Genomic DNA, 115,343 nt, shown 5'->3' on the forward strand with positions numbered 1-115,343 from the left:
GGGGATGTCGTAGTTGGAACGTAGTTCTTTGATCGCATTTGTTGTGGCAGTATTGCAGGCAACTACTACCATTTTGCAGCCTTGTCGGATTAGTTCTTCTGTGTTTTTTTTGCTTAGAGCAATAATTTCCTCTTTGGTTCTCTGTCCGTAAGGTGCGTTTTTACTGTCGGCAAGATATATGGTGTTTTCGTTGGGAAGAAGCGTGTGGATTTCTTTCCAGATAGAAGTTCCGCCAATGCCTGAATCGAATATGCCTATAGGTTTAGTACTACTCATAAAACAAATGTAAAAAAAAACTGCCCCAATAAAAGAGCAGTTTTTTATTTTATGAAAAAATTATAATATTAGAAACCAAGTTCTTTTTTAACATCAACCAATAAGTTTGGTCCGTCTGCTAAAATTACACCACTTCCGGTTGTAGAATCTAATACATATTGGTAACCCTTTGCTTTAGCAACTTTTTGGATAGCATTTTTAGCTTTGTCCATGATAGGTTTTACCAAATCCATTTCTTTTTGTTGTACTTCTTTTTGAGCTGTTTCTCTGAATTGTTGAATACGTTGTCCCATATCCTGCATTTCTTTTGCTCGGGTTTCGTTTACTGCTTCACCTACTGTAGTTGCTTCAGACTCGTATTTTTTCATTTTGTTTTGGTATTCGGTAACCAAAGTCTGGTATTCTTTTTCGTAAGTTTCACCGATTTTTTTCACCTGAGCTTGTGCTGTTTTCATTTCAGGCATAGTGGTCATCAATTCCTGTACGTCAATATGAGCTACTTTTGCTTGTGCGGAAACAGTTTGATTAGCACCTAGAAATAGTGCAGCAGCGATAAGTAAAGTTTTCAATTGTTTCATTTTCTAATACGAGTTAATTAATTTTAATTCTTGTTTTCTTCTGTTTTCTTTTGTTGTTCTTCTTCTTTGGCTTTTTTAGCCTTTTCTCTATCTTCGATTATTTTCTTTCTTTTTTCTTCTAAGGCTTTTTTACGCTCGTCAATTTGTTTTTTGCGCTCTTCAGCTGCCTGTTTTTTCTTTTCTTCCGCTGCTAATCTTTTCTTCTCGGCTTCGGAAATTACAGTGCTGTCTTTGGTGCTTTCTACAGCAGTTTTTAGCTCATTTTCTTTTGAGTTCGGGGATAAATCCTTAGCTTCTTTTCCTGACCCTTCTTCAGTTTTATTAGGGTTTTTAGCCTCATTTCGTTTAGCGGCTTTTTCGTCTAACAGTTTCTGACGTTTTTCAGCAAAAGCTTTTTTCTTTTCTTCTGCTGCCAGTTTGCGGTCTTCCAGCAATTTTTCACGAGCTGCTTTTTTCTCGTCTAATTTTTTCTGACGTTCGTTCTGAGTAGGATTTTCAGCAGCCATGTCTTCCAGAGCATCCTGTTTTTCCTGTTCTTTCAGCTGTTTTTTGGACATCTGTTCTTTCTTCTGTGCTCTTGAGAGGGTACGCAAGACACGATCGCTGATGTCAAAACGTTGTGCGGCAAAGACCATGCTCATGTCTGACGACTTGTCGAATATAAAATCATATTTTCCTGATTCGGCAATGTCTTGAACGGCATTAAATACTTGGTCCTGAATTGGTTTTACCAATGTGGCTTTTTGAATCATCAAATCACCGTTTGGACCAAATCTTTTTTGCTGGTAGTCCAGCATTTCTTTTTCAAGGAACGCAATTTCTTCTTCTCTTTCTGAAATCAGTTCTTTGGTTAAAAGAACTTTTTCAGTATTTAAATTCTCGCGCAACTTCGCAATTTCAGTTTTCTTAACTTCAATTTCCTGTTTCCAGGTTTGTGCTTTCTGCTCCAGTTGGTTTTTTGCTTCGGCATAATCCGGTGCTTTCTCCAGAATATAGCCCATGTCAATATAACCTACTTTTACTCCTTTACCCTGAGCATTTACCAATGTTGCGGTAAGAGTTACAAGTGCAATCAAAAAATGTTTTCTCATAACTGAAAAAGTTTAGTTCAACTATCGTGCCAAATTTTAAAATTGCTGCCCAATAATGAAATGGGTTTGCCAGCCACTTTTTTGGGTTTGTCCTTCAGGAGCGTCGAAACCATGCCCAAAGTCAATTCCCAGTAATCCAAATGCAGGCATAAACACGCGCAGTCCAAAGCCTGCCGAACGCTTAAGTGAAAAAGGATTGTAATCGCTAAACGAACCATAAGAGGTTCCGGCTTCGACAAATGTTAGGGCGTAAATGGAAGCGGCTTGTTTTAGCGTAATCGGATAACGTAACTCTAAGGAGAATTTATTGTAAATGGTTCCTCCAATTTGTTCTTTAAATCCGTTTTTGTTCGTAATAACAGGTGAAAGCGATTGGTTTGGATATCCTCTTAACTGAATCATTTCTCTACCATCCATGGAGAAGTTGGCTAAGCCGTCACCTCCTAAGTAAAATCTTTCAAAAGGTACTAGCCCTCGATCATTATTGTAGGCTCCCATGAAACCGAATTCACCTAAAGAACGCAGTACTAATTTATCATAAATTTTTGTATACCAGTCTGCTTTGAACTTAATTTTATAGTATTCCAACCAATTAAATCGTTTTTGGTCCACTTTTCCCTGATCAACTGCAGCTAAAGAGTAATCAGAAACCGGATTACCGCTTGAGTCTAAATACGTTCCCGCAGGTACGGTAGTGCCGTCAGGAGTGGTTGTACTGGATGCAGTTGTGACAACTTTATATTCTTTAAGATTTCCTAAGTTAGCATAGTCAACACCATTAAATAAGGAATAAGGCAGCGTAAACTTACCGGTAAGTGAAAATTCAGAACCGTAAGTAGGATAAATCGGGTTGAATCCTTTACTGTTTCGTGTCAATCCTACAGTGTACGTAAGGTTACGGGAAGAACCGTTTCCGAAAGTAAACAAGCCGGTGTTGTAGTTGTTCAGGTCATAGTACTGGAAAGCTACAGCGTGCGATAGTACAAAATAATCGTCCGGTACTGAAAGTCTTTTCGCCATTCCAACCGATAAAGTGGTGATGTTAAAACTCTGATCTCGGGTTACATCTCGTGAAGAGTAGTTGTATAAGAATTGCTTACTGTGTGAAATGGAAGTGGAGAAACTTATCGGTTTCTTTCCACCTAACCATGGTTCTGAGAAAGACAAACTATAGGTTTGGAAATACGAACTTCCCTGTAAGCGTAATGCCATTCTCTGACCATCTCCCATAGGAAGCGGTTTGTAGGCCTCTTTATTAAAAAGATTTCGGATGGAGAAATTGTTGAAAGAAAGCCCAAGTGTTCCAATGAAACCGCCACCGCCATAACCTCCTTGAAGCTCTACCTGGCTGGATCCTTTCTCGACAACGTTATAGTTGATGTCTACCGTACCGTCGGCACCGTTTGGCTTAACATCCGGCTGTAACTGTTCTGCATCAAAAAATCCTAATTGTCCTAACTCACGAATGGTTCGTACTACGTTTTCCTTGCTCCATTTTTGTCCCGGTTTTGTACGCAATTCGCGATAAATCACGCGATCGTTGGTACGGTCATTCCCGGTTACCGAAACTTTGTTGAAATATGCAATTGGACCTTCCGTAATACGGATTTCGAAATCAATAGTGTCGTTTTCGGTTTTAACTTCAACAGCGTTTACATTAGAAAATAAGTATCCGTTGTTTTGATACAGATTGGTAATGTCTTCTGCTTCCGGATCTTTTTTGTTGGAAATGCGTTCGTCTAGTAATTTACCGTTGTATACATCTCCTTTTTTGATGCCGAGTTGGTTTTCAAGACGTTGATTGGTGTATATGGTGTTTCCTAAGAAACGGATGTCCCCAAAATAATGTTTGCGCCCTTCTTCTACAGTGATGTTAATATCGACCGTGTTTTTGTTTTTGTTGAAAGTTACAGTTTCCTCTGTTACACGGGCATCACGGAATCCTTTTTCCTTGTATTTGTCTGTTATGGCGGTTAAATCTTCGTTGTATTTTTCTTTAATGAATTTTGATGCTTTAAGGATACGCATCGGGTTAAACATTCCTTTTTTCTTAGTGTTGGCCATAGCCCTTTTTAATTGGCCTTTGGTTAGCTCTGTATTGCCTTTGAAATTGATGTTTTTGATGCGTACTTTTCGGCCTCTGTCTACAGAAATTACCATATTCAAACGGTTGTCTGTAGAGTCCGGTATGGTGTTGATTACCACTTTGGTGCTATAATACCCGTCTTTTTTATACTTGTTTTCGATGTAGTTTTTGGTGGTGGTCAAAAGGTTTTCGTTGACAACTTTATCTTTTTTAAGATCGTTGTCTTTGATGAGTTCGTCAATTTTACCTTTTTTTACGCCAATGAACTTGACGTCATTAAGTTTGGGTAATTCGTTGATGCTTAATTCCAGCCAGATGCTGTCGTTTTGAACACGATCTACATAAAAATTAATGTCGTTAAATAAGCCCAATTTCCACAATTTCTTAATAGCATTGCTGACTTCGTCTCCGGGTATGGTAATGGTTTGTCCTTTTTCCAATCCGGCAAATGTGGTAACGGTTTGTGCGTTGTAGTTTATTTTTCCGGTTACTTGAACATCGGCAAGAATATATTGTTTTCCGGCTTCAGGGGTGTTGGTTTCCTGTGCTTTTAAAGTGGCTATACTTCCTAAAAATAAAACAGCAAAAAACAGTTTTGTTGTCTTTTGAAACATTCGGGTATTATTTAATTTGTTCACTGGTTTTTCCAAATCTTCGTTCTCTTTTCTGATAACTGATAATCGCTTCATACAAATCGTTTTCTCTAAAGTCGGGCCACAGCACTTCGGTGAAATAGAATTCTGCATATGCAATCTGCCAAAGCAGGAAATTGCTGATTCTGTGCTCACCGCTGGTGCGGATAACCAAATCTACATCGGGTAAATTTTGCGTGTAAAGATGCTGATTAATAATTGATTCGTCAATATCAGTAGTTGAAATTATATTATTTTTAACTTTATCGCTTATTTTTCTCACGGCACTAACGATTTCTTCCCTCGAACCATAGCTTAAGGCAAGTGTCAATGTCATTTTTGTATTGTCTTTTGTTTTGTTGATGACATCCTGTAGTTCCTTGCGTACAGATTCCGGAAGATTTTCCAGATTTCCGATGGAATTCAGACGGATGTTGTTGTTTTGGAGGGTTTTTAATTCCCCTTTTAAGGAACTAATCAATAGTTTCATTAAGGTGTCCACTTCCAGTTTTGGACGGTTCCAGTTTTCTGTGGAAAAGGCATAAAGGGTTAGGTTTTCAATACCTAATTTAGCACAGGTTTCTACGGTTTGGCGTACGGCTTTGGTGCCATTTTCATGTCCGAAAGCGCGTAACATTCCTTTCTGTTTAGCCCAACGGCCGTTTCCATCCATGATGATGGCCAGGTGTTTGGGTAAATTATCTTTATTGATAGCGTCTATTAAATTCATATTATTCTGCACAAAAACAAGGGTTCTGCCCAAACGTATACGTTAAGGTGATTCCTGTAAAAACATACCAGTCATTGCTGTTCAGGTTACCGAACTGATTGGCGGTATAAGCACTATTTTTAGGATGGCTGCCGTCTAAATTATCGGTAAAACTGTATTTGAAGCTTGTTTCTAAGCCCAATACAAACTGATTCGCAATTCTACTTTTGATGCCTACTGTCATCGGAATAGCCAACGAGTAGCTGCTTTTATCGATTCGGGCGGTATTGCTGGTAAAATATAATTCTTCGTATCTAAAACCGGAAAGCCCGCTGTAAACATATGGTGTTACAATCCATCCGCTTTCATGAAGGTTGAAGTCAAAAAAATTGAATTCCAGGCCGGCTGAAAGTTCTTTGATTTCATTTTCAAAACTAAAACCTCTCTTTTTTCGGGATGGAGCATCCGAATCCAAATCATTCGAAGTGATTTTTCCCTGAACATATGAAATACGCCAGGAGTGTCTTTTACTTCGGTTCCATTTATACAAAAGGCCTAAACTCAATTCGTTAGGATTGATGTAGGTGGTAGGTCCAACATCACCAATATAGTTACTTCCGCCTACGAAAACACCGACTTCATGGATTTGAGCCTGTGCTTCTGAAAACAGCAAGAGAAAGAAAGCTACAAGTACGATTCTGTTCATTTTGTTAAAATAGTGTGCAAATATAACAATATTGATTTCTAAACCATCCGAATCGTTATATTTTCACACCGCTAAGGTTATAAATTATTGTATAATCAATATTTAACGGCAATTGTGTTCGGTTAGTATGAAAAAATCAATAAAAACTGTTAATTGCGTTTATCCTCGCCCCACAGCAATTTATTGCGTAATGTTTTTAGAAAGGTTTCGTTTGGAAATTCGACCATGTTAATGGAGAAAGGGGCTTTTTTTATATGAACTTCGTTTTCGTTGTCAATCGTTTTTGTGCCGGAATCCAGGGAAATTAAAAACTGAGGTTCTCTTCCCGAAACTTTAAGTTTGATTTCGGTTGTGTCGGAAATGATTAACGGCCGAACGTTAAGGTTGTGCGGGGCAATTGGTGTAATGACAAGACATTCGGAATCTGGTGTAATGACAGGTCCACCGCAACTAAGGTTGTATCCCGTTGAGCCTGTTGGCGTGGATATAATAAGTCCGTCGGCCCAAAAAGATGTTAGGTATTCTCCGTTCAGACACGTTTCGATGGTAATCATCGAAGTGGTGTTTTTTCGGGATACGGTGATTTCGTTTAAAGCAAAATTCAAATCAAAAATATCGCAGGGATCCGGAAAGCACTCCAAACTTAAAAGGGTTCTTTTTGAAAGCTTGTATTGTTTGTTAAACAGATGTGGTAGTAGTTTTTCGATGTCATCTTGTTGTACATTGGCTAAAAAGCCCAAGCGCCCTGCGTTGATTCCTACGATAGGGATGTTTTTGTTTTTTACGAAAGTGGCGGCACGCAGCATGGTTCCGTCCCCTCCGATACTGATGAAAAAATCAATACTGTTGTCCAGTTCAGTGTGGTTTGAAAAGACTTCGTAGGAACCGGTTATTGCGTTGTTTTCCAATAAAGTGTTGAAAAAATTGGCTTCAAAAACAGCTTTGGCGTTGTGTTTTTCAAAAACGGAAAATACTTTTTTCAGGATGTTCTGTGTTTTTTCCGGGTAATATTGTCCGTAAATGGCTAGTTTCATAGAAGCACTGTTAAATGTTTAAATACATATCCAAATAATCGGAACGGTCTCTGAGGTTGTTTAGATAAGCATCTTCTTGATGTTCACTGATAATCACGTAATTGTATCTTCTGAAGGTCTGGATGATTTCATTCATGCCGCCCAGGCTCATTTTTACGGTAATCTGTACTTTATTTATATCAGAATAGGAGATGAAGGCTCCTAAAAGTTTTGCATTGTTGCTCTCTATAATCTGGGCTATTTCTCCCATGCTGTAATCGCGGATGCCTTTTTCAACAACAAGAATACCGCCGTCTTCTTTTAGGAAAGGGGTGTCGTTGAAAATTTTTATGATGTCATCGAGTTCGTAATACCCTATATACTTGTTGCTCTCGTCCAATACCGGAATCAGGTTGGCTTCGTTTTTTGCGAAAACTTCCATTACATCCAGCCAGTTTAAGGTGTTGCGAACGAAAAAGCGTTCGAAATTATAGCGGAAATCGTTAATGGTTTTGTTCTCTTCAAGCAATTCGGCATCTTCGGCAATAATGCAGCCAATGTACACGCCGTCTTCCAAAACCGGAAAATGGCTGAAAGAATATTCCACAAAGATATCCTGTGCATTTTCAATTTTGTCGTTTATTGAAAGCGCATTAATTTCATTGTTAATATAATCGGTAATTTCAGTCATTGGAATAAAATCGAAATTGAATGCAAAATAATCAAAAAATAGGACATTTCAGCTTAAATATACTTTGTATTTTTGTGAGTAAATTTTTTTACCATGACAAAATTATCCGTTAATATAAATAAAATAGCCACTTTGCGTAATTCCAGAGGTGGGAATGTGCCTGATTTATTGAAAGTTGCAAAAGATATTCAGCGTTTTGGCGCGGAAGGAATTACCGTTCATCCGAGGCCGGACGAACGCCATATTCGTTACCAGGATGCGCGGGATTTGGTTTCTGTAGTGCATACCGAATATAATATTGAGGGAAATCCACAGCATAATTTTATCGATTTGGTGCTGGAGTGTAAGCCTACTCAGGTTACTTTGGTTCCGGATGCCATTGGAGCTCTTACTTCAAATGCAGGTTGGGATACGGTAAAACATCAGGCCTATCTGAAAGAAGTGATTGTAGAATTTAAAAAACACGGTATCCGAACTTCTATTTTTGTGGATCCGGTTTTGGCGATGATTGAAGGGGCTAAAGAAACCGGAACCGACAGAATCGAGCTGTATACCGAGGAATTTGCCCATCAGTATGGCTTGGGTAATAAAAAAGGAATCGAACCATATACGGCTGCGGCTGTTTTAGCGAACGAGCTTGACTTGGGGGTTAACGCCGGTCATGATTTGAGTCTTGACAACATTAAATTCTTTAAAGAGCATGTTCCAAATCTTATGGAGGTGTCCATTGGGCATGCCCTGATTTCGGAATCGTTGTATCTTGGTTTGGAAAATGTGGTTAATATGTATCTGCAACGTTTGAAATAATGGAACTGTATTCAAGAATAGAAGGAGAAGGAAAGCCGTTTTTAATTGTTCACGGTTTTTTGGGAATGTCCGACAATTGGAAAACCTTGGCCGGACAGTTTGCACAATTGGGTTTGCAGGTGCATACGCTGGATATGCGTAATCACGGAAAGAGCCCGCATTCTGAAGAATTTAGTTATGAAATTATGGTCCAGGATGTTTACGACTATTGTGAAAGGCATCAGCTGGACAAAATATATCTTTTAGGGCATTCGATGGGTGGAAAGATTGCCATGCTTTTTGCGACCACCTATCCGGAAAAAGTAGAAAAACTTATAGTGGCAGATATAGGGCCGAAATATTATCCGCCGCACCATCAGAAAATTTTAGCAGGTCTTAATGCTGTTGATTTTTCGCAACAACCCAGTAGAGCCGAAGTGGAAGCAATACTTGCGCAACACATCAATGATTTCGGAACGCGTCAGTTTTTGTTGAAAAATTTGTATTGGGCTGAGCCTGGACAATTGGCATTCCGTTTTAATCTTGATGTTTTTAATCGTAAGATTGAAGTGATTGGAAAGGCGCTTCCTTTTGAAAACACATTTGATAAAAGCACTTTATTATTAAGAGGAGATAAATCGGATTATATATTGGATGCTGATTTTGAAACCATTCGACATCATTTTCCTGATTCTGAAATAGTAACCATAAAAAATGCAGGGCATTGGCTTCATGCGGAAAACCCGGTTGATTTTTTTAAAGTTACTTCTGATTTTCTCGTGAGATAGCGTGTTAACTATCGATTTTAAGAAAGTATTATGAAAGCATAACATTTTTCTTAAAAAAATTGTAAAATCCATATTTTGTTATAAATTTGGATTATTCTTTAATGAAAATAAGAGAAAAACTAACACATTTTATCAACTATGAGAAAATTACTAACTGTAACTTTATTGGCTTTGGCAGGGACGTCGGCATTCGCGGGAGGATACCGAGTTAGCTTACAGGGTCAGAAACAATTAGCAATGGGACATACCGGAGTGGCGGTGGTGAACAGTGCTGAATCTGCGTTTTTTAATCCTGCGGGATTGTCTTTTTTGGAGGATAAGTTTAACTTGTCAGTAGGAGCAAGTGCGCTTTTCGCCAAAACTAAATTTCAAAATGAGAAATACAATTGGGCAAATTCTACGGATAACATGGGAACTCCGTTCAACGTTTACGCATCGTATAAGATCAATAAGTGGTTAACGGCTGGTTTGGCGGTTTATACTCCTTATGGTAGCGAAGTGGAATGGGATCAGGATTGGGAAGGTTCTCATTTGGTAAATAACATCAATCTGAAAGCAATTTACATACAGCCAACGTTGTCTGTTAAAGTAAGCGATGAGTTCAGTTTTGGTGGAGGTCCTATTTATGTAACCGGTTCGGTAGAATTCAACAGAAACCTAAACAGAAGTTTAACGGATGAAAACGGAAACAGATCGGATGTTACTTTAGATGGAAAAGGAATTTCAGCTTGGGGTTATACGGCTGGGTTTATGTTTAATCCTTGTGATAAAATGCGTATCGGTGTGAACTACCGTTCTGAGATTATTATGGAGGCTCGTGGCGGTGATGCTACGTTTAATAATGTTCCAGCTTTCGCTCAGGGAACGTATTCGAATACAACTTTTGATGCAGATCTTCCGTTACCGGCAGAGCTTACAGCGGGTATTTCGTATAATATTACCAAAAAATGGATGGTAGCTTTTGATTACAACAGAACCATGTGGAGTGCTTATCAGGCCTTAACGGTTGATTTCGCAAACAGTGTTCCTACATCTGTAAATGCTAGAAATTATCACGATACCAATACCTATAGAGTGGGTACGCAATATAAAGCGAATGATAAATTCACATTCAGAGCAGGGTGGTATAAAGATGAAAGCCCTATTTCTGCAGGGAATTTTGCGCCGGAAACACCGCGTAACGATTCTAATGGATTTACAGGAGGTTTGACATATCAGATCAACAAAAAGCTAGGGGTTGATGCTTCATTCTTGTATTTACATTTTGATGAGATTGATGCGTCTTATGATCATTATACTGAAACAACAGTGGTGAACGGGCAGCCGGTTACCAGTACTATTCCTTTCGGAGGAACTTACAAATCTGTTGTGTTTTCACCGGGTGTTGGTTTAACGTATAGCTTTTAATCATTAATGAGAATCAAGATGAAAAATAAATTTATATATTTTGCTGTATTGGCAGCAATGGGTTTTGCATCCTGTGAGCCCGAGTTTGATAACGAATTGTCGAATGCTAATTATTCTGCCGGTGAGGCTGACTTTTCCAGATATGTTGCGGTAGGGAATTCCCTTACGGCTGGATATATGGACGGAACAGTTTCAAGAGGAGGACAGGTGTATTCTTATCCAAATCTTTTGTCCCAGAAATTTGCACTTGTAGGGGGTGGAGAATTTACACAACCGTCTTATGCCGATGATATAAACAATCTTGGAGGTTTGACGCTGGGAGGAATGCAAATAGGAAACACCCGATTGGTAATCGATTTTTCAGCTGGCGGTCCTGAGCCAATTGCTGGTACTTCTACAATTGAGGTTTCTAATCTGCAAGCTAAGGCTTATAATAATATGGGGGTTCCGGGCGCTAAGTCGTTTCATTTACTGGCTTCGGGTTATGGAAATGTTGCCGGTGTAGCGGTTGGTATGGCCAATCCTTATTTTGTGAGACATGCGTCTACACCGACTGCAACTGTCCTGGAGGATGCCATGTCTAAAAATCCAACGTTCTTTACCAACTGGATTGGAGCGAACGATGTGTTGGCTTATTCAACCAGTGGGGGTGCAATTAATGATAATCCTGCTACAACAACTGTGGACGAAAGTTTAATTGCTGCGGCAGATCACAATGCAACCGGAAATATGAATCCTGCAACTTACGGTGGAAATGATATTACCAATGCAACGGTTTACGGCGGTGTTTATACGCAAATCATTAATGCATTAACTTCTGGTGGTGCAAAAGGGGTGGTGTGTACCATTCCGAATGTGACGTCAATTCCTTATTTTACAACGGTTCCGTATAAGCCATTAACGGCTCAGGGTATCGGTAAAGGATTGGTTCCTGCCGGTAGTACTACTGAGCAGCAAATTGCAGCGGGTACTGCTGCTATGAATCAGTTGAATTCTCAGTTGTACACGATGCTTGATGGTCTTTTTACGGCTTACGGTCAGCCTAACAGGGTGAATCCTTTAGATCCGACTAAAGCCAACCCAATTTTAATTCACGATGTTGATGCGATAGACCGATCAACTGAAATTACCGGGGCTTTAACACCTTTATACGGTGCTGCTATTGCGGGTCAGTTTGGAGCGGCTTTTGGAAAATGTCGTCAATCGGCTTCTACGGATTTAATTGTTTTGCCGGCCTCTTCGGTTATCGGAACATCAAATCCTTTTGCTACTGCGGCTATGCTTAGTGTGGGAGCTAATAAAAATGGAGTTTCTTATCCAATCAGTAATAAATACGTATTGACAGCAAATGAAGCATTGAAAGCTACAAATGCTACTTCTGCTTATAACAATGCTATCAGAAGTATTGCGGCTTCTAAAGGTTTGGCTGTAGCAGATATGAATGAAATCATGGGACGTCTGGTTTCCGGATTGCGTTTGGATGATGGTCAGATTTATACGGCGAACTATTTTGCAGGAGCGTCTAATCTTAGTACTGTTTTATTCTCGTTGGATGGGGTGCATCCTAATGCAAGGGGATATGCGGTAATTGCAAATGAAATTATTAAAGTGATTAATTCGCATTATAAAGCAAGGTTGCCTATTCATGAGATAGGAGGTTTTCCTGGTGTAACCGTTTTAGGTTCGAATTAATTTAGAAATATCTTTTAAAAGCGCTGAATTTTCAGCGCTTTTTTTATCTTTATGCCTTATTGTAATTGATATGAAAAATATGCTTATTCGCCTTTTAATCACAACGGTACTTATTGTGGTTTTGGCGCATTTTCTTCCGGGAATCCATGTGGATACCATTAAAGCAGCATTAATTGTTGCTGTTGTTTTAGGATTGTTGAATACTTTTCTTAAACCGGTATTGGTTTTCTTTACGCTTCCGATAACTGTTTTTACGCTGGGTTTGTTTCTTCTGGTGATCAATGTGGGTATGGTTTTGCTGGCCGATTACCTTATTGATGAGTTTCGAATCGATTCGATTGTAAATGCTTTTGTTTTCAGTGTGGTGCTGTCGTTAAGTCAGTGGTTTCTAAATCTTTTTGTCAAAGACTAAGCTAAAATCGAGGAAATTTAATAGTATTGAAATACAATGAGTTAAAAACTTGGTTGGGTTGTAAAAATTCTATAATTTTGCAACCCAATTTTAGTATATAAAAAAATTAAATAATGAATATTACAAGAAACAACGTAGATGCGTTAAATGCAGTGGTGACGGTTGAAGTTACCAAAGATGATTATGCAGGTCAAGTAGAAAAAGTATTGGCTGATTACCGTAAAAATGCTAGTATTCCGGGATTCCGTAAAGGGGCAGTACCGATGAGTTTGATTAAAAAACAATACGGGAAAGCGGTTTTGTTGGATGAGGTAAACAAGTTGTTGCAAAATTCATTAAACAATTATTTGGTTGAAGAGAAGTTGGATATCTTAGGAAACCCGCTTCCTAAAGTAACTGAAGATTTTAATTGGGATGCTGAGGATTATAAATTCGAGTTCGAATTAGGCTTGGCTCCGGAATTTAAAGTAGACTTAACCGCTAAAAATAAAATCACAAAATATACTATCGTTGCCGATGATAAAATGATCGACGAGCAAGTGGAGCGTATCCAGAAGCAATTCGGAAAACTAATCTCTAAAGAGAAAGTTGAAGAAGGTGATGATTTAAGAGGAACATTTGCAAACGAAGAAAAAGGAATCAATAATACGGTAAACATCAACTTGGATGCTTTCAAAAGAAAAACCGACATCAAAAAATTCATCGGAAAGAAAGTTGGAGATGTTGTTACAGTTGGAACAAAAGGTTTGTTTGACGACGATCATAAATTAATGGATTACCTTAAAGTGGATCATGATGATGTTCACGGTTTGGATATCGAGGTAAGCTTTACAATCGAAGAAATCAATACTTCTGAAAAAGCAGAATTGAATCAGGAATTGTTCGATAAATTGTTCGGAGCTGGAAATGTTACTTCTGTTGAAGCGTTGAAAGGAAAAATTAAAGAAGACGCTGAGCAGCAATTTGCAACGCAGGCGGATCAGAAGTTTTTAAACGATGTTACGGAATTCTTAATCGAAAGCACGACATTTGAATTGCCTTCTGAATTCTTGAAAAAATGGATTCAGACTGTTGGAGAAAACCCATTATCTGCAGAACAGGCTGAGGAAGAATATGCAAAATCTGAAAACGGATTGCGTTATCAGTTAATCGAAGGCAAAGTAATTACAGAGAATGGATTGCAAATTACTTTCGAGGATCTGAAAACGTATACTTCAGATTTAATTAAGAAACAAATGGCGCAGTTTGGACAAATGGATCCAACTGATGCTGATGTGGAAAACATCGTGGCAAGAGTGATGTCGAACCAAGAGGAGGTAAAACGTCTTTCTGAACAGGTAATGAGTGAGAAGATGTTAAACCTGTTTAAAGATAAGGTTTCTGTAAAAGCGAAAGAAGTTTCCTATGAAGACTTTATTAAAGAAATGTACGGGGAATAAATTTTCGTAAAAATTAAGTATATTTGAACGTCAGACTTGTTTGTCTGGCGTTTTTTTATAACTTACAAACATAAAATATCACGATAATGAACTACGGAAAAGAATTTAAAAAATATGCCACGAAGCATCACGGAGTGAACAGTATGTACTATGATAAAATCGTAGGAAGTATGACCCCGTATATTATTGAAGAGCGTCAACTAAATGTAGCGTCTATGGATGTTTTCTCCCGTTTAATGATGGATAGGATTATCTTTTTAGGTACAGGCGTTGATGATTATGTGGCGAACATTATTCAGGCGCAATTGTTGTTTTTAGAGAGTGTTGACGCGTCGAAAGACATCAGTATTTATATCAATTCGCCAGGTGGTAGCGTTTATGCCGGATTGGGAATTTATGATACCATGCAATTCGTCAAACCGGATGTAGCGACAATCTGTACCGGAATGGCGGCTTCTATGGGAGCAGTCCTATTGTGTGCAGGTGCGGATGGAAAACGTTCGGCTCTGCCGCATTCAAGAGTAATGATTCACCAGCCGTCTGGTGGTGCGCAAGGGGTAGCGACGGATATGGAAATCAATTTGAAAGAAATGTTGAAATTGAAAGAAGAGTTGTATCAGATCATTTCTAACCATTCCAAACAACCTTACGAGAAAGTGTACAAAGACAGTGAAAGAGATTACTGGATGATTGCTGCCGAAGCAAAAGAGTACGGTATGATCGATGAGGTGTTGACAAGAAAATAAATAAAATTAGGAATTCGGCACTAAGCCGATAATGAAATTGAAAATAATATTATGGCTAAAGAAGTTTTAGAGTGTTCTTTTTGCGGAAGGAAAAAGCCAGAAACCAACCTGTTGATTGCAGGGATTAATGCACACATCTGTGACAAATGCATCGAGCAGGCGCACGGCATAGTGCTGGAAGAATTGAAACAAAGCGGAAATTCAGGATTGCTGGCCGATTTAGTGTTGAGCAAACCGAAAGAAATCCGTGCTTTTTTGGATCAGTATGTTATTGGTCAGGATCAGACCAAGAAAGTGTTGTCGGTAGCTGTGTATAACCATTATAAGCGTTTGTTGCAGAAGCAAATGGACGATGAGGTGGAAATCGAGAAAAGTAACATCATTATGGTAGGACAAACGGGTACCGGAAAGACACTGGTGGCCAAAACCATTGCCAAAATGCTGAATGTACCTTTAGCAATTGTGGATGCAACGGTATTGACTGAAGCCGGTTATGTGGGGGAAGATGTAGAAAGTATCTTGACCCGTTTGCTTCAGGCAGCTGATTACGACGTAGCCAAAGCAGAGCGTGGTATCGTTTTCATCGACGAGATCGATAAAATTGCCCGTAAGAGTGATAATCCATCAATAACGCGCGATGTGTCCGGAGAAGGTGTGCAACAGGCGTTGTTGAAGTTGTTGGAAGGAACAGTGGTGAATGTGCCGCCAAAAGGAGGTCGTAAACACCCGGATCAGAAGTTTGTGGAAGTGAATACACAGAATATCCTTTTTATTGCCGGTGGTGCCTTTGACGGAATTGAACGTGTGATTTCCAAACGATTGAACCGTCAGGCGGTAGGGTATGGTTCTTCCAAGAGTTCCGATGCCATTGATAAAGACAATTTACTGCAATATATCATTCCGAAAGACATTAAAGACTTTGGATTAATCCCGGAAATTATTGGTCGTTTGCCGGTTTTAACGCACATGGATCCTTTGGACAGAGAAACCTTGCGTGCCATTTTGACGGAGCCGAAAAATGCTTTGGTGAAACAGTATAAAAAATTGTTTGCGATGGATGATGTTGAGTTCTCCATGACCGACGATGCCTTAGATTTTATTGTAGACAAGGCACTGGAATATAAATTGGGTGCCCGTGGTCTGCGTTCCTTGTGTGAAGCCATCTTAACCGATGCGATGTACGATTTGCCGAGTTCAGACGAATCGGAATTAATCATCGACAGGGAATATGCGGAACATTCTCTTAGTAAAAATTTGCTGCAGCGTTTACAGGCAGCATCTTAAAATAACAAATCCCGAGCAATCGGGATTTTTTTATGCCTTAATCGAAGAAAATATCTTGAGAGAAATCCAGTATTTCGGATTCGGTGAATTTGCTCTGTATTTCGTCCAGTCCTTTAAGTAAAAGCAATTCAGTGGTGAATTTTCGACTGATACCGTGAATGTGACCGTTGTGGATCATTTTGAAAAAAAATTTGCCGGCCGGTGTTTTGAATTTTAAAAAGGAAACGTTTTCTATTCTGTTTTTTAGAAAGTCGATGTCTTTTTCACATTCCTCTTTGGTTTTATAGCTCTGACTGGTAAGCAGCGTTTTTCCTTTTCGGGAATTGAACTCGAATTTGAACAGGCCGTTTTCTTTTTTACTGATTGCGAAGGTTCCCATTTGGATTTTTAAAGGCTGCAAAAATATAAAAGTCCCGAACAATTCGGGACTTTTTGTTAGGCAATTCTATGTGTTTCTTTCTTTTTCTGAACGTCTGATTTTACATAGCGTGCTTTACAGTTCCATCCACTTTTGCACGAGGCTAAGGTTAGGGCTAAAGCTCCAGCTGTGATAATTTTTTTCATGATTTCAGAATTATTTGATCAGGAATTCAATACGTCTGTTTTTGGCATCCTCATCGGCAGTGCAGTTGTTGCCGCAGTTAAATTTCAATTGCGATTCTCCAAAACCTTTGAACTCTAGGCGGTCTTTTGCAATTCCTTTCTTCACCAAGTAATCGTAGGCTGCTTTGGCACGTTTGTCGGACAAATTCATGTTGTAAGCGTCTGAACCTTTTGCATCGGTATGCGCGTTGATGGTGATTTTCATCTCCGGCTTATTGGTTAGTACTTCAATAATTTTGTTTAAGGATAATTCCGATTCTTTCTTAACCGTAGCTTTGTTGAAGTCAAAGTAAATGTTTTCAATCACGATTGCATTGTCGATGATTTCTGCTTTAGTTTGGTTTAGGGTGATTACTTCGTTGTAATTGTTGTTTCCGTTGCTCCAGGCTTTGAAAATAGATTCTTTTACATTATAGCCTTCTTTTTGCGTAACAATACTGTATTGGGTTAGTGGTTCAACGGCTAAGGTGATTCTTCCGTGTTCGTTAGATGTGGTTTGTTTAACTACTTCCCCGAATTCGTTTTTGATTACTACAGCAGCGTTTGGTAAAGCAGTTTTTGAATTCACTTCCACCACTGTTGCATTCAGGTTTTGAGCCAATTTGGTCAATTCGAATTTGTATACGTTGTAGTCTTCCTTATTGCTATTTTTGTTGGAAGAAAAATAGCCTTTTGTCGGACTGCTTAAGATGAATGCTACTTCGTCATTATGCGTGTTTAAAGTGTTTCCTATGTTGGCGCGGTTTGCGATTCCGTTTTCGGTCATTGAAGCTCTGAAGATATCGTATCCGCCATAATTTTCATGACCCTCTGAAGAAAAATAGAGGTACCTGCCTGATGCATACGGGAATTTTTCGTCTTTTGAACTGTTTACAGTTGCGCCTAAGTTTACTGGGGTTGATAGACTTCCGTCTGTCAATACATCAGACACATAAATATCAAAACCTCCAAAGCCTCCTGGCATATCCGATGCGAAATACATTTTGTTTCCTTCTGCGTTCATGGAAGGGGTTTCTACGGAATAGCCTTCTGCGATGGTTATTTTTTGTAAATCTTTCCAATAGCCTTTGATTTCTAAATCCAGTGTCGATTTGTAAAGTTCGAACTGATTTGGGTTTTCGGATTTTGCGCGTGTCAGATACATGGTTTTTTCATCAGGGGAGAACGTAACGCTTCCCTCGTTGGTTTCTGAATCCAATAATCTTGAGAAAATAATCGGATACGAAAGATTGCCGTGTTTGTCAATGTTGGCACAGAACAGGTTGTTGTTCGGATTGTTGAACTGATCCACAGTGACTTTGGCAAAACCTCTTTTTTTGTTAGAGAGAATTAAGTATTTCCCCATAAAAAAAGTTGATCCTACCTCGGAAAGTTCTGTGTTGATTCCTGAGTCATGGGTAATAAAATTTAACCCTGTAGTTTCAGTTTTATTTACTGCAAGAACTTTGTTTGTTCTTGTGTTTAATCCTCCTTGGGAAAAGGCGGTAAGGGAAAAAGTTAAAAATGTGATAAATAACAGAACGGTAGTTCTCATTTTTTTGTGATTTATTTTTTGTTTTTGAAAGAATTATTTGCTAAAAATTTAAAATCAGGTGCAAATTTACTCCTTATATTATGTAAACATTAAAAAATCGTCAAAAAGCAGAAAAAATCGTTTAAAAACAATTTAACAAAAATCAATGAATATTTTACAGATATAACAAAATAATTAAAAAATGTAGTAAAAACAAAAAAGCCTTAAACAAATTTGTTTAAGGCTTTTGTACTCAAGGCGGGACTTGAACCCGCACGGACATAATGTCCACTGGATTTTAAGTCCAGCGTGTCTACCAATTCCACCACTCGAGCATTTATATTGGTATGGAGCGAAAAACGGGGTTCGAACCCGCGACCTCAACCTTGGCAAGGTTGCGCTCTACCAACTGAGCTATTTTCGCGTAATCAATTTGTCAAATGAACTGCGTTACTTTCGTATTGCGAGTGCAAATGTAACACATAAATTTAATTTCGCAAGGCTTTCCAAAGAAAAAAACAAAACTTTTTTATAATTGTTTGATAACCTTGTTTTTACAAAATATTATTTTTTGCCAATCATGCGTTTGATTTCGTTCAGTTTCATCAAAGCTTCCACCGGAGTAAGGGTATTGATGTCTAAACTCATAATTTCTTCCTTAATTTCCTCTAATAACGGATCGTCCAGATTGAAAAAACTCAACTGCATTTCCTCTTTGTCGGATTTGATTCCGGTCATGGCTTCGCTGGAGTGGTCTTTTTCCAGTTTCTTCAGGATTTTTTGCGCTTTCTGAATTACTGTTTGTGGCATTCCGGCCATTTTAGCCACATGAATACCAAAACTGTGGGCACTGCCGCCTTTAACTAATTTTCGGATGAAGAGTACATTGTCTTTCAATTCTTTTACCGACACATTGAAGTTCTGGATACGCTCGAAAGTGGTTTCCATTTCATTGAGTTCGTGATAATGCGTCGCGAAAAGTGTTTTCGGTCTGTTTGGATGTTCGTGTAAATACTCAGCAATGGACCAAGCGATGGAAATTCCATCGTAGGTAGAAGTTCCACGGCCAATTTCATCTAAAAGAACTAAACTTCGGTTGGAAATGTTGTTCAAAATCGAAGCCGTTTCGTTCATCTCCACCATAAAAGTAGATTCCCCCATCGAAATGTTATCGCTCGCACCTACACGGGTAAAAATTTTGTCGACAATACCCATGCGAACGCTTTCTGCCGGAACAAAACTTCCCATCTGTGCCAATAAGACAATTAGCGCCGTCTGACGCAAAATGGCTGATTTACCCGACATATTCGGCCCGGTAATCATAATAATTTGTTGGTCAACGTTGTCTAGAAAAACATCGTTGGCAATATAGGGAACGTCAACCGGGAGTTGTTTTTCAATAACGGGATGGCGACCATTTTTAATGTCTAAGTCGAAACTGTCGTCAATTTCCGGTTTGATGTAGTTGTTTTCGATGGCCAATTGCGTGAACGAACACAAACAGTCTAATTGCGCTACCAAATTAGCGTTGAGCTGCACCGGTTTGATATACAAGGCAATCCAAAGCACCAATTCTTCGAAAAGTTGGGCTTCCAGTTTATGTATTTTTTCTTCAGCGCCTAAAATTTTGGATTCGTATTCTTTAAGTTCTTCGGTGATGTAACGTTCGGCATTCACTAAGGTTTGCTTACGGATCCATTCCGTCGGGACTTTGTCTTTATGGGTGTTTCGTACTTCGATATAATAACCGAAAACATTATTGAAGGACACTTTTAAAGAAGGAATGCCGGTTTTTTCACTTTCGCGGATTTCCAACGCTTCCAGATATTCTTTTCCGGAAAAGGCGATACTGCGTAATTCGTCTAATTCAGGATGAATACCTTTGGCAATCGCGTTTCCTTTGTTGATGGCAACCGGCGCATCCGGATTAAGTGTTTTTTTGATTTTTTCACGCAACAAATCGCAGGAATGCAAACTGTCGCCGATAGTTTTTAAAGCCTCGTTGGAACTTCCCAAAGCAGCAGTTTTCATCGGAATCACGGCATCCAGCGAATTGCATAAATACACAATTTCTCTAGGACTTACTTTTCCGGTGGCAATTTTCGAAATCAAACGCTCCAGATCGGAAATTTGTTTGATTTGGTATTGCATGGTTTGCAGAACTTCTGAATTGGCTTTCAGATAATCGACTACTTCGTGGCGGCCTTGAATTTTTTGTGTGTCTTTCAGCGGTAAGGCTAACCAGCGTTTTAATAAACGGCCTCCCATTGGGGAAAGGGTGCGGTCGATCACCTCTAATAAGGTTACAGCATTTGGGTTGTAACTGTGGTACAGCTCTAAGTTGCGGATCGTAAACTTGTCCATCCATACATAAGCATCTTCTGCAATACGATGGATGTTGGTGATGTGCTGTATTTTATTGTGCTGTGTTTCGGATAAATAATATAGAATCGCGCCGGAAGCAATAATGCCTTCCTGCAATTCTTCAATGCCGAAACCTTTTAAAGAGTTGGTCTGAAAGTGGTTCGTAAGGCTCTCAAAGGCGTAATCTTCTTTGTAGATCCAGTCTTCTAAATAAAAAGAATGGAAATCTTCTCCAAATTGTTCTTTAAACTGGTTTTTGAAATGCTTCTGTACCAAGACTTCGCTCGGGTTGAAGTTCTGCAATAGTTTATCGATGTATTCTCCATTGCCCTGTGCAGTCAGGAATTCTCCGGTTGAAACGTCTAAAAAGGAAACGCCGATAATTTTTTTGCCAAAATGTACCGATGCCAAAAAGTTGTTTGATTTGGAATGTAGTACCTCGTCATTTAAAGCCACACCCGGAGTCACCAATTCCGTTACACCGCGTTTCACGATGGTTTTGGTCATCTTCGGGTCTTCCAACTGATCGCAAATTGCCACACGCAGGCCTGCTTTTACCAATTTCGGCAAATACGTGTTCAAAGAATGGTGTGGAAATCCGGCCAAAGCTGTTTCTGATTCGGAACCGGCACCGCGTTTGGTTAAGGTGATGCCTAAAATTCCCGAAGCACGAACGGCATCGTCACCAAAAGTTTCGTAAAAATCACCTACGCGAAACAGTAAACAGGCATCGGGATATTTGTTTTTAATCTCGTTGTACTGCTTCATTAACGGAGTTTCTTTCGGCGCTTTTTCTTTTGCTGACATGCTATTGGGTTTATTTGCAAATATACAGGAAGACATTGTTTCAAATACCAAGTCTTAAAAATTAATTAAAAAAGCACCCTGTACTTATTTTGCATAGCTTTTTTTAATAGATTTGTCTTCTAAATGATTAAAAACAACTAGGTTATGAAAAAAATATTACTATTAGGTGCTTTCTTTATTTTGAACACAGTAGCGGTTGAAGCTCAGGAAATTGCAACTAAAGCAAAAACAGAAATTAAGGCCGCAAAAAAAGCTAAGAAGGCTAAAAAAGTTAAAATGCCTAAAGTAGAAGGGGTAGGAATGTTTTTCGAAAGCGAAACTATCGATTACGGAACTATCGATCAGGATGCTAACGGACAAAGAGAATTTGTGTTTACCAATAATGGAGACAAGCCCTTAATCATCATGAATGCTCAGGGATCATGCGGGTGTACCGTTCCAACTTTTCCTAAGGAACCGATTGCACCGGGAGCAAAAGGAGTTATTGGCGTGAAATACGATACGCACCGAACAGGTAATTTTAATAAACAAGTAACCTTAACAACCAATGCTTCTGAAACACCAAAAGTGTTAACTATTAAAGGGGAAGTGAAAGCAGCTCCTGTGAAGGCAGAACCGGCTAAACCACAAGAGATAAAAAGCTAATTTTTAATTCAAAACAATAATGAAGCCTTCAAAATGTGTATTTTTGAAGGCTTTTTAATGGAACAATGAGAAAACTGGCCAATAGCGAATTAGAGCGCAAAAATATAGAAGAATTCAGGAAGGCGGGTAAAACCCCTTTAATCATTATTTTAGATGATATCCGAAGTCTGCATAACATCGGTTCAGTATTCCGTACTTCGGATGCTTTTCTGGTGGAAAAAATTTACCTGTGTGGGATTACCGCAACACCGCCCAATAAGGAAATTCATAAAACTGCGCTTGGCGCTACTGAAACCGTTGCCTGGGAATATGCCAAAGATGTGCTGGAAGTTATCGAAAAACTTAAAGCCGATAACGTTGCAGTATATGCCATAGAGCAGGTAGAAAATTCCGTTATGCTGAATGAATTTCAGGTAAAACCGGAAGAAAAATATGCTTTGGTCTTTGGTAACGAAGTAAAAGGTGTGGCGCAGGAAGCAATCAATTTGTGTGATGGCGTAATTGAAATTCCACAGTTAGGAACAAAACATTCCCTTAATATTTCGGTAAGTGCCGGGATAGTGGTTTGGGATTTGTTTCAGAAGATGGCTCAAATTGAAGCGTAAAACCGGTTGGTTTTTGTTTAAAGCTTGAATCTTGAAATGGCGAAATTAAATCTTCGCTTGAATTCTTTCCAAGATAGTAAGGTAATCTTCCTGACGGTTTACAAAATCCATGTCGGATACATCAATAATGAGGACGTTTAGATCAAACTGGGTTTTAATGTAATCCAAATACCCCTGATTAATTTTTTCAAGATATTCCGCCGGGATCTCCTGTTCGTAGGAACGGCCGCGTTGTTTTATCTGATGTAGCAAACGCTCAGTATTCTGATAGAGGTAGATGTACAAATCCGGTTTCGGCATTTCTTTGTAAATAATATCGAACATGGTTTTGTATAAGCGGTATTCGTCTTCAGCTAATGTTACTTTGGCGAAAATCAACGATTTGAAAATGTGATAATCCGCTACAATGAAATCCTTGAACAAATCAAATTGTGCTAAATCATCAGAAAGTTGTTGGTAACGGTCAGCCAGAAAAGACATTTCCAACGGAAACGCATAACGGTTTTGGTCTTTGTAAAATTTTGGTAAAAACGGATTGTCGGCAAAACGTTCCAAAACCAGTTTAGCATTAAAATCCTCCGAAATTGTAGTCGATAAAGTGGTTTTTCCGGCACCAATATTTCCTTCGATGGCAATATAATTGTACTGTTGTAAAGTGATTTTTTCGAGTGGATGCTCCAGTTTTCCAACAATTTTACAGTCACTTTTATCGGTTGTGGAAGTAATTAGCTCGGTAATCGATTTTCCGGATTTCGGATGTACCCAGTTACTTTGCAAATCCCGAACCGGCAACAACACAAACAGGCGGTTTTCCATCTGCGGATGCGGAATATGCAGCACTTCGGTCTCCATGACTTTCTCATTAAAAGACACTATATCGACATCGATAATTCGCGCCTGATAGCCGTTGCCTTCGTTTCGGATACGGCCTAGTTTTTTTTCCACGACCAGAATTTCCTCCAGTACTTTTTGAGCGGACAAACGAGTGTGAAGCAACAAGGCACAGTTGTAAAAAGCATCGCTTTCAAAGCCCCAGGAAGGTGTTTCATACAAATGGGAAACCTGAATTACGGTTCCTGTTGTTTTGTGAATCAAAGCAATAGCCGCCTGAAGGTTTTCCAGACGATTTCCCTGATTGCTGCCTAACGATAAAACTACCTGATTCTGACTGTGCATGTGGCAAAGTAACTAAAAGAATTTCAGAATTAAAGTAAAATTACGGCAATGTTAATAAGTTCTGTTTACAGATGATTTGTCCGGCAAAGGTGTAACAATTTTAACATTTCTGCTACTCATTAAGAAAATAGATTACCATGAGATTTTTAGGAAATGTTTTGGCTACAATCGTAGGATTGTTTGTGTTTTGTATGATATTCTTCTTTGGGATATTGCTTGTCGGTGCCCTATTTGGAGGCGAAGGTGATAAGGTGCGTGTGAAAGATAATTCCGTGATTGAGCTGGATTTGAAGGATGTGACCCACGACTACGGTGGTCAGTTTAAATTTACCGATTTTGATTATTTTGAAACCCGTCACGATGGTGTGTCTGATGTTCTGAACGCCATTGAAGCGGCCAAAACCGATGATAAAATTAAAGGAATTTCCATTCTTAACAACGAATCGATGCTTGGTTTGGCGCAAAGTAAGGCCATCCGACGTAAATTAGAGGAGTTTAAGAAAACGGGCAAGTTCGTTGTGTCGTATTCCAACGTGCTTACTCAAAAAGAGTATTACCTGAATTCCGTAGCCGATACGATTTATCTAAATCCGGTTGGTGAATTGGATTTTAAAGGTTTGTCGGCAGAAATTTTGTTCTTTAAAGATTTTCAGGAAAAATCAGGGGTGAAAATGGAGGTAATCCGTCATGGAAAATACAAAAGTGCTGTGGAACCTTTTTTAGAAAATCAGATGAGTCCTGCCAATCGTGAGCAAATGACTGTTTTGTTAAATTCGATTTGGGGTTCGGTAGTGTCTGATATTTCCAAAAGCAGAAATATTTCGGTTGACAGTCTGAATGCCATCGCAAATTCTTTGGGAGCACGAACTCCGGAGTTGGCAAAGGAAAAACACCTTATTGATAAAATTGCTTACGAAGACGAATATCACAATGCCATCCGTAAAGCGTTAGCTGTCGAAAAAGACGAAAAATACAACAAAGTAAGTATACTGGATTATGCTAAAAACGTGGCCACAACCGGAAAAGATCATTCCGTGGATGATAAAATTGCCGTTATCTATGCGCAGGGAGAAATTAAATCGGGAGAAGGCGATGTGAGTTATATTGGAGAAGGTTCTATGCGCCGTTCCATTGAGGAAGCTCGTAAGGATAAAAAAGTGAAGGCAGTGGTATTGCGTGTGGATTCTCCGGGAGGAAGCGCTTTAACTTCGGAGCTGATCTGGAGGGAAATTGAACTGACCAAAAAAATAAAACCGGTTGTGGTTTCCATGGGGAACTTGGCAGCGTCGGGGGGATATTATATTTCGTGTAATGCAAATACGATTTTTGCCGAACCCAATACAATTACAGGGTCTATTGGAGTTTTTGGTGCCTTGCCGAATTTTAGTCCATTGGCTACTAAAATAGGAATTAATGCCGAACAGGTGAGAACCCATCAAAATGCTTCAGGTTACAGTGTTTTTGAACCGATTGATGAGAATTTTAAAGGTTTTGTAACGGAAAGTATTGAGCATATTTATTCGACTTTCTTGAAAAGAGTAGCGGATGGAAGAAAAATGACCACGGCGCAAGTAGATGCCATTGCACAGGGACGTGTCTGGACCGGAACTGATGCCCTGAAATTAGGGTTGGTGGATAAAATTGGCGGTATGGATGCGGCCATTAAGCATGCGGCAACCTTAGCAAAAATTAAAGAATACCGTACTGAAAATTATCCGGAATACGAAAAAACATTTGAAGAATTGTTAAGCGGTTTTATGGGAGTTTCCATGTTCCAGTCAAAAGAGTCGCTTATTAAAGAGCGAATTGGGGAAGAAAACTATCAGGTTTTGGAGCAAATCAGAACGGTAAACCAACGCCGCGGAAATCAGGTAGTTATGCCTTTCGCCTTGAGCATTCGATAAGATTTAACATATTATTTTTATTTGAAACCAACTTATTTACGTTTTGTTAAGTAAGTTGGTTTAATTTTTGTAGTAAATTCGTAAGATAAATATTCTAAAGTATGTTAAAGAAGATATTAAAGATAACCGGAATCTCATTGTTGGTTATCATCATCGTATTGGCAGCAGCACCTTTTTTATTTAAAGATAAAATTAAAGAGCTGGTAGCCAAAACGATAAACGAAAATGTTGATGCTAAAGTGGCTTTTGAGGACGTAGGTGTAAGTTTGTTCAAGAACTTCCCGAATGCCAGCGTAACTATCGACAAACTCAGTATTATCAACAAAGCACCTTTCGAGGGTGATACATTGTTGTATGCCGGTGAAGTCAATTTAAAAATGTCCGTTAAAGAACTTTTTAAAGGGGATGGCGAGGCTATGAATATTGAAGGTTTTTCTTCGAAAGACGGCGTGGTGAACATTGTTTTTAACAAAGACGGTATCGGGAATTTCGATATTGCTCTGAAAGATGATAAGCCGGAAGAAGCTTCAGCAAGTAAGCCTTTCGCGATGAACATTCAGAAGTATTCTGTGGAGAATTTGCGTTTCCGTTATATCGATGAAAAGTCAAAAATCAAAATGGTTATCGACAGTCTGAACCACGAAGGAAGTGGAAATTTTGCGGCTGAAAAACTGGATCTGGATACTAAAACTTCTGCAAAATTGTCGTTGGATATGGACAAGATGAACTACATGAAAAATGTGGTTTTGAATCTGGATGCGGTTTTAGGAATCGATTTGAAAAATCAGAAATACGAGTTTAAAGACAACAAAGCCTTAATCAATCAGTTGCCGTTGGAATTTACCGGATTTATTCAGATGGTGGAAAAAGGTCAGGTTTACGATTTGAAATTCAAGACTCCAACCTCCGATTTTAAAAATTTCTTAGGGTTGATTCCGGAAGCGTATGCCGGTAACATCAAAACCGTAAAAACTACGGGTGAGTTTAAAGTGGATGGAGTTGTGAACGGAGAATTGACCGATACGACCATTCCGAAATTTAAATTGACTTTGGCGTCCAATAATGCTTCGTTCCAATATCCGGATTTGCCGAAATCGGTACAAAATATTGTCATCGACACCAAAATTATCAACGAAACAGGCTTGATGAACGATACGTATGTGAATTTGGATAAATTGTCGTTCCGTATCGATCAGGATGTGTTCAATGCGAAAGCCAATATTCGAAATATTGCCGAAAACGCTTTGGTTAATGCTGAGTTGAAAGGAATTATCAATTTGGCGAATGTAACAAAAGCCTATCCGGTAAAATTGGATAAGCCGCTTTCGGGTATTTTAAAAGCCGATGTGGTGACGAAATTCGATATGAAATCGGTGGAAACCAGCCAGTATCAGAACATTCAGAATTCGGGAAATCTTTCGCTAACCGGATTTAATTATACGGGTCCTGAAATGGCAAAACCGGTACAGATTTCGCAGGCGGTGGTGGCATTTAATCCGAATCAGATCCGTTTGAATCAATTGGATATGAAAACCGGAAAATCAGATATTCATGCTTCGGGAACACTAGATAACTTTTATGGGTTTGTCTTTAAAAACCAAATTCTGAAAGCGAATTTCAACATGAGTTCCAATCAGTTTCTAGTGTCTGATTTTATGGCGCCAAGTACCACTACAACCAAAGAAGGAACAGCTAAGAAAGAAGCGGTTAAAATTCCTGCTTTCCTGGATTGTGCCGTAACTGCAAAAGCCAATACCGTTGTTTATGATAATTTGACCCTGAAAGATGTTTCCGGTAAAATGATTATCCGTGATCAGGCAGTAACGCTTCAGAATATCAAAACCAGCATTTTCGATGGAAGAATCGGTTTGGATGGTGTGGTTTCAACCAAAGGGAAAACGCCAACGTTTAAAATGAATTTAGGTTTGGATAAAGTGGATATTGCCAAATCTTTCACGCAATTGGATATGTTGAAATCCATTGCGCCTATTGCCGGTGTAATAGAAGGAAAATTGAATTCGACCATTAAGCTGTCCGGAAATCTGGATGCGATGGAGATGACGCCGGATTTGAAAACCATTTCAGGCGATTTATTGGGACAATTGTTAAGTACTAAAGTGAATGCGCAAAACTCACAAATGTTATCCTCATTGGCTTCCAATGTAAAATTTATCGATGTCAATAAATTGAATCTTAATGATTTGAAAGCTTCGTTGTCTTTTGATAAAGGGAGAGTAAATGTAAAACCGATTGATTTGAAATATCAGGACATGAAAGTAACCATTGGTGGGACACACGGTTTTGATCAATCCATGAATTACAATTTGAAATTCGATGTTCCGGCTAAATACTTAGGGTCTGATGTTGGGAAGTTGCTTGCGAAATTGACTCCAGCAGAACAAGGTAAATTGGAAAATGTTCCTGTAAATGCTACGATGACCGGAAATTTCAAAAGCCCGAAAGTGTCTACAGATATGAAGCAGGCAGTAACAAATGTAACGACACAGCTGGTTCAATATCAGAAAAATAAACTGTTGAATCAGGGAACATCGGCTTTAGGAGGTATTTTGGGAGGTACAAAAGGAAATACCACTACACCTAAGGATACCACTAAAACACAAACAACACAGCCAAAACAGGATATTAAAAACGCTGCAACAAATGCAATAAAAGATATCTTTGGTAAGAAGAAAAAAGAAGAACCGAAGCCAACTACAACACCATAAAAAAAGCCCCTGAATTCAGGGGCTTTTTTTATGATAGGTTTATTTTAACCACATAGCCTTCGAAAGTTCGTACGTTAAAAACGGTGCCGTCTTCAAAGATGAGGTATTGCCCTTTTACGCCGGAAAGTTTTCCGGTGAAATGAGGTGTTTTGTCCAGGTTTAAACTATTTACTTTTTTAGGGTATTCCAAAACCGGATAACTTAAATCGTAAAATTTCTCCGGTTGTGGAGCAAAATAAGGCTGTACTTCTTCCGGTAAAAGGTTGCCTAAATTGTTGCGCTCCGTTAGTAAATCCACGTTAGGAACTTCGTTCTTTAGCATTTTCTGCCAATTGGTTTTGTCGGCAAAATGATTTTTTAAAGCCACTTCCGTGATGCCTGCCAAATAGCGGTTCGGCACTTCCACAATCGGAACGGCTTGGATCGCGCCTTGGTCTATCCATCGTGTTGGTACTTGCGTTTTTCGTGTCACACCTACTTTTACTTCACTGGAAAGCGCTAAATAAACGATATGCGGTTGCAATTGGACTTTCTTTTCGTATTCCAAATCACGGTCCTCAATATCTAAATGGGCGGTGCTTAATTCGGGTTTCATGATCCAGTCTCCGGCGGAAGCACTGCTCATGAAGCAATCGTAGCAAAATCCCTGACGGAAAATCTTCTTTTTTTTGCCGCAATTCAAACACTGATACCCCTGAAATGTAATTTCAAGTTCTTTGTTAAGCAGTTGGTTGATGTTGAGAAAACTGTTTTCGAAAACCAGATAATATTGTATCGGGTCGGCAAATTCGGTTTCCATTTTGGTTAAGACACCTTCGTACGTCATTTCTTTAGGAATTAAGTGTGATTTTTGTTATTTTTGGTAACGTTGTAAAGTTATAATTCATAATTTACAATTCATAATTCATATTTGCGAAAATGCCGTTAACGATTATAAATTCGATTGCTTCCTGGATTCTGAAAAAACGCATCCATCAAATGGAATTGTTTTTGAAATACCCCAATGAGGTACAGGAAGAATTGCTGTTCAGTCTTTTGCGTACTGCCGAAAATACGGTAGTGGGCAGGAAGCATGAATTTTCATCCATTAAAAGTTATAAGACGTTTTCAGAGCGGGTTCCGATATCTACTTATGAAGAGTTGGAGCCGATGATTGAGCTTACCCGAAGAGGGGAGCAGAATGTTTTCTGGAGTACACCCATCAAGTGGTTTGCCAAATCCAGCGGAACCACCAATGCCAAAAGTAAATTTATCCCGGTTAGCAGCGAGGCTCTGGAAGATTGTCATTACAAAGCCAGTAAAGATTTGCTGTGTTTGTATTTGAATAATAATGAAGAATCGCAATTGTTTACGGGTAAAAGTCTGCGTTTGGGAGGAAGTAAGCAATTGTATGAAGATAACAATACTTTTTTTGGGGATTTATCGGCCATTCTGATAGGGAATATGCCTTTTTGGGCCGAGTTCAGCAGTACGCCGAGCAATAAGATTTCCCTGATGAGCGAGTGGGAAACCAAGATTAAAGCGATTATTCAGGAAACAAGAAATGAAAATGTAACGAGTTTTGCAGGGGTTCCTTCCTGGATGTTGGTATTGCTTAATAAAATGCTGGAAGAAACCGGTAAAGAAAATCTGTTGGAAATCTGGCCGAATCTGGAAGTGTATTTCCATGGAGGTGTAGCTTTTGAACCGTATCGTGAACAATATAAAAAATTGCTTCCTAAGACTGATTTTAAGTATTACGAGATTTACAATGCATCCGAAGGCTTTTTTGCGATTCAGGATTTGAATAATTCTAGTGATTTGCTGCTGATGTTGGATTACGGAATTTTCTATGAATTTATTCCGATGGATACTTTTGGGACGTTAAACCAAAGAGTGGTTCGTTTGGCAGAAGTGGAATTGGGAAAAAATTATGCAGTCGTGATTACCACAAATTCCGGTTTGTGGCGTTATTTGATAGGGGATACGATTCGTTTTACCTCTTTGAGCCCTTATCGTGTAAGAGTTACAGGACGAACCAAACACCATATTAATGTGTTTGGGGAAGAGTTAATGGTGGAAAATACGGATACGGCTATAGCGAAGGCTTGTCAATTGACCCATTCGGAAGTGGTTGATTATACGGTTGCCCCCATTTTTATGGACGGTAAGGAAAAAGGGGCCCACGAATGGATGATAGAATTTCGTAAAAAACCCGAAGATGTTGAAGATTTCAGAAAAATACTGGACGATAGTCTTCAGGCGCTAAATTCGGATTATGAGGCCAAGCGATATAATAACATGACATTAAATCCGTTGGTTTTGAATGTTGCCCGTGAGCATTTATTTTACGATTGGCTGAAAGATCAGGATAAATTAGGAGGGCAGCATAAAATTCCAAGATTGTCCAATCAGAGGGATTATTTGGAGCAACTGAAAGCGATGCAGCTTTCGGAAATAATTTAAAAAGGTAAATGATGAGAAAAGTGGTGATAGTGTTGGTGCTTTGCGGTTTTGTGATTTCTTGTGGTCCAAGACGTTTGGGTTGTGGTCCAGGCCGATGTGATGTGGCTAAACAGGTGAAAAATATCAGACAAAACTGTTAATTTATTTAAGTTTAGTGCAAAAAAAAGTCCCGATCTAATCGGGACTATTTTTTCTTACTTGTATTAAATACTAGTGAGCAGCTGGAGCTTCAGTAGCTGGAGCAGCTTCTGCAGGAGCAGTAGTAGCAGCAGCAGAATCAACAGTAGCAGCAGCAGAATCAACTACTTCAGTAGTAGCTTCAACAGCAGCCTCAGTAGTTTCAGTTACTGGCTCTTCAGTTTTGTTTTCTTTACAAGAAACAACTGCCATAGTAGCAACTAATGCTAAGCTTAAAACAACTTTTTTCATCTTACTAAATTATAAAGGTTAATTATTAATTCGGAGCAAAGATATAAATTTTTTGATACGATTAAATAAAAATAATAATTTTTTCAAAAAAAATATTCCTTCGTGTCCGGCAACAACAAAACAAATTACATGCCAAAATTTAAAAAGGCATTTTGTAAGTTTAAAATGCCTTAATTTTTTCTACATGATTGATTTACAGTTGGTTTATTTTTTCTTCTTTTTTGGTGTTGGTTTTACAAGCTTCATCTCTTCTATTAAATGTTTTGCACCTGCATATTTATCGACCACAAATAAAACGTAACGGATGTCAACCATAATATTCCTACAGATTGCAGGATCGTAATGGATGTCGCTCATTGTGCCTTCCCAAACGCGGTCAAAGTTTAGTCCGATTAAGTTTCCATTGGCATCCAAAGCCGGACTTCCAGAGTTACCTCCAGTAGTATGGTTCGTGGCAATGAAAGCGACCGGCATTTTTCCGTTTTTGTCGGCGTACTGCCCGTAATCTTTAGCATTGTACAAATCGATTAATTTCTTAGGGACATCAAATTCGTAATCACCCGGAACATATTTCTCCATAACGCCGTCTAAATAGGTCATTGGGGCATAAGTAACGGCATCGTTGGGTTGGTATCCTTTTACTTTTCCGTAAGTTACACGAAGTGTACTGTTGGCGTCCGGAAAAATACGTGCCGATTTAGGGCTCAATTCCATGATGGCTTTCATATACGTACGTTGTAAAGCGATGTTTTTTAAATTCATCTCATCGTATTTCGGTGCTACGTTTTTGTTGTAAGCTTCGGCAATCGATTTTACCAAAGCAAACGCTTTGTCCTGATTCATTTTTTCCAAAACCGTTTTCGCGTCACCGTTTAGTAATTCTTTCAAGCTATTGTAATTGGTCAGCTTTGAGTTTTTGAAAATATCAGCGGATAATTGTGATGGATTGATGTTGTTCAAAGTAGACGGTAAGAACTGTTTAGGTGATTTATTCGCGTACAAATCAATCAATTGTTCGAATACCTTTTCATCTACATTGGCGTTGAAATCTTTGTATAAAGCTTCGAAGCCGTTAATCAAATTTGTTTTTCTGTCGTTGAAAGCCTGTTCGCCTTTGGTGTTGTAAACTTGTTCCAACTGATACAAGCGGTACGCGAAACTTAAAATTTCAGTGTTTCTTAAAACTACCTCGGTGTAATATTCTCTCGCCAATGCGTAAGGCGCGATGGCTTCGTAATTGGTTTTGAAGTCGGATAATAAGTTGCCGTATTCTGTCTGTTTTCCAGCTTTGTTGATTTTGTCGGTTAAGTCTTTTTCGAATTTCTGTTTGATGCCGACCGCATTCGATTTTTTCAGACCTTTTACTTCTCCAATCCATTTTTTCCAGTAATTCGCCACTGACGCATATTTGGATGCGTATTGAATTTTGATAGCGTTGTCTTTACGCATAAAACCATCCTGCACTTTTAGCGCACGGTCACGTACTTCGATTCTTGCCGGGTCTAACGAATTCATGATTTGCTCTACCGCGTAAGAAGGCAAATATTCCTGCGTTCTTCCAGGGTATCCCATGACCATAGTGAAATCGTTTTCTTTGATTCCTTTAATGGAAACCGGAAAGAAATGTTTTGGTGTGTAAGGTACGTTGTCTTTGGAGTATTCTGCCGGACGGTTGTTTTTATCGGCATAAATTCTGAATAGAGAAAAATCTCCGGTATGACGTGGCCAAACCCAGTTATCTGTATCCGAACCGAATTTACCGATAGAACTTGGTGGTGCTCCCACTAAACGTACGTCACGGTAAGTTTCTGTTACAAACAGGATGTATTGGTTGCCATCATAAAAGGTACGGATGCTGTTTTCTTGAAACGATTCTTTCGGCAGGGTTTTGTTTAACATCGAAATGTTGTCCTGAATTTTTTTCTGTTTGTCCGCTTCCGTTGGTAAGTTGATAACGCCTTCCAAAACTTTGTTGGTTATGTCTTCAATGCGAACGATGAAGGTTACGAATAAATCTTTGTTGGGTAATTCGTCCTCCATTTTCATGGCCCAGAAACCGTCCGTCAAATAATCGTGTTCCACGGAAGAATGACTCTGGATGTTGTCGTAGCCGCAGTGGTGGTTCGTTAAAATCAAACCCTTAGGCGAGATGACTTCAGCGGTACATCCTCCGTCAAAATGAGGAACCGCATCTTTTAAGCTGGAATGATTTACAGAGTAAATATCATCCGCAGAGATTTTCATTCCCAGGTTTTTCATTTCGGTTTCGTTCATTCCTTTTAATAATGAAGGAATCCACATTCCGCCTTGTTGCGCGAATGTAGGGAGTACGAATAAAATAATAAGCAGTCTTAGAAATTTCATGATATATAGGTTATAAAATGTACTTGTGATTTAGTATAGGTTACTTTTTAAGTTTGATTGTTACAAATGTAGTTCATAATTGTAGAAGTGGCACCTTGATTCATTTGTACGAAAGTAGCACAGATGTGACCTTTTTCGTAACGTTCGTCTTCGTTTTGCAGCAAGAGGCCAAAAGCCTGGTTCAGTTCGTTTTGATTGGCAATGGAAAGGCAGCCTTCCATGTTGACTAGAGCTGTAGCTTCAGCAAAATGAGAATAATTCGGGCCAATTATAATCGGAACACCAAATGTAGCCGGCTCCAAAATGTTGTGAACGCCCGGATTGCCAAAACCGCCGCCTACATAAGCGATATCGGCATAACTGTAAATTTTGGTTAAGATGCCGATGGTGTCAATGATGAAAACGTCAAATTCGGCTAAATTCTTTCCTTCTTTTTCCGAAAACAAAATCGCCTTTTTAGTAATCTGTGATTTTAGATTTGCGATTTGTTCGGATTTAATATTATGAGGCGCAATGATAAATTTTACACCTGAAGTTTGGTTGATGTGCTGGATTAAAAGTTCTTCGTCTTTTGGCCACGAACTTCCAATAACAATGGTTAAGGTGCTGTTTTTGAATTGTTCGATGAAATCCAGATCGTTGTTGCGTTCCAAAATAGCGGCCACACGGTCAAAACGCGTATCGCCGGAAACTTTTACATGGTTGAGTCCGATGCTCAGCAATAGGTTTTTAGAGCTTTCATTCTGTACAAAAAAGTAGTTGAAGGTTTTTAAAGCGTTTCGGTAAAACCCGCCGTACCACTTAAAAAAGCTTTGTTTCTCTCTGAAAATCCCGGAAATCAGATACGTTTTGATGTTTTGCTTTTTCAATTCGCTCAGGTAATTCGGCCAGAATTCGTATTTGATAAAGAATACCAAGTCCGGATGTGCCAGTTTCAAGAATTTTTGTGCATTGCTTTTGGTGTCCAGCGGAAGGTAAATAGTGACGTCTGCAATCGTATTGTTTTTTCGCACTTCATAGCCCGAAGGGGAAAAGAACGTAATGATGATTTTATGCTGCGGGAATTTTTCTTTTATTTTTTCAATAACCGGAAGCCCTTGCTCGTATTCGCCCAGCGATGCCGCGTGAAACCAAATCGTTTTATCGGAAGTGGAAATTTTAGAAGAAAGTGTCGTGAAAACCGACTTGCGTCCTTCCACAAACAATTTAATCTTGGGGCTGAACAAAGCCACAATTTTCAATAGAAAACCGGCAACGTGAACCAATACATTATAGCAAAAAAACATAACTTTTCTTTTGTTGCGCTAAAATACGGTTTCTTTTCGTTATCCTTAAATCATTCTACTTTAATTCGTATTTTTGCTTGTTTTCAAATTTACTTTTCCGATGAAAAAACTACAAATGGTTGACCTAAAAAGTCAATACGACAAAATAAAAGACACCGTAAATGCTTCTGTTCAAGAAGTTTTAGATACCACAACCTATATCAACGGACCGCAGGTACATCAGTTTCAAAAATCTTTGGAAGAATACCTGGGTGTAAAACACGTAATTCCTTGTGCCAACGGAACCGATGCACTGCAAATCGCCATGATGGGATTAGGCTTGAAACCCGGTGACGAAGTAATTACCGCAGATTTTACTTTTGCAGCAACCGTTGAGGTAATCGCCTTATTGCAATTAACGCCTGTTTTAGTGGATGTGGATATGGATACTATGAATATTTCCATCGATGCCATTAAGAAAGCCATTACGCCAAATACCAAGGCGATTGTGCCGGTGCATTTGTTTGGACGTGCGGCCAATATGGAAGCCATCATGCAATTGGCTTTGGAGCACGATTTGTATGTAATCGAAGACAATGCACAAGCGATTGGAGCTAATTTTACGTTTAAAGATGGTACTAAGAAAAAAGTCGGAGCAATTGGTCATGTGGCTTCCACGTCGTTTTTCCCTTCTAAAAATTTAGGTTGCTATGGAGATGGTGGTGCGATTTTTACCAACGATGATGCTTTGGCTCACACGTTACGAGGTATTGTGAATCATGGGATGTATGTACGTTACCATCATGATGTGGTAGGGGTGAATTCCCGTCTGGACAGTATGCAGGCTGCGGTTTTAAATGCGAAGTTGCCACTTTTGAACGAGTATAATACCGCAAGAAGAGCAGCGGCAGCGAAATACAACGCGGCTTTTGCCAATCATAAGCATATTGTAACACCGGCTTTTGATTTGAACGGAGACGATCACGTTTTTCATCAATATACCATACGAATTGTAGATGCAGACCGCAATGCGTTGATGGAACATCTGCAAAGCAAAGGCGTACCGTGTGCCATTTATTATCCGATTCCGTTGCACAGTCAGAAAGCCTATGTGGATGTTCGTTACCGTGAAGAAGATTTTCCGGTGACCAACCAATTGGTGAACGAGGTAATTTCTTTGGCCATGCATACCGAATTGGACGCTGAACAAATCCAATACATTACCGATTCTGTTTTAGAATTCTTCAAATAATCATCCGATTTCAAGCACAATGTCTATGAAAATATTGGTTACCGGAGGACTTGGTTTTATTGGTTCTCATACCGTTGTGGAACTTCAAAGTAAAGGTTTTGATGTGGTCGTGGTGGACAATCTTTCCAATTCGTCTCCGGAAGTCTTGAAAGGGATTGAAAATATAACAGGGAAACAGCCTTTTTTTGAAAATATTGATTTACGTGATAAGTCAGCGGTTCAAAATCTTTTTAAAAAATATAGTGATATAAATAGCGTGATTCATTTTGCAGCGAGTAAAGCTGTGGGGGAAAGTGTGGAAAATCCGTTGTTGTATTACGAGAACAACATTTCTACGTTGGTTTATTTACTTCAGGAATTGCAGGCAAAGAAGGAAGCACATTTTATTTTCAGCTCCTCCTGTACCGTTTACGGTCAAGCCGAAACAATGCCGATTACAGAAGATGCACCGGTGCAACTGGCCATGTCACCTTACGGGAATACCAAGCAAATAGGAGAGGAGATTATCTCGGATGTTGTCAAAGTAACCGGAATCCATTCAATTTTGCTTCGTTATTTTAATCCGATTGGTGCGCATCCTTCTGCGGAAATTGGAGAATTGCCAATAGGAGTGCCCCAGAATTTGGTGCCTTTCATTACTCAAACTGCTATGGGATTGCGTAAAGAATTGTCGGTTTTTGGTAATGATTATCCAACTCCGGACGGAACAGCCATTCGCGATTATATCCATGTAGTGGATTTGGCCAAAGCCCACGTGGTTGCTGTACAACGACTGATCGGAAAAAATAACTTATCCAAAGTGGAAACATTTAACGTGGGAACCGGAAAAGGAAGCTCTGTATTGGAGATGATTACCGCATTCGAAAAAGTGAGCGGCCAAAAATTACCGTATAGAATAGTAGATCGAAGAGGAGGCGATGTAATGGAGGCGTATGCCAACACAGCTAAAGCTAATTCCGTTTTAGGATGGAATGCAGAATCTTCTTTAGAAGAAGCCCTCGCCAGTGCATGGAAATGGGAACAAAAAATTAGAAATAAAGCATAAAAAAATCCCGAGTTTTCTCGGGATTCGTTTTTTAAAAGAATAGGCTTCTTAGTGTTTAGCTTCTTCTTTCATTTCTTTAGCAGCAGCTTCAACTTTAGCAGCACCAGCTTCTACAGCTTCTCCTGTTTTAGCAGCAGCTGAATCAACAGCAGCACCCATATCAGCAGCAGCTGAATCAACAGCCTGAGTCATTTCAGTTGCAGCAGCATCTGCCGCCTCATCCATTTTCTCTTCTGTTTTTTCTTTACAAGAAACCATTAATGCTCCTACGAATGCTAACGCTAAAAGTGTTTTTTTCATTTTCTAAGTTTTAAGAATTAATAATTATTTATAGGTAACACTAAAGTTAAACTATTTTTTTAATAAAAAACAATAGAACTTTGTAAAATTTATTTTAATAATTTATAACTTTTTGTTATTCTTTCACAAAACTAATTCTTGATATAGTTTTTCGAAGGTCTCATCCAGATTGTAGCTGAAGCCTGGATGTGGTCTTGAAATTTGAATGCTGGAGCTTCGAATTGCTGTCAGCCAGCGGAAACGTTCTGCGGTATCCAATTGGGCAATCGGCCCGCCATCTGGGTTTCCGGTACAAATTTTACTAAAAGAATGCATGTTTTCCGCTAACTGTTCTAAATCAAATTCGGTGCACAGCATACGTATTTTGTCTGATGGGATAGTGTACTCCATACGAAGGTATTTCTTTTGTTTGCAGAAAAGAATCAGTCCGATGTTCAGGAATTCTTCGCGCTCTACTCTCGGTACAACGCGAATTACGGCATATTCATATAAGTATCTTTCGTGCATTTTGTGCTTGTTTTAAAAATAAATCGGCATTTTGTAAACGGGTGGCTAAAAACTGAAAATAAACGTTTCGGATTTCTTCCGGAGTAATCGAATGGTCGTCCCAAAGTAACCAATCCTCCGGTATAAGTGCTACAATTTTTCGCAGAATATCGTCGTTTAATTTTGTTGTAAATTCATGATGGGCTTCTTCCAGTTTTGTTGCTTTGGGTAATAAAACATGATCTTTAATCAAAGCAAAAGGCGTCACCGCACTCGCTTCCCAATTGTTCCAGGCATGATGAAAGTAAAACGAAGCGCCGTGGTCAATCAACCATAATTCTTTATGCCAGATTAATAAGTTGGTGTTGCGAAAAGTTCGGTCTACATTGGTAATAAACGCATCCAGCCAGACGATTTTGGAAGCCAAAAGTTCGTCACAATCATTTACCGCGGCATCATATGTTATGGCTCCGGACAAATAATGTAATCCTAAATTCAATCCCTGACTGAATTTCAGTAAATCCTGAATTTCTTCATCCGCTTCTGTGCGCCCAAAGGCTTCATCTAAAGTCGCAAAAACCAGTTCCGGAACAGCTAAACCTAAATGTCGGGCGATTTCACCACCCAATAATTCAGCAATTAAAGCTTTTACGCCATGTCCGGCACCGCGAAATTTTAAAACGTATTTGAAATCATCATCCGCTTCTGCCAAAGCAGGCAATGAGCCGCCTTCCCGTAAAGGAGTAATGTAACGCATAACATTAACCGTGCGCAAACTAGTTGGAGTCATAATGAAAGTCTTCTGAAACAAAGATATTACTAAAAATAAAAAACTCCGACGTTTTAGCATCGGAGTTTCTATATGTGTCGGCGGTAAATTAAGCCGAAATCGTTTCTACTTCTTTATTGATTTTGTTTACCAAACCAACCAAAACTTTCCCCGGTCCAACTTCCGTAAAACTTGTTGCGCCATCAGCAATCATTTGCTGTACGGATTGTGTCCATTTTACAGGAGCTGTTAACTGGATGATTAAATTTTTCTTGATTTCTGCAGGATCAGAAACTGCGCTTGCCGTTACATTCTGATACACCGGACAGCTTGGTGTGTTGAATGTTGTCGCTTCAATCGCTGCAGCTAATTCTTCTCTTGCTGGCTCCATCATTGGTGAGTGAAAAGCACCACCAACTGGTAAGATTAAAGCGCGTTTCGCTCCGGCTTCTTTCATTTTTTCGCAAGCTTCTTCCACGGCTTTTAATTCGCCGGAAATTACTAATTGACCCGGGCAGTTGTAGTTCGCGGCAACCACCACGCCATCAATTGAAGCGCAAATATCTTCGACAATTTTATCGTCTAAATTTAAAACTGCAGCCATAGTGGAAGGTGTAATTTCGCAAGCTTTCTGCATCGCCATCGCGCGTTGGGAAACCAATCTCAAACCGTCTTCAAACGACAAGGTTCCGTTAGCCACCAAAGCTGAAAATTCGCCTAAGGAGTGACCGGCCACCATATCAGGCTTAATGTCTAACGTTTTAGCTAAAATTACCGAGTGCAAGAAAACCGCGGGCTGAGTTACTTTTGTTTCTTTCAATTCTTCAGCTGTTCCTTCAAACATGATATCGGTAATGCGGAAACCTAAAATATCGTTGGCTTTTTCGAACAATTCTTTGGCAACCGCTGAGGTTTCGTATAAATCTTTACCCATTCCGGTGAACTGAGCGCCTTGTCCGGGAAATACGTATGCTTTCATTTTTTTAATGTTTAGTTTGGAAAAACAAAAATAGCAATTTTTTTGGAGCGCCGACATTTTGGCTTTTTTGGAGGTGTCGTTCCCGCTGTCCGCTCTACAAGGTGCCGCTCCCATCGGGGCTAAATAGTAATGGTCTTTTGTGTTTGAAAAGAGAAACCCGCTGCTTCATTACAAAACAACGGGTTCATCATCAACCAAAAACTTAATTATTATGAAAAGCTATTATTGTTTTAAAAACTGTAACTCGATGTCTAGTTTTACATCTTCACTCACTAAAACGCCACCGGTTTCCAAAGCGGAGTTCCAGTTTAGGCCCCAGTCTTTACGGTTTACTTTTCCGGAAATGTTCAAGCCTGCTTTTGTGTTTCCCCAAGGATCGGTCATCAATCCGCTGAATTCTGCCGGAAGTTTTACGAACTTTGTTACGCCTCGCATGCTCAAATCGCCAGCTATTTCGTAATTTTCATCATCTACTTTAGTGAAAGAAGAGGCTTTGAACGTCATTTTTGGGTAGTTTTCCGCATCGAAGAAATCGGCACTTTTCAAGTGGTTGTCGCGGTCAGCATTTCTGGTGTCGATCGAATTGATATCTGCCGAAAATTCAATGATCGCTTTAGAAAAATCGTCACCATCAGTAGTGATAGTTGCATCGTAGTTTTCAAATTTTCCGGAAACATTAGTAAACATCATGTGTTTTACTTTAAAGCCGATTGTTGAGTGAGAAGGGTCAATAGCCCATTTTGTTGTTGCCATAATTGTATTTTTTTAAATTTTACTTGTTGTAATTTGATGAAACAAAGTTACGTTGGGTTTGTTGTTCAGGTACTTAACCTAGATTAAGAAATTTAGTTTGCAGTCTCATGCACAGTTTACAGAAGGTGTCATCTGAATGTTTTTGTTGTTAAATGCGACTGAATCCTGTGACTTATATAGTCATTGGAACTTCCATCAGCAAGAACTCTGCTTCCGAATCGGCTTTAATGGAAACGGTATTGGTATTCCAGATGCCAAAACCATCTCTTTTGTTTAACGATTGTCCGTTTACGGTTACATCGCCATTTAATACGAAAACATATAAGCCGTTGTCTTGTTTTTTTAAGTTGTATTCGGTTGTAAAATCTTTATCGAATTTTCCCAAATGAAACCAAGCGTCCTGATGTATCCAAACACCGGCATCGTTTGCATTGGGTGAAAGAATTTGTTGTAATTTGTTGTGGCGTTCTTCAGGGTTTAATGTAATCTGGTCGTAACGAGGGGTTACGCTTTGTTTATTCGGAATTACCCAGATCTGAAGAAATTTTACTGCCTTGTCCTGATTTTTATTGTATTCGCTGTGTTGTACTCCAGTTCCGGCGCTCATTACCTGAATATCCCCGTTTTTAATTACGGTCTTGTTGCCCATACTGTCTTGGTGTTCCAAATCACCTTCCAGTGGAATGCTAATGATTTCCATGTTTTGATGCGGATGTTTGCCGAAGCCCATTCCTGCCGCAACGGTATCGTCGTTTAACACGCGAAGTACACCGAAATTCATGCGTTCCGGGTTGTAATAATTCGCAAAACTAAAGGTGTGAAAACTTTGTAGCCAGCCATGATTTGCATTGCCACGCGTATCGGCTTTATGTAAAATAACATTTTCCATAATCTTTGAATTTGTGTTTTGAATGTGATTGAATCCGACGGCTTCTTCCGAGGATTCAGAAACTGTTTTGGCCAAAACCGAGCCGGTTAATACCGCACCGCTGCCTAAAATTGTTTTTCGGATAAAATCTTTTCGGTTCATAACTTTGATTTTGATAGGACAAAGTTACGTTGGGGCATAGGGAGAACTCCTTAACCTAGATTAAGAAATGATTTTCAGGTGCTGAGGTGCTAAGGTTCTATGTTTTTAACGTCGGGCTGTCGACTTAACACCTTAGTGCCTTAGTTTCTTATTTTTTCAAAAGCCTCGCTTTCATTTTGCTGAAAAATTCCGGAGTTACGCCAATGTAGGAAGCAATTTGTTTTTGAGGTAAACAATGAACGAGTTCTTTGTATTTTTTGGTGAATTTGTCGTAACGGGCTTCGGCGGTGAAACTGAGGTTGTCGATTAAACGCTGTTGGTTGGCAACCAGTGAATTTTCAATCAGGATGCGAAAAAAACGTTCCAGTTTAGGTACTTCGTTATATAATTTATCCTGATTTTCTTTGGAGAGTAAAATTACTTCCGCTTCTTCATTCACTTCGATGTACAATTGACCAGGGCGTTGTGATAAAAAACTGTACATATCGGCAATCCACCAACCGGGACAGGCAAAACTCACTACGTGTTCTACACCGTTTTCATCAATGTTGTAACTGCGTAGAATCCCTTTGGTTACAAAAAAGGAATGGGTACAGATTTCACCTTCTTTTAATAAGATAGTTTTAGCTTTGTAGTGTTGGATTTCGGTAAAAGCCAAAACACGTTGCTTCTCTTCGGATGTGAGTGAGACGTGTTTAGCTATATTTTCAAGAAGTAAATTCATGACTTTTTATTCGTTTGGTTCGATATGAATTAAAACGTGTCCCAATTCCATTAGTTCACTTCGTAGGGTGTCTTTTAGTTTGTGAGCTAAATCATGTCCTTCTTTTACGGTGATATTTGCATCAACAATGGCATGTAAATCAACGTGAAATTTCATTCCGGCTTTTCGGATAAAGCACTTTTCGGTTCCGACGATACCGTCCACTGTTATAGCAATTGCCCGGATTTTTTCAACTAAATCATCATAGCGGTGTTCGTCCATAATCTCACCCAGCGCCGGTCTGAAAATTAAGTAACTGTTGTATAAGATGAAAAAGGAAGCGAAAAGAGCCGCCCAATCATCGGCAGCTTCATAACCTTTTCCGAGGAACAAAGCGATAGATATGCCGAGAAAAGCGGCAACCGATGTGATAGCGTCCGTTCTGTGATGCCAGGCATCAGCCTTTAATGAAGAGCTGTTGGTTTGGATTCCCTTTTTCATGATTTTTTGAAACGAATATTCTTTCCAGAGAATAATTACGCCTAAAACATATAACGTCCATGACTTTGGAAGTTCGTGCGGGGTTCCGATATTCTGAATGCTCTCATAAGCAATTATGGTGGCCGAAGTGATTAAAAAGCCTACTACGATAAAGGTTATAAGTGGTTCTGCTCTTCCGTGGCCGTAGGGATGGTTGTCATCTGCCGGTTTGTTGGAATATTTTATACCGAACAAAACTAAAAAAGAAGAAAAAATATCAGCGGTAGATTCAATGGCATCCGCAACTAGCGCGTAAGAGTTTCCGAAAAAACCCGCAAGTCCTTTGATGATGGCTAAACAGGTATTGCCAATAATGCTGAAATAGGTTGCTTTTACCGCTTCTTGTTCGTTAGTCATGCTTTTTTAGATTGTCTTTTTTCGGATTTTCATTGATTACTTTGAAAGTGGTAACTTTAAAACGGTTGTCAATAATTTCACCAGAAACTTCGGCTTTGCGGATGGCGTTGCAAAAACCGTCCTGAGCATGAGCGTCACCGTGTTGATCAATAGAGGTGCCTTCTACAAAGTAGGGTTTCCCATCGATGCGAACGGCCAGGTCACAACCTTTTTTTTCGGTCATCCCGAATTGACATTGTCCGCAGGAAGCTTCTACGATTTGGGTTTTTGGTTTGTCTTTCTGCTCTTGGGCACTTAGGGTTAAAGTGCATGTCAAGAATATAAAAAAGATGTTTTTTTTCATAATCTTAAAAATCTGAATCTCTTATATTTCTGCTTCTGTCTGTAGTGCGATTGTATCGCGGTCTTAAATCCTCACTTTTGTAGAAGCCGTTCGAAGGATCATTGTTGTTGCCACTAATTGTAATTCTTATTGGTAGTGTGTAAACAATATCCTGATGTTTGCTGTTGTCAATGCTGAATTTAGGTAAATCCATCAAGAGTTGTGTCAGTTTTTTGTTGAATTGTGTAGGATAGTTATCAGGTCTCAGAATGTTGACATTGTGGATCTTTCCCAATTCATTAATTTTAAACTGAACCATTACATTTAAAAAGCTAACGTCTTTTGGAATGAAATTTACCAATCTTGACACTACAAGATCGTTTATTTTTCTATATGTACAATTGGTTTCCGCAGCTTTTGATTTTTGGTTATTGCAAGGCTCCAGGGGAGGTATGACATATTGAAATTTAGGTTGTGAGGTTTCTTTCGGGCGTAACTCTTCTGTGTAAAGTGATTTAAGTGTTTTTTTCTGAATAACAAAACCAGCTTCTAAACTTATAACATAATGAATAGCTTTTTCGGTTTCAATGTCTACCGCAGGTGAAAATTTTGGTAATGAATTGACCATTAGCTTCATGTAGTTGTCAAAGGTTTTAATACCTGTGTTAATCGCAACCGAATCTATGGGGGTGCTGCCATCTGGAAGAACACAGAACCGTATATTAAAGGCAATGGAATCATTTTCTTTAAGTCCGAGGCGTTTAAGGAAAATGCTGTCGGATTTTTGTTCAATATGCAGCAGCGTTTTGAATGCAATATCATCAAGTTTTTGTGCCTTGTTTGCATTTTGGTCACTCTCATTAAAAGTCGGCACAGATTTGCTTCCCATCTGATTGTAAAAATCCTGCGAAAAACTCAAGCAGCTTAGTATAAGTAATAGAAAGGTTAAAATCGTTTTCATTGACGGTTGGATGGTTTCGAAAATGCTAAATTACGAATTGATAGTTACTAAAGTAGCTGTTTTTTTAGCTTTCTCCACAACCTCTTCAATCGGAGTGTCGAGTGAATCGTTTACTAAAACCACACCCATTCTTCGATACGGTCGTGAAGTGGGTTTTCCAAAGATTCGGAAATCAGTTTTAGATAACGAAGCTACTTTTTCAATGCCGGAATACGTTGGGTTGTTTGAGTTTTCGGTTGCTAAAACTACAGCGCTCGCTCCAATTCGTTCCAAAGTGATTTCCGGAATCGGAATGTTTAAAATAGCGCGCAAATGCAATTCGAATTCGTTGAAATTTTGCGTTTTGGCTAACGTTACCATGCCAGTGTCGTGTGGTCTTGGGGATAATTCGGAGAAATATACACCTTCATCGGTTAAGAAAAATTCAACACCAAAAAGCCCTGCGCCACCTAAGGCTTCTGTTACTTTTCGCGCCATATCCTGAGCTTCTAAAATGGCTGCCTCGGAAACTCTTGCCGGTTGCCAGCTTTCCTGATAATCGCCGCGTTCTTGTCTGTGACCAATCGGTGCGCAGAATAATGTCGGATGATTGTTTTGAGTAACAGTTAACAACGTGATTTCGGAATGAAAGTTAACAAAAGCTTCCACAATCACTTCGATAATGTCACCGCGCGAACCATCTACCGCGTAGTTCCATGCTTTTTCAATATCTTCTTGGGTTTTAATGGTCGATTGTCCTTTACCGGAAGAACTCATCAGCGGTTTTACCACACACGGAATGCCTACTTCTGCTACTGCTTTTTCCAATTCCTCTTTAGTGGTAGCGTAACGATAATTTGCGGTTCGTAAACCTAAATCCTTTGCGGCCAAATCGCGAATGGCTTTACGGTTCATGGTGAAATTGGCAGCTTTCGCTGAGGGAACTACGGTAATGCCTTGTTTTTCGTAATCGTAAAAACGTTCGGTACGGATGGCTTCGATTTCGGGAACAATAAAATCCGGTTGGTGTTTGGCTACGATGCGATCTAATTCGGCACCGTCTAACATATTGATAACTTCGAAATCATGAGCGACTTGCATGGCTGGAGCATTTTCGTAACTGTCCACTGCGATTACTTTTTGCCCGATGCGTTGTGCGGCGATAACGAATTCTTTTCCTAATTCTCCAGAACCTAAAAGGAGTATTTTTTTCTGCATGATGTTGTGTTGTTTTGAAGTTTTAAAGGTAGTAAGATTATGACGTTTGGGCAAAAAATGTTTTGGGATGAATACTAATTGAACACTTTTGAAGTTATCCCATTAAGGATGCTTTTTTTGTAGTACATCATTTATGATTTTAATTTTGGATATGAAAAACAATTGTGTGAGATATCTGCTTTTGCTTGTATGCTGCCTGCTGAATATGGCTTTGGTAGCGCAGGAAAAATATTTTGTGGTTAAAGATTCCCTTACCAAAGAGACACTTCCGTATGCAACCATCGATTTTTTAAATGGTTATGGTGTGTTTTCGGATGAGAACGGTAAAGTGATTTTGGATAAGGAATTTCCGGAACAACTTAAGGTGTCGTTTATGGGGTATGAAGCGAAACGACTTGTAACGGCTTCAGTACTGCAATCGGAGGTTTTGCTTAAACCGGCTGCGAAAGTTTTGGAAGAACTCAAGATCGTAGTGGATAAAGAGGATGTCAAAAACCGAAAAACATTTGTAGTGAAACCGGTCCTGCATGACAATATCGATAAGATGTATTGGTCGTCGTTAGGACAGCAATACGCGTTTTATATTCCGAAGGAACGAAAAAGAGGTATCTTAAAAGCGGTTTCCATTCCTTTAATTGTCAAGGATTTGTATCAGGGTGCGGCAGAAGAAGTTTTTGAAGACAAACCTTACGGTACCATGATGAAAATTGAATTTATGAAAAATGAAACGAACATGCCTGGAGAAAAGCTTTACGATTACGATAAAGTATTTGTGGTGCAATCCGGAAAGGTTTCTCAAAAGATTGATGTGAGTTTTGAGGAAAACGTTCCAATTCCCGATGAAGGTCTTTTTTTGGTGATGACCGTGCTTGGGAAAACGGATGAATCAGGGGAATACAAGGCTGAATTACCTTTTGGAATCCGTGAGGTTCATGGGGTTAAAAAGAAATACATCAAAATTATATTACCGAATTATCCGTTGGCGGAAGCGCCGAAAGGTACGTTGACTTTATTCCGTCACACGTTTAATGAGAATCAGAAATGGAGCCGTATTAATCGCCCGATGGTGTATAAAAAGGATGTGAAATATCCAATGTACAATATCGGGATTGGGTATACGGTTACGGGATATAATTGAAAATAAATTACTTTTTGTTGAAATCATTTGTCATGAGTTCAATATTTTTAAAATACACCGAATTGCTATTTGTCGTTGCAGTCGTGATTTTTTTCCATTCCTCAAATTTTGTTTTGTTCTTTTTTAGAAAATAGGAGTATGTAATGTTATAAGCCATTTCTGTTTGGTGATTTTTTGAAGACACTTTTTTAAGATAGTTGTAGTATGTGTTTTCAGCTTTGTCCAACTGATTGGTATACATGTAGGCGTAAAGCAATTCTTTGTAAAAAAGTTCATTGGAACTGTGAATTTTGAGTGCGTTTTCTAATACAGGTATATGGCTTTGTCGTGCTGTTTTAATGCATTGTAGGCATAGCTGAGTTCGAAAAGTAGATATGGATCTTTTTTTTCCTTTTCATATGCTTTGGATAAAACGACTAAAGCTTTGTCTGAGGCTCCTACGCTGTTGTAAAATGAACCTAATTTGGTTTGGTAATGCAATTTTGTTGGATCGGATTTATAAATGGCTAGCCACTCAGGTTCTTTTTTGAGTGCTAAACTTTTGATCTGGTTGTCGTTTAAAATAGCAATATTGTTAGTGTTATGTCCCAAACGATGTTTTACAAATCCTCCCACATTAGATTTGTGAAGCACTAATTTGTTGGCTTTTACTTCAAGATTACCTTCATAATTAAAGGTGAAACCTGCCGCGACATCCAGATAAATGAATCCTATAGCATAGGAGGTGTCTTTTTCAGATTTTGGAAATACAACCCACTTGTCTAATCCGTCATAAAATTTAGTGTCGAATGTGAAAATTTCTTTTGATTGCGCTGTAACAGTTGAAGATGTAATGAAATACAGTATAATAGTGCAAAAACTCAGGATAGCTTTTTTCATGTTTGAATTTTTCATGATTGTAAAGAATAGTTCAAACCTAAACATTTTTTAGTAATAATCCTACGTTTTTTAATGTTTGTAAAGTGTTTTTGAAATGTTGAATTATAAAGTGCAGTTTTGATTTCCGAACGAGATTTTTGTATGGAAAGGTTTTGCGTTAGGGATGGGAGCGGCATCCTTTTTTTGTGTTTTTTTAGACACAAAAAAGATAGAGTGTACAGCCCGACCCCTGCGGTAACGCCCAAAGACTGAAAATAAAAAAAGCCTCAAGTTAATTTTGAGGCTTTTGAGAGTTATGCTAAAACTTCGGAAGTGGCTACGGCTTCTTTAATACGGCGTAGCGCTTCTTTCAGTACATCTTCGCTGGTGGCGTAAGAGAAGCGGATACAGTTCGGGTTTCCGAAAGCATCCCCGGTCACTGTGGCTACATTGGCGTGTTCCAATAAATACATCGAAAAATCATCAGCATTATTGATTTGTACACCGTTTAATGTTTTTCCGAAGAACGCGGAAACGTCCGGGAACACATAAAACGCACCTTCCGGTACATTGATTTTCATACCTGGGATTTCTTTGATTAGTCCTACCACTAAATCCCTGCGGCTGTGGAAAGCATCTACCATATATTTTAATACGCTAGGATCGGCATCTACCGCAGTAATGGTGGCTCTTTGTGCAATGGAATTGGCACCGCTGGTTACTTGTCCCTGAATTTTAGTACAGGCTTTGGCGATAAATTCCGGTGCGCCGATATAACCAATTCTCCATCCGGTCATTGCGAATGCTTTGGCTACTCCGTTTACGGTAATGGTACGGTCTAACATGCCCGGAATCGATCCGATACTGCAGAATGTGCCCGAAAAGTTAATGTGTTCGTAGATTTCATCGGAAACCACATAAATGTTCGGGTGTTTTTCCAAAACGGTTACTAAAGCCGTTAATTCTTCACGGCTGTATACAGAACCACTTGGGTTACAAGGTGAACTGAACCACATCATTTTTGTTTTTGGTGTGATGGCGGCTTCCAATTGTTCCGGAGTCATTTTGAAATCGCTTTCTACCGATGTGGGTACTTCCACCGGAATTCCACCGGATAATTTGATGATTTCAAAGTAACTTACCCAATATGGAGCGGGAAGAATTACTTCGTCGCCATCGTTTAGCATTACCTGAGCAATGTTGTATAAAGACTGTTTCGCACCGGTAGATACTACAATTTGCGAAGGTTTATAGTCAAGATTGTTGTCTCTTTTGAATTTACGGCAGATGGCTTCTTTTAGTTCTAAATAGCCTTCAACCGGTGTGTAAGTGCTGTAGTTTTCGTCGATCGCTTTTTTGGCCGCTTCTTTGATGAATTCCGGCGTATTGAAATCCGGTTCGCCTAAACTTAAGCTAATGATATCTTTTCCTTGTGCTTTTAATTCTCTGGCCTTAGCTGCCATAGCTAACGTTTGCGATACTGCCAGGTTGTTAATTCTGTCCGATAACGGGTTCATAATAGTTGAGTTATGTAGTTATGTGTTATGCTAATTGTGGTTTCTGTCCCATTTCTTTTAAATGCTTGAAATGTGAGTACATGGCCGAACGCATGGTTTTGAATTCGTAATACGGCAGGTTGCATTCCGCAGCCGTTTGTTTTACGATTTCTCCTATTTTACTGTAATGAATATGGCTAATGTTCGGAAAAATATGATGTTCAATCTGATGGTTTAAACCACCGGTGTACCAGTTTACCAACCAGTTTTTAGGCGCAAAATTTGCGGTTGTGAATAATTGGTGAGCTGCCCAAGTGTTTTCAATCTCATTGTTTTCGTCCGGTTGCGGATGATCGGTTTCTTCTACTACATGAGCCAACTGGAAGACGATACTTAAAATTAGCCCGGCAGTGTAGTGCATAATGAAGAATCCTAGTAAAACTTCCCACCAAACAATACCTAAAAGCATAGGGATTACCAACCAGATTGAGAAATAAATTACTTTTGTGATTACCAGTGTGCTCCATAATTTAAAAGGGCTTGGGAATTCACCATACGATAGTTTTCGTTTGATGTAGCTACGCATCTGCTTGAAATCGGTTGTAATTGCCCAGTTAAATGTCAGTAAACCGTATAAGAAAACAGAATAGTAGTGTTGAAATTTATGAATGGGTGACCAATCCGCATGTTTGGTAAAACGGATGATGCGTCCGGCTTCCAAATCTTCGTCGTGTCCGTGAATGTTGGTGTAGGTGTGGTGTAATACATTGTGCTGTACCTGCCAGTTGTACACATTTCCTGCCAAAATGTAAATGCTTCCTCCCATGATTTTGTTTAACCAGGGTTTAGAAGAATAAGAGCCGTGATTTCCGTCGTGCATTACGTTCATGCCCACGCCGGCCATTCCGATTCCGATTACGATGGTCATCAGTAAATGCGCCCAAAGCGGTAAAGCAAGGGTTAAAATTAGGAAGTACGGTGTCAGGAAAAGGGAAAACATAATGATGGTTTTCAGGTGTAATTTCCAGTTACCGGTTTTTTTGATGTTATTTTCTTTGAAATAGTCGTTGACACGTTTGTTTAGTGTTCTGAAAAACTTTAGACTATCTGTCTTTGAAAAAATAGGAGCGTTATTTTCCATATTTTAGTTGCATTAAATTCGCCCAAAGGTAATTATTAATCAATAGCTAATTCGTTAAAGTTGATAAAAATTTCATCCATAAAATGTGTATTTTTGCCTAAATTTTTGAATGATGCAGGATATTGTAAAACATTTCCCTAACCTTACTGATAATCAGCTAGAACAATTCCGAAAACTGGAAGAATTGTATAAGGACTGGAATGCTAAAATTAACGTGATTTCGCGCAAGGACATCGATGAATTGTACACCAAACACGTACTGCATTCGTTGGGTATTGCCAAAGTGATGGAATTCCAGCCGGGTGCTAAAGTGTTGGATGTTGGAACCGGTGGCGGATTCCCTGGGATTCCCTTAGCTATTTTGTATCCGGAAACCGATTTTTACCTGATCGATGTGATTGCCAAAAAAATCCGCGTAGTGAATGAAGTGGCGCAAGGGCTTGGTTTGCAAAACGTAAAAGCCGAACAGATGCGTGCCGAAAACGTAAAAGAAGATTTCGATTTTATCGTAAGCCGTGCGGTAACCAATATGCCGGATTTCTATAAATGGGTAAAAGATAAAATCAAAAAGAAAAGCAATCACGAGCTTAAAAATGGAATCCTCTATTTAAAAGGAGGAGATTTAAACGAAGAATTGCAGGATTTCCCGAAAGCGACATTGTATAATTTATCCGATTTCTTTGAAGATGAATTTTTCGAAACGAAAAAAGTGGTGCATTTGCCGCTGAAGTTTAAAGCATAAAAAAAGCCTCGAAATTTCGAGGCTTTTTCTTTTTATAGGGATTATCCTAAGAACGGATATCTATAATCCGTCGGCGTAACAAATGTTTCTTTGATTGTTCTAGGTGAAACCCAACGCAATAAGTTCAATACTGAACCCGCTTTGTCGTTCGTTCCTGAAGCTCTTGCGCCACCAAATGGCTGTTGTCCTACAACCGCACCCGTTGGTTTATCGTTGATGTAGAAGTTTCCGGCAGCATTTTCCAAAGCTTTCGTAGCTTCAACTATCGCGTAACGGTCTTGGCTGAAAATTGCTCCGGTTAAAGCGTAACCAGAAGTGCTGTCTACAACTGCTAACGTTTCCGTCCATTTCGCATCTTCGTATACATAGATGGTAAGCACAGGTCCGAACAACTCGGTTTCCATCGTTACATAATGAGGATTGGTTGTTAGAATAACTGTTGGCTGAATGAAATATCCAACAGATTTGTCATATGAACCTCCTGCGATGATTTCCGCATCCGCATCTTGTTTTGCTCTATCGATGAATCCTGCTAATTTGTCAAACGATTGTTCTGAAATTACAGAAGAAACGAAGTTGCTCATTTCTGCAGGAGATCCCATTTTCATGGAAGCTAAATCCGCTAATAATAATTCTTTAACTTTTGGCCAGATAGAAGCTGGGATATAAGCTCTTGAAGCTGCGGAACATTTTTGTCCTTGGTATTCGAAAGCGCCTCTTGATAAAGCGGTTGCTACTTGAGCAGGGATTGAAGAAGGGTGAGCGATAACGAAATCTTTACCACCAGTTTCTCCTACAATTCTCGGATACGTTTTGTATTTACTGATGTTTTGACCGATTTTTGCCCACATATCGTTGAAAACTCCAGTCGATCCAGTAAAGTGAATACCAGCGAAATCAGGGCTAGCCAACAACGTGTCGGAAATCATTCCAGAATTTCCAGTAATCATATTGATAACTCCAGCCGGTAAACCCGCTTGTTGGAATACTTCCATGATTACATTAGCGGAATAAACCTGAGTAGCAGCCGGTTTCCATATTACCACGTTCCCCATTAAAGCCGGAGATGCCGGTAAGTTGCCTGCAATCGCTGTAAAGTTGAATGGTGTAATGGCATAAACGAATCCTTCCAATGGTCTGTGTTCCATACGGTTCCAGATGCCTTCGGATGAGATTGGTTGTTCAGCATAAATCTTTGTCATGAACTCTACGTTGAAACGCAAGAAGTCGATCAATTCACAAGCGGAATCAATTTCTGCCTGGTGAACGGTTTTTGCCTGAGCAATCATCGTTGCGGCATTGATTTTAGCGCGGTAAGGTCCTGCTAATAATTCTGCAGCTTTTAGGAAAATCGAAGCTCTTTGCTCCCAAGGCATGTTGGCCCATTTTTTCTTTGCTTCCAATGCAGCAGTAATCGCTTTTTCGATGTGCTCTTTTTCAGCTTCATGGTATTGACCCACCACATGTTTGTGGTCGAAAGGAGGGGTCATGGTTTTAGTTTTTCCGGTGCGAATTTCTTCGGATCCGATATATAAAGGCACATCTACAGTGCTGTTGTACATTTGATTGAAAGCTGCAGCTACAGCTTCTCTTTCCGGTGTTCCGGGAGCGTATGATTTAACTGGCTCGTTAACCGCTTTGGGAACATTGTAAATTCCTTTTGGCATAATTTGTTGTATTTGTGTTTTGAAAAATTTCGCGTAGCGAAGATACAAATTATTACCCAATATGTTAATCGGCTAATTGTTAATGCTTTTGTAAAATTTCAGGCTTAGTTTAAGGCAAAAGGTGCGCTTAATTTAAAGGAAGGGATGATTACCCGGAAGCTCTTGGTTGAAGTGAAGTTCACCATATTGAAATAACCGCGCATCGCACCAAATGGGGATGAAAGCAAACAACCGGAACTGTATGTGTGTTTTTCGCCGGGTTTTAAAACTGGTTTTTTTCCGATAACGCCTTCGCCGTCAACAATTTCCAGATCATTTAAAGAATCTTGTATTTCCCAATGACGGGAATTTAACTGAACGGAATCTTTACTCTGATTTTCTATGGTCACTTCATACGAAAAGGCAAAATGAATCTTGTAGTTTTTGAAGTAGGTGCCTTCAAAACTAGTCAGAACCGAAATTTTAATACCACTTGTAATTTGTGAAACCATAATTTGTGAAATTAATGGACTTAATACCTCCAAAAATAGTAAATATTTGTTTTAGTAGCAGCAATTTAGAAAAAAAATTAATTGGTAATGTTTTCCGAATTGGCAATTCCACGGCCAATCACTCTGTCGTATCGTTCATTGTTGCCTTTGTAGTACACTAAAATGAAATAATTATTTTCGGTTTGGTAGAAGTTGCCATCCACTGCATTTTCATAATCAATTTTGCCTTTTTTGTCAGCAATAACATACTGGTAGTTTACAAAACCTTGTTTCATGAGAATTGCTTTTTCAAACAATCCGCTTTCGGCATTATAATCCATTTTGAATTCCGGGGAAAGACTGTAATTGTTGAACATGCCCGCTACGTAGATGTCTTTGCCTTCCATAAAAGTGTTGGCGCTTAAAGTAAAATAGACCCAGGAATAATCGGCTTCCAGAGCATTGTTTTCTGCGTTGATTTTATGGATCAGAAAGCCGCCGTTAATATCCGGAAAATAGGTGTAAGGTTTATTTGCCCGTGAACTGTTCATATACAGATGTGTGTTGTAGATTTCACCGGCCGTAATTTTTAAGATATTGTTACCTAAGCCACGAATGTCTTTGTTTTCGAAAAAAAGAAATTCATTGCCGCCCCAGAACTGCGTTTCTTTATTGTACTTGTAAATTAAATCGTTTCCTAAGGTGTATTGGGGTTTGATGTTGTAAATGGCATTGTCAAATCGTCCGTTCTGAAAAAGTGCCACTTTAATGTTTTGAAGCGGATTTTGTAATATGTTATCGCCCATTTTTATCGTAAAATCAAGATTTTGCATGCCATGAATGGTGCTTAAGTCTCTTGAACGCTTTATTTGTAAAGGGACGGAAACTTGTTCTTCATATAAGATGAATTTTCTGGAAAAAACTAAATTTCTGTCAGAATCAAAAATTTTAACCATGTAATTTCCGCTTAGGAGAATTCGGTTAAACCGGTTGGGAAAAGTCAGCTTGTAATGCGAGAAAATCTGAAGGGTGTTAAATGAATTTTCATACGTCATGATTCGCTGATCATCCATGCCCTGAAGATACTCGGCTTTGGCTAATTGTGTAGGGGTCCAATCGTAATTGTATTGTGTTATGGTGTAATAGTAGTCCTGTTCATTGCCGTACAGATCATCAAATTGCAGTTCGAAACTGTCACCCAATCGGAACATCGGAATCATTACATTTCCGTTTTGTACAAAAGTAACCGTTTTGATGTTGAAAGGTGGTGTGACTTCTCTTTCGACCTGTGCAAAAAGATTGATCGAGAGGAATGCAATGAATAGAAAAAAATTTTTACTGAAAACCATAAAGTAAAATTGTTGGTTTATAAAAGTAATGATTTTCTTTAAAACAATTTTCGTTCCAAAAAAATACAGTATTTATTTGTAGCAAACCGGAAGGATTTCTCCTTTGGCCAAACAATATTTTTCTACCAATTCAGGTGCTATTTTATTGGTGTAATCTTCCTCTGTTACTTTGAATCCAATGTTGCGTAATTTATCGAAGTAATCTCTTCCGTATACGCGAACATGATCGTACTGTCCGAAAATTTTAGCACGTTCTTTCGGATCGGTTATCGAATCATCGGAAAAAGTAACAGCTCTTGACAAATCCTGTGGAATCTGAAAAATCCCCATGCCACCCGGTTTCAACACGCGGTACAACTCCTGCATCGCTTTGGTGTCATCCGGAATATGTTCCAAAACGTGATTGCAGAAAATAAGATCGTACGAGTTATCTTCGAAAGGTAAATTACAGATATCAGCTTTTACATCGGCTAACGGAGAAAACAAATCGGTAGTGGTGTAATCGATGTTGTTTTGTTTTTTGAAACGTTTATAAAATTCCTGTTCTGGAGCGAAGTGTAGTACTTTTTTCTTATCCGTCGCGGTAAAAAAATCGGTTTCGTTTTTCAGGTACAACCAAAGTAAGCGATGTCTTTCCAAAGACAAAGTACTCGGTGATAATACGTTGTTGCGCTGTGTTCCGTAGCCGTAAGGCAAAAACATTCGGAAGCTTTTTCCGTCAATAGGATCGGTAAAACGATTTCCTTTCAGAAGAAAAGCCAAAATGGGGCGCACGACAATACTTAAACGGATAAGAATCGGACGCGGAATCGTATTTAAGATGAATTTAAAAATCTTTTTCATTACAGCACCAAAGCTTGTTGTCTGAACTCGTTTTCTTCATCGGAGGCAATACCCAGTGCTTTGTAAATATAAGCGAAAGTTGATAATAGTTCCGGTTTTCCGTCGATTATGGCTACGTCGTGCTCAAAATGTGCAGAAGGTTTTCCGTCTGCTGTGGTAATTGTCCAGCCGTCTTTATGTTGTTTAATGTTTTTGGTTCCTTGGTTAATCATGGGTTCGATGGCAACAACCATACCTTCTTGTAATAGTTTACCACGCCCTTTTTTTCCGTAATTCGGCATTTCCGGCGCTTCGTGCATGGTACGACCGATGCCGTGGCCTACCAATTCGCGTACTACTCCATAACCGTGGCTTTCACAATACTTTTGAATAGCATTACCCACATCTTCCGTACGGTTTCCGGTTTTCAATTCGCGGATGCCTACGTAAAGCGATTCTTTGGTGACTTTTAATAGTTTTTTAGTAGCGTCACTAACTTCGCCTACTTCAAAAGTATAGGCATGATCGCCGTAAAATCCGTTTTTTAAAGCTCCGCAATCTACGGAAATGATATCACCGCTTTCCAAAGGTTTGTCACTAGGAATCCCGTGGACTACCTGGGAATTAGGACTCATGCACAACGAATTCGGGAAGCCGTACATGCCTAAAAAAGCTGGTGTGGCACCGTGGTCGCGAATGAAGGTTTCGGCCAGCTTGTCTAAATATAAAGTACTAACGCCGGGTTTTACTTCCGAAGCAATCATTCCTAAGGTTTTTGAAACAATCAATGCGCTTTCACGCATCAATTCGATTTCTTCACGAGTTTTAATGATAATCATAACTGCAAATTAAATGGACTGCAAAAGTACAATATTCTAAGAATAAATAATTATTTTAAAACGGTATATAGGTTTAGGAGCATTTTGAAACAAAAAAATGTTAGCAAAAGCCAACCTTCTTACGTTATCTTTTTAAAGCGAAATGCCCTTTGAATTCCTTAGTGATGTTGTTTTTGGTATAGGTCAGTTTAAACCAATAATCATCCGAGGGTAACAGCTTGCCGTTATAAGTACCATCCCAACCCTCTCCATTTGGGCTTATCTGTTTAATAAGTTTTCCATAGCGGTCAAAGATTAGTATTTCAATACTATCCAAAATTTCAGTGCCATAGACATTCCAGGTATCATTGTAATTGTCGTTGTTAGGAGTGAAAAAAAACGGGAAATCAACAACAAAAAATGAGTTTTCGTGATCTCCGCACCCATAAATATTTTTCACATAAATGGTGTGCTCTCCCGGAGGAATGTTATGAAAAACAGGGCTTTCCTGCCAATTCATTTCGTCGATGGAGTAAACATAGTCGCCAGATTGAGGAAAAGCAACAGCGGTAACGGTGTTATTCACTCCAAAAGCAATAAGTTCAGATGGATTTGAACTAATGCTGTGGGGAACAAATGAATTTTGTGTCGTAAAATTGAATACAGAGGAACAGTTTGCGGCATTTGAAGTGTTTGTTACTCTGACCGAATATTCTCCTGCAACTGATAGTGAACAAGTATTGTTGTTCTGACCCGGAATTTCATTTCCGGCTATTGCATTGAATCCGTTATACCAAGTAAAACTATAAGTTCCCATTGGGAGTTCTGTGTCAATAATCGTGGGGTTTGTGATAATATTATCTTTGGTAATGCAAATAATGTATGGCGTTTCCTGCAGATGATTTTCCGGATAAGGTCTTACATATAAATCTAATTGCAGTATGCTGAAACATGCTTCATTTGTTTCACTGTCAAAATTGGTTTTACTGTTTAAACGGACATAAAGGCTCTGTTGGTCAATGGATGTATTTCTGAATCCAAGAGGGTTGGTAATGGCATTTCCATTATTTGTAAAAGCATCATTACTGTCCGTATAATATTTGAACTCAATGTTGTTTGTGCCTGTAGCAGCAGCCATTTCCGTTTCCCGGATTCTCAAATTAAAAGTGGCATAGCCAGAATCGTTACATTGTTCTATAGGTGTGGGATTTGTGTTGCTCCCAGGTGCCGAAAGTACAATCAGATTTAAAATGGTTGTGCTATAACAGCCAAAATTGCCCGGATCAGCTACTTTAACATAAATGTTCTTTGTGATTGATTGGTAGTTGTTCGGTGTAGGAATCGGATTGTTACTGGCTAAATCTGTAACGGTTTCATAGAAAGTAACTTGTAACGAGTTGTTGTTGTTTGTTATCTGGTTTATTCGACTGGTTAAGTCAAAGACAGCTGTTGTATTTCCGCAATGTTTTATGGGTGTCGGATTGAAAATTATCGGATTTGCATAAACTCGGATATCAAAATTTATAATGGAAATGCATTGCGAAGCTGTATCATAAAGGCGCACGAAAATAGTACGGATGCCTATAGAAAGAGGAAGTGTTATGTTTGGGTTTAGTGGGGTCACGTTATCTCGTGCATTATCAAATGTGCTAAAATAACTTGTTTGAACTGTGGGGTTTTGTCCGGAAAGTGCTTCAGTGTTTTTTGATGATAGTAAAAACAGATCCGTTTCACAAAGATTAACGTTTGACATCGTATTGCGAATCGGAGGTGTTTTTACAATTACGTTAAATGTTCCAATGCCTTCACATTTATTGGTGCTGTTCGAGAAAACCCTTGTGTGAATTAACGTAGTCCCGATTGGCATTTGGCTTGCATTTGTCAACGGGTTCAGTCCGGTAGAAGCATCCGAAGTGTTTAAGTGAAACGAAATGGTTACGTCTGAGCTTGGAAAATAATTGTTTTTGATTAGTATTTTATGCAAGTCAAAATCGGCATGTCCGTAATTTTGATTGATTTGAGGGCAAACAGCCAAAATATCCGGGTAAGTAGCTACGCTGGTTGGATTTACTTGTAATTGAATAATACCAACTCCCAATCCGGTACAGTTTGGGGTAACAGTCTCATTGACCACTTTTACGTATATGTTCTGGGTGAATGGCGAGTTGTTGTTGATGAAGTTTTGAAAATTCAATATCGGATTAGTCAGTCCTGCATCACTATAATAGTATAAAGTGTTGGAAGGGTTGTTGTTGGTGATATGATTAATGATTTGCGATTGCGCCAGATTGGTTTCAGCAATGCCATCTAGTGTTAAGTTCAAGTAGTCGCATTGTTCCAGTATAAAAGGAGTTGTGTTAACCGTTGGTAATGCATTTATAGTGATGATTGCATTGTTTGACTGTCCTAAGCAAATTCCCTGTTCGGTTACCTGAAGGTGATATGTTGCTGAGGTGTTTAAAGTTTGAGTTGCATTCGAAACGGTTAAAGTAGGATTAGTCGCTCCGGATATGGCGTTTCCGTCCTTATACCATTGGTAAGAAGGCGTGGTTAGATCGTTGTTGTTGGTCAACGACGAAGTTAAAGTAAAAGTGTCATTTTCGCATAGTTCGGTATCGGCATTGATTTGTACAACAGGATTCGATAGTGTTCGTATGCTGTTTGAAGCAGCTTCTAAACAAGGAGTGTTGCTCACTTTTACAGTATAATTTCCAGGTAAAGTAGGAGTGTAGCTACTTGTGTTTGCACCGTTAATTAAGATATTGTTCAGGTACCACTGATATGATAAAGCATCTACACTATTGTTTAGAGCCGTGGCATTTGTTATTGTAGCATTTAAAACAGGCGAAGTATTTAGACAAACTGTATTTGTATTGCTGATGGAAACTGTGGGCAGGGTGTGAAATTTTAAAGTAATATCGGCCTCACTAACCCTTAAATTAGTAGTGTCTCCTGATGGATTTGTGGTGATGTCGTATGCTGTTGTTGTAACTTGGTAGGTTCCTGTTTCTGAAACAGTTATGGTATTTGTCGGGTTGACGGTATTGCTGGTCGTACTAATGGTTGTCCCGTTTTTTTTCCAGGTGTAATTAAATCTGAGATTAATGGGTGTTCCGCTAAAATCCGTGATGTCAATTACAGCTTTAAGGTCTTTGGTTTCGGGTTTGCAATAATCCAGTTGAGAGATATCATTGTTGTTAATGTCCTGAATTTTTACCGAAGATAAAAAATCGCAATTGGTAGTTCCGGTTCCGCCGGTTTGTGCTACCGAAATAAAGCCAGGTACACCGGAATAATTATCGATCAGTAAAACATACAGGTCTCCGGTATTGCTGTTGGGTATCTGTACCTGTTCAATTGGGTCGGGAAGCCAACTGCAATCGACTTCCGTGAGTGGAGTGAGTTGGCTGCATATGTTGTTTAAATTATTGAAAGGTCCCCAAATAACAAAATCTACATCGGTTCCGAATCCGTTAACATCTACTTGGCTGATTTGTAGGTTAATGGTTCCAGGGTCATTTATTTCAATAAAAAACCAAGTTGGCCCAACAAATTGTTCTTCAATACAAGATGTCTGAAAAGTTTCGTTATTGCCTCCTGTCGAATTTGTAAAGGGAATATTAGTAGCACAGGACTGATACAATTGATAATTGGCCTGCAGTTCTGAGCATGAAGGAGCTCCTTGTTGTGCAAAGGCGTCGTTTATCAGTGTAATAAGCAAAGCCAATGAATACTTTAAAACGGTTTTCATTGTTTTTTAGTTAGGCGCCCCAAAAATAAAAAAAAACTGCCAGTACAGCAGTTTTATGCAAGATTTTCTTATTCTTTGTGTTATTCGTAAGCGTGTTTGTATGGTTGTCCGCTAAGGATTTTCAGCATGTCTTTTTCGGCGCTTTCCATGTAAGATTCTACAATGCGGTGGATTTCTTTTCCGTCTTTGTGGAAGATGAAGGTTGGTACATTGGCAATGTTCAGCCCGTTTTCCAGTTTTTCCGGTGTAGTTTTGGATTTGTCAACCATAATCAGGGTAACTTTTTCTGTGTCGAAGTCAATGGCATCCAGAACTTTATAAAATTCTGGTACTTTCTGCTGGCTGTCTTCACACCAGGTGCCCAGAAAAACGGTAATCGTTACGTCATCCGTATGTTTTTTTAATTCGGAGAGTGTTGCAATACTCGGTTTGTAATTATCGTAATTAGGATTGAACCATAAACTGTAAGGAGTTTTTAAGAGTTCCTCTTTAACATGTTTCCCGATTAGCATGTCATTGGTTTGTATTGTTGTGGTTTCTGAGGTCATAATCGGTTTTTTCTGTGCACAACAGTTTGCAAAGGCAACTGTCAGTGCTACAATGGAAAGTATTTTTTTCATAATTATAACAGTGAATGTCTTGTCATTACTTCGGGTTTTTCAATGCCCATTAACGCTAAAATGGTCGGAGCAATGTCGCCTAAAACACCATCTTTAATATGTTTTAAATCCTTGTCAACCAATATGATTGGCACCGGATTTGTGGTGTGTGCCGTATTAGGCGTTCCGTCTGGGTTTATCATGGTTTCGCAGTTACCGTGATCGGCAATTACGATAGTGGTGTAGTTGTTTTCCAAAGCCGTTTCGATAACTTCTTTTACACAAACATCGACAGCTTCACAAGCTTTGATAGCCGCTTCCATCACACCGGTATGGCCAACCATGTCGCCGTTGGCAAAATTTAAGCAAACAAAATCCACCTCGCCTTTTTTCAGTTCGGGAATTAATTTGTCTTTTATGTCGAAGGCACTCATTTCGGGTTGTAAATCGTAAGTGGCCACTTTTGGTGATGGACAAAGTAAACGTCTTTCGCCAATAAAAGGTGTTTCACGACCGCCGGAAAAGAAAAAGGTTACATGCGGGTATTTTTCCGTTTCGGCAATTCGGATTTGTAGTTTATTGTTGTATTCCAGGACTTCACCCAACGTTTCCGTAATGTTGTCTTTGTCGTAGATCACATGAACGTTTTCATACGTGTCATCATAATTGGTCATCGTAACATAATACAATGGCATTTTGTGCATGTTCTGTTCGTGAAAATCCTGTTGGGAAAGGGCTTCGGTTAATTGTCGTCCGCGATCGGTTCGGAAGTTGAAGAAAATAACCACATCGTCTTCTTTAATAGTTGCAATCGGCGTATTGTGCTCGTCAACCATCAAAATCGGTTCGATAAATTCATCGGTTATATGATTGTGATAACTCGCTAAGATGCTCATTACCGGATTGATGGAATGGGTGCCGATGCCATTTACAATTAAATCATATGCTTTCTTAACCCGTTCCCAGCGTTTGTCACGATCCATCGCGTAATATCTTCCCACAATCGATGCTAATTTAGCCGAAGAGTTGTTTAGATAATTATTCAGATCTTCGATGTATTTCGCTCCGGATTTCGGATCGACATCACGACCATCTGTAAATGCGTGTACGAAAATGTTTTGCAGACCAAAATCGTTCGCGGCATCCAGCAATCCTCGTAAATGGGAAGTGTGAGAATGTACACCGCCATCGGAAACCAAGCCTAAAAAGTGAACGTTTTTATTGTTTTGCTTTGCATAAGCAAAAGCATCGTTTAGTACTTTTTCGTTGTTCAGGCTTTTGTGTTGTACCGCTAAATTAATTTTGGCCAAATCCTGATACACAATACGTCCGGCTCCTAAATTCATGTGGCCTACTTCGGAATTGCCCATTTGACCTTCCGGTAAACCAACGTTTAAGCCGTCCGTACGAAGGGAAGCATTTGGATATTTAGTGTATAAGCTGTCAATAAAAGGAGTGTTGGCGTTATCTATGGCAGAAACTTTCGGATCGGGAGATTTTCCCCAACCGTCCAGAATCATCAATATTACTTTTTTGTTCATTGTGTCGATAATTTGAAACAAAGATAACGAAACCCCAACGTAGCTGAAAATCAGTTTACACTTTTTTAAGCCATCCTTTAGCTTGGTTGTAATCGATAAAATAACGCACGCTTACAGACAATGTGTTTGTAAGGTTGTCGCTTAACGTGTGATCCAGATTGTTGTAGAATTTTTTATTCACCTCCCGGTCAAAATAGGTGGCATTGTTGCGATAAAGAAGCGAAATCTGACTGCCTGGCGCAAACCACCACGAATACGATAAATCGAAATTCCAGATATTGAAGTTGTTGTTTTGGTTTTGATTATAAGTTGTGTTGGCAGTAAAATAGCCGTCATCAGTCAAAGTTATAAAGTTTAGATTCTCGGTGAACGAACAATAATAGCGAAGCTTTAAATTGAATGTCATTTTGTGGTTCAGGGAATATTTGCCGGTAATGGAATTCTCTAAAGTGTTTCGGTTTCTGTTGGCGAAGATAATTTCATCAGTAGTACCGTCATAATCCACCCAGCCTTTGTCGGAGTTTTGTCGGTGATGCTGGAAGTAGTAAACCAACAGGAACTTATCACTGAAACGGTAGCGAGGGCTGAAATAAATACCGATATTCTCACGAGCATCCTGATCGTAGCGATCGTACCACATTCCTGTATCAATTGCTAAAGGATTGTTGTAATTGGTGGAGATGTCAAACCATCCGCTGGCGGCTTTCGGGTTGTATGCGAAGCGGCCTTCTTCCCTCGGCTGATAAAAATCGTAAGTTTCAAAAGGATAAAATCGCAAACCACCACCAATGTAATGATTCTTTTTGGTGGAGGTGTTTACATTAAAGCCAACGTAGGCGTCCTGTGCTCTTCCGGTCTGATTGTGAAATTCGGCATACCAATTCGTGTTAATGTTGAACGAGTTAAATGTCTTGTTCGGATTCAGAATACGGTAATTGGCATTGGCATAAATGTTATGGTAATTAGTAATGAAATTAATCCCCATATCGTTAATGTCGTATTTTTTGGAAACATATTTGCTGTTTACCGTAAAACGATATTTACCGCTGGTTTTTGAAAAGTTAAGAAATGCCGAATACCCGTTTCTGTTTTCCGTAAGATCATTAACATGGCTGAATTTAGCATCTCCGGAAAGTTTATAGGTATTGGCTTTGGTATTCAGGTCGAACAGTAATCCGGAAACATTGGCATCGCGGAATTCTCCGTTTCGCATGACATTGGTATTCACAAAAGTTACCGAAGAATTTTTGCGAAAACGCTGATCAAGTACCAGAAGGTTGTAATTCGCCAGTGGTTCAACGGTTTTGTTTCGGTATTCGTATTTAATTATGGGCGGTTGTGACGGATCCGGATTGGCGGTTAAAGTTTGCTTTTCGATGGTGACGTCTGTTTTCTCGGTAACAGCATTCAGTACGCCAATTCCAAGACCGCTTGAAGTTCTTCCGGAAACCTTTAAAGCATTCAGTAAATTAACGTTTTTCGGATAGTTCAGTACCGTTTCTTCTTGTGTTGCTTCCGGATAGGTAGAAGGTTCTCCTCCGATTCTTCTTGAATAAAACAAACCACCTTTGCTGAATAAATCGGTTCCTTCGGTAAAGAAGGGTCGGTTTTCATTAAACTGCTGTTCGAAAGGGCCAAGATTTAACACGACATTGTCAAATGCGGTCTGACCGAAATCGGGAACTAAGATGGCGTCTAATGTAAACGAATCGTTTATGCCGTATTTTATGTCCATTCCGGCTTTAAATTTATTTTCCGAACCGTCTTTGTTGGTGGTTACGTAATAGGAAGCGTAGGGGATAAGGAAAAGTCGGGTAGGCGTTTTGATGTTTTCAATGCCATCAAGAATTCCGGCCTGCTGAATAATCGCCCCTATTTTATTGTCGATGTGGTTCCAAGTAAATTTTTGGCGGTCACGGCGAATTTCACGAAAGAAATTAACACCCCAAATTTGTTGCTCTTTTTCGGAAAAACGTAAAGCAGCATAAGGGATTTTCATTTCGGCAACCCAGCCATAGTCAGTAAGCGTAACGTTGCTGTTCCAGATGCCGTCCCAGGAATAATCTTCGTTGCCCTCTGTAGCCAAAGCATCCATTTGTGTCCCGGCAGCACTTACAAAAAAGCGGAAATCCTGTTGGCCGTCGTTATAACCGTTGATAAAGATTCCGAAGAAATCTGCGGTTCCGAAATTGTCCCGTTCCGTGATTTCTTTTAAGATTTTTGTAGGATCGTCAAACATAACGGCTCCAATGTAAATACCTTCGTTGTCATAGAGTACTTTTACTTCGGTTCTTTTTTCATGTGCGAGCGGTTTACCGTTATCGGGTTCAAACATGATAAAGTCTGTGGCGGTTTGTGCGGTATACCATTCTGCTTCAATCAGTTTTCCATCGATTGTAATCGGATTTGTTTTTTTATAAGCACTAATCTTCTTTTTTTCTTTTGTTAGATTTTTGGGATCTTCCGGTGTTGTTTGTGAAAAAGCTGAAGATGAACAGGTTAGGAGTATGATCGTCCACAAATAATTGCGCATTTTTTTTGATTTGATGATTGATATGTCAAATTTACTGAAATATGCCATGTTTGTTGAGATTTAAGAAATGTTTAACTTCTTTTACTGTGTAAAAAAATCGATGAAATGTTAAAGTTTACCGATAAAATGTAAAAAAAATTTGGACAGTATTATTTTTTATTTCATATTTGCTCCAACCTAACACCAACTTAATTAATAGATTATCAATGATTTACAAAATTTTGCCTGTTTTGTTTGTTTTTCTTTTATCGTTTAAACCCACCGATATAAAAAAAGAAAATGATCCTAAACTTGTTGCTGCTACTACCAAAGTTTCGTTAGAAGCAAAAGTGAAAAACCTATATGCTACGTTAAATGTTAAAACATTTGACATGCCTGCAATGGAATGTTTTTCCAAAGCTGTAGAAGGGTATTTTCAGTTGAGAGAGCAGGGAGTAGTTCAAAAAGAAATTTTAACCATTATTGATTTCAGTCTTTCATCCACTCAAAAAAGACTTTGGGTGATTGATATGGTTACTAATTCTGTAGTACTGCAATCGGTTGTATCACATGGTAGAAACAGCGGAATGGAGTATGCAACTTCATTTTCCAATGAAAATAACTCCAACAAAAGCAGCTTAGGTTTTTATACTACCGGAGAAACCTATAACGGCAAACACGGACTGTCTTTGAAATTAGACGGTTTGGAATATGGCATCAACGACAATGCAAGAAGCAGAGCGGTGGTAATGCATGGAGCGGATTATGCGGCAGAAAGCGTTATCAGACAGCAAGGCAGATTAGGAAGAAGCCAAGGTTGTCCGGCAATTCCTTATGCAATTCATAAAGAAATTATCGAGTTGGTAAAAAACAAATCGTGTTTGTTTATTTACCATCCGTCAAGAACATACGAAAAGCAGTCGAGACTAATTTCGTAACTGCTGGTACAAGTCGAAATCGAGATTGTAAATATCGTTTCGGAATTGAAATCCATCTTCGTTCATAAAAGCTGTCCAGTACAGTAAGTGAATGTAGATGGGTTTTTTTATAGGGATTCCTGATGTTTTTTTACTTTCAATGATTTTTTCTACCCGTTTTTGATTCATGTAATTCTCATCGGTTTCCAGAATATAGTATGCTAATTCCAAAGGATTTTCCACACGTACACAACCGGAACTTAAAGCTCTTCCGCTAAGACCGAAGAAATCCCGGTGATTGGTATCGTGTAAATATACCAAATGACTGTTAGGAAAATTAAATTTCACCAATCCAAGCGAATTGTTGTAACCCGGTTTCTGTACATACCTGTAATTGTTAGGTTTGGCAGCATTCCAGCTGTAAGGGTTTACCTCCTGACCTTTCATGTTGTAGATGGTAATGCCGGTTGCTGCAAAATATCCGCGATTTTTGGCTGCTGTTGGGCCTAAATCTTCTTTAATGATGGTTGGTGGAACGGTCCAGGTAGGATTGATGACCAGATTGCTGAATTTGGATGACAGTATCGGTGTTTTTCGTTTATCCCTTCCCACGACAACTTTATGGGTTCTTACGGTGTCATTATTTTTGACGACATTGAGTTTGAACTCAGGAATATTTACAATAATGTAATCGTCGCCCAAATGTCTTGGGAACCATCGCCATCTTTCCAGATTGGCAACAATTTGTTGTTTGCGCTGGTTTTTGGTGTAATTGAGTGCAGCAGCAGTGCCTTTTCCAATGATTCCGTCGGCTAAAAGCCCATGTCTTTCCTGAAAGCGTTTTACGGCACGTACTGTTTTTTCATCGTAAATAGCTGTTAACGTATCCGGTTTTCTGTAATCGCCCCAGTAGGCCAGTCTGTTTTTTACGGTTTTGATGGTTTCGATGGTGTCGTTGGGTTTGATTTTATCTTCTACAACGATAGCATCAATATTGTCGCCCGGCATATCGTTAATTTTAGCCAGACTTTTTTTAAGAAGGTGGTAAACCAAGTGATTTGGTTTTAAAGTATCGAGTGTCTTTTCAATGGTGTGGTGACGAATAGCTTCCTGAAGCAGATCAATGGCTTTAAGATTCTTTTCATACATATCCCAGTCTTTGTATAGTTGTGTGGGGTTTACTTTTCCATTGTAGAGATGGTTGGCCAGCCGTTGAAACGATTCGGTTAAAAGAATATCCTGCAGCGCAATTTGTTTGTGCGTAAGTTTTTCTCGTGATTTTTCGGTTTTTTCAATTTGCCGAATGTTGTAATCTTCAGAATTCAGTCCTTCTGCATCTGCTTCTTTGATCAGTGCAATGAGTTGGTTTCGATCATTGGTTTCGGTCCAGACGGTTTTAAACAGGTTGTTGCGGTAAAATTCTTTGATTCTTTCGGATTTGTTACTCAATAAAAGGGTGTCGATGGCAACGGATTTCGGCGATACAATAGGAATTACCTTTTTGATGGTGTCCTGTTCTTTATTGTTAGCCAATGCGGTCTCTTTTTTACAGCTGATGAGAAGTATCGGAAGAAGAAAAAAGAGGTATTTGTACGACATAATATTCCTGATTTTACACTACGTAAGTTACAAAAATTGCAACCGTGGTTTTACTATTTTAACATTTAGATGCTTTTATGCATAACAAAATGCGTGCCGATTTCCTTTATCTCAAAAGAATCGCCTTTAATTTTGTAGTCTAATTTTTGATAAAACGGAACCGCTTTTTCTCTGGCATTGAACCAGATAAGTTCTCCTTTTTGTTCTTTTATATAGTGTTCGACTTTTTTTACTAATTGTTCGCCAATGCCTTTTCGCTGGAATTCTGGCAAAACTGCCATGCCGCGAATCTGATACTGTTCTTTTTTGGAGAAAAGAGGATGGCAGGCCTTGTAAACAGAGACTACACCAATCAAGTCGTCGTGTTCGTACAATCCGAAATGTGCCGTAGTGCCTAGGTTGTCGCCGTCAAAATGACAGCTGTCCACTGGTTTTCCTGGGCGAAGAACCGGTTGGCGTACCGAAAATGTCTCTTCTGCTTCTATTTGATGAATAAAAATCATAATGAGGGGAATTTTTAAAACGGTTAAGAAATTTGTAACGGATTAATACTAAATTAATTATTGGTATAGATGCTAAAATAATGATAAAGTTGCTTTAAAAAGTTGAATATTTTTTCATTTAAAATTTGTTTGTAACAAAAATATTTTTCTATATTTGCACCCACAAATAATGAAGATCACATTTTTTCTGATCAGAAGTTTGTGAAAAATGCGGAAGTAGCTCAGTTGGTAGAGCGTCAGCCTTCCAAGCTGAATGTCGCGAGTTCGACCCTCGTCTTCCGCTCTTGGAAAAACCCGATGAAGTTTTAAAAAGCATCAAAATGCGGAAGTAGCTCAGTTGGTAGAGCGTCAGCCTTCCAAGCTGAATGTCGCGAGTTCGACCCTCGTCTTCCGCTCCAAAAGGGAGTAAGCCACACGAAAGTGTGGCTTTTTTATTTTAATTTAGTGAAACGCAAGTGCAATAACAATATCTACGGCAATCAGGATGATGATAATCCATTCCAGTCGCGCACTTTCCCTTACGTTCAGTACATCAGTAAACAATGTTAAATTGTCTTCCACGATTTGCAAACGGTAATCCAAATCTCTGAAGCGAGGATTGATGTCGAAATTAGCTTTCAGATTTTTGTTTAGCAGGTTCAAATCTTCATTATCCCAAACCAGATTTGGATCGTCCAGAATGTATAAATTATCAATGATGCTGTTCTTAACATTAAGAACTTTGCCTATATATTTCAGTAAATCTGTTTTCGAAATCTTCAGTTTCCCGTGTTGTTCCAGTTGCAGTATGTATTCCTTGGAGGAGGAAATGAGTTCGTCGGATAGTAATTCGTAAAATTCTAATGCGACAGATTGAGCGGTATTGAGCATAACCGTTCGTAAAACATCTGCGTCTATTTTTGGGACGGATACATGATCGTTGCGAACTATAAATTTGTTTTGAGAATTGTCAGTCCGAATAAGGTATTCTTCTGATAGATCTATATCGATTGGTACATTGGTGTAATTTTTAACGAAATTTAGGAATTCGCTTTTTGCAACTGCATCGTAATTAGAAAAAACCACCACCCCATAATCAAACAGATACAGATAACGGTTGTTGTCGGCTAAAGCATAAAAAACTTCTGAAGTTGATCCGGAGAAGGCTTCCGTACGAAATTCTGCCCGAAACTTTTTAATGTTGATGGCTTCGGCTAATTGTATCGCTTCAATTCTCATTTCCATAACCCACTGCTTTTCACAAATTTAAGAAAATTTTCTTACTAATTTTAAGAAGCGGGTTATGAAATTGATCAATCTAATTTAAGTTTGACAAGTCCGAACCGGTTTCCAGTTCCACGGGTGTTTCGTTTTTTTGGAACAAACGGGCTGTCAAATCGCCTTTTAGGGTTATTTTCTGTCCGATAACTTCCAGCCAGCTGCCTTCACGTAATCCCAAAACGGGCTGTGAATTGAAGTGATGGAACTCATTAATTCGGGTTTCGCGTGTTTCACCCATATGGGTAGAACCCTCAATAGGATCCAGATAATGTGGGTTGATGTTAAACGGTACGAATCCTAATGTGTTGAAACTTGGCGGATAAACAATAGGCATATCGTTGGTAGTTCCCATAGTCAAACCGCAAATATTACTTCCTGCAGATGTTCCTAAGTAAGGGGTTCCGTTTTTTACCACTTTTTCAAGCGTTTCAATAATTTCTGTTTTGTACAATTGGGTTACCAGTAAAAAAGTGTTACCACCACCGGTAAATATGGCCTCTGCGTTTTGCAGCGCTTCCTTTGGGTTTTCAAATTCATGAATGCCTTTTACCGTAATATTAATTTGTGCAAAAGCTTCACTAACTTTACGGGTGTAATCGTCGTGGGAAATTCCGCTGGGACGGGCATAAGGAATGAAAAGCAAGGTCTTTACTTTTTCAAAATGATTTTTGAGTGTAGGCAATAAATAATCCAGATAGTTTCCATTGTGTAAAGTGGAGGTGCTGGCGATAATTACTTTTTTCATACGTTGTAATTTGTGTCAAAGGTACGTGAATTTCATTTTCGGATTTAACAAAATATTACAAACTTGTTGGCAAAAAATTGTGAGAGTAATCAGATATTTTTACAGCCACTTACCACTATTAAATGAAACAAAAATTACTTTTACTGTTCTGTTTTCTGACTACTGTGTGTAATGCACAACAAATCAAAGTGTTGCAAGGTAGGGTGTTGGCTGATACCAAAGAGTTGGGCGGCATTACAATCCGAAATCTTTCGCTTGGAAGAGATGCCAGCACTAAAGGTGACGGAACATTTTCTATTGCTGCTAAAGTAGGTGATACACTGTTTTTCACGGCCATACAGCTCAAACCGAAAACCATTGTGGTGGAAAAAGAAGATTTCGATTACCTGCCGTTCCCGGTTCGTATGGAGCTTAAGGTAACCGAACTGAAAGAAGTGGTGGTCGAGAAGAGTAATATCGATGCTGTAAGCCTTGGTATTGTACCTTATAAAGTGAAAAAGTTTACACCTGCAGAAAGAAGGTACTATACGGCAACAACCGGTTCCGGAATCGTGCCTATAGATCCGATAATCAACGCGATAACAGGAAGAACCGCTATGCTCAAGAAGGAAATTCAGATAGAAAAATATAAGATGGTGCAGGCCAAGTTGGGCAATATGTTCGAGGCCGAATACCTAATCCGTGAATTTGATATTCCTGAAGATTACATAGAAGGATTTGTGTTTTTTGTGGCAGAAAAGCCAAAAGTTATGGATGCGGTAAAAGCCAAAAATAAAACCCTGACATTATTTCTTTTAGGAGAATTGGCTGTCGAATATAAAACAATGCTCCAAGATGCGAAGTAGTATTTTTGTTTTGTTGCTATTCTTGGTTTCCACAGTGGTTGTGGCTCAGGATATAAGCCGGACGATGTTAAGTGGCAGGGTGGTTTCGGATTCGATTCCTGTGGAGAATATCACTATTGAAAACATTACGGCTAAAAAGTTGGCCACCACAGATGATAAAGGGAATTTTCGGTTGCTGGCAAGAGAAAAAGACACGCTTGTTTTTAGCGGTATTGCTTTTAAATCGTCTGTTTTGCTTGTGAGTCATACGCATATGAATGATGATGATCTGAAAATACGACTGCACGTAAGAGTTAATGAACTGGAAGAACTAATCGTCAGGCCTTATACGTTAACCGGAAATCTTGAAACTGACACTAAGAATCTGAAGGTGAAGGCCATAAACCTCAATTTGGGTGCTATGGACTTATCGGCCCCCGAAGTGAAATATAATCCAGTCGAGCAAGGGTTGAAAAGTGTGCTGCCACAAACCGAAAGTCAACTTACAGGGGTTAATCTTATGGGGATTGGTAAAATGATAGCTAAATCTGTTTTTAAATCCAAACCTAAAGAGAAGAAAATCGAATTTATTACCCAAAAGATTTTTTCTGATGCAGTGAAAGAAAAATTTAACAGTCGTTTTTTTACGGAAACACTAAAGCTAAAGCCGGATGAGGTGGATTTGTTTTTAGCGTATTGCGATGATAACAATCTGGAAAATAGAAAGTTGTTAAATCCAAAAAAAGAATTTGAACTGATCGATTTTTTACTAAAAAAAAGTGAAGAATATCTTAAAAAAAATCGATAAATAGTTTCTTTTATTACATTTGGCGCATGAATAAATTTTTTCAGCGCTTTTTGCCTGTCATTCTACTGGTTATGCTTTGCTCATTTACGGCTTTGCATAAGTTCTACGTGGGTATTTATCAGGTAAATTATATTCCTAAAAAGAAAGAAATCCAGATAACCGCTCGAATCTTTATCGACGATTTGGAAAAAGCTTTGGAAAAGAAGCATAAAAAGAAGCTATACCTCGCGACACCCAAGGAAATTGTGGAAACAGATGGCTTTATCAAAAGTTATTTGTCTGAGAAGCTTCAGGTTGAAGTGAACAAATCACAAAAAACACTCAAATTTTTAGGAAAAGAAGTCGAGGATAATGTGTTGATTTGCTATCTTACAGCCCCTGTTCAGGAGAGGATAGTTACCATGACAATTACCAATTCTGTGTTAACCGAAATTTACCCCGATCAGCAAAATATCGTGCATGCAAACGTAAGTGGTATCAAAAAAACTTTGTTGCTTACAGACGATGAGCCGGAAGGCGATTTAGAATTTTAGACAAACAAAACACCAAATATAGTATGAAAAAGACAACCTCAGTTTTTTCGCTTATAGCACTGGCCGTTCCTTTTATGGCATTGGCTCAGGAGCCCAAGCCTGCCGAGAAAAAACGTGAACCGGGTCATTACGACACGAATAAGTTCAGCCAGATGTATCATGAAATGGCTACACCTAATTCGTACCGTACTGCTTCAGGTGCGCCCGGACCGGCGTATTATCAACAACAGGCCGATTATAAAATCGACATCGAACTGGACGATAAAAACACCAAGCTTTACGGAAAGGAAACCGTAACGTATCACAATAATTCGCCTGAAACCTTAACTTATCTATGGGTGCAGTTGGATCAGAATGAGAAGAAGCGCGATGGGAAAAATCCATTAGTACAGAGCCAGCGTATCAGCAGTGCGATGGGTACGGGGGATTTTGCCAAGCAATTTATGCAACCTCGTTTTGACGGCGGTTTCAATATCGAATACGTGAAAGATGCAAAAGGAAACCCGATGCCTTACACGATCAACCAAACCATGATGCGTATTGATTTGGACAAGCCCTTAAAGAAAGGGGAGAAAGTGTCCTTTTCAATAAAATGGTGGTACAACATCAATAATTATATGGTAGACGGAGGTCGTTCCGGATACGAACACTTCGATAAAGACGGCAATAATTTATATGTCATTGCGCAGTTTTATCCGCGTATGGCCGTTTATAATGATGTGGAAGGATGGCAAAACATGCAATTCTGGGGGTCCGGAGAATTCGCGTTACCCTTTGGTGACTTTGATGTAAGTATTACTACTCCTGCCGATCACGTACTGGAAGGAACCGGTGTGTTGCAAAACCGAAGTGATGTTTATACGGCTGAGCAGGTAAAACGCTATGAATTAGCGGAGAAGAGCTATGATAAGCCGGTAGTTATTGTTACCCAGGCTGAAGCAGAAGCGGCATCCAAAGGATTTTCAGCGGCAAAAAAAACATGGAAATTCAAGGCGACAAATGTTAGGGATTTTGCCTTTTCCTCTTCGCGAAAATTCATCTATGACGGTATGGCGGTGAAATTGGCAAACGGCAAATCGGTAATGGCGATTTCGTGTTACCCGCCGGAAGCTAACCCGCTTTGGGGAGACTATTCAACAAGAGTTGTAGCACATACTTTAAAAAGCTATTCCAGTTATACATTCGATTATCCTTACCCGAAAGCCATATCCATTTCTGCCGAAGATCAGGGAATGGAGTACCCGATGATTTGTTGGAATTACGGTCGTCCGGATGAAAAAGGCTATGTAAGCGACCGCATCAAATATGGTATGATGGGTGTAATCATTCACGAAGTAGGACATAATTTCTTCCCGATGATTGTCAACTCGGATGAACGCCAATGGACTTGGATGGACGAAGGCTTAAATACCTTTCTTGAATATTTAACAGAACAAAGCTGGGATAAAAATTTCCCCTCCAGTCGTGGGCCAGCAGCTAAAATTGTTCCTTATATGAGTGGTGATCAAAGATATTTAGAACCCATCATGTCGAATTCGGAAACGATTTACAATTTCGGTGCCAACGGATATTCTAAACCAGCAACCGGATTGAATATATTGCGTGAAACCATTATGGGGCACGATTTGTTCGACCATGCCTTCAGAACCTATGCGCAGCGTTGGAAATTCAAGCATCCAACCCCGGAAGATTTCTTCAGAACAATGGAAGACGCTTCAGCCGTAGATTTGGATTGGTTCTGGAGAGGTTGGTTCTATTCAACCGATTACGTGGATATTGGTATCAAAGAGGTGAAACAATATTTTGTAACGGAAGATCCTTCCAAAGCAGTTCAGGAGCAATTCAACCGCAGAGGTAGACGTGTTAATAACGGAGAGCCCATGGTGTACATGACAACCGATACGGCTGAAGATTTTAAACCGGAGATGAAAAAACCGCTTACAGTATCCGATGTGAAAACATTGAGTGAGTATGTGAACAAGTTGCCGTCCGAACAAAGAAATACGTTAAAGCAGCCAAAATATTTTTACGAGGTGGAATTCGATAAGCCGGGCGGAATGATGATGCCGATAATTGTAGAATTGCAGTTTGAAGACGGAACCAAAGAAAATCACCATTTTCCGGTTCAGATCTGGAGAAAAGGTAATGAAACGGCAAAACGCGTTTTCGCTACGGAAAAACCAGTGAAAAAAATCCAATTGGATCCTAAACTGGAAACAGCAGATGTTGATGTAACCAATAACGTATGGCCGAAAGAAGAAGTGAAATCCAAGTTTGACGAACTTTCTCAGGGCAAATAAAATTTAAGACCGTCTGTTTCAGGCGGTCTTTTTGGTTTTTAATAACACAAACCAAATGAAAACTTTGTAACTTTGTCCCACTACAATTAGTAACTGAATCATTATGTTTGGAATAGGAGGAGGAGAAATTTTCCTGATTATAGTAATTGCCCTGATGTTGTTCGGATCGGATAAGATTCCGGATATCGCCCGTACTTTGGGTAAAGGGATGGCGCAGCTGAAGAACGCGACCAACGATATTAAAAGCGAAATTCAGAAAAGTGCCGAAATCAATGAATTGAAAGACCTCAATCCGATGAATCAGATCGATTTCACCGCCGATATCAATAAAGAAATTGACAAGGCCAAAGAAGACATCGAGGACATGACCGGTCCTATTAAACGCCAAATGTAACTGTGGAGAAAATCATTCAACTGGACAAACAACTTTTAGTTTTCCTTAACGGACTGGGTTCCGAGCAATACGACGGCTTGTGGCTTTTGATCACAAAACAATTGCACTGGACGCCTTTTTTTCTTTTCATTTTTTACCTTTTATACAAAAAAGTAGGATGGAAACATTTGTTACTTATTGCGGTTTCCATAGCAGTGATGATCACGTTTACCGATCAATTTACCAATCTTGTAAAAAACAGTGTGCAGCGTTTGCGTCCGTGTAACGATATAGAAATTAAAGACATAATTCGCATTGTGCAATCCAGAAGTAGCTTCAGTTATTTTTCAGGGCATGCGGCCAATTCCACGGCAGCTACGACTTTTGTGTTTTTGATTATGCGAAAATATTATAAGTACGCTTTTTTATTGTTTCTGTTTCCGTTGATTTTTGCGTACAGCCGTATTTATTTAGGGTTGCATTTTCCTGGTGATATTTTGTCGGGTTATCTTTTTGGGGCAGTTGCCGGTTTTGGATTTTCCAAACTGTACAATATTTTCAGAAAGAAACATTTTCCGGAAAGCTTATAAAAACAAAATCCCGATTTTATTCGGGATTTTTTATTTTTAAAGAACACGGCTCATGGTTAAACCGTCGCGAATTGGTAGTAGAACCGTTTCCACACGCGGATCGTTTTTCAGGATTTCGTTGTATTCCAGTAGTACTTTGGTACTTTTGTCATTGGCTTTTACTTCTTCCAGTACTTTGCCGCTCCACAAGACATTGTCGGACAAAATCAGTCCGCCTTGGTTCATCATCGGAACAATCATTTCGAAATAGTTGATGTAATTTTCTTTATCGGCATCAATAAATACCAAATCGAATTTTTTGTTTAGGGTTGGGATAATTTCTAAAGCATTTCCCAAATGTTGCTGAATTTGCGTGCCCCAAGCCGATTCATCAAAATATTTACGCTGGAAATCGAACAGTTCCTCGTTGTTGTCGATGGTGTCCAATGTTCCTTTTTCAGTTAAACCTTCCGCCAGGCACAACGCTGCATAACCGGTATAGGTTCCGATTTCTAAAATGTTAGTTGGGCGAATCAATTTCGACATCATGCTTAAAAAGCGTCCCTGGAAATGACCACTCAGCATTCTCGGCTGTAGTATTTTCTGATGGGTTTCCTTGTTTAAACGGGCTAACAATTCCGGTTCGTTTTCGGAATGCAACGCGACATAGTCTTCTAAAGCTTCGGATATAAAGTGCATAAACTGATTTTTTACAAATTTACAAATAACCCAACAATCAAATTCACAAAATGTAAGTAACTTTGCGCCATGCAAACGGAGAAAAAAGACATACGCGCATTAACCAAAGACCAATTACGTGATTTTTTTGTAGCCAACGGCGATAAAGCCTTTCGCGGCAATCAGGTGTACGAATGGTTGTGGCACAAACGCGCGCATAAGTTTGAGGACATGACTAACATTTCCAAACACACACGGGACATGCTGGAGGCGAATTTCGTGATCAATCATATTAAGGTCGATACGATGCAGCGCAGTTCGGATGGTACCGTAAAAAATGCCGTTCGTTTGCACGACGATTTGATTGTGGAATCCGTTTTAATTCCAACGGAAACCCGAACCACGGCTTGTGTGTCCAGTCAGGTCGGTTGTAGTCTGGATTGTAATTTCTGTGCCACTGCCCGATTGAAAAGAATGCGCAACCTGAATCCGGATGAAATTTACGATCAGGTGGCGGCTATTGACAGCGAAAGCCGTTTGTATTACAATCGTCCCTTGTCCAACATCGTTTTCATGGGTATGGGCGAACCGTTGATGAACTATCCCAACGTGATGAAAGCGATTGATAAAATTACATCTCCGGAAGGATTGGGAATGTCGCCTAAACGCATTACGGTTTCCACTTCGGGAGTTTCCAAGATGATTAAGAAAATGGCGGACGATGAGGTGAAATTCAAATTAGCGGTTTCCTTGCACTCTGCTGTGGAAGAAATCCGAAATGATATCATGCCGTTTACCAAAGATTTTCCGTTAACCGGACTTCGGGAGGCACTGGAATACTGGTACAAGAAAACCAAAAGTAAAGTAACATACGAATATGTGGTTTGGAAAGGGATCAACGACGATAAAAAGTCAATTGATGCCTTGGTGAAATTCTGTAAATATGTGCCGTGTAAAGTCAATTTAATCGAATACAACCCGATTGATGACGGTGAATTCCAGCAGGCTTCCCAAAAAGCCATCGAAGACTACATCATTGCCCTGGAGCGAAACGACATTGTGGTGAAAGTTCGCCGAAGCCGTGGAAAAGATATCGATGCGGCTTGTGGACAGTTGGCAAACAAAGAAGCGTAATCATATTATTTTTCTACAAAGAATTAGCTATATTTGAAGCCAGTGAAGATTGTAGAACAAATAAAGCAGCCCATTATTGATGAAATGGAACTTTTTGAAAAGAAGTTTCGTGATTCAATGTCTTCTAAAGTGGCGCTTTTAAACCGAATCACGCATTATATTGTAAACCGAAAAGGGAAACAAATGCGTCCGATGTTTGTTTTCCTGACCGCCAAAATGGTTTCCGGAGGTACGGTAAACGAACGCACCTATCGCGGGGCCGCCGTAATCGAATTAATTCACACCGCAACCTTAGTTCATGACGATGTGGTGGACGATAGCAACAAACGCCGCGGCTTTTTCTCCATCAACGCCTTATGGAAAAACAAAATTGCTGTTTTGGTGGGAGATTTTCTGCTTTCCAAAGGGTTACTGCTTTCCATTGACAACAACGATTTTGATTTGCTGAAAATCATATCCGTAGCCGTGCGTGAGATGAGCGAAGGCGAACTGCTTCAAATCGAAAAAGCCCGTCGACTGGATATTACCGAAGACGTTTATTATGAGATCATCCGTCAGAAAACCGCAACTTTAATTGCTGCCTGCTGTTCTTTAGGAGCTTGTGCTGTAAAACCGGAAGATGCTGAAGTGGTGGAACGCATGCGCAAATTCGGGGAATTGATTGGAATGGCTTTCCAGATTAAAGATGATTTGTTTGATTATACGGATGATGCCATCGGAAAACCAACCGGTATCGACATTAAAGAACAAAAAATGACCCTGCCGCTTATTTATGCGCTGAACAATTGTTCGGCTAAAGAAAAAAGCTGGGTTATCAATTCAGTGAAAAACCACAACAAAGACAAAAAACGTGTTCGCGAAGTCATTCAATTCGTAAAAGACAAAAACGGATTGGGTTATGCCGAACAAAAAATGGTGCAATTCCAGCAGGAAGCACTGCAACTTATTCAAAACTTCCCCGATTCTCCTTATAAACAATCCCTTATTTTAATGGTGAATTACGTGATTGAACGCAAGAAATAGTGGTCTGTTATAGCCGCAGTTTTCAGGCTGGGCTTAGAGTTTTTGATTTTTTTAAACTTTTTTTTCACCTTTCATGCAACTATTTTACCCCTTCAATCGTCTATGCTAATAGAAGTCGGTCAATAATGGTATTTTCTGATTTCGGAACTTAAAAAAAGGAATGAAAGTAATCCACTTACATCAGGACGAAAAAGCGATTATACAGTTGGCTGTCGAAAACAATCGGCATGCGCAACACAAGATTTATTCGCAATTCGCTCCCAAGATGTTGAGTGTGTGCCGACAGTATATAAAAGATGTGCATCAGGCAGAAGATGTCATGATTACCGCTTTTATGAAAGTATTTTCGAATCTAAAAAATTTCGAGCATAAAGGTAGTTTTGAAGGCTGGATACGGAGAATAATGGTAAACGAAAGTATTTCTTTTTTGAGAGCCCAAAAGCAGGTGAAATTTACGGAAGATGAAAATTTCTTTGAAGAACGTTTCAACAATATCGAAAGCCAGTTTTCGGTGGAAGACATTCAGTTTTTAATTGACAACCTTCCGGACGGCTATCGCATGGTATTCAACCTGTATGCGATTGAAGGATATAAACATCAGGAAATTGCAGAAATGTTGGGTATCAGTGAAGGGACGTCAAAATCACAACTGTCGCACGCCCGAAAAATGCTTCAGAACCAAATTGAAAAACAAAAAAACTATGAAATGAGCCAATTGCAATAGTTCTTTATTGAGCAAATGTTTGTAGGCGAATTCAATCAGACCAATATAAAACAATAAAAAAGACTGATTAATATGGAACCGAATAAAATGGAAGACGAGTTCAGAAAAATGCTGAATGCAAGGGAAATTCAGCCTTCTGAAGCTGCTTGGGACAGGTTGGATGCGATGCTTTCGGTGGTCGAGGACAAAAAGCCAAAACGCAATTACCGTTGGTTATACGTGGCGGCCAGTGTAGTTGTTTTTTTAGGTGTGGGGTTTTTCCTCGTGAATCAGGAAAAAAACAATAAGGCATTCCCGATGGATACAAATGAAAGCGTTGTCGTTAATGATACTGAATCGGAACTTAATAACGTATCGGAAACTATAAAAGAAACCGTTACAGAAAATGAAGGCCGTTTTGATATTACAGAAGAAAACCATCCGGAAACCGTTGCAGTATATCAGCAGAATAATTTTAATAAGGTAAAGATTCAGAATTCAGGAGCTGTAAGGCAAAAGATTAAGAATAAGGTGATTGTGAAGGAAGAGGGTGTTGTTTCTAAATCGGATGAGCAACCTGAAATTCAAAAAAACATTGTAGAAGCATCTCAAATGTTGGCCGTAAACGAGGCTCCAAAAGAAAAACCGAAAGTAAAGGTAAGCGCCAATTCATTGTTGTCCTCTGTGGAAGGGGAATTGAATCAGGAATTCAGGGAATCTACTTTTGATAAAATCAAGAAGAACTTTAAAACAGTCAAAACGGCTGTAGTCAATAGGAATTACGAGTAACAATCAAAAAATCGAACAGTTAAATTTTTAAATCATGCAGAAAATTATTTTTTATGTAGCGGTAGCCTTGTGTCTTTTTGTGAGCAAATTGACCGCACAGGAAACTTTTGAGCAACGCGCCAAAGTGATTGCTCAGAATATTGAAAACATTACGACGGAGGAAAAACAGGCCTTGAAAGATCAGCTAAATGATATCAATGTCCGTGTGAGCGAAGGCAAATTGACGCAGCAGGAAGCCGATGCCATGAAAATCGACCTGGCCAACATTCATGCAAAAAAAATTGAACAACGCGTGGCTCTAGAGCAGGAAAAAATGAACACCTTAATTCAGGACAAAGTAGATGGTAAAATAAAACTAAACGATTCCATACGAAAACGAAGTGGAACGTCAATTGTTTTGGGTGGTGATACTGATAAAATTGGGGAGAACCAAACACAAATTGATTTACTGGCTATGAAAGTATACGAAGGCGATGAAGACTATCAGAAAAAAAAATCAAAAAGAACAACATCACAATTTGTTTTTGCAGTGGGCTTAAGTAATGTAGTTACGGAAAATGAAGATTTGGAAAAATCGGATTTCAGGGTTTGGGGTTCACATTACTACGAATGGGGAGTGACTTACAATACCCGAATCTTCAAAAATCACAACCTGTTGCATGCCAAATATGGGGTTTCCTTAATGTATAATAATTTAAGACCAACCGATAACCGTTATTTTGTGCGAAATGGCAATCAGACGGAATTGGCGACTTCCGGAATCGAGCTGAAAGATTCGCGTTTCCGAATGGTCAACCTAGTTTTTCCGGTGCATTTAGAGTTCGATCTTTCGCCTAAAAAAGTTAAAGACGACGGAACGACTTATTTCAGAACCCATAAAAGTTTGCGTGTTGGGTTGGGAGGTTATGCCGGGGTTAATGTCAAGTCGAAGCAAATTACTAAATTCGAACAGGATGGTAATGATTTTAAAGTGAAAGAAAAAGGTGATTTCAATACCAGTGATTTTGTTTACGGCGTAAGTACTTACATTGGATGGAAAGAAACCAGTTTGTATCTGAAATACGATTTAAATGACGTTTTTAAAGACAATCCGGTAAAACAAAACAACGTTGCTCTAGGAGTTCGTTTCGACTTCAATTAAGCGCGGGGTTAGTTAGCAATACGTTTTAAGAAAGCGCTTCAGAAGAGGCGCTTTTTTATTGTTTGTTAACGGTTTGATTGACAAACGCATTCACTATTTTAGAACTTTTTACGGCGCCTTCCGTGTTTAAATGATCGCTGTCGTAGAAATCGTGTTTGCCAAACCGAGAGTCAGTAAACAAATTGAGGTAGTTTACGTTAGGATTTGACGCTTTTAAAATGTGGCACGTTTTGATCATTTTGGCCACTTTTTTCGGATTGACATTTTGAGAAAAATAGTCGGTAACCGGTAAGGTCAGTAAAATAACCTGTATGCCTTTTGACTTGCATTTGTCGATTATGGCCTGTACTCGTTTGGTATTGTCGGTGAAATCTATCCGATGGTCTTCAACAGCTGTTGCTCTTTTTAAGGCTTCCCGTTCAAAAATCGGCCTGCTTTTTTCTTTGGTATAATTCGTGCCAAACCCGTTTTCATCACAATGTGTCCAGCTCCCTTCCTGAAAATAGCGCCAGACAAATTTTGCATTGGTATTGACATTTCGGGTTGCAGATAAAAAATACCGGTTGAAATCGTATTTGCCAATGGAAGGAACGTCCAAATCCATATAACTTTCGTAATAGTATTTGCGCCAGTTGTTTTCATCGGTATTGACGATTTCACTCAGGGTGGTATATTCAATGTGAAGAATTACGCATTCGAGGTTTTTAAACTGATCGATGTGTTTGTCGAACAAAAGTTTGTCAAAATAAAGCGTTTGGCTAATGTGTGATAAGTTGAATGTTGGCTTGTCAAAATAATGCGGGTTCAAGCCGTAAAAAGGATGGGAATTGCCAAAAATAAGGACTTTTGTGCTGTCTGTTTTTTTTTCAATCAGGCGATGTTTCAGGCTGTAGTCATTTTCCGCAAACCGATAAAAAGCCTCAAAAAACAAAAAGACGACGGCAATCGGCAGCAGGTATAAAAACAGTTTGATAAATAGCTTGTTCATCTAAAATTGAAAATATAAAAATTGAAAATCCTTTCCGTAAAAATAAAGTACAATCAGGGTTAAAAGATAATAAAAACTGATGCGATAACGTCTTCTCCACGTCAATCCGAATTTTTCAATGGCATACGTATCGTTTCGGCCGTACCATTCCACCATTATAAAAAGGAAGATATAGCCCAAAACGGTTTTGGGGAATATTTCCGGAAAGCTGAAAAAGGAAGCAGAAGCCATTGACTTTATATAGTCCAAAGCAAAAGTCAAAGAATCCGCTCTGAAAAAAATCCAGGCAAAAGTAACCAGTGTGAAGGTAAATCCTATTTGACAAAAGGTTTGTATGCCAGCTTTTATGTCGGTTGGAGCCGCGATGTCCAGGTTGCTTCGGTTGTTCCCGGTCAGTAGCAGTGGAATGAAGAACAGAGCGTGCAATAAGCCCCAAAAAATAAAAGTCCAATTAGCACCATGCCAAAAACCGCTCAACAGGAAAATGATGAAAACGTTTCGGATGCTTTCATATTTTGAACCTCGGGAACCTCCTAACGGGATGTAAACATAATCCCGGAACCAGCTCGACAACGAGATGTGCCATCGGCGCCAAAATTCGGCAATATCCCTTGAAAAATAAGGAAAGGAGAAGTTTTTCAGAAGTTCGAACCCAAGCATTCTGGCTGTTCCCGAAGCAATATCGGAATATCCTGAAAAATCCCCATAAATCTGAAAGGAGAACAAAACTGCGGCAATGGCCAACGAACTCCCGGAATACTCAGAAGGGCCTTCAAAAACCTGATTGACATACACGGCACAATTATCAGCGATAATAATTTTCTTGACCAAACCCCACAGAATTTGCCTTAAACCGCTAACGGCATTCGAATATTTAAAATCCCGGTTTTTTTGAATTTGCGGCAACAAATGTGTGGCTCTTTCGATGGGGCCGGCCACCAGTAACGGGAAGAAACTTACGAACAGCGAATAATCGATCAGGCTTTTTACGGGTTTGATTTTTCCGTTGTACACATCAATCACATAGGAAAGACCGTGAAAAGTATAAAAGGAAATTCCGACCGGCAATATGATTTTCAGCGACCAATTGTTGCTTTGCAATCCGAAAAAGGAAAGGAGGGCCGAAAAATTATCAATAAAAAAATTAAAGTATTTGAAAAAACCGAGGAAACATAAATTAACGATTATCGAAAACCAGAGCCACGCTTTTTTATGCTCACGTGACTTGTGAATTTTGTGAGCAACAATGAAATCCAATCCGATGGAAAAGACCAATAAAATTAAAAAAAGCCAGTCAAAACAACCAAAGAAAAACAAGCTTGCCGCCAGTAAAAAAATATTTTGCTGTTTGAGATTTTTACGGAAAACATACCAATACAAAATCAGGACAATCGGAAAAAAAAGGGCGAATTCTATTTTGTTGAATAGCATTGGGCTGACTGGTCTTTTTAATTCAGTGGTAAATTTAGGGGTAAATCGGATAAATGACTTTTTTAGATGCGATTTTTTGTAAAAACTTCTGTAACGGAAAGTGCTTCGTTATTTGTTTGAGGAAAAAGCATAGAAATTCTATTTAAACTTTGGAACTTTGTATCTTTGGAACTTTGCTGCCGAAAATGATTTCACAAAACACTATAGAAACTGTATTTGAAACCGCCCGGGTTGAGGAGGTTATTGGTGATTTTGTGCAATTAAAACGCGCAGGGTCCAATCTGAAAGGTCTGAGTCCGTTCTCCAATGAGAAGTCGCCATCTTTTATGGTGTCGCCTGTCAAGCAGATTTGGAAAGATTTCAGTTCCGGGAAAGGCGGAAATGCAGTGACTTTCCTAATGGAGCACGAACATTTTTCGTATCCGGAAGCCATTCGTTATCTGGCCAAAAAATACAACATTGAAATTGAGGAGACCGAAATAACGGATGATGCCAAAGCGGAAGCCAATGAAAAGGAAAGCATGTACCTTGTTTCGGAATTTGCGCAAAAATATTTCCATTCTACGTTGTTAAATACCGATGAAGGAAAAGCAATTGGCTATTCGTACTTCAAAGAAAGAGGTTTTACCAAAGATACCATAGAGAAATTTGGTTTGGGTTATTCTCCGGAAGCCTGGGATGCTTTCACTATGGAGGCGCTTGGGAAAGGTTATAAATTGGAATATCTGGACAAAACCGGACTGACTATCGTTAAAGAAGACAAGCAGTTCGACCGTTTCAAAGGGCGTGTGATGTTTCCGATTCAGAGTATGTCCGGACGTATTTTGGGTTTTGGAGGTCGTATTCTGACCAACGATAAAAAAGCGGCGAAATACGTCAATTCACCGGAAAGTGAAATTTACCATAAAAGTAAAGTTTTATACGGAATCTATCATGCCAAGCAATCCATTGCCAAACTCGACAATTGTTTTTTGGTGGAAGGTTATACCGATGTGATTCAGTTGCATCAGGCTGGGATTGAAAATGTGGTCGCGTCTTCGGGAACCGCGTTAACACCGGATCAGATTCGGTTGGTGAATCGTCTGACCCGAAATATAACGGTGCTTTTCGATGGAGATGCTGCAGGATTGCGGGCGTCCATCCGCGGAATCGATTTGATTTTGGAAGAAGGGATGAATGTAAAAGTCTGTACTTTTCCTGATGGTGAAGACCCGGATAGTTTTGCCAAGAAAACACCATATGATGAATTGGTTGTCTATCTGAATGATAATGCTATGGACTTTATCCAGTTCAAAGCCTCATTGTTGATGAAGGAAGCTAAAAATGATCCTATCAAAAAAGCAGAGCTGATTCGCGATATGGTGACCAGCGTGTCTAAAATCCCGGATAAGATCAAGCGCGAAATTTACATCCAGGAATGTTCCCGCATCATGGATATTTCCGAAGATGTGTTGTTCAATACCTTGGCGCAACTGCTTCATAAAGATATACAGGAAGCGGGCAAGAAGCTAAGAACAGAACAAAAAGCTTTTGAGGTTGTCAAAACAGAGCATGAACAGGTAAATGCCAAGATTGATGTACTGTATGAGTTGGAGCGTAAAATCATAGAGATTTTATTGTTGTACGGAATTGTTGAAGAGGAGTTTGAAGATGTGCTTTTAAAAGCTAATGAAGACGGAGAAGCTGTTGAGGTAAAAGAACTGAATACCTATAAAGTATACCAACGTATTTATCTGAGTTTGCAAGAAGATGAGGTGGAGTTGGCCAATCCTTTGTTTCGTGCTATTTATAATGATTTGGTGAATTACTTTCATCAGCATGAAACTTTTGAGTTGGAGCAATATTTAATGCGTTTAGAGCCTGAACTGGCTCAGGAGGTAACGCATATATTGATGGAAGAAGAACGCGATTTGCTTCACAATTGGGAGGGACAGCAAATCATCGTAAAACAAAAAAACCAAACGGTAAGCCAATATGTTTCTGAAACAATATTGACTTTACGCTGGTTTTTAGTGGATAAGATTATCAGCGAACTAAAGAACAGTTTGTCTGCCGAACCTGAAGCAGATAACTCCGAAACCCTAACAATGGCGATGGAGTACTACAAACTGATTAATTCGTTTTCGTCCAAATTAGGTAGAGTAATGTCCCGCTATAGTTAAACGATTTCTAAAGCTTTGGCTTTGTTTACTAAGTCTACCAAATTCGTTACATGTAATTTTGTTAACAAACGTAATTTATACGTGCTGATGGTTTTTTCGTTAAGCGTCAGTAATTTGGCAATTTCTTTGTTTTTCTTACCGTCACTTAAATAACGCAACACTTCGATTTCTCTCGAAGATAATTTGCGGTATAAACGATCTGATTTTTTGCCTTTGTTTAATAAAGCCAGGTTTTTCTTAACAGCTTCGCTGAAAACTACATGGCCTTCGTTTACTTTTTTAATGGCATTTTCTAAATCTTCCAGTTTGGAATTTTTATGGATATAAGCCGAAATACCGGCTTTCAAGGCATTTGGAGCATAAATTTGCTCACCTAAATTGGTAAAAACCACAAATTTGCTGTCGGAATACTCTCTGATTAGTGATTTTACCAGATTAATACTGGTTAATCCTTCCAATTCTAAATCCAAGACAACAATATCCACGGCTTTTTTCTTTAGTAATTCATCCAGGTCATCTAAATTACTAACCACTCCCACAAAGTTCACAGTAGAACTGTCCTTAAAGTAGGATTTCACCCCATGATGAACCACAGGATGGTTGTCTGCTAAACACACTCTAATCATTTCTCGTAGATTTTTAATAGTAATAGTCTGTAAAATTACTAAAAAAATACAATATACTGATAATCAATGATAAGAAATTTATTTCAATTCGTCTGGAATAGTGCAAACGGGGATAGGGGTCATCTTGTGTTGGTTGTTGGTATTCAGTCTCTTATAAATATTAAAGACCTCTTTTTCCCTGCCCGAAAAGTTGTTTTCGGTCATGCCTTCCTCCATCGCTTTCATTGCTTTTTCCAATTCGTCATAGCTTGCTCCTAACTGATCTTCGTCGCTGCGGTCATCACCAAAGAGTCCATCCGTGGGCTTGGCTGCTATAATGCTTTCGGGAACTCCAAGATATTTGGCAAGAAAGCGTACTTCGCTTTTCACCAAATCGGCAATTGGGCTTATGTCTACACCGCCATCGCCATATTTTGTAAAGAAACCTACGCCGAAATCTTCCACTTTGTTTCCGGTACCTGCCACAAGTGCGTAGTTTAATCCGGCAAAATAATAAAGTGTTGTCATGCGTAAGCGGGCGCGGGTGTTGGCTAATGTTAAATTTAAGGTGGCTTCGTTTTCCGAATCGGGAACCTCGGTTTTAAAGGCTTCAAAGACAGGTGTCAAATCGGCAATTACATTCGATACATTATCAAAACGGTTTTTTAATTGTGTAATATGTTCCTGGCCACGGGATACTTGTGAATGGTGTTGGTGAATCGGCATTTCCACACATAAGGTGGGTAATCCAGTTTGTGCACAAAGGGTAGAGGTTACAGCAGAGTCAATTCCTCCGGAAATCCCCACAACAAAACCTTTTACTTTTGCGTTTGCTGCATATTCGCGAAGCCAGTTAACAATAAGGGCGTTTATTTTATCTGCTTGAAAAGTCTTTGCTTGTGTCATGATTATTTATGAAGATTTTATAAAACTGTACCGTATATTTGTGACAAATTTTTTAGCCATAAAAGTATAAATTTTTGATTAAAGAACTATGAAGAAGTGTTTGATGCTTTTTGCTTTTGCTGCTTTTGCCGTTTCTTGTAAAAAAGAAGATAAGGTAACGGAGGCTGTTGAAGCTATTCCTGTAGAAACAACTATCGAGCGTTTTGATAAACTGTTTTACGAGTCCAGTCCTGAAGATTTAGCCCAACTTAAAAGTAAATATCCGTTTTTCTTCCCTCAGGGAAATCCGGATACGGTTTGGACGAATAAGCTGAATAATCCGCTGTTGCAGGAATTGTACGGAGAAGTAAAGAAAAAATATCCGAATAATGACGCTTTTGAGAATGATCTGGAGGATTTGTTTAAACGTATTCAATATTATTATCCGGAATACAAGACGCCTAAAGTGATTACCTTGATTTCTGAAGTGGATACCGATGCTAAAGCTATTTACGCCGATACTTTGGTGTTGCTTTCTCTGGATACGTACCTTGGTAAAAATCACCGTTTTTATGAGGGTTTTCCGCAATACCAACGTCAAGGGTTTGAACCTTCGCAAATGATGCCGGATTTGGTTGCTAACTTTTCACAAGGTAAAATTGCGCCACCTACAGATCGTACTTTGTTAGCGCAAATGGTTTATTTCGGAAAGGAATTGTATATGAAGGATATGCTGCTGCCGGAAACGACCGATGGAGCTAAAATGGAATATACAGACGATCAGATTAAATGGTGTAAAGAAAATGAAGAGGAGATCTGGCGTTATTTTATCGAAAATAAATTGCTTTTTGATACCGATACTAAATTGATGCAGCGTTTTATTGCGGTTGGGCCGTATTCCAAATTTTATCTTGAAATTGATAACGAATCACCGGGGCGTATCGGACAATGGATCGGCTGGCAGATTGTCCGTTCTTACATGAAAAACAACGACGTGACCATGCAGAAAATGTTGGCTACCGATGCAAAACAAATCTTTGATAATTCTAAATACAAACCTAAAAAATAATGTCAAAAACAATTAAATCCGAAATAAAGCTTACTGTCGAACTGGATGAAAACCGTGTGCCGGAAAAATTAACCTGGACAGCCAAAGACGGAGGTGTTAATGCAGAAGAAGCTAAAGCGATGTTGTTGTCCATTTGGGACAGTAAAACACAAGAAACGTTGCGTATTGATTTATGGACAAAAGATATGCCGGTGGATGAGATGAAAGTGTTTTTTCATCAGACTTTAGTAGCTATGGCAGATACCTTTCACCGTGCAACAGAAGACGAGAAAATGACGGCAACCATGCGTGATTTCTGTGATTATTTTGCTGAAAAACTGGAATTGAAGAAGTAAATATTTTTTGTGGAATACTTTTGCCGCGAATTCACGAATTTATTATGTGAATGATTTGTGAATTCGTGGCTTTGTGTTTGTTATAAAGGACTGTCTTTAAATAAATCCTGATTGATCTGATCAATAAATTCCAATAACGACTCTCTTCCGGTTTCTTCTGTGGAAGAAGTAACAAAGTGTTGCGGCATTTCTTCCCAGTTGTTGGCGAGTAAAGCTTTTCGGTACGCTGCTACATGCTGATCGATTTTTCCGCGACTGATTTTGTCGGCTTTGGTGAAAACGATGCAAAACGGAATGCCGGTTTCTCCTAAATACGTGATGAATTCCAAGTCTATTTTCTGGGCTTCGTGGCGGATGTCAACCAAAACGAAAGCACATACCAGTTGTTCGCGTTTTTCAAAATAATCCGTGATGAATTTTTGAAAAGTTTCTTTGGTTTTTTTGGAAACTCTGGCATAACCATATCCCGGTAAATCCACTAAAAACCAGTTGGAATTAATTTTAAAGTGGTTGATTAATTGCGTTTTTCCCGGCTTTCCTGAAGTTTTAGCTAAACTTTTATGATTGGTGAGCATGTTAATCAGGGAAGATTTTCCTACGTTGGAACGTCCAATGAAAGCATACTCCGGAAGTGGTTCTTTCGGGCATTTACTCACTTCGGAATTACTGATAACGAACTCTGCAGTATTGATTTTCATATGACGTTGTTATTTTTTAAATTGGACATATGGTATCGCTTTTTTATTATTGTTTTTGCAAATGCAAAGTTTTTTTGTTGCGATTTCACAGGTACATGAAATTTAAAAAGTTACAGTTGCCTGTAACTTCTTAGTTTATAAATTCGATTTTTTAAGCCATTCCAGCATCAGTTGGTTGAATTCGTCCGGGCGCTCCATCATGGCAGCATGACCGCATTTTTCAATCCAGTATAAATCGGAATTCGGTAACAATCGTTTGAATTCTTCTGCTACATCAGGAGGTGTTACAATGTCGTTTCTTCCCCAGATAATACAGGTTGGTGTTTGCATTTTTGGTAAATCCTTTGCCATATTGTGGCGAATTGCGCTTTTGGCTATGGTAAGGGTTTTTAGTAGTTTGATGCGATCGTTAACGGTAGCATATACATCGTCTACAATTTCTTTGGTAGCCACTTTCGGATCGTAAAAAACATCTTCGGCCTTCTTTTTAATGTATTCGTAATCCCCTCTTTTTGGATAGCTTTCTCCCATGGCACTTTCGTACAATCCGGAACTTCCGGTAATTACTAATCCGGCCATTTTTTCCGGATACATTTTAGTATGGTATAAAGCAATGTGTCCTCCAAGCGAGTTTCCAAGTAAAATAACTTTGTCGAAATCTTTGAATGTGATGAAGTCTTTTACAAACTTTGAAAATGCTTTTACATTCGTTTTTAAAATATTATTGGTGTATAACGGCAATTCCGGAATGACAACTTTATAACCGTGTTTTGGGAAGAAATCTGCAACACCGTCAAAGTTGCTCAGGCCTCCCATCAGACCGTGTAAAATAATGATAGGCGTGCCTTCTCCAGCTTCAAAATATCTGTATTTGCCTTCTTTTTTTAACATGTGTTTTTGGTGTATAATTTTCCAATATCAAAATCAGACAAATATATGACTTTATCCATAAATAGGAAGCTTTCAAAATGAAAATCGAAAATAGTTTCTTATTAAAACTGATTTTTTGCCAGAGGTTAATTTAAAGGTCTAATTATCAACATTTTTCATATTAAAATCTTTTGAATGCCGTATTTCTGGGGATTTTTAAAATTGCTAAAAAATGCAACCGATTTTGGAATTTCGTTACACAATTTTCGATGATTCTTTTAAAATACTTAAGATTTCCTAAATATTAAGAATGAGTGGATTAGCAGATTTTCTTACGAATGAAGCGATTGGTGTAAAAACTTATCAACAAAGTGGGAATTTGTGGTAAAATGTGGTAAAAAAAACTGTACTTTTGTTCTAAATCAATTCAAAAACCGTTTCGTTTGACGAATATTATCGGGACATACGAGTGTAAAATCGACGCAAAAGGAAGGCTGATGGTGCCGGCTCCGCTGAAGAAGCAATTGCCTTCTTTGGAGGATGGTTTTGTGTTGAAGCGTTCTGTTTTTGATAAGTGTGTAGAGCTTTGGCCAAAATCGGAATGGGATCTTATGATGAAGAAAATCAATGGTTTGAATCGCTTCAATAAGAAAAACAACGACTTCATTCGCAAGTTTATGGCGGGTGTGAAGATGGTGGATATTGATGATGCTGGTCGTTTGTTGCTTTCGAAAGATTTGATTGATTTTGCGCAAATTTCAAAAGATTTGGTGTTGACTTCTAAAGTGAACATCGTGGAAATTTGGGACAAAGATTTATATGAGCAGGCTATTTCTGGAGATGATATGGACTTTGCAGATTTGGCGGAACAAGTAATGGGTGATTTAAACGACAATACGAATGGAATATCATAATCCTGTTTTACTGAAAGAAACGGTGGATGGTTTGGATATCAAGCCGGATGGAGTGTATGTGGATGTGACTTTCGGAGGCGGGGGGCATTCGAGAGAAATTATGCGTCGTTTGGGGCCGAACGGAAAGCTGTTTGCCTTCGATCAGGATGAGGATGCTTTGGCGAATGCGATTGATGATGAGCGTTTTGCCTTAATTCATGAAAATTTCCGATTTATTAAACGTTTTCTTCGCTTTCATGGTGTAAGAGAAGTGGATGGGATTTTGGGGGATTTCGGGGTTTCTTCCCATCAGTTCGACGTGGCAGAACGCGGTTTTTCAACACGATTTGATGCCGAGCTGGACATGCGCATGAACCAAAAAAGTGAAGTAAGTGCCTATCATGTGGTGAATGAATATGAGGAGGCGGATTTGCGAAGAATTTTTGCAGAATACGGTGAATTGACCACGGCGAAAGGTTTGGCAAATGCTATTGTGACTGCGAGAAAAGAACAGCCTATCCGAAATTCAGACCAATTAAAAAAAGTGCTTTCGAAATTTTTACCGGCACACAAAAGCAATAAAATTTTAGCACAGATTTATCAGGCAATCCGTATTGAGGTAAATCAGGAAATGGATGTTTTGAAAGAATTTTTGGAACAGTCCTTAGAGATATTGAAACCGGGTGGAAGACTTAGTGTGATTTCGTATCATTCTTTGGAAGACCGATTGGTAAAACGCTTTATGAAAAACGGCATGTTTGATGGAGAGCCTGAGCGTGATTTTTTCGGACGTTATGAAGTGCCGTTCAAGTTGATTGGAAAAATGATTGTGCCGTCAGAAGAGGAGATCAAAGAAAACAACCGTGCCCGCAGTGCTAAATTGCGTATCGCAGAAAAAAGATAGGCTATGAAAGGTGGTGTGTACAGTTTATTAAAAGCAAAATTTCTGATTGACGACGATGCGTTGAAAAATTGGAAATTCATTGTGTTTTTGATATTGCTGGCTATGGTGATGATCGGGAATTCCCATCGTTACGAACAGAAAACCTATCGGATTACAGAGCTGACCAATGAAGTGAAAGAATTGCGATCTGAGTTTGTAGACCGTCGTTCCCAATTGATGGAGCTAAAAATGGAATCCACAATTTCAAAAGAAATGGAACCCAAAGGGATTTTGCCTTCCTCGGTTCCGCCCAAAAAAATAAGAGTAATAAAAGAAGATAAAGGAATCCTGCAGAATTTATGGCAGTAGACGGAAAAAATACATCTTATAGAATTTATCTGGTAGCCTTCGTGATCTTTGCGGTTTCGGTGGCTGTTGCCGTTAAATTGACTAACATCCAATGGGTGGAAGGTGATTATTACCGTAAACTGGCTAAAGAGCGAACTGTTAGAAATTTCGTGATTCCGGCTAATAAAGGAAACGTGTATTCAGCAGACGGCAGTTTGTTGGCAACATCAATTCCGAATTATACCATCCGTTTTGATGCTTTAGCGCCTTCAGCGGAAAATTTTGAGAAGAACATCAAACCGCTTTCAGATTCATTGGCGTTAGTTTTAGGAAAATCTTCTGGGTATTTTCAATCGGAATTACGAAAAGCAAGAGCTAATAAAAACAGGTATTATCTGTTGGCCAGAAAGCAGAGTTATACGGAATACATGCGTATTAAAAGTTTTCCATTGTTCAATTTAGGTGCTTACAAAGGTGGTATGATTACCGAACAGAAAACGGTACGCGAACATCCCATCGGCAGAATTGCAGCCAGAACCATTGGCTATGAAAGAACATACGATGATAAACGCAGTGACGGTAAAGGAATTGAATGGGCTTTTAAAGATTATTTAAATGGGAAAGACGGCCGTCGTCTGATGCAGAAAATTGCAAAAAATCAATGGAAACCTATTAGTGATAATAATGAAATCGAGCCAAGAGATGGTTACGATATTATCTCCACTATTGATGTTTACATTCAGGATATCGCTCACCATGCGTTGCTAAAACAATTAGAGCATTATCAGGCCGATCACGGTTGTGTAGTAGTAATGGAAACCAAAACCGGCGAGGTGAAAGCGATCTCCAATTTAGGAAGGGATAATGTGGACGGTAATTATTATGAAACGGATAATTATGCTATCAGGGAATCGCACGAACCGGGTTCAACCTTCAAATTAGTTGATTTGATTGCGCTTTTGGATGACGAAAAAGTAGATACCAGTAAAGTGTATGATTCCAAAGGCGGTACGATCACTTATAGAGGTAGACCTGTTCGTGATTCAAACGGAAAAGGATACGGGAAGATATCCTTAGCGCGTGGTTTTGAATTGTCGTCCAATACGATTTTGGTTCAGGCGGTTTATGAAAACTACAAAGATAACCCGGAGCAATTTATCAACAGACTTAACGGATTGGGGTTAAACAAACCGTTGGGGCTGCCATTTAAAGGAGAAGGAGTGCCTTATATTCCGCAGCCGAGTGATAAAAGATGGTCGGCCATTTCACTTCCCTGGATGGCTTTTGGATATGGTGTTTCCATGACACCACTGCAAACGTTAACCTTGTACAATGCTGTGGCTAATAACGGTGAAATGGTGAAACCACAATTTGTTCGTGAGATCAAAGAGTGGAATAAGACCATTAAAAAATTCGACAAAGAGGTAATCAACCCAAAAATATGTTCGGATGATGCTTTGGCTAAAATTAAAGCAGTTTTAGGAAACGTGGTGAAAAAAGGAACCGGTTCGAAATTGTATTCTAAAGATTTTTCGATGGCGGGTAAAACCGGAACGGTTCAGATGAATTATCATAAAGGGGATGAAAAAATGTACTATGCCTCTTCTTTTGTAGGCTTCTTTCCTGCCGACGAACCGAAATATTCCTGTGTTGTTGTAGTGCACAAACCGAACGTGGCAGCAGGGTATTACGGTGCCGACGTTGCCGGGCCGGTTTTCAAAAGAATCGCTCAGAAGATTTTTACGGATGTTCCTTCGACTAACGAAATCAAAAAACTGAATGTTCGCTATAAAACACAAGAGAAAAATTATGCGACTTATTACGATAAAGTTCAGAAAAAAGAAAGCGTAGTGCCTAATGTAAAAGGAATGACAGGGATGGATGCGGTAGCGATGCTTGAAAATTTCGGAATGAAAGTTAAGGTAGTAGGAGTAGGAAGAGTGAAGCAGCAATCCATTCAACCGGGACAGGTTTTTAGAAAAAATCAAATCATAACACTGGAATTATCGTGAAGATTTTAAAAGACATATTATATAAGGTAGCCCTCGAAGCTGTAAAAGGTTCGACCGATATCGAGGTGAATAAAATCGAATTCGATTCCCGAAAAATTGTTTCGAACGACATTTTTGTAGCCATCAAAGGAACGGTTTCGGATGGTCATGATTTTATTGAAAAAGCGATTAATCTCGGTGCAACGGTTGTCGTTTGTGAAGACATGCCAAGCTTAATTATCGAAGGTGTTACGTATGTGAAAGTTGTGAATACTAACAGTGCATTAGCATTTATGGCCGCTAATTTCTACGGAAATCCATCTACCGATTTAAAACTTGTGGGGGTAACCGGTACAAATGGGAAAACAACGATCGCAACTTTGTTATACCAATTGTTTAAAAATGCGGGTTACAAAGTGGGATTGCTTTCCACGGTGAAAATATTGGTGGATGAAACCGAATACAAAGCCACACACACCACACCGGATTCACTTACGATAAATTATTATCTGAGTGAAATGGTTGCAACCGGATGTGATTTCTGTTTCATGGAAGTGAGTTCACACGGCATTCATCAAAAAAGAACGGAAGGTTTGCATTTTACAGGCGGAATTTTTACGAATCTGTCGCATGATCATTTGGATTACCACGCAACTTTCGCCGAATACCGCGATGTGAAGAAATCCTATTTCGACAATTTGCCGAAAACCGCTTTTGCCATCACCAACAACGACGATAAAAACGGAGCCGTTATGCTTCAGAATACCAAAGCCAAAAAGTTAACATACGCTTTAAAATCCTATGCTGATTACAGAGCGCAGGTTTTGGAAAACCAATTATCCGGCTTACTGATGAAAATCAACGATCAGGAAGTTTGGGTACGTTTGATTGGTTCGTTCAATGCCTATAATTTATTGGCGATTTTCGGTGCTGCAGTGCAATTGGGCATGGAAGAACAGGAGGCTTTACGGCTGCTAAGTGAGTTGGAAAGTGTTTCAGGACGATTCCAATTCATTGTGTCCGAATCGAAAATTACGGCAATAGTAGATTATGCACACACGCCGGATGCTTTGGAAAATGTGTTAAAGACCATTGAAGACATCCGTACTAAAAACGAACAGTTGATTACTGTAGTTGGATGCGGAGGAGATCGTGATACAACCAAGCGCCCAATTATGGCTAAAATTGCTTCCGAGATGAGTGATAAAGCCATTTTTACTTCCGATAATCCGAGAAGCGAACAGCCGGAAGCTATTATTGAGGATATGGAAAAAGGTGTGGAAGGGCAGAACTTCAAGAAAATACTTTCCATTGTTGATAGAAAACAAGCCATTAAAACCGCTTGTCAATTGGCACAGAGTGGTGATATTGTCTTAATCGCCGGAAAAGGACATGAAACGTATCAGGAAATTAAGGGCGTACGTTACGATTTCGACGATATGAAAATTGTAAAAGAGTTATTAGAACAATTAAATAAGTAGGTAGTACTAAGTATTCCGTAGGCAGTTGATGAATTTTTATCCGCCAGTCAGAATCTAACAATAACCAAAAACCAAAGATTATGCTGTATTATTTCTTCGAATATTTACATCAAACACTAGATGTTCCCGGAGCTGGGGTTTTCCAGTACATTACCTTTCGTTCCGGATTGGCCATTATTTTGTCGTTGATGATTTCCACCATTTACGGGAAACGCATCATTAATTATTTAAGGAAACAGCAAATTGGAGAAACCGTTCGTGAATTAGGTTTGGAAGGGCAAACGCAAAAAGCGGGAACACCAACTATGGGAGGTTTGATTATTATCTTCTCCACCTTAATCCCGGTACTGCTATTGGCAAAACTCGATAATATTTATGTGGTTTTACTGATTGTGACTACGCTTTGGATGGGAACTATCGGTTTTATCGACGACTATATCAAAATTTTCAAAAAAGATAAAGAAGGTTTAAAAGGCAGGTTTAAAGTAATTGGTCAGGTTGGATTAGGACTTATCGTGGGTTCGGTTTTGTATTTTCATCCGGGTGTTACGGTTAGAACCGATACTTCTACAACGGATATTTTTAAAGAAGGAACTGTGATCACAGCGGTTGCGAAGGAGGAAAAATCAACGGCTACTACCATTCCTTTCTTTAAAAACAACGAATTTGATTATGCTGAAATTCTGGCTTGGGCAGGAGATGATTACAAAGATTACGCTTGGTTGATTTTTATTCCGGTAGTGATTTTTATCATCACAGCGGTTTCCAATGGAGCAAATTTAACCGACGGTATTGACGGTTTGGCAGCTGGAACATCTGCGATTTCGGTGCTCACCCTCGGGATATTTGCTTTCGTTTCGGGTAATATCATTTTTTCAAATTACCTGAACATTATGTACATCCCGAATTCCGGAGAAATGACGGTCTACATAGCGGCCTTTGTGGGGTCGCTCATCGGATTTCTTTGGTATAATGCGTATCCGGCGACTGTGTTTATGGGAGATACGGGAAGTTTAACCATTGGTGGGATCATTGCAGTTTTGGCTATCGCCGTTCGTAAAGAGTTGTTGATCCCGGTATTGTGCGGAATCTTTTTAGCCGAAAATTTATCAGTAGTACTTCAGGTAGCATACTTCAAGTACACCAAAAATAAATATGGAGAAGGCCGACGCATTTTTCTGATGTCGCCTTTGCATCATCATTACCAGAAAAAAGGCTACCACGAAAGTAAAATCGTAACCCGATTCTGGATTGTAGCCATACTGTTAGCCATATTCTCACTAGTATCACTAAAACTGAGATAAGATGCGATTAGTAGTTTTAGGCGGAGGGGAAAGCGGTGTAGGTACTGCCATTCTCGGAAAGAAAAAAGGATACGAAGTTTTTGTGTCCGATTACGGAGAGATTAAGAACAACTATAAAGAAGTGTTGATTTTAAATCAGATTCCGTGGGAAGAAAAACAGCATACGGAAGATTTAATCCTGAATGCGGATGTGGTGATGAAGAGCCCGGGAATTCCGGATAAATCAAACATCGTAAAGCATCTTAAAAAGAACAACGTTCCTATCATTTCTGAAATTGAATTTGCAAGTCAGTTTACTGATGTGGTTACTATCGGAATCACGGGTAGTAACGGGAAAACGACTACGACGATGCTCACCCATCATTTGCTGAAACAAGGCGGAATGAATGTAGGTATTGCAGGGAACATTGGGAAAAGTTACGCCTGGCAAATCGCTGAAAACAAGTACGAAGCCTATGTGCTGGAATTGAGCAGTTTTCAGTTGGATGGCATCGTGAATTATCGTCCGCATATTGCTGTGATGACGAACATTAGCCCGGATCATTTGGATCGATACAATTACGATTACGATTTGTACATCGCTGCCAAATTCCGAATCACGAAAAACCAAACCGAAGACGATTATTTTGTATACGATGATGAAGATGAAGCGATCGTGAAATGGCTTTCTGAAAACAAAATACGAGCCAAAAAAATTCCTTTTTCACTGTTGAAAAAATACGAAGAAGGCGCTTACGCAGACGACAACAACATAACAACTAACATTAACAACGAAGAATTTACCATGCCAATCAACGAACTAGCTTTAGAAGGAAAACACAATGTGAAAAACGCAATGGCGGCTACTACGGTGGCACAATTAATGCGTATTCGAAAAGATACGATTCGCGAGAGTTTGTCCAACTTTCAGGGTGTGGAGCACCGTTTGGAGAAAGTGTTGAAAATCCAGAATGTGCAATACATTAACGATTCTAAAGCAACTAATGTTAATGCTACATTCTTTGCTTTGGATAGCATGAATACACCAACCGTTTGGATTGTTGGTGGTGTTGACAAAGGAAATGATTACAGTGAGTTGATGCCGTTGGTGCGTGAAAAAGTAAAAGGAATCGTTTGTTTAGGCGTGGACAATTCCAAAATTATGCAGGCTTTTGGTGAAGTGGTAGATGTTATGGTCGAAACAGCTAGTATGGTTGAAGCGGTGAAAATAGCGCAACGCATGGCTGAAAAAGGCGATACGGTTTTATTGTCGCCAGCTTGTGCAAGTTTCGATTTATTTGAAAATTATGAAGACAGAGGGAAACAGTTTAAAAACGCTGTTCAGAATTTGTAGATAGAATCAGAATATAGACGAGGTTGACTGGCAAACTCAGAAGCCCAGCAACTCAGTAACTCAAAAGAAATGAAAGAGCTGATAGGAAAATTAAAAGGAGACAAAGGTATATGGGCATTCGTGGCCCTGTTGTCGCTATTTTCCTTTATGCCGGTTTTTAGTGCCAGTACGAATTTGGTGTATGTAGTAGGGAATGGGTCTATCGTTGGACACTTAATTAAGCATTTGGTGCATGTATTTATCGGGTTCTGTTTTATTTATTTCGTACATCGTACACCTTATCATTATTTCAAGGCATTTTCCTGGTGGTTGTTGCCCTTGGTGATTGCCTTGCTTGGTTTTACCATGCTGCAGGGAACTACCATTGGTGGCGCAAATGCCAGTCGTTGGTTGAAAATTCCGTTTGTAGGTGTGTCATTTCAACCTTCTGCTTTTGCCTTTATTGTAATGATGGTGTATGTGGCACGTTATCTCTCAAAGATTGAGGATAAGGAGTATACGTTTAAATCGTCATTTATTGAATTATGGATGCCGGTTTTTGCAATAATTGGTTTAATTTTGCCGGCCAATTTTTCCACGGCAGCCTTAATGTTTTCCATGGTTTGTATGTTGGTTTTTGTGGGAAAATACCGTTTGCAGTATTTGTTTACGATTATCGGTTTGGGAATTGCCGCTTTGCTAATGTTTGTATTAGTGGCGAAGGCTTTTCCGGATAACAAATTAACCAGTCGTGTAAATACCTGGATGTCCCGTATCGAACGATTCAGTTCCGATGTGCCGAATGAGGATGATTATCAGATAGAAAAGGCGAAAATAGCCATTGCCTCAGGTAAAGTATACGGATTAGGCCCTGGAAAAAGTGTTCAGAAAAACTTTTTACCACAGTCGTCTTCCGATTTTATTTTTGCCATTATTGTTGAAGAATACGGTTTACTTGGAGGATTTGCCATAATGGGATTGTATTTGTTGTTGTTTTTCCGGTTTTTGGTTGCCTCACATAAAGCACCAACACTCTTTGGAAAACTACTGATTGTCGGGCTCGGGTTTCCAATCGTGTTTCAGGCGTTTACGAACATGGGTGTTGCGGTTGAATTGTTGCCCACAACAGGTCAAACCTTGCCGTTAATCAGTAGCGGGGGAACCTCGATTTGGATGACGTGTATTGCCATCGGAATCATTTTAAGTGTGACGAAAAAAGAAGAAGAAATTGCTCAAATAGAGGCCGAAACAAAACAAAGAGATGAGGCTTTACAGCGAATCATCGATAGGGAAGTAGCCTTGGAGGAAGAGAAGAAAAATGAAATTGATGAAATCATCGAAAGAGCGAAAAAAGAAGATAATTATTCTATTGAAGACCAATCCAATAATCCAATGAATGCAGTGTTGGGAAAGGAGTAATAAAACAAAGAACAAAGAATAAAGAAGGTTTTCAGAAACTTTAAACAGATGAAAGATAATCCAAAATTCATAATCAGCGGAGGAGGAACCGGAGGGCATATTTACCCGGCGGTGGCGATTGCGAACGAATTGAAAAACCGTTTCCCGAAAGCCGACATCCTTTTTGTAGGAGCCAGCGATAAGATGGAAATGCAGAAAGTGCCACAAGCAGGGTACCCGATTAAAGGATTGTGGATTGCGGGAATTCAACGAAAGCTGACGTTGCAAAACGCGATGTTTCCGTTAAAGCTGGTTTCGAGTTTAGCAAAATCTTTTGGGATCTTGAGAGGGTTTAAACCGGATGTGGTAATCGGAACCGGAGGTTTTGCAAGTGGTGCGGTTTTAAAAGTGGCTTCCATGATGGGAACACCAACCGTAATTCAGGAACAGAATTCCTATCCGGGCATCACCAATAAATTGTTGAGTAAGAAAGCGAATAAAATTTGTGTGGCTTACGAAAATCTGGAACGCTTTTTCCCAAAAGAGAGTATGATTTTGACCGGAAATCCGGTGCGCCAGGATTTGATTTCCGTTGCAGATAAAAGAAGCGAAGCACTTGAGTATTTTAAGCTCGATGGTTCCAAAAAAACACTTTTGGTTTTAGGCGGAAGTTTAGGCGCGAGAAGAATCAATCAACTTATCGCCAAAGAACTTGATTTTCTGTTGTCACAAAACATTCAGATTATCTGGCAATGCGGGAAATTGTATTTCGAGGAGTACAAGCATTTTAACGATAAAGAAAATGTCCAGGTGCTGTCGTTCATCGATAGAATGGATTTGGTGTACGCTGCCGCCGATGTGGTAATCTCCCGTTCCGGAGCCTCTTCCGTTTCGGAATTGTGCATCGTAGGGAAACCGGTGATTTTTATCCCGTCGCCCAATGTAGCCGAAGACCATCAAACCAAAAACGCTAAAGCTATAGTCGATAAAAACGGTGCGCTTTTGCTGAAAGAATCAGAATTAGACACGCAGTTTGAAACGGTTTTTCAGGATTTGATTTCCAACAATGAAAAGCAAAATCAACTGAGTGCAAATATAAAACAGTTGGCTTTACCCAATGCAACCAAAGACATCGTCGACGAAATTGTAAAGTTGATAAAATAAAACCTTAGTAACTCAGTGCCTTAGCGCCTAAGAACCTAAAAAAAATGAACCTAAACCAAATACAAAACGTCTATTTCATCGGAATCGGAGGCATCGGAATGAGTGCCATTGCGCGCTATTTCAAGTTCATCGGGAAAAATGTAGCCGGTTATGATAAAACCCCAACGCATTTAACTGAAGAGTTGGAGCGAGAAGGAATTCAGATTCATTTTGAAGACAGCATTGCGTTAATTGGTCAGGAGTATTTGAATAAAGATAATACGCTGGTAGTTATCACGCCGGCCGTTCCGAAGAGTCATGCCGAGTGGAATTACTTTTTGGATAACGGTTTCGTCGTGAAAAAACGTGCGGAAGTTTTAGGGATCATCACTAAAGATACGTTTTGTTTCGCGGTAGCCGGAACGCACGGAAAAACTACAACATCCAGTATTTTAGGACATGTTTTGTATGAAAGTGGCGCCGATGTAACCTCGTTTTTAGGTGGAATCGTCGAGAATTATAACTCCAATTTAATCGGAAACGGGAAAACGGTTACGGTGGTGGAAGCCGACGAATTCGACCGCTCGTTCTTGCACCTGCATCCGAACATCGCTTGCGTAACGTCCATGGATGCCGATCATTTGGATATTTATGGGGATAAAGCGTCCATTGAAGCATCGTTTATCGAATTCGCGAATAAAGTAGAAGATAAAGCTAAACTTTTTGTCACAAACGGATTGCCGATTGAGGCCATTACAGTGGGTGTCAACGACGATTCAAAGTTCGTTGCAAAAAACATAAGAATAGAAGACGGCTGGTATGTTTTCGATGTGGAAACACCAACCGAGACAATAACAAATTTAAAATTTGGTCTGCCAGGCAGGCATAACCTTACTAATGCGCTTTTAGCTTTGGCGATGGCAAAAACATTTGGTACCCCAACAGACGCGATTGCCAAGGCTTTTTTAACATTCAAAGGCGTGCGTCGTCGTTTTTCGTTCCAGATTCGCAAGCCGGATTTTGTATACATTGACGATTATGCGCATCATCCAACGGAAATTAATGCCGTGCATCAGGCGGTTCGGGAATTGTATCCGGGGAAGAAAGTGTTGGCGGTTTTTCAACCACATTTGTTTAGCAGAACGCGCGATTTTGTCGATGATTTTGCCAAAAGTTTATCGCAATTCGATGAAGTGTTTTTGATGGAGATTTATCCGGCGAGAGAATTGCCAATGGAAGGCGTTACTTCAAGTTGGTTGTTGGGTAAAATTGAAAATGACAATAAGCGATTGGTTCAAAAAGAGGAATTGATTGCGTTAATGCAAGCTTCTGATGCTCCGATAGTTGTAACTATCGGTGCGGGGGACGTAGGAGAAATGGTTCCGGAAATTAAAAAAGCGTTGGAAAAATGAAGAAAATAAAGTGGGCAGATGTGCGTTTGGTGCTCATGATTGGTGTCATGATTTTTTTGTATTCGTTTTCCACCATGCGAAACGAAGCACGAAAAATAGTGAAAACCGATGTTGAATTTACGGGAGAAAACAACCCTTTTGTGACACATGAAACGGTTAATAACTTGTTAATACAAAATTTTAACGGCTCTTCCAGTATACGAAAAGATAAATTAGATTTGAATAGTTTAGAGCATACTCTCGATAAGAACAAGATGATTGAAAAAGTCGAGGTGTATGCCACAATAGACGGAACCCTTAAAGCGCTCGTTACACAGAAGACCCCAATCGCAAGAGTTAGCAATGAAAAAGGTTCGTATTACATTGACTATCAAGGAGAAGAAATGCCGTTGTCGGATACATATACCGCGCGCGTGCCTCTTCTGTCCGGTGAAGTGAATGAGGAAAACAGAGCGGGATTGGTAGATGTTTTTAAGAAAATTCATGATGATGATTTCTTGAAAAAAAACATCACAGGTGTGCAGATTTTGCCGACAGGGAGCATGATGATGACGAACAGGAATTATGACTATCGTATTCTTTTCGGGAAAAGTATTAATGTGGATAAGAAGTTTAATAATTACAAAGCCTTTTATCAACATTCATTGAGAGATACCTTGGTTGGACAATATAAGATGATTAATTTGAAGTTTACACAGCAGGTTGTGTGCACCAAATAGAAGAAAAATGGAAAAAGAAAGTATTGCAGTAGGATTAGACATTGGAACCACAAAGATTGTGGCAATGATCGGCAAGAAAAATGAGTACGGGAAATTAGAAATTTTAGGCGTTGGGAAATCCAAAAGCCTTGGTGTGGCGCGTGGTGTGGTAAATAATATTACACAAACCATTCAATCCATTCAGCAGGCGATTATCGAAGCAGAAGCGGATTCGGGTTATAAAATTAACGATGTGGTGGTAGGTATAGCCGGTCAGCACATTCGCAGTATTCAGCACAGCGATTACATCAGTCGTCCAAATCCGGAAGAAGTGATTGGCGATGCCGATATTGATATGCTGATCAATCAGGTGCACAAACTGGCGATGTTGCCGGGTGAAGAAATTATTCACGTGTTGCCGCAGGAATTTAAAATCGACGGACAATCCGAAATCAAAGAGCCAATCGGAATGTACGGCGGGCGTTTAGAAGCAAGCTTTCACGTAGTAGTGGGGCAGGCGTCTTCTATCCGAAACGTAGGCCGTTGCATTAAAAGTGCCGGTTTGGATTTGTCGGGATTAACCTTGGAGCCGTTAGCTTCAGCCGATGCGGTTTTAAGTCAGGAGGAAAAAGAAGCTGGTGTGGCTTTGATTGATATCGGAGGCGGAACTACGGATTTGGCTATTTTTAAAGATGGCATCATCCGTCATACCGCAGTAGTGCCTTTCGGTGGAAACGTAATCACGGAAGACATCAAAGAAGGTTGTTCGATTATTGAAAAGCAGGCGGAACTGTTAAAAGTGAAATTTGGTTCGGCTTGGCCGGGTGAAAATAAAGACAACGAAATCGTTTCGATTCCGGGATTAAGAGGGCGTGAGCCTAAAGAGATCTCGTTAAAGAACCTTTCGAAAATTATTCACGCAAGAGTAGTGGAAATCATCGAGCAGGTTTTTGCAGAGATTAAAAATTACGGTCACGAAGATCCGCGTAAAAAGTTAATTGCCGGCATTGTATTGACTGGTGGTGGTTCGCAATTGAAACACATTAAACAATTGGTGGAATACATCACGGGAATGGACACCAGAATTGGTTATCCGAACGAACATTTGGCTGGAAATTCTGATGAGGAGATTTCAAGTCCGATGTATGCGACAGCCGTTGGTTTGGTGATGAACAGCACTCGAAACAATACCAAAAGCGCCACGCCATTAGTGGAAATGAAGCAGCCGGAGCCTAAAATTGAAATCAAACAGCCAGTTATTCAGAATATCGCAGAAGAGCCAATTGAGGAAGAGCTTGTTTTTGAACAGCCTAAAGCAGAAATAAAAAGGCCTCCGGTAGAAATGGAATCCACGGGAGATAAGATAAAACGAGGCTTTTTTGATAAGTATATAGACAAGATTAAAGAATTTTTAGATAACGCAGAATAAAACCGATACAGTATGGAAAGCAACAACGAATTTGGAAGTATTTCATTTGATTTGCCGAAAAACCAATCAAATGTAATTAAAGTTATTGGTGTAGGTGGCGGTGGTAGTAATGCTATCAACCACATGTTTAGACAAGGAATCGTAGGTGTGGATTTTGTAATCTGTAATACCGATTCTCAAGCGTTGCAAAACAGTCCGGTGCCTAACAAAATTCAGTTAGGAATTGGTTTGACCGAAGGTCTTGGAGCAGGGGCGAATCCTGAAGTAGGCCAACAATCCGCTTTGGAAAGTATCGAAGAAATCGAAAAAATGTTGGACAGCAATACCAAAATGATCTTCATCACCGCAGGTATGGGTGGAGGAACAGGAACGGGTGCTGCTCCAGTAATTGCACAATTGGCAAAGGAACGCGATATCTTAACGGTAGGTATTGTAACCATTCCGTTTCAGTTTGAAGGAAAAGTGCGTTCCGAGCAAGCCTTGCAGGGTGTTGACAAGTTGCGTAAACATGTCGATTCTTTAATCGTTATCAATAATAATAAGTTAAGAGAAGTATACGGAAACTTAGGATTCAAATCTGGGTTCTCTAAAGCAGACGAAGTATTGGCAACCGCTTCAAGAGGTATCGCGGAAGTAATTACCAACCACTACGCCTTAAACATCGACTTACGTGATGCGAAAACCGTATTGTCCAACAGTGGAACCGCTATCATGGGATCAGCAACAGCATCCGGTGAAAGCCGTGCGAAAGATGCTATCGTAGCCGCTTTGGATTCTCCGTTATTAAACGACAATAAAATTACGGGTGCTAAAAACGTATTGTTGCTAATCGTTTTTGGAACCAACGAAATCACGATGGACGAAATGGGTGAAATCAACGATTACATCCAAACCGAAGCAGGATACAGTGCTAATATTATTATGGGTGCTGGAGAAGATGAAAGTTTAGGGGATGCAATTTCGGTAACGATTATTGCTACAGGTTTTAATGTGGAGCAACAGGCTGAAATAGTAAATTCTGAGCCTAAAAAAATCATCCACACGTTAGAAGGGGAGCAGAAATTAGTACAGGATTTAACCCAAAAACCAATGGTGCCGTCGTTTGATTTTTCAAACATTGCACAAGAAGTTAAATCGGAACCGGTTGTGGCGGAAGTTACTCCTGTAGTAGAAGAAAAAATCGTTTTTGCTTTAGAGGAGGAAGTAGCAGCCGTAGAAGAAAAAAAGCCGGTAGCGGAAGTGGATTTAATTCCAACTTCTGAATTTATCAATAATTTAGACGTTTTCTTTGAAATCGTTTCTCCGGTAAAAGAAGAGCCGAAATTTGAAATTAAAGACGTTCGCGAAATTGAAGTTTTCGGTGCCGAAATCGTAAAACCGGAAGTGCAAGAAGTGCAAGAGCAAATATCTTTTTCTTTTGACCTTACCAATGGAGGTGTTTCCACTAACGACGATCGTTTAGTATTCGATTTAACCGAAGAAACCCGTGAAATGAAAGTGACTGAACCGGTGCAGGTAGTTCCGGTAACCGAAGTAAGTGAGTCTGGAGTAGTGCGTTATTCGCTAGACGATTACATGGAAAAAGAAAACGAATTGGCAGCTTCAAAGCCGGTAGCGGAAATAAAAGAAGAGCCGATTGCTCCGGAATTGGATATCACCATGAGGAAGACGGAGGAAGCACCTGCTGTACAGTCGTATTTTGATGATGTTTCGCCGGTAGAAATGACTATTGAAGAAACGCTTCGTATGCGTGCGGAAGAGCGTAAAAGAAAAATGAAAGAGTTCAACTATAAATTCAATAACAGCACTTCGCGTGTTAACGAATTAGAGAAAGAACCTGCTTATAAACGCATGGGAGTAGATTTGAATTCGGCTCCTGTAGACAATAGTAAATCGCGTATGTCCTTAGGGTTTGACAGTAATGACGACGTTCAGTTGCGTTCGAACAACTCTTTCCTTCATGACAACGTGGATTAACTAATCCCCCTATTTGAGAAACCTTAACCCGAAGCAGTGATGTTTCGGGTTATTTTTTTATCTTCGCAAAGCAAAAATAGTAATGGTTTTTGGAGCGAAAGGTTAGTGAGGATCTGGATGCCATTTTCCCGCCATCCGCTCTACGCGATGTCGCTCCTGTCGGGGCTAAGCAGGAAACCATTTGAGTTTTTGGAATCAAAGGAATAGAATAATCGTATAAACAACTACAGATATGAGTTTAGGAGCGAAAATCATGGATGAAATGAAAACCGCCATGAAAGCAAAAGATACCGTAGCTTTAGAAGCGTTACGTGCTATTAAATCGGAAATATTATTAGCACAAACATCTGCGGCTGGAGGTGATTTGACTTCGGAAGACGAAATTAAATTGCTTCAGAAATTGGTAAAGCAAAGAAAAGACAGCGCAGCCATTTTCAACGAACAAAACCGTGCTGACCTGGCAGAACCGGAATTGGCGCAAGTAGCTGTAATCGAGAAGTTTTTGCCGGCACAATTGTCGGAAGCGGAAGTAGAAGCAATTATCACAAAAATCATAGCCGAAACCGGGGCAACAGGTATGGCAGCAATGGGTCAGGTAATGGGTCAGGCTTCCAAAGAATTGGCAGGTCAGGCAGATGGGAAAACCATTTCCACTATCGTTAAAAAGTTATTAGTTTAAAGGATTTGGAATTTAGAATTTGAGAAGCCTATTCGTTTTTCTAAATTCTAGCTTCAAACCGGCCTCGTAGTTCAACTGGATAGAATATCAGATTTCGGCTCTGAGGGTTGGGGGTTCGAACCCCTCCGAGGTCACGAATAAACAAAAAGCATAAGTAAAAATGTCCAAGCTTGCTTGAGCATTTTTACTTATGCTTTTTGTTTTCAAAGCGGAGCTTTGTAGGGTAAGACGTAGTCAACCCCTTGTCGTTATTAGCGAATGTCCAAGCTTGCTTGAGCATTTTACCTGTGTTTTTTATTTTCAAAACGGAGCTTTGTAGGGTAAGACGTAGTCAACCCCCTGTCGTTATTAGCGAATATCCAAGCTTGCTTGAGCATTTTACTGTGTTTTTTATTTTCAAAACGGAACTTTGAGGATGTGAGAACGTTAGGAGTTCATGGTTTTTATTCAAATAAATTTGTAAACTTCTGTTATAATATTTGTATATTACCTGAAATATTAAACCCAAATCCTAACGCATGCCTTTAGAAGACATTTTGTTAGCCGTGATAGTGCTTGTGTTTGTCGGGCTTCTTGTATTTAGAGTCTTCGAGCAAGGGTATATTGCTTTTTACAACCGTCCGCTTTACATTCATTTTTATCCTTTCTCAAAGCGTTTAACACGACGTCAGCGCTCTTTTTTAAAGAAAGGTTTTGTTTTCTATCAGAGGCTGCCAATAAAGGAGAAAAAATACTTCGAATACCGTGTTGCAGATTTTATTGCCGAGTATGAGTTTGTTGGGAAAGACGGTTTGATGGTAACAGATGAAATGAAGGTTTTAATCGGCGCAACATCTACGATGCTTACTTTTGGAATGAAGCATTACCTGTACGACGTTTTCGAGCGCATTATCATTTATCCGGAAGAATATTATTCCACCATGAACGACGAATATCACAAAGGAGAATTTAATCCTTTGGTGAAGGCGATTGCGTTCTCATGGAAAGATTTTATTGAAGGCTACAGCATCGATAACGACAATCATAATTTAGGACTTCATGAATTTGCTCATGCGCTTAATTTTCAGGCCATGAAGAGCAATAATACCAGTATGACTATTTTTTCGGATATGTTTAAGGAAATTCTGGAGGAAATCCATCATCCGCCTAACGCCAAAAAACTTGTGGAATCTGATTATTTCAGGATTTATGCCTATACTAATAAATTTGAATTTTTAGCGGTTGTTCTGGAGCATTTTTTTGAAACCCCCAGACAATTTAAACAAGAATTTCCAGAGTTGTTTCACAAAGTGGAACTCATGATAAACTTCAAGGGAAGTCGCTAAATTTTTGTTAAAAACACTTCTAAATTAACGGTGTAGGAGGGATAAGAAGTAGCTTTGTTTAAACCAAATCAACAAATTGCAGTCATAAAGCTACTATTCTAAATCCATATGAAACTTAAATACATAATTTACGCCTTGATCTCCGTTATTTTAGGAGGCATGATTTTTTACAGAATTTCCGAGAATAAAGCCAAAGACGAAGGCGGAAAAGGTAAAAACGGGGGTGAGAAAAAGCCAGCAAAAGTTACCGGTATCGTCTTAAGACCTCAGGTTTTCTCCGATAATCTTTCTCTTTCCGGATCTATCGATGCCAACGAACAGGTGGAAGTTCGCAGTGAGGTATCCGGTGTGGTGGAGAGCATCAATTTTGAAGAAGGCAGTTACGTTGCCAAAGGACAACAGTTACTAAAAATCAACGATCTGGAACTTCGTGCACAATTGTCGCAAGCCAAAACCAAACAAACCTTAGCTTCCGAAAACGAACGTCGCGCCCGATTGCTCTTGCAAAAAGAAGCCATCAGTCAGGAAGAATATGACATTGCCAGCGCTGATTTTCGTTCTGCGAAAGCACAAACCCAACTTATACAGGCGCAAATTGCCAAAACTTCGGTGCGAGCCCCTTTTTCAGGGAAAATCGGATTGCGTTCCATTTCCAAAGGCGCTTATGTCACACCAACTACAGTTGTCGCAAATCTTGTCAATACCAGTCAGGTGAAAATTACGTTTTCCATACCTGAAAAATACGCGGGTCAGATGAAAGAAGGAACGACTATTTCCTTTACCATAGCCGGTTCCAACGAAAAATTCAGTGCTAAAATTTATGCGATTGAGCCAGGCATCGAAGTAACAACCCGAACCTTAAAAATGAGAGCTTTAGCCGAAAATAAACAAGGAAAATTAATTCCGGGAACCTTTGCCAATATCGCTTTACCGCTGGATAAAATTAACGACGCTATCTTAGTGCCTACCGAAGCTTTGATTCCGGTGCAAAACGGTAAAAAAGTATTCGTTTCCTTAAACGGAAAAGCCAAAGAGGTCATGGTGGAAACCGGAACCCGAACCGACAAAGAAATTTTAGTGTTATCTGGGTTAAAAGCAGGGGATACTTTGTTGACCAGTGGCGTAATGACACTAAAAGACGATGCCCCAGTTAAAGTAAGTTTAAAGTAAGATAAGATTTTAGGTATGAGTTTATCCACTTTAAGTATCAAAAGACCGGTTTTAACCATTGTACTCAACTTGATGCTGATCCTTTTCGGCGTGATTGGGTATACCTTTTTGGGTGTGCGGGAATTTCCGTCCATTGATCCAGCGCAGATTTCCGTGCAAACTAATTATTCCGGTGCCAATGCTGATATTATAGAATCGCAGATCACGGAACCTTTAGAAAAAGCCATTAATTCCATTGATGGGATTCGAAATATTTCCTCTTCCAGCAGTCAGGGTAGAAGTAACATCACCATTGAATTCAACCTCGATAAAAATTTAGAAGAAGCGGCTAACGATGTACGCGATAAGGTTTCACAAGCCGTTCGCAGTTTGCCTCAGGATATCGATGCCCCGCCGGTAGTTTCCAAAGCCGATGCGGATTCGGAACCGATTATTACGATGACCGTTCAGAGTGACAACAAAAATGTGCTCGAACTTTCCGATTATGCCGATAACGTATTGGCCCAACGCCTTCAAAGCATACCCGGAGTTAGTAGTGTCCAAATTTGGGGCTTGCGAAAATATGCCATGCGTTTGTGGATTGATCCCAATAAATTGGCTTCCTACGGTTGCACGGTTGCCGATGTCCGAACGGCTTTAAACAAACAAAATGTCGAATTGCCTTCCGGAAAATTAACGGGTGCCAACACGGAATTGACCGTAAAAACCATAGGGAATTTATCCACAGAAGAAGAATTCAACAATATCATCATCAAAGCAGAAGGCGATAAAATTGTCCGCTTAAGCGATATCGGAAAAGCCTCTTTAGAAGCTGAAAATTTAGAAACCAAACTTTCCGATTCCGGTCAGCCGATGGTGGGTATGGCAATCATTCCCCAGCCGGGAACGAATTATCTCGACATCGCCGAAAAATTCTACGAGCAATACGACCAATTGCAGAAAGATTTACCAAAAGACTTCAAATTAAACATCGCGATCGATAATACGGTGTTCGTAAAAAAAGCGGTAACCGAAGTAGCGGAAACCTTGTTGATTTCGATTATTTTGGTAGTCTTGATTATTTATGCTTTTTTCAGGGATTGGGCAATTGCTTTCCGACCGTTAATCGATATTCCGGTTTCCCTGATTGCTACGTTCTTCATTATGTATTTATGCGGATTTTCCGTAAACGTACTGACTTTATTGGCCATCGTATTGGCGACAGGCTTGGTGGTGGATGACGGAATTGTGGTAACCGAAAACATCTTCAAAAAAGTAGAAGAAGGTATGACGCCGATTGAGGCCGCGATAAAAGGTTCCAATGAGATTTTCTTTGCCGTTATTTCAATTTCCATTACGTTGGCCGCGGTATTCTTGCCGGTTATTTTCTTAGAAGGATTTGTAGGGCGTTTGTTCCGTGAATTCGGGGTGGTAATTGGTGCGGCAGTGTTGATTTCGGCCTTTGTGTCATTAACGCTTACGCCGATGCTAAATGCATACCTGATGAAAGGCGGGGAGCAGAAAAAATCAAAATTCTATAAACTGACGGAACCTTATTTCGAAAAAATGAATTCCGGATATGCGGAAGCCCTAACCGGATTTATGAAGAAAAAATGGTTGAGTTTTCCAATATTAATCGCCTGTTTCGGATTGATCTATTTATTCTTTACTGTGCTTCAGAAAGAAACCGCACCCTATGACGACCGAAGTTTTATCGGGGTAAATGTAACCGCTCCCGAAGGTGCTTCGTATGATTATATGGACCGATTCATGAGCGAATTGACTGAACTTATCAACGATTCCATTCCGGAGAAAAAAGTGAGTTTGATTATTACGTCACCAGGTTTCGGGTCGTCTTCCGTGAACAGTGGCCGTGCGCGAATTGCATTAGTGCAGCCGGGAGAAAGAGAGAAAAGCCAAAAAGAAATTGCAGAGAATTTAACGAAATGGACCAAACAATATTCGGAAGCCAAACTAAACGTTTCTGAATCGCCGACTATTGCGGTGAACCGTCGTGGCGGAATGCCAGTGCAGTTTGTAATTCAGGCGCCGAACTTTAAAAAGCTACAGGAGAAAATCCCACAGTTCATGGACGAAGTGGCGGATGATCCAACATTTTCGAATTCGGATGTAAACCTGAAATTCAACAAACCTGAAATTTACGTAACGATTGATAGAGAAAAAGCACAAAGTTTGGGCGTTTCCATTATCGATGTGGCGCAAACGTTGCAGCTTTCCTTAAGTGGTCAGCGTTTTGGATATTTCATGATGAACGGAAAGCAGTATCAGGTGATGGGACAATTCGATAAAAAAGACCGCGATACCCCAATGGATCTGACTTCCATCTTTGTAAAAAGCGATAAGGGCGAACTGATTCAATTGGATAATTTAGTTACGGTGGAAGAACAGAGCAGCCCGCCGCAATTGTACCATAACAACCGTTACATGTCGGCCACGGTTTCAGCAGGATTGGCACCAGGGAAAAGTATCGGCGATGGAATTGACGCTATGGAACGCATCAAAGAAAAAGTCTTAGACGATACCTTCACGACGGATTTAAGTGGTGAATCGCGAGATTTTGTGGAAAGTAGTTCGAATACATCGTTTGCTTTCGGCTTGGCGTTGTTGCTGATTTTTTTGATTTTAGCGGCGCAGTTTGAGAGTTTTATCGATCCGTTCATCATCATTTTAACTGTGCCGATGGCGGTTGCAGGAGCGTTGTTTTCGCTTTGGCTGTTTGGTCAGACCTGGAATATTTTCAGTCAGATTGGAACAGTAATGTTGATTGGTCTGGTAACGAAGAACGGAATTCTAATCGTCGAATTTGCGAATCAGTTGCGGGAACAAGGGAAATCGAAATACGAAGCCATTATAGAGGCATCGGAATCTCGTTTGCGACCAATCCTAATGACCAGTTTAGCCATTGCATTAGGAGCGTTACCGATTGCAATGTCATTAGGCGCTGCTTCCACCAGTAGAATTGGAATGGGTGTGGTAATTGTGGGAGGAACCTTGTTTTCCCTGATGTTAACGTTGTTTGTCATTCCGGCCATTTACCTGATGTGGTCACGGGAGAAAAAGCATCGTCCGGAATTTGATAATCTTGAAAAATATGAAAAGGAATAACGGCATGATAAAGTATTTGTTGCAATGGATATTCATAATAGTAGCCTTTCAATTTGGAAATGCGCAGGAGGTTTTAACCTTGGAAGATGCGGTTCAAATTGCCTTAAAAAATAATTACGACATTCGATTAGCTTCCAATAATTTGAAAATTGACGAAACTGGCGTAGGAGTTGCCAATGCCGGAATGTTACCAAGATTGGATGCTACTTTTACGCAAAACAACAGCATACAGAATACAAAACAAACGCAGTCCACCGGAGCCGTTCGGGAACTGGATAATGCTAAAAATAACAGCATGACTTACGGCGTAAATTTGGGTTGGACGGTTTTTGACGGTTTAGGAATGTTTGCTCGTTACGATCAGTTGAAAGAATTACAAAAGCAAGGTGAAACCGAGTTGAAATTGGCCATCATGACGCGTGTAAGCGATGTAATGTCCGGATATTATGATTTGGTGCAACAGCAGCAATTGTTAAGTGCTCTAGATACGACCATTGTAATTTCTAAGCAACGCTTGAAAACGGCTGAAAATCGTTTTACCATCGGGAAAGCAGCGAAGTTGGAAGTATTGAACGCACAGGTGGATTTGAACACCGATAAATCCAATTTGTTAAAGCAGCAAGAATTGCTTCATAATGCCAAAATTCGTTTCAACGAACTGCTGGCGAGAGAAACGGATGCCGATTTTAAAGTAGTTGAAACCGGCACAACGGATGATAAATTGCAATTAGCTGAATTGCGTGAATTGACAAAAAAACAAAACCCTCAGCTGCAGTTGGCTTTGATTAACAAGAGAGTGGCAGAATTGAATCTGAAACAAGTAAAAGCCAATCGTTATCCCACCGTTAATCTGAATGCAGGGTATGCTTTTACCGAGAGTGAATCGAGTTTGGGATTTGTGTCGCAATCATCAGGCAGGGGATTGAATTATGGGGTTTCGGCTGCGATTCCTGTATTCAATGGTTTTTTACAGCATCGCAACGAGAAGATTGCCAAGTTGCAGGTGGAAAATACCGCTATGGCTATCGAACAACAAAATAAATCGATTGACACCCAATTGGCAAGCGCATTTCAAACCTATAAGACTAATATCGAATTAGCCAAGCTGGAGCAGGATAACGAAACTATAGCGAAACGCAATCTTGAAATCACGATGGATAAATTCAAAATAGGAACCGTTCCTACTATCGAATTTAGAACCGCTCAGGAAAATTATATCAATGCAGTAGCCCGACACAGCAGTGCGAAATTCCAAGCCAAAATTTCCGAAATCGCATTACAGGAAATCGCCGGAAATATTAAGTTTTGATAAACGCCTGATTTTTATCAGCTATTTTGTAACTTTATAGGGGTAATTTTATTGATAATCAATATTTTACAATTATGAAGCAACAAGTTCCTGTGTCAACCATTATGACGCAAAATATTATTAAGCTCAATCTTGCCGATGATTTAACTAAGGCCGAAAGTCTGTTTAAAGCACATAAAATAAGACACATTCCGGTGGTGAACGGCAGTAAGATAATCGGAATGTTAAGTTATACGGATTTGTTGCGTATTTCTTTTGCCGATGCTGTAGATGATGATGAGGAAGTAGTGGATACCACCGTTTACAATATGTTTACACTCGAGCAGGTAATGACCAAAAAAGTAGTTTGTGTGTCGCCTGATACCACCATTAAGGAAACGGCGAAAATATTAGCATCCAACGAATTTCATGCCCTTCCGGTTTGTACCGGAGATTTGTTGGTAGGAATCGTAACCACTACCGATCTGATAAAGTACCTCTTAGAGCAATATAAATAAAAAAAAGCGCTGGTTTTCAGCGCTTTTTGGTTTTATAATGTGGTGATTTTTTTTAAATCAGCGACAGTTGCAATTGGGTCTTCCGCATTGAAAACATAGCTTCCGGCAACCAAAACATCAGCACCGGCTTCAACCAGTTGTTTTGCATTTTTATTGGTTACTCCGCCATCGATTTCAATTAAAGTATCCAGGCCTTGTTCCGTAATCATTTTTCGCAGTTTGCGAACCTTGTTATAGGTTATCTCTTCAAATTTCTGTCCGCCGAATCCAGGGTTTATGGACATAATCAAAACCATATAGCATTCTGGCAGTATGTCTTCCAAAACGGAAACGGGTGTTGTTAAATTTAAAACCACTCCGGCTTTGCAACCGGCTGCTTTTATTTGGGCAAGCGTGCGGTGTAAATGTACGGTAGCTTCATAATGAACCGTAATGATATCGGCACCAATTTTGGCAAAAGTGTCAATATAGCGTTCTGGTTTTTCAATCATCAAATGTACGTCCAAAGGTTTGGTGGCGTGTTTTTTGATGGCTTCAATTACCGGCATACCATAAGAAATATTGGGTACAAAGTGTCCGTCCATTACATCGATGTGGAACCAATCGGCATCGCTTTGATTGATCATTTCGATGTCGCGTTGTAAATTGGCGAAATCAGCAGCAAGTACTGACGGTGCTATAAGAGCTTGTTTGTTCATTGTGTGTGTTGTTGTATTGAAGTTGCAAAGATAGTATAAAAAGCAAAACTCCGAACCCGAGACTGAAAGTCGAATTGAGCGAAGCTATACCCGAGCGATTTTCGCGAACTGACTGGAGTTTTGATTGCTTAAAAAGCAAAACTCCGGTAATCAGCCGGAGTTTCAATCATCAATCAAAAAACGAACAGTTATTGAAACTGTTGTTATTTTCAATATTTTAAGGAATAACTATCAAATTTTGAGCCGTAAAGTTAAAATAAACAATTCAATTTACAACTTTTTTGACACTTTTCCAATTATCCTAAGTAAGTTTTAAGGATTTTGCTTCTGGATGTATGTTTTAACCTACGAATTGCTTTTTCTTTAATCTGGCGCACACGCTCTCGGGTCAAATCAAAGGTTTCGCCGATTTCTTCCAAAGTCATTGGATGTTGATCGCCCAATCCGAAATACAAACGCACTACGTCTGCTTCTCTTGGGGTTAAGGTTTCCAAAGCTCTTTCGATTTCGGTGCGAAGCGATTCGTGAATCAGTTCTCTGTCTGGATTTGGAGATTCTCCTGAACGTAA

Annotated in this window: 105 protein-coding genes and 5 tRNA genes (2 of these 110 only partly in view); 54 read left to right on the forward strand and 56 right to left on the reverse strand. The window is 39.5% G+C overall.

Annotated elements, in window-relative coordinates; genetic code table 11:
* The 8 genes from murI to ABGT15_RS00870 all read right to left on the reverse strand — a co-directional run.
* Positions 1–276, reverse strand: partial view of a glutamate racemase gene (gene murI, locus ABGT15_RS00835; RefSeq protein ID WP_367229523.1) — the start only. The gene continues 504 nt to the left of window position 1, outside the view; only the first 276 of its 780 coding nucleotides appear in the window; it begins with the start codon at positions 274–276; its stop codon lies off the left edge, out of view.
* Positions 277–344: 68 nt separating this feature from the next.
* The gene (locus ABGT15_RS00840; RefSeq protein ID WP_367229524.1) at positions 345–854 is read right to left on the reverse strand and encodes an OmpH family outer membrane protein; all 510 of its coding nucleotides are present in this window, start codon (positions 852–854) and stop codon (positions 345–347) included.
* Positions 855–877: 23 nt separating this feature from the next.
* Positions 878–1,945: an OmpH family outer membrane protein gene (locus ABGT15_RS00845; protein WP_367229525.1), complete on the reverse strand. Its 1,068-nt coding sequence runs from the start codon at positions 1,943–1,945 to the stop codon at positions 878–880.
* A 36-nt stretch (positions 1,946–1,981) separates the two neighbouring features.
* Positions 1,982–4,720: an outer membrane protein assembly factor BamA gene (gene bamA / locus ABGT15_RS00850; RefSeq protein WP_367229526.1), complete on the reverse strand. Its 2,739-nt coding sequence runs from the start codon at positions 4,718–4,720 to the stop codon at positions 1,982–1,984.
* On the reverse strand, positions 4,653–5,393 hold the full coding sequence (locus ABGT15_RS00855) for an isoprenyl transferase (RefSeq protein WP_367229527.1): 741 nt from the start codon (positions 5,391–5,393) through the stop codon (positions 4,653–4,655). The genes bamA and ABGT15_RS00855 overlap by 68 nt, the downstream gene beginning before the upstream one ends.
* A gap of 1 nt (position 5,394) precedes the next feature.
* Complete coding sequence (locus tag ABGT15_RS00860) at positions 5,395–6,078, reverse strand: DUF6089 family protein (protein WP_367229528.1); 684 nt, start codon at positions 6,076–6,078, stop codon at positions 5,395–5,397.
* Positions 6,079–6,227: 149 nt separating this feature from the next.
* Positions 6,228–7,112: an NAD kinase gene (locus tag ABGT15_RS00865; RefSeq protein ID WP_367229529.1), complete on the reverse strand. Its 885-nt coding sequence runs from the start codon at positions 7,110–7,112 to the stop codon at positions 6,228–6,230.
* 10 nt (positions 7,113–7,122) lie between these two features.
* Positions 7,123–7,782, reverse strand: coding sequence for a CBS domain-containing protein (locus ABGT15_RS00870; protein ID WP_367229530.1), 660 nt, complete (start codon positions 7,780–7,782; stop codon positions 7,123–7,125).
* A gap of 93 nt (positions 7,783–7,875) precedes the next feature.
* Between ABGT15_RS00870 and ABGT15_RS00875 the strand changes: the two genes are divergently transcribed.
* From ABGT15_RS00875 to clpX, 8 genes are all read left to right on the forward strand, one after another.
* A complete protein-coding gene (locus ABGT15_RS00875; RefSeq protein WP_367229531.1) occupies positions 7,876–8,589 on the forward strand; it encodes a pyridoxine 5'-phosphate synthase in 714 nt (237 codons plus the stop codon).
* A complete protein-coding gene (locus tag ABGT15_RS00880; RefSeq protein ID WP_367229532.1) occupies positions 8,589–9,356 on the forward strand; it encodes an alpha/beta fold hydrolase in 768 nt (255 codons plus the stop codon). The genes ABGT15_RS00875 and ABGT15_RS00880 overlap by 1 nt, the downstream gene beginning before the upstream one ends.
* Positions 9,357–9,494: 138 nt before the next feature.
* Positions 9,495–10,763 carry an OmpP1/FadL family transporter gene (locus tag ABGT15_RS00885; RefSeq protein ID WP_367229533.1) on the forward strand — a complete coding sequence of 423 codons (1,269 nt, stop codon included), beginning with the start codon at positions 9,495–9,497 and terminating at the stop codon, positions 10,761–10,763.
* A gap of 18 nt (positions 10,764–10,781) precedes the next feature.
* Positions 10,782–12,455: an SGNH/GDSL hydrolase family protein gene (locus tag ABGT15_RS00890; RefSeq protein WP_367229534.1), complete on the forward strand. Its 1,674-nt coding sequence runs from the start codon at positions 10,782–10,784 to the stop codon at positions 12,453–12,455.
* A gap of 70 nt (positions 12,456–12,525) precedes the next feature.
* Positions 12,526–12,867, forward strand: coding sequence for a phage holin family protein (locus ABGT15_RS00895; protein WP_367229535.1), 342 nt, complete (start codon positions 12,526–12,528; stop codon positions 12,865–12,867).
* Positions 12,868–12,980: 113 nt separating this feature from the next.
* Positions 12,981–14,306, forward strand: coding sequence for a trigger factor (gene tig, locus ABGT15_RS00900; protein WP_367229536.1), 1,326 nt, complete (start codon positions 12,981–12,983; stop codon positions 14,304–14,306).
* An 86-nt stretch (positions 14,307–14,392) separates the two neighbouring features.
* Entirely contained in the window at positions 14,393–15,052 is a 660-nt protein-coding gene (clpP, locus tag ABGT15_RS00905; protein WP_367229537.1) for an ATP-dependent Clp endopeptidase proteolytic subunit ClpP, read from the forward strand.
* A gap of 51 nt (positions 15,053–15,103) precedes the next feature.
* Positions 15,104–16,336, forward strand: coding sequence for an ATP-dependent Clp protease ATP-binding subunit ClpX (clpX, locus tag ABGT15_RS00910; protein WP_367229538.1), 1,233 nt, complete (start codon positions 15,104–15,106; stop codon positions 16,334–16,336).
* A gap of 37 nt (positions 16,337–16,373) precedes the next feature.
* Here clpX and ABGT15_RS00915 read toward each other — a convergent pair whose 3' ends face one another.
* The 6 genes from ABGT15_RS00915 to mutS form a co-directional block, all read right to left on the reverse strand.
* Positions 16,374–16,715 (reverse strand): hypothetical protein, encoded by a 342-nt coding sequence (locus tag ABGT15_RS00915; protein WP_367229539.1) that lies wholly within the window; start codon positions 16,713–16,715, stop codon positions 16,374–16,376.
* 56 nt (positions 16,716–16,771) lie between these two features.
* Complete coding sequence (locus ABGT15_RS00920; RefSeq protein WP_367229540.1) at positions 16,772–16,900, reverse strand: hypothetical protein; 129 nt, start codon at positions 16,898–16,900, stop codon at positions 16,772–16,774.
* Positions 16,901–16,910: 10 nt separating this feature from the next.
* Positions 16,911–18,473, reverse strand: a complete 1,563-nt coding sequence (locus tag ABGT15_RS00925) for an OmpA family protein (protein WP_367229541.1) — start codon at positions 18,471–18,473, stop codon at positions 16,911–16,913.
* A 229-nt stretch (positions 18,474–18,702) separates the two neighbouring features.
* Positions 18,703–18,787, reverse strand: a tRNA-Leu gene (locus tag ABGT15_RS00930).
* A gap of 13 nt (positions 18,788–18,800) precedes the next feature.
* Positions 18,801–18,876: transfer RNA gene (locus ABGT15_RS00935), tRNA-Gly, on the reverse strand.
* A gap of 140 nt (positions 18,877–19,016) precedes the next feature.
* Positions 19,017–21,623, reverse strand: a complete 2,607-nt coding sequence (gene mutS / locus ABGT15_RS00940; protein ID WP_367229542.1) for a DNA mismatch repair protein MutS — start codon at positions 21,621–21,623, stop codon at positions 19,017–19,019.
* Between the two features lie 144 nt (positions 21,624–21,767).
* Here mutS and ABGT15_RS00945 point away from each other — a divergent pair, with 144 nt between their 5' ends.
* Both ABGT15_RS00945 and ABGT15_RS00950 read left to right on the forward strand, forming a co-directional pair.
* Positions 21,768–22,268 carry a DUF1573 domain-containing protein gene (locus ABGT15_RS00945; protein ID WP_367229543.1) on the forward strand — a complete coding sequence of 167 codons (501 nt, stop codon included), beginning with the start codon at positions 21,768–21,770 and terminating at the stop codon, positions 22,266–22,268.
* A gap of 65 nt (positions 22,269–22,333) precedes the next feature.
* Entirely contained in the window at positions 22,334–22,873 is a 540-nt protein-coding gene (locus ABGT15_RS00950) for an RNA methyltransferase (RefSeq protein WP_367229544.1), read from the forward strand.
* Positions 22,874–22,918: 45 nt separating this feature from the next.
* On the opposite strand, the gene folK is transcribed toward ABGT15_RS00950, so the two are convergent.
* The gene (folK, locus tag ABGT15_RS00955) at positions 22,919–24,049 is read right to left on the reverse strand and encodes a 2-amino-4-hydroxy-6-hydroxymethyldihydropteridine diphosphokinase (protein WP_367229545.1); all 1,131 of its coding nucleotides are present in this window, start codon (positions 24,047–24,049) and stop codon (positions 22,919–22,921) included.
* Between the two features lie 137 nt (positions 24,050–24,186).
* Here folK and sppA point away from each other — a divergent pair, with 137 nt between their 5' ends.
* Together sppA and ABGT15_RS00965 are read left to right on the forward strand one after the other, a co-directional pair.
* Positions 24,187–25,953: a signal peptide peptidase SppA gene (gene sppA, locus ABGT15_RS00960; RefSeq protein ID WP_367229546.1), complete on the forward strand. Its 1,767-nt coding sequence runs from the start codon at positions 24,187–24,189 to the stop codon at positions 25,951–25,953.
* 101 nt (positions 25,954–26,054) lie between these two features.
* Positions 26,055–28,679, forward strand: a complete 2,625-nt coding sequence (locus ABGT15_RS00965; protein WP_367229547.1) for an AsmA-like C-terminal region-containing protein — start codon at positions 26,055–26,057, stop codon at positions 28,677–28,679.
* A 28-nt stretch (positions 28,680–28,707) separates the two neighbouring features.
* Here the strand turns inward: ABGT15_RS00965 and ABGT15_RS00970 are convergent, their stop codons facing one another.
* Positions 28,708–29,505 carry a DUF2797 domain-containing protein gene (locus ABGT15_RS00970; RefSeq protein WP_367229548.1) on the reverse strand — a complete coding sequence of 266 codons (798 nt, stop codon included), beginning with the start codon at positions 29,503–29,505 and terminating at the stop codon, positions 28,708–28,710.
* Positions 29,506–29,597: 92 nt separating this feature from the next.
* Between ABGT15_RS00970 and ABGT15_RS00975 the strand changes: the two genes are divergently transcribed.
* Positions 29,598–31,124 (forward strand): GH3 auxin-responsive promoter family protein, encoded by a 1,527-nt coding sequence (locus tag ABGT15_RS00975; protein WP_367229549.1) that lies wholly within the window; start codon positions 29,598–29,600, stop codon positions 31,122–31,124.
* A 210-nt stretch (positions 31,125–31,334) separates the two neighbouring features.
* Here the strand turns inward: ABGT15_RS00975 and ABGT15_RS00980 are convergent, their stop codons facing one another.
* The 3 genes from ABGT15_RS00980 to ABGT15_RS00990 form a co-directional block, all read right to left on the reverse strand.
* The gene (locus ABGT15_RS00980) at positions 31,335–31,553 is read right to left on the reverse strand and encodes a hypothetical protein (protein WP_367229550.1); all 219 of its coding nucleotides are present in this window, start codon (positions 31,551–31,553) and stop codon (positions 31,335–31,337) included.
* A 204-nt stretch (positions 31,554–31,757) separates the two neighbouring features.
* Positions 31,758–33,917, reverse strand: a complete 2,160-nt coding sequence (locus ABGT15_RS00985) for a S46 family peptidase (RefSeq protein WP_367229551.1) — start codon at positions 33,915–33,917, stop codon at positions 31,758–31,760.
* 47 nt (positions 33,918–33,964) lie between these two features.
* Positions 33,965–35,203: a 3-deoxy-D-manno-octulosonic acid transferase gene (locus ABGT15_RS00990; RefSeq protein ID WP_367229552.1), complete on the reverse strand. Its 1,239-nt coding sequence runs from the start codon at positions 35,201–35,203 to the stop codon at positions 33,965–33,967.
* Between the two features lie 100 nt (positions 35,204–35,303).
* Here ABGT15_RS00990 and ABGT15_RS00995 point away from each other — a divergent pair, with 100 nt between their 5' ends.
* Both ABGT15_RS00995 and galE read left to right on the forward strand, forming a co-directional pair.
* Positions 35,304–36,434, forward strand: a complete 1,131-nt coding sequence (locus ABGT15_RS00995) for a DegT/DnrJ/EryC1/StrS family aminotransferase (protein WP_367229553.1) — start codon at positions 35,304–35,306, stop codon at positions 36,432–36,434.
* Positions 36,435–36,459: 25 nt separating this feature from the next.
* Positions 36,460–37,479 carry a UDP-glucose 4-epimerase GalE gene (galE, locus tag ABGT15_RS01000; RefSeq protein WP_367229554.1) on the forward strand — a complete coding sequence of 340 codons (1,020 nt, stop codon included), beginning with the start codon at positions 36,460–36,462 and terminating at the stop codon, positions 37,477–37,479.
* 48 nt (positions 37,480–37,527) lie between these two features.
* On the opposite strand, the gene ABGT15_RS01005 is transcribed toward galE, so the two are convergent.
* The 11 genes from ABGT15_RS01005 to purT form a co-directional block, all read right to left on the reverse strand.
* Complete coding sequence (locus tag ABGT15_RS01005; RefSeq protein ID WP_367229555.1) at positions 37,528–37,779, reverse strand: hypothetical protein; 252 nt, start codon at positions 37,777–37,779, stop codon at positions 37,528–37,530.
* A gap of 123 nt (positions 37,780–37,902) precedes the next feature.
* Positions 37,903–38,286, reverse strand: a complete 384-nt coding sequence (locus ABGT15_RS01010) for a DUF3037 domain-containing protein (RefSeq protein WP_367229556.1) — start codon at positions 38,284–38,286, stop codon at positions 37,903–37,905.
* A complete protein-coding gene (locus tag ABGT15_RS01015; RefSeq protein WP_367229557.1) occupies positions 38,264–39,055 on the reverse strand; it encodes a HipA family kinase in 792 nt (263 codons plus the stop codon). The genes ABGT15_RS01010 and ABGT15_RS01015 overlap by 23 nt, the downstream gene beginning before the upstream one ends.
* Positions 39,056–39,143: 88 nt before the next feature.
* A complete protein-coding gene (fabD, locus tag ABGT15_RS01020) occupies positions 39,144–40,013 on the reverse strand; it encodes an ACP S-malonyltransferase (RefSeq protein ID WP_367229558.1) in 870 nt (289 codons plus the stop codon).
* 222 nt (positions 40,014–40,235) lie between these two features.
* Positions 40,236–40,766 (reverse strand): YceI family protein, encoded by a 531-nt coding sequence (locus ABGT15_RS01025; RefSeq protein ID WP_367229559.1) that lies wholly within the window; start codon positions 40,764–40,766, stop codon positions 40,236–40,238.
* 172 nt (positions 40,767–40,938) lie between these two features.
* On the reverse strand, positions 40,939–41,655 hold the full coding sequence (locus tag ABGT15_RS01030) for a pirin family protein (protein WP_367229872.1): 717 nt from the start codon (positions 41,653–41,655) through the stop codon (positions 40,939–40,941).
* 289 nt (positions 41,656–41,944) lie between these two features.
* Complete coding sequence (locus tag ABGT15_RS01035; RefSeq protein WP_367229560.1) at positions 41,945–42,520, reverse strand: Crp/Fnr family transcriptional regulator; 576 nt, start codon at positions 42,518–42,520, stop codon at positions 41,945–41,947.
* 6 nt (positions 42,521–42,526) lie between these two features.
* The gene (locus ABGT15_RS01040) at positions 42,527–43,396 is read right to left on the reverse strand and encodes a cation diffusion facilitator family transporter (protein WP_367229561.1); all 870 of its coding nucleotides are present in this window, start codon (positions 43,394–43,396) and stop codon (positions 42,527–42,529) included.
* A complete protein-coding gene (locus ABGT15_RS01045; RefSeq protein ID WP_367229562.1) occupies positions 43,389–43,739 on the reverse strand; it encodes a DUF6370 family protein in 351 nt (116 codons plus the stop codon). The genes ABGT15_RS01040 and ABGT15_RS01045 overlap by 8 nt, the downstream gene beginning before the upstream one ends.
* Before the next feature lie 4 nt (positions 43,740–43,743).
* Positions 43,744–44,679: a hypothetical protein gene (locus ABGT15_RS01050; protein ID WP_367229563.1), complete on the reverse strand. Its 936-nt coding sequence runs from the start codon at positions 44,677–44,679 to the stop codon at positions 43,744–43,746.
* A 30-nt stretch (positions 44,680–44,709) separates the two neighbouring features.
* Positions 44,710–45,876 (reverse strand): formate-dependent phosphoribosylglycinamide formyltransferase, encoded by a 1,167-nt coding sequence (gene purT, locus ABGT15_RS01055; RefSeq protein ID WP_367229564.1) that lies wholly within the window; start codon positions 45,874–45,876, stop codon positions 44,710–44,712.
* Between the two features lie 166 nt (positions 45,877–46,042).
* On the opposite strand from purT, the gene ABGT15_RS01060 reads away from it, so the two are divergent.
* Positions 46,043–47,014, forward strand: a complete 972-nt coding sequence (locus tag ABGT15_RS01060) for a hypothetical protein (protein ID WP_367229565.1) — start codon at positions 46,043–46,045, stop codon at positions 47,012–47,014.
* Between the two features lie 7 nt (positions 47,015–47,021).
* On the opposite strand, the gene ABGT15_RS01065 is transcribed toward ABGT15_RS01060, so the two are convergent.
* From ABGT15_RS01065 to ABGT15_RS01080, 4 genes are all read right to left on the reverse strand, one after another.
* Positions 47,022–47,270: a hypothetical protein gene (locus ABGT15_RS01065; RefSeq protein ID WP_367229566.1), complete on the reverse strand. Its 249-nt coding sequence runs from the start codon at positions 47,268–47,270 to the stop codon at positions 47,022–47,024.
* A 47-nt stretch (positions 47,271–47,317) separates the two neighbouring features.
* Positions 47,318–47,893, reverse strand: a complete 576-nt coding sequence (locus ABGT15_RS01070; RefSeq protein WP_367229567.1) for a tetratricopeptide repeat protein — start codon at positions 47,891–47,893, stop codon at positions 47,318–47,320.
* 293 nt (positions 47,894–48,186) lie between these two features.
* Positions 48,187–49,389: a pyridoxal phosphate-dependent aminotransferase gene (locus ABGT15_RS01075; RefSeq protein WP_367229568.1), complete on the reverse strand. Its 1,203-nt coding sequence runs from the start codon at positions 49,387–49,389 to the stop codon at positions 48,187–48,189.
* Positions 49,390–49,414: 25 nt separating this feature from the next.
* Positions 49,415–50,509: a fatty acid desaturase family protein gene (locus tag ABGT15_RS01080; RefSeq protein WP_367229569.1), complete on the reverse strand. Its 1,095-nt coding sequence runs from the start codon at positions 50,507–50,509 to the stop codon at positions 49,415–49,417.
* A gap of 112 nt (positions 50,510–50,621) precedes the next feature.
* Here ABGT15_RS01080 and rsmG point away from each other — a divergent pair, with 112 nt between their 5' ends.
* Complete coding sequence (gene rsmG / locus ABGT15_RS01085; RefSeq protein WP_367229873.1) at positions 50,622–51,251, forward strand: 16S rRNA (guanine(527)-N(7))-methyltransferase RsmG; 630 nt, start codon at positions 50,622–50,624, stop codon at positions 51,249–51,251.
* 41 nt (positions 51,252–51,292) lie between these two features.
* Here the strand turns inward: rsmG and pruA are convergent, their stop codons facing one another.
* The 9 genes from pruA to ABGT15_RS01130 all read right to left on the reverse strand — a co-directional run bounded on the left by pruA (position 51,293) and on the right by ABGT15_RS01130 (position 64,849).
* Positions 51,293–52,918 carry an L-glutamate gamma-semialdehyde dehydrogenase gene (gene pruA, locus ABGT15_RS01090; RefSeq protein WP_367229570.1) on the reverse strand — a complete coding sequence of 542 codons (1,626 nt, stop codon included), beginning with the start codon at positions 52,916–52,918 and terminating at the stop codon, positions 51,293–51,295.
* A gap of 104 nt (positions 52,919–53,022) precedes the next feature.
* Positions 53,023–53,409 (reverse strand): Co2+/Mg2+ efflux protein ApaG, encoded by a 387-nt coding sequence (apaG, locus tag ABGT15_RS01095; RefSeq protein WP_367229571.1) that lies wholly within the window; start codon positions 53,407–53,409, stop codon positions 53,023–53,025.
* A gap of 77 nt (positions 53,410–53,486) precedes the next feature.
* On the reverse strand, positions 53,487–54,737 hold the full coding sequence (locus ABGT15_RS01100) for a DUF5103 domain-containing protein (protein WP_367229572.1): 1,251 nt from the start codon (positions 54,735–54,737) through the stop codon (positions 53,487–53,489).
* A 72-nt stretch (positions 54,738–54,809) separates the two neighbouring features.
* On the reverse strand, positions 54,810–55,580 hold the full coding sequence (locus ABGT15_RS01105) for a class I SAM-dependent methyltransferase (protein ID WP_367229573.1): 771 nt from the start codon (positions 55,578–55,580) through the stop codon (positions 54,810–54,812).
* On the reverse strand, positions 55,580–56,398 hold the full coding sequence (gene map, locus ABGT15_RS01110) for a type I methionyl aminopeptidase (RefSeq protein ID WP_367229574.1): 819 nt from the start codon (positions 56,396–56,398) through the stop codon (positions 55,580–55,582). The genes ABGT15_RS01105 and map overlap by 1 nt, the downstream gene beginning before the upstream one ends.
* Before the next feature lie 124 nt (positions 56,399–56,522).
* The gene (locus tag ABGT15_RS01115) at positions 56,523–60,128 is read right to left on the reverse strand and encodes a T9SS type B sorting domain-containing protein (RefSeq protein ID WP_367229575.1); all 3,606 of its coding nucleotides are present in this window, start codon (positions 60,126–60,128) and stop codon (positions 56,523–56,525) included.
* 80 nt (positions 60,129–60,208) lie between these two features.
* On the reverse strand, positions 60,209–60,748 hold the full coding sequence (locus ABGT15_RS01120; protein WP_367229576.1) for a thioredoxin family protein: 540 nt from the start codon (positions 60,746–60,748) through the stop codon (positions 60,209–60,211).
* A gap of 2 nt (positions 60,749–60,750) precedes the next feature.
* Positions 60,751–62,268 carry a 2,3-bisphosphoglycerate-independent phosphoglycerate mutase gene (gene gpmI, locus ABGT15_RS01125; protein ID WP_367229577.1) on the reverse strand — a complete coding sequence of 506 codons (1,518 nt, stop codon included), beginning with the start codon at positions 62,266–62,268 and terminating at the stop codon, positions 60,751–60,753.
* A gap of 55 nt (positions 62,269–62,323) precedes the next feature.
* Positions 62,324–64,849, reverse strand: a complete 2,526-nt coding sequence (locus ABGT15_RS01130) for a DUF5916 domain-containing protein (RefSeq protein ID WP_367229578.1) — start codon at positions 64,847–64,849, stop codon at positions 62,324–62,326.
* A gap of 158 nt (positions 64,850–65,007) precedes the next feature.
* Between ABGT15_RS01130 and ABGT15_RS01135 the strand changes: the two genes are divergently transcribed.
* Positions 65,008–65,718, forward strand: coding sequence for a murein L,D-transpeptidase catalytic domain family protein (locus ABGT15_RS01135; RefSeq protein WP_367229579.1), 711 nt, complete (start codon positions 65,008–65,010; stop codon positions 65,716–65,718).
* Here ABGT15_RS01135 and ABGT15_RS01140 read toward each other — a convergent pair.
* Both ABGT15_RS01140 and ABGT15_RS01145 read right to left on the reverse strand, forming a co-directional pair.
* Positions 65,707–67,296 carry a L,D-transpeptidase family protein gene (locus tag ABGT15_RS01140; protein WP_367229580.1) on the reverse strand — a complete coding sequence of 530 codons (1,590 nt, stop codon included), beginning with the start codon at positions 67,294–67,296 and terminating at the stop codon, positions 65,707–65,709. The genes ABGT15_RS01135 and ABGT15_RS01140 overlap by 12 nt on opposite strands.
* Positions 67,297–67,361: 65 nt before the next feature.
* Positions 67,362–67,799, reverse strand: coding sequence for a GNAT family N-acetyltransferase (locus ABGT15_RS01145; protein WP_367229581.1), 438 nt, complete (start codon positions 67,797–67,799; stop codon positions 67,362–67,364).
* A gap of 210 nt (positions 67,800–68,009) precedes the next feature.
* Here ABGT15_RS01145 and ABGT15_RS01150 point away from each other — a divergent pair.
* A tRNA-Gly gene (locus ABGT15_RS01150) sits at positions 68,010–68,082 on the forward strand.
* 39 nt (positions 68,083–68,121) lie between these two features.
* A tRNA-Gly gene (locus ABGT15_RS01155) sits at positions 68,122–68,197 on the forward strand.
* Positions 68,198–68,240: 43 nt separating this feature from the next.
* Here ABGT15_RS01155 and ABGT15_RS01160 read toward each other — a convergent pair.
* Together ABGT15_RS01160 and pepE are read right to left on the reverse strand one after the other, a co-directional pair.
* Positions 68,241–69,023, reverse strand: coding sequence for an RMD1 family protein (locus tag ABGT15_RS01160; RefSeq protein WP_367229582.1), 783 nt, complete (start codon positions 69,021–69,023; stop codon positions 68,241–68,243).
* A 73-nt stretch (positions 69,024–69,096) separates the two neighbouring features.
* Positions 69,097–69,804 carry a dipeptidase PepE gene (gene pepE, locus ABGT15_RS01165; RefSeq protein WP_367229583.1) on the reverse strand — a complete coding sequence of 236 codons (708 nt, stop codon included), beginning with the start codon at positions 69,802–69,804 and terminating at the stop codon, positions 69,097–69,099.
* A gap of 122 nt (positions 69,805–69,926) precedes the next feature.
* Between pepE and ABGT15_RS01170 the strand changes: the two genes are divergently transcribed.
* The 6 genes from ABGT15_RS01170 (at position 69,927) to ABGT15_RS01195 (ending at position 75,232) form a co-directional block, all read left to right on the forward strand.
* A complete protein-coding gene (locus ABGT15_RS01170) occupies positions 69,927–70,649 on the forward strand; it encodes a hypothetical protein (RefSeq protein WP_367229584.1) in 723 nt (240 codons plus the stop codon).
* A complete protein-coding gene (locus ABGT15_RS01175) occupies positions 70,639–71,436 on the forward strand; it encodes a hypothetical protein (RefSeq protein ID WP_367229585.1) in 798 nt (265 codons plus the stop codon). Before ABGT15_RS01170 ends, ABGT15_RS01175 begins: the two co-directional genes overlap by 11 nt.
* A gap of 26 nt (positions 71,437–71,462) precedes the next feature.
* A complete protein-coding gene (locus ABGT15_RS01180; RefSeq protein ID WP_367229586.1) occupies positions 71,463–71,969 on the forward strand; it encodes a DUF6702 family protein in 507 nt (168 codons plus the stop codon).
* 23 nt (positions 71,970–71,992) lie between these two features.
* The gene (locus ABGT15_RS01185; protein WP_437125347.1) at positions 71,993–74,269 is read left to right on the forward strand and encodes a M1 family metallopeptidase; all 2,277 of its coding nucleotides are present in this window, start codon (positions 71,993–71,995) and stop codon (positions 74,267–74,269) included.
* A 103-nt stretch (positions 74,270–74,372) separates the two neighbouring features.
* Entirely contained in the window at positions 74,373–74,663 is a 291-nt protein-coding gene (locus tag ABGT15_RS01190) for a twin-arginine translocase TatA/TatE family subunit (protein ID WP_367229587.1), read from the forward strand.
* Positions 74,664–74,665: 2 nt separating this feature from the next.
* Positions 74,666–75,232, forward strand: coding sequence for a phosphatase PAP2 family protein (locus ABGT15_RS01195; RefSeq protein ID WP_367229588.1), 567 nt, complete (start codon positions 74,666–74,668; stop codon positions 75,230–75,232).
* Between the two features lie 36 nt (positions 75,233–75,268).
* Here ABGT15_RS01195 and ABGT15_RS01200 read toward each other — a convergent pair whose 3' ends face one another.
* Complete coding sequence (locus tag ABGT15_RS01200) at positions 75,269–75,910, reverse strand: O-methyltransferase (protein ID WP_367229589.1); 642 nt, start codon at positions 75,908–75,910, stop codon at positions 75,269–75,271.
* 69 nt (positions 75,911–75,979) lie between these two features.
* Between ABGT15_RS01200 and rlmN the strand changes: the two genes are divergently transcribed.
* From rlmN to ABGT15_RS01225, 5 genes are all read left to right on the forward strand, one after another.
* Positions 75,980–77,023, forward strand: a complete 1,044-nt coding sequence (gene rlmN, locus ABGT15_RS01205; RefSeq protein WP_367229590.1) for a 23S rRNA (adenine(2503)-C(2))-methyltransferase RlmN — start codon at positions 75,980–75,982, stop codon at positions 77,021–77,023.
* 42 nt (positions 77,024–77,065) lie between these two features.
* Positions 77,066–78,046, forward strand: a complete 981-nt coding sequence (locus tag ABGT15_RS01210; protein WP_367229591.1) for a polyprenyl synthetase family protein — start codon at positions 77,066–77,068, stop codon at positions 78,044–78,046.
* Positions 78,047–78,206: 160 nt separating this feature from the next.
* Positions 78,207–78,770 (forward strand): RNA polymerase sigma factor, encoded by a 564-nt coding sequence (locus ABGT15_RS01215; RefSeq protein WP_367229592.1) that lies wholly within the window; start codon positions 78,207–78,209, stop codon positions 78,768–78,770.
* Between the two features lie 72 nt (positions 78,771–78,842).
* The gene (locus ABGT15_RS01220; protein ID WP_367229593.1) at positions 78,843–79,538 is read left to right on the forward strand and encodes a hypothetical protein; all 696 of its coding nucleotides are present in this window, start codon (positions 78,843–78,845) and stop codon (positions 79,536–79,538) included.
* Between the two features lie 34 nt (positions 79,539–79,572).
* Entirely contained in the window at positions 79,573–80,679 is a 1,107-nt protein-coding gene (locus ABGT15_RS01225) for a hypothetical protein (protein ID WP_367229594.1), read from the forward strand.
* A gap of 55 nt (positions 80,680–80,734) precedes the next feature.
* On the opposite strand, the gene ABGT15_RS01230 is transcribed toward ABGT15_RS01225, so the two are convergent.
* On the reverse strand, positions 80,735–81,667 hold the full coding sequence (locus ABGT15_RS01230) for a hypothetical protein (RefSeq protein WP_367229595.1): 933 nt from the start codon (positions 81,665–81,667) through the stop codon (positions 80,735–80,737).
* Positions 81,668–83,098 (reverse strand): MBOAT family O-acyltransferase, encoded by a 1,431-nt coding sequence (locus ABGT15_RS01235; RefSeq protein ID WP_367229596.1) that lies wholly within the window; start codon positions 83,096–83,098, stop codon positions 81,668–81,670.
* A 185-nt stretch (positions 83,099–83,283) separates the two neighbouring features.
* Here ABGT15_RS01235 and dnaG point away from each other — a divergent pair, with 185 nt between their 5' ends.
* Entirely contained in the window at positions 83,284–85,260 is a 1,977-nt protein-coding gene (gene dnaG / locus ABGT15_RS01240; protein ID WP_367229597.1) for a DNA primase, read from the forward strand.
* Here dnaG and ABGT15_RS01245 read toward each other — a convergent pair.
* Positions 85,257–85,886 carry a LuxR C-terminal-related transcriptional regulator gene (locus tag ABGT15_RS01245; RefSeq protein ID WP_367229598.1) on the reverse strand — a complete coding sequence of 210 codons (630 nt, stop codon included), beginning with the start codon at positions 85,884–85,886 and terminating at the stop codon, positions 85,257–85,259. The genes dnaG and ABGT15_RS01245 overlap by 4 nt on opposite strands.
* 78 nt (positions 85,887–85,964) lie before the next feature.
* Positions 85,965–86,771, reverse strand: a complete 807-nt coding sequence (gene nadE, locus ABGT15_RS01250; protein ID WP_367229599.1) for an NAD(+) synthase — start codon at positions 86,769–86,771, stop codon at positions 85,965–85,967.
* Positions 86,772–86,859: 88 nt separating this feature from the next.
* Here nadE and gldB point away from each other — a divergent pair, with 88 nt between their 5' ends.
* Both gldB and gldC read left to right on the forward strand, forming a co-directional pair.
* Complete coding sequence (gene gldB / locus ABGT15_RS01255) at positions 86,860–87,819, forward strand: gliding motility lipoprotein GldB (protein WP_367229600.1); 960 nt, start codon at positions 86,860–86,862, stop codon at positions 87,817–87,819.
* Positions 87,819–88,154: a gliding motility protein GldC gene (gene gldC / locus ABGT15_RS01260; RefSeq protein ID WP_367229601.1), complete on the forward strand. Its 336-nt coding sequence runs from the start codon at positions 87,819–87,821 to the stop codon at positions 88,152–88,154. Before gldB ends, gldC begins: the two co-directional genes overlap by 1 nt.
* Positions 88,155–88,234: 80 nt before the next feature.
* Here the strand turns inward: gldC and yihA are convergent, their stop codons facing one another.
* Positions 88,235–88,852, reverse strand: a complete 618-nt coding sequence (yihA, locus tag ABGT15_RS01265; protein WP_367229602.1) for a ribosome biogenesis GTP-binding protein YihA/YsxC — start codon at positions 88,850–88,852, stop codon at positions 88,235–88,237.
* A gap of 135 nt (positions 88,853–88,987) precedes the next feature.
* The gene (locus ABGT15_RS01270) at positions 88,988–89,743 is read right to left on the reverse strand and encodes an alpha/beta fold hydrolase (protein WP_367229603.1); all 756 of its coding nucleotides are present in this window, start codon (positions 89,741–89,743) and stop codon (positions 88,988–88,990) included.
* Between the two features lie 422 nt (positions 89,744–90,165).
* Here ABGT15_RS01270 and mraZ point away from each other — a divergent pair, with 422 nt between their 5' ends.
* From mraZ to ABGT15_RS01370, 20 genes are all read left to right on the forward strand, one after another.
* The gene (gene mraZ, locus ABGT15_RS01275; RefSeq protein ID WP_367229604.1) at positions 90,166–90,636 is read left to right on the forward strand and encodes a division/cell wall cluster transcriptional repressor MraZ; all 471 of its coding nucleotides are present in this window, start codon (positions 90,166–90,168) and stop codon (positions 90,634–90,636) included.
* A complete protein-coding gene (rsmH, locus tag ABGT15_RS01280) occupies positions 90,623–91,519 on the forward strand; it encodes a 16S rRNA (cytosine(1402)-N(4))-methyltransferase RsmH (RefSeq protein ID WP_367229605.1) in 897 nt (298 codons plus the stop codon). Before mraZ ends, rsmH begins: the two co-directional genes overlap by 14 nt.
* Positions 91,520–91,522: 3 nt before the next feature.
* Positions 91,523–91,867 (forward strand): FtsL-like putative cell division protein, encoded by a 345-nt coding sequence (locus ABGT15_RS01285; protein WP_367229606.1) that lies wholly within the window; start codon positions 91,523–91,525, stop codon positions 91,865–91,867.
* Entirely contained in the window at positions 91,858–93,858 is a 2,001-nt protein-coding gene (locus ABGT15_RS01290) for a penicillin-binding transpeptidase domain-containing protein (RefSeq protein ID WP_367229607.1), read from the forward strand. Before ABGT15_RS01285 ends, ABGT15_RS01290 begins: the two co-directional genes overlap by 10 nt.
* Positions 93,855–95,318, forward strand: coding sequence for a UDP-N-acetylmuramoyl-L-alanyl-D-glutamate--2,6-diaminopimelate ligase (locus ABGT15_RS01295; protein ID WP_367229608.1), 1,464 nt, complete (start codon positions 93,855–93,857; stop codon positions 95,316–95,318). The genes ABGT15_RS01290 and ABGT15_RS01295 overlap by 4 nt, the downstream gene beginning before the upstream one ends.
* Positions 95,319–95,398: 80 nt before the next feature.
* Entirely contained in the window at positions 95,399–96,622 is a 1,224-nt protein-coding gene (mraY, locus tag ABGT15_RS01300; protein ID WP_367229609.1) for a phospho-N-acetylmuramoyl-pentapeptide-transferase, read from the forward strand.
* A gap of 1 nt (position 96,623) precedes the next feature.
* Positions 96,624–97,955 carry a UDP-N-acetylmuramoyl-L-alanine--D-glutamate ligase gene (gene murD / locus ABGT15_RS01305; protein WP_367229610.1) on the forward strand — a complete coding sequence of 444 codons (1,332 nt, stop codon included), beginning with the start codon at positions 96,624–96,626 and terminating at the stop codon, positions 97,953–97,955.
* A gap of 69 nt (positions 97,956–98,024) precedes the next feature.
* Positions 98,025–99,353: an FtsW/RodA/SpoVE family cell cycle protein gene (locus ABGT15_RS01310; RefSeq protein ID WP_367229611.1), complete on the forward strand. Its 1,329-nt coding sequence runs from the start codon at positions 98,025–98,027 to the stop codon at positions 99,351–99,353.
* Positions 99,354–99,401: 48 nt separating this feature from the next.
* Positions 99,402–100,496 (forward strand): undecaprenyldiphospho-muramoylpentapeptide beta-N-acetylglucosaminyltransferase, encoded by a 1,095-nt coding sequence (murG, locus tag ABGT15_RS01315; RefSeq protein ID WP_367229612.1) that lies wholly within the window; start codon positions 99,402–99,404, stop codon positions 100,494–100,496.
* 44 nt (positions 100,497–100,540) lie between these two features.
* Complete coding sequence (gene murC, locus ABGT15_RS01320) at positions 100,541–101,887, forward strand: UDP-N-acetylmuramate--L-alanine ligase (protein WP_367229613.1); 1,347 nt, start codon at positions 100,541–100,543, stop codon at positions 101,885–101,887.
* Positions 101,884–102,606 carry a cell division protein FtsQ/DivIB gene (locus ABGT15_RS01325; RefSeq protein WP_367229614.1) on the forward strand — a complete coding sequence of 241 codons (723 nt, stop codon included), beginning with the start codon at positions 101,884–101,886 and terminating at the stop codon, positions 102,604–102,606. The genes murC and ABGT15_RS01325 overlap by 4 nt, the downstream gene beginning before the upstream one ends.
* Before the next feature lie 7 nt (positions 102,607–102,613).
* Positions 102,614–104,014 carry a cell division protein FtsA gene (gene ftsA / locus ABGT15_RS01330; RefSeq protein WP_367229615.1) on the forward strand — a complete coding sequence of 467 codons (1,401 nt, stop codon included), beginning with the start codon at positions 102,614–102,616 and terminating at the stop codon, positions 104,012–104,014.
* Between the two features lie 12 nt (positions 104,015–104,026).
* Positions 104,027–105,991, forward strand: coding sequence for a cell division protein FtsZ (gene ftsZ, locus ABGT15_RS01335; protein ID WP_367229616.1), 1,965 nt, complete (start codon positions 104,027–104,029; stop codon positions 105,989–105,991).
* Positions 105,992–106,223: 232 nt separating this feature from the next.
* On the forward strand, positions 106,224–106,670 hold the full coding sequence (locus tag ABGT15_RS01340; protein ID WP_367229617.1) for a GatB/YqeY domain-containing protein: 447 nt from the start codon (positions 106,224–106,226) through the stop codon (positions 106,668–106,670).
* Positions 106,671–106,730: 60 nt separating this feature from the next.
* Positions 106,731–106,804, forward strand: a tRNA-Arg gene (locus ABGT15_RS01345).
* Between the two features lie 384 nt (positions 106,805–107,188).
* Positions 107,189–107,995: a zinc-dependent peptidase gene (locus ABGT15_RS01350; RefSeq protein WP_367229618.1), complete on the forward strand. Its 807-nt coding sequence runs from the start codon at positions 107,189–107,191 to the stop codon at positions 107,993–107,995.
* A 108-nt stretch (positions 107,996–108,103) separates the two neighbouring features.
* Positions 108,104–109,165, forward strand: a complete 1,062-nt coding sequence (locus tag ABGT15_RS01355) for an efflux RND transporter periplasmic adaptor subunit (protein ID WP_367229619.1) — start codon at positions 108,104–108,106, stop codon at positions 109,163–109,165.
* A gap of 15 nt (positions 109,166–109,180) precedes the next feature.
* Positions 109,181–112,270 (forward strand): efflux RND transporter permease subunit, encoded by a 3,090-nt coding sequence (locus ABGT15_RS01360; RefSeq protein WP_367229620.1) that lies wholly within the window; start codon positions 109,181–109,183, stop codon positions 112,268–112,270.
* On the forward strand, positions 112,257–113,579 hold the full coding sequence (locus ABGT15_RS01365; protein WP_367229621.1) for a TolC family protein: 1,323 nt from the start codon (positions 112,257–112,259) through the stop codon (positions 113,577–113,579). The genes ABGT15_RS01360 and ABGT15_RS01365 overlap by 14 nt, the downstream gene beginning before the upstream one ends.
* Before the next feature lie 74 nt (positions 113,580–113,653).
* Complete coding sequence (locus ABGT15_RS01370; RefSeq protein WP_367229622.1) at positions 113,654–114,076, forward strand: CBS domain-containing protein; 423 nt, start codon at positions 113,654–113,656, stop codon at positions 114,074–114,076.
* A gap of 32 nt (positions 114,077–114,108) precedes the next feature.
* Here the strand turns inward: ABGT15_RS01370 and rpe are convergent, their stop codons facing one another.
* Complete coding sequence (gene rpe, locus ABGT15_RS01375) at positions 114,109–114,774, reverse strand: ribulose-phosphate 3-epimerase (protein WP_367229623.1); 666 nt, start codon at positions 114,772–114,774, stop codon at positions 114,109–114,111.
* Positions 114,775–115,070: 296 nt separating this feature from the next.
* Positions 115,071–115,343 carry the end of a sigma-70 family RNA polymerase sigma factor gene (locus ABGT15_RS01380; RefSeq protein WP_026979542.1) on the reverse strand. Its footprint extends 591 nt past the window's final position, so the window shows 273 of its 864 coding nt (coding positions 592–864); the start codon falls outside the window, past its right edge — the gene reads right to left on this strand; it ends in the stop codon at positions 115,071–115,073.

This window comes from Flavobacterium enshiense (assembly GCF_040750275.1).
GTDB classification, from domain to species: Bacteria; Bacteroidota; Bacteroidia; order Flavobacteriales; family Flavobacteriaceae; genus Flavobacterium; species Flavobacterium enshiense_B.

Coding starts and splice junctions, on each gene's coding strand:
- ABGT15_RS00840 (WP_367229524.1), bottom strand. CDS start 854: ATGAAACAATTGAAAACTTTACTTATCGCTGCTGCACTATTTCTAGGT.
- ABGT15_RS00845 (WP_367229525.1), bottom strand. CDS start 1,945: ATGAGAAAACATTTTTTGATTGCACTTGTAACTCTTACCGCAACATTG.
- bamA (WP_367229526.1), bottom strand. CDS start 4,720: ATGAAGCGATTATCAGTTATCAGAAAAGAGAACGAAGATTTGGAAAAA.
- ABGT15_RS00855 (WP_367229527.1), bottom strand. CDS start 5,393: ATGAATTTAATAGACGCTATCAATAAAGATAATTTACCCAAACACCTG.
- ABGT15_RS00860 (WP_367229528.1), bottom strand. CDS start 6,078: ATGAACAGAATCGTACTTGTAGCTTTCTTTCTCTTGCTGTTTTCAGAA.
- ABGT15_RS00865 (WP_367229529.1), bottom strand. CDS start 7,112: ATGAAACTAGCCATTTACGGACAATATTACCCGGAAAAAACACAGAAC.
- ABGT15_RS00870 (WP_367229530.1), bottom strand. CDS start 7,782: ATGACTGAAATTACCGATTATATTAACAATGAAATTAATGCGCTTTCA.
- ABGT15_RS00875 (WP_367229531.1), top strand. CDS start 7,876: ATGACAAAATTATCCGTTAATATAAATAAAATAGCCACTTTGCGTAAT.
- ABGT15_RS00880 (WP_367229532.1), top strand. CDS start 8,589: ATGGAACTGTATTCAAGAATAGAAGGAGAAGGAAAGCCGTTTTTAATT.
- ABGT15_RS00885 (WP_367229533.1), top strand. CDS start 9,495: ATGAGAAAATTACTAACTGTAACTTTATTGGCTTTGGCAGGGACGTCG.
- ABGT15_RS00890 (WP_367229534.1), top strand. CDS start 10,782: ATGAAAAATAAATTTATATATTTTGCTGTATTGGCAGCAATGGGTTTT.
- ABGT15_RS00895 (WP_367229535.1), top strand. CDS start 12,526: ATGAAAAATATGCTTATTCGCCTTTTAATCACAACGGTACTTATTGTG.
- tig (WP_367229536.1), top strand. CDS start 12,981: ATGAATATTACAAGAAACAACGTAGATGCGTTAAATGCAGTGGTGACG.
- clpP (WP_367229537.1), top strand. CDS start 14,393: ATGAACTACGGAAAAGAATTTAAAAAATATGCCACGAAGCATCACGGA.
- clpX (WP_367229538.1), top strand. CDS start 15,104: ATGGCTAAAGAAGTTTTAGAGTGTTCTTTTTGCGGAAGGAAAAAGCCA.
- ABGT15_RS00915 (WP_367229539.1), bottom strand. CDS start 16,715: ATGGGAACCTTCGCAATCAGTAAAAAAGAAAACGGCCTGTTCAAATTC.
- ABGT15_RS00920 (WP_367229540.1), bottom strand. CDS start 16,900: ATGAAAAAAATTATCACAGCTGGAGCTTTAGCCCTAACCTTAGCCTCG.
- ABGT15_RS00925 (WP_367229541.1), bottom strand. CDS start 18,473: ATGAGAACTACCGTTCTGTTATTTATCACATTTTTAACTTTTTCCCTT.
- mutS (WP_367229542.1), bottom strand. CDS start 21,623: ATGTCAGCAAAAGAAAAAGCGCCGAAAGAAACTCCGTTAATGAAGCAG.
- ABGT15_RS00945 (WP_367229543.1), top strand. CDS start 21,768: ATGAAAAAAATATTACTATTAGGTGCTTTCTTTATTTTGAACACAGTA.
- ABGT15_RS00950 (WP_367229544.1), top strand. CDS start 22,334: ATGAGAAAACTGGCCAATAGCGAATTAGAGCGCAAAAATATAGAAGAA.
- folK (WP_367229545.1), bottom strand. CDS start 24,049: ATGCACAGTCAGAATCAGGTAGTTTTATCGTTAGGCAGCAATCAGGGA.
- sppA (WP_367229546.1), top strand. CDS start 24,187: ATGAGATTTTTAGGAAATGTTTTGGCTACAATCGTAGGATTGTTTGTG.
- ABGT15_RS00965 (WP_367229547.1), top strand. CDS start 26,055: ATGTTAAAGAAGATATTAAAGATAACCGGAATCTCATTGTTGGTTATC.
- ABGT15_RS00970 (WP_367229548.1), bottom strand. CDS start 29,505: ATGACGTACGAAGGTGTCTTAACCAAAATGGAAACCGAATTTGCCGAC.
- ABGT15_RS00975 (WP_367229549.1), top strand. CDS start 29,598: ATGCCGTTAACGATTATAAATTCGATTGCTTCCTGGATTCTGAAAAAA.
- ABGT15_RS00980 (WP_367229550.1), bottom strand. CDS start 31,553: ATGAAAAAAGTTGTTTTAAGCTTAGCATTAGTTGCTACTATGGCAGTT.
- ABGT15_RS00985 (WP_367229551.1), bottom strand. CDS start 33,917: ATGAAATTTCTAAGACTGCTTATTATTTTATTCGTACTCCCTACATTC.
- ABGT15_RS00990 (WP_367229552.1), bottom strand. CDS start 35,203: ATGTTTTTTTGCTATAATGTATTGGTTCACGTTGCCGGTTTTCTATTG.
- ABGT15_RS00995 (WP_367229553.1), top strand. CDS start 35,304: ATGAAAAAACTACAAATGGTTGACCTAAAAAGTCAATACGACAAAATA.
- galE (WP_367229554.1), top strand. CDS start 36,460: ATGAAAATATTGGTTACCGGAGGACTTGGTTTTATTGGTTCTCATACC.
- ABGT15_RS01005 (WP_367229555.1), bottom strand. CDS start 37,779: ATGAAAAAAACACTTTTAGCGTTAGCATTCGTAGGAGCATTAATGGTT.
- ABGT15_RS01010 (WP_367229556.1), bottom strand. CDS start 38,286: ATGCACGAAAGATACTTATATGAATATGCCGTAATTCGCGTTGTACCG.
- ABGT15_RS01015 (WP_367229557.1), bottom strand. CDS start 39,055: ATGACTCCAACTAGTTTGCGCACGGTTAATGTTATGCGTTACATTACT.
- fabD (WP_367229558.1), bottom strand. CDS start 40,013: ATGAAAGCATACGTATTTCCCGGACAAGGCGCTCAGTTCACCGGAATG.
- ABGT15_RS01025 (WP_367229559.1), bottom strand. CDS start 40,766: ATGGCAACAACAAAATGGGCTATTGACCCTTCTCACTCAACAATCGGC.
- ABGT15_RS01030 (WP_367229872.1), bottom strand. CDS start 41,655: ATGGAAAATGTTATTTTACATAAAGCCGATACGCGTGGCAATGCAAAT.
- ABGT15_RS01035 (WP_367229560.1), bottom strand. CDS start 42,520: ATGAATTTACTTCTTGAAAATATAGCTAAACACGTCTCACTCACATCC.
- ABGT15_RS01040 (WP_367229561.1), bottom strand. CDS start 43,396: ATGACTAACGAACAAGAAGCGGTAAAAGCAACCTATTTCAGCATTATT.
- ABGT15_RS01045 (WP_367229562.1), bottom strand. CDS start 43,739: ATGAAAAAAAACATCTTTTTTATATTCTTGACATGCACTTTAACCCTA.
- ABGT15_RS01050 (WP_367229563.1), bottom strand. CDS start 44,679: ATGAAAACGATTTTAACCTTTCTATTACTTATACTAAGCTGCTTGAGT.
- purT (WP_367229564.1), bottom strand. CDS start 45,876: ATGCAGAAAAAAATACTCCTTTTAGGTTCTGGAGAATTAGGAAAAGAA.
- ABGT15_RS01070 (WP_367229567.1), bottom strand. CDS start 47,893: ATGAAAAAAGCTATCCTGAGTTTTTGCACTATTATACTGTATTTCATT.
- ABGT15_RS01075 (WP_367229568.1), bottom strand. CDS start 49,389: ATGAACCCGTTATCGGACAGAATTAACAACCTGGCAGTATCGCAAACG.
- ABGT15_RS01080 (WP_367229569.1), bottom strand. CDS start 50,509: ATGGAAAATAACGCTCCTATTTTTTCAAAGACAGATAGTCTAAAGTTT.
- rsmG (WP_367229873.1), top strand. CDS start 50,622: ATGCAGGATATTGTAAAACATTTCCCTAACCTTACTGATAATCAGCTA.
- pruA (WP_367229570.1), bottom strand. CDS start 52,918: ATGCCAAAAGGAATTTACAATGTTCCCAAAGCGGTTAACGAGCCAGTT.
- apaG (WP_367229571.1), bottom strand. CDS start 53,409: ATGGTTTCACAAATTACAAGTGGTATTAAAATTTCGGTTCTGACTAGT.
- ABGT15_RS01100 (WP_367229572.1), bottom strand. CDS start 54,737: ATGGTTTTCAGTAAAAATTTTTTTCTATTCATTGCATTCCTCTCGATC.
- ABGT15_RS01105 (WP_367229573.1), bottom strand. CDS start 55,580: ATGAAAAAGATTTTTAAATTCATCTTAAATACGATTCCGCGTCCGATT.
- map (WP_367229574.1), bottom strand. CDS start 56,398: ATGATTATCATTAAAACTCGTGAAGAAATCGAATTGATGCGTGAAAGC.
- ABGT15_RS01115 (WP_367229575.1), bottom strand. CDS start 60,128: ATGAAAACCGTTTTAAAGTATTCATTGGCTTTGCTTATTACACTGATA.
- ABGT15_RS01120 (WP_367229576.1), bottom strand. CDS start 60,748: ATGAAAAAAATACTTTCCATTGTAGCACTGACAGTTGCCTTTGCAAAC.
- gpmI (WP_367229577.1), bottom strand. CDS start 62,268: ATGAACAAAAAAGTAATATTGATGATTCTGGACGGTTGGGGAAAATCT.
- ABGT15_RS01130 (WP_367229578.1), bottom strand. CDS start 64,849: ATGGCATATTTCAGTAAATTTGACATATCAATCATCAAATCAAAAAAA.
- ABGT15_RS01135 (WP_367229579.1), top strand. CDS start 65,008: ATGATTTACAAAATTTTGCCTGTTTTGTTTGTTTTTCTTTTATCGTTT.
- ABGT15_RS01140 (WP_367229580.1), bottom strand. CDS start 67,296: ATGTCGTACAAATACCTCTTTTTTCTTCTTCCGATACTTCTCATCAGC.
- ABGT15_RS01145 (WP_367229581.1), bottom strand. CDS start 67,799: ATGATTTTTATTCATCAAATAGAAGCAGAAGAGACATTTTCGGTACGC.
- ABGT15_RS01160 (WP_367229582.1), bottom strand. CDS start 69,023: ATGGAAATGAGAATTGAAGCGATACAATTAGCCGAAGCCATCAACATT.
- pepE (WP_367229583.1), bottom strand. CDS start 69,804: ATGAAAAAAGTAATTATCGCCAGCACCTCCACTTTACACAATGGAAAC.
- ABGT15_RS01170 (WP_367229584.1), top strand. CDS start 69,927: ATGAAACAAAAATTACTTTTACTGTTCTGTTTTCTGACTACTGTGTGT.
- ABGT15_RS01175 (WP_367229585.1), top strand. CDS start 70,639: ATGCGAAGTAGTATTTTTGTTTTGTTGCTATTCTTGGTTTCCACAGTG.
- ABGT15_RS01180 (WP_367229586.1), top strand. CDS start 71,463: ATGAATAAATTTTTTCAGCGCTTTTTGCCTGTCATTCTACTGGTTATG.
- ABGT15_RS01185 (WP_437125347.1), top strand. CDS start 71,993: ATGAAAAAGACAACCTCAGTTTTTTCGCTTATAGCACTGGCCGTTCCT.
- ABGT15_RS01190 (WP_367229587.1), top strand. CDS start 74,373: ATGTTTGGAATAGGAGGAGGAGAAATTTTCCTGATTATAGTAATTGCC.
- ABGT15_RS01200 (WP_367229589.1), bottom strand. CDS start 75,910: ATGCACTTTATATCCGAAGCTTTAGAAGACTATGTCGCGTTGCATTCC.
- rlmN (WP_367229590.1), top strand. CDS start 75,980: ATGCAAACGGAGAAAAAAGACATACGCGCATTAACCAAAGACCAATTA.
- ABGT15_RS01215 (WP_367229592.1), top strand. CDS start 78,207: ATGAAAGTAATCCACTTACATCAGGACGAAAAAGCGATTATACAGTTG.
- ABGT15_RS01220 (WP_367229593.1), top strand. CDS start 78,843: ATGGAACCGAATAAAATGGAAGACGAGTTCAGAAAAATGCTGAATGCA.
- ABGT15_RS01225 (WP_367229594.1), top strand. CDS start 79,573: ATGCAGAAAATTATTTTTTATGTAGCGGTAGCCTTGTGTCTTTTTGTG.
- ABGT15_RS01230 (WP_367229595.1), bottom strand. CDS start 81,667: ATGAACAAGCTATTTATCAAACTGTTTTTATACCTGCTGCCGATTGCC.
- ABGT15_RS01235 (WP_367229596.1), bottom strand. CDS start 83,098: ATGCTATTCAACAAAATAGAATTCGCCCTTTTTTTTCCGATTGTCCTG.
- dnaG (WP_367229597.1), top strand. CDS start 83,284: ATGATTTCACAAAACACTATAGAAACTGTATTTGAAACCGCCCGGGTT.
- ABGT15_RS01245 (WP_367229598.1), bottom strand. CDS start 85,886: ATGATTAGAGTGTGTTTAGCAGACAACCATCCTGTGGTTCATCATGGG.
- nadE (WP_367229599.1), bottom strand. CDS start 86,771: ATGACACAAGCAAAGACTTTTCAAGCAGATAAAATAAACGCCCTTATT.
- gldB (WP_367229600.1), top strand. CDS start 86,860: ATGAAGAAGTGTTTGATGCTTTTTGCTTTTGCTGCTTTTGCCGTTTCT.
- gldC (WP_367229601.1), top strand. CDS start 87,819: ATGTCAAAAACAATTAAATCCGAAATAAAGCTTACTGTCGAACTGGAT.
- yihA (WP_367229602.1), bottom strand. CDS start 88,852: ATGAAAATCAATACTGCAGAGTTCGTTATCAGTAATTCCGAAGTGAGT.
- ABGT15_RS01270 (WP_367229603.1), bottom strand. CDS start 89,743: ATGTTAAAAAAAGAAGGCAAATACAGATATTTTGAAGCTGGAGAAGGC.
- rsmH (WP_367229605.1), top strand. CDS start 90,623: ATGGAATATCATAATCCTGTTTTACTGAAAGAAACGGTGGATGGTTTG.
- ABGT15_RS01285 (WP_367229606.1), top strand. CDS start 91,523: ATGAAAGGTGGTGTGTACAGTTTATTAAAAGCAAAATTTCTGATTGAC.
- ABGT15_RS01290 (WP_367229607.1), top strand. CDS start 91,858: ATGGCAGTAGACGGAAAAAATACATCTTATAGAATTTATCTGGTAGCC.
- mraY (WP_367229609.1), top strand. CDS start 95,399: ATGCTGTATTATTTCTTCGAATATTTACATCAAACACTAGATGTTCCC.
- murD (WP_367229610.1), top strand. CDS start 96,624: ATGCGATTAGTAGTTTTAGGCGGAGGGGAAAGCGGTGTAGGTACTGCC.
- ABGT15_RS01310 (WP_367229611.1), top strand. CDS start 98,025: ATGAAAGAGCTGATAGGAAAATTAAAAGGAGACAAAGGTATATGGGCA.
- murG (WP_367229612.1), top strand. CDS start 99,402: ATGAAAGATAATCCAAAATTCATAATCAGCGGAGGAGGAACCGGAGGG.
- murC (WP_367229613.1), top strand. CDS start 100,541: ATGAACCTAAACCAAATACAAAACGTCTATTTCATCGGAATCGGAGGC.
- ABGT15_RS01325 (WP_367229614.1), top strand. CDS start 101,884: ATGAAGAAAATAAAGTGGGCAGATGTGCGTTTGGTGCTCATGATTGGT.
- ftsA (WP_367229615.1), top strand. CDS start 102,614: ATGGAAAAAGAAAGTATTGCAGTAGGATTAGACATTGGAACCACAAAG.
- ftsZ (WP_367229616.1), top strand. CDS start 104,027: ATGGAAAGCAACAACGAATTTGGAAGTATTTCATTTGATTTGCCGAAA.
- ABGT15_RS01340 (WP_367229617.1), top strand. CDS start 106,224: ATGAGTTTAGGAGCGAAAATCATGGATGAAATGAAAACCGCCATGAAA.
- ABGT15_RS01350 (WP_367229618.1), top strand. CDS start 107,189: ATGCCTTTAGAAGACATTTTGTTAGCCGTGATAGTGCTTGTGTTTGTC.
- ABGT15_RS01355 (WP_367229619.1), top strand. CDS start 108,104: ATGAAACTTAAATACATAATTTACGCCTTGATCTCCGTTATTTTAGGA.
- ABGT15_RS01360 (WP_367229620.1), top strand. CDS start 109,181: ATGAGTTTATCCACTTTAAGTATCAAAAGACCGGTTTTAACCATTGTA.
- ABGT15_RS01365 (WP_367229621.1), top strand. CDS start 112,257: ATGAAAAGGAATAACGGCATGATAAAGTATTTGTTGCAATGGATATTC.
- ABGT15_RS01370 (WP_367229622.1), top strand. CDS start 113,654: ATGAAGCAACAAGTTCCTGTGTCAACCATTATGACGCAAAATATTATT.
- rpe (WP_367229623.1), bottom strand. CDS start 114,774: ATGAACAAACAAGCTCTTATAGCACCGTCAGTACTTGCTGCTGATTTC.